This window comes from Kitasatospora sp. NPDC001683, from assembly GCF_053596495.1.
Genome location: NZ_JBSFGK010000023.1, coordinates 1 through 106,158 on the forward strand (window position 1 = coordinate 1; position 106,158 = coordinate 106,158).

Below are 106,158 nucleotides of genomic sequence, written 5' to 3' on the forward strand. Positions count from 1 at the left end.
CGGCGAGCCGATCACCCCCGAGTGGACCCGCCGCTTCACCGACCTGCTGCTCGGACCGCTCACCACGGGCTGAGGACTTCCGGGCACGGCGGAGCGGAGGGCTGCGGCAGCTGCGGCGGGGCCGCGTCGGCGCTCGGCGAGGGCTTGCCCGCGCCGGCGAGCCCTCCGGTGAGGTCGCCGACCAGCCCGTTGACCGCGTCCGGGGCGCTGCTGGGCAGGGTGCTCGGCAGACCGCCGCCCTTGCCCCCGCTGCCGGTGCCGGAGGCGGGCGGGGCCTGGTCGGTGCCGGGACGGCTGCCGGTGCCGCCCTGGGACCGTCCGGAGCCGGGCGTGGTGCCGGAGCCGTTCGCCCCGGAGTCGGCCGGGGCGCCCCCGGTCGAGGAGGACGAGTCGTCGCCCGCTCCGGTGCCGGCCGGGCCGCCGCTCTTGGCGGGCGGCTGGGCCAGGCGCAGGGGCGCGACGTCCTCGCTTATGTCGTCGAAGAGCTGGTTCACCAGGTGTGCCTGCTCGGTGAGTTGGACCGGCAGCCGGCCCTGCAGCTCGCTCCAGCGGCCGTCCTCGTCGTGGGCGAAACCGGCCAGCGCGCGCATCGGGTCCAGCGAGCCGTTGCTGCGGTAGACCGAGCGCAGCAGGTCACGGCCCTTGAGGGCGTCGGCGTGCATGTCGTCCAGCGCCCGGCGGACCCGGTCGACGGTGACCGGGCTGAGCCCGCTGGTCGAATCGTTCCGGCCGACCAGGGCGTTGGCCTCGCCGAGCCGGGTGGCGGCGTTGCCGAGCAGCAGCTCGCCGCGTTCCGAGTCGGAGTCCGCGAGGTCCAGTCGGAGCCCTTCGAGGCCGCGCTTCATGCCGTACAGCGTGTCCCCGGGGAGGGCGTTGGAGCTCGCGGTGGCGGCCCCGGCCAGGCTGCCGACGGCGAGCCCGGCGACCAGCCCGCCGATCGCGAAACGGCGGCTCCACCGGCCGCGCGGCGCCGTTCGGATGGCCCGGTGGCGGCGCTGGCGGGGCACCGCGGCGCCCGGCCCGCCCGCGAAGGCCTGCTCGAACGCGGCCATCAGCTGGGCGCGTTGGACCGTCCGGACCTCCTGGTCCAGGGCTGGTCCGGGCAGCGCTCCCAATGCGTCGGCCAGGCCCACCAGTTCGGCCATCGCGACCGAACCCGCCTCGGCGGAAGCGGTGTTGGCCGATTCGGCGGTGGCCGCGCGGCGTTGCTCCGCCTGGTGGGCCTCCAGCGCCTCGGCGAAGGCCTTCGCCCGGCGGTGCTCCAGCACGTTTGCCGTCACGGGCCACACCTCCCTTCGTCGTTGTCGACACCCCGGCCTGCCGGACGGTTGCCCCGGCGGGCCAAAGCCACTCCATCGGGTGACAGGTCGCAATTCGGCTTGACCGTACGCCTGGTGGGGGCTTGCACGCTGGCCAACGAGCGGTGCGGGCGGTCGGTTACGCGCGGCTGATCATCGGACCGACTGTTCACCCGGACGTGTCGGTCGGGTGGGAGTGGTGACGGGCCCTCGGGCCGTCGCCGGACCGGGGCTCGTCCTATCGCCCCCTCGGTCACCGCCGCCTCACCGCGCGTCGGGCGGGAGCAGCCGGGCCAGGGTGCGGACTGCGCGGTACTGGAGGGTCTTGATCGCGCCCTCGTTCTTGCCCATGATCCGCGCCGTCTCGGCCACCGAGAGGCCCTGCAGGAAACGCAGCGTCACGCACTCCTGCTGCTGGGGGTTGAGCCGGCGCACCGCGTCCAGCAGGGCGGCGTTGGAGAGCGACTCCAGCACCGACTCCTCCGGGCTGCGCTCGCACTCGTTGGAGTCGAGCATCTCGCCGGTGGTGACCTCCAGCCGGAACCGGCTGGACTTGAAGTGGTCGGCGACCAGGTTGCGGGCGATGGTGACCAGCCAGGCGCCGAAGTCCCGGCCCTGCCAGGTGAAGGTGCCGATCCGGCGCAGCGCGCGCAGGAAGGTCTCGCTGGTGAGGTCCTCGGCGGTGGCCCGGCTGCCGACCCGGTAGTAGATGTAGCGGTAGACGGTGTCCGCGTAGTGGTCGTAGAGCCGGCCGAAGGCCTCGCTCTCGCCGGCCTGGGCCCGCTCGACCAGCTCCATGATCGGGTTGTGCTCGGTCTCGTAGCCGGGGCTGGGCGCCGTGCGGGCGCGGCTGCGGCCGACGCCGGTGCTGCCGGTGCGGCTGCGCGAGCCGGTGCCGGTGGAGCCGGCAGCGGTGGTGCGCAGGGCCAGGCCGGGGCCGTGCTGGTGGCCGAACGGCGCGCCGGCGGGCACGAGTTGGGGCGGGGCGGCGAGCTGGCCGCGGAGCAGGGTGCGCAGCAGTTCCAGGCCGGTGGAGATCTGCCGCTCGGCGGCCGGGTGGCCGCGGAGGTCGGTGCGGGGGCGCAGGGGCGCGGACGACGGGCGGGAGGGTGCAGGCACGTCGTTCCGGACGGGTGGGTACACGGGACTCCCAGAGGCAGAACTGTGGACGGATCACCTCCGCCTGCGCGGAGAGCACTCCCCATGGCACCCGTTCGAGCGGGATGCATGGGCGACGTGCATCCAGGAGAGAATAACGCTTTGTGCAATGACAGCTACACCGTGTGGTCGAAGTGGTCGTTTGGGATCCAGTTGTTGTGCATATTCGGCTGACACTGACCGGAGATGTCGTCATTCATCCGGCTCAACGTGACCGTTTGGGCGCCCAGGGTGACCAATTCGGCGGTACTGCGGGCGGTTTCCCAGCCTTGAGGCCCAGCAATCCCCGACTTTCCGGGACTGGCGAACGATCAGAACCGGTCACCGGCCGGCAGGTTCGTTCAGTGACCCGGACGACCTTGCGGGAGTGGGGAGTTCGCTCGTACGAGGGGGCAGGTCAGGACCCCGATTGACGCCTGCTCACCCGCGCGGGGGAGGGGCGGAAACGGCTCCGCGTACCGGGGTCGGGCCCCTCCGCGCACCGGGGTCGGGCCGCTCCGCGGCCCCGGTCCGGACCCGGCTCAGCCGTGCCGGCGACGGCGCCGCAGCGCCACCGCGGCCGCCGTCGCACCGGCCGCCACCCCGAGCGCGGCCGCCGCCGGAAGCCCCACCCGGGCCGCCCTGCGCCCGGTCCGGAAGTCGCGCACCCGCCAGCCCTGCGCCCGGGCGTGCCGCCGCAGCGCGCCGTCCGGGTTCACCACGTACGGGTGGCCGACCAGCGAGAGCATCGGGATGTCGTTGGCCGAGTCGCTGTACGCGGCGCAGCGGTCGAGGTCCAGCCGTTCGCGCCGGGCCAGCGCGCTCACCGCGGCGGCCTTGGCCGGGCCGTGCAGCAGGTCGCCGACCAGTCGTCCGGTGTAGTGGCCGTCCCGGGCCTCGGCGACGGTGCCGAGCGCGCCGGTCATGCCGAGCCGCCGGGCGATGATCCGGGCCACCTCCAGCGGGGCGGCGGTCACCAGCCAGACCCGCTGGCCGGCGTCCAGGTGCATCTGGACCAGCGCGCGGGTGCCGGGCCAGATCTTGTCGGTGACGACCTGCTCGAAGACCTCCTCGCAGATCGCTTCCAGGTCGGCGGTGCGCTTCCCTGCGACGATGCCGAGGGCGGTGTTGCGGGCGTCCGAGATGTGGTCCGGGTCCTCCGTGCCGTGCAGCCGGAACATGGCCTGCTGCCAGGCGAAGCGGGCGATGTCGCGGCGGGTGAGGAAGCCGTGGCGGTAGAGGCCGACGCCGAGGTAGAAGATCGCCGCGCCGCGCAGGATGGTGTTGTCGCAGTCGAAGAAGGCGGCGGCGCGCGGGTCGTCCCGGTCGGGGGTGTGGTTGCCGGCCGGGGCCTTGGGGGCCTTCCCGGGCCTGCCCGTCGCGGGGACCGCGGTCGCCGTGCTCACCGTGGTCGTCGTCGCCTTCTCCTCGGCGGCGTCCGTCGTGAGCGGGGACAGCGGCTCGGCGCGCAGCGCGGCCTCGGCGGCCGCGGCGGCGGCCTCGCCCGCCAGGGCGCTCCGCTCGGTGGTGGAGCGTCTCGCCTGGGTGAGCCTTCGGAGCACGGCCATGTCATCGAGCATATCCAGCCGGGCGGGGAGCGGCCGTGACGGAGCCGTGCCCGTGCGGTGAACAGCTGCCCCGTCCGAACGCCCCGCCCCGAGCCGAAGGGGTGCGCCGGTGTCGAGGGGGAGAAGTGAGGGAGTGGCGCAGGAGCGAGGGAGTGCCGACCGTCGGCGCCGGGTCCGAAGCGGCCCGGAGGCGAGCGGGCGAGTACCCGCCCCGAGCCGAAGGGGTGCGCCGGCGCCGAGAGGGAGAAGTGAGGGAGTGACGCAGGAGCGAGGGAGTGCCGACCGTCGGCGCCGGGTCAGAAGCGCCCCGGAGGTGAGCGGGCGAGTGACGGCACAATGACGGGGTGAGCCCACTGCTGCGACGTAAGAGCCCCGAGCCGGCGGACCGTACCGTGACCCTGGTCGGCAAGCCCGGCTGCCACCTGTGCGACGAGGCCCGGGAGGTGATCGTCCGGGTGACGGCGGAGCTGGGCGCGGCCTTCGAGGAGCGGGACATCACCCAGGACGAGGAGCTGTACCGCCGCTACTGGGAGCAGATCCCGGTCACCCTGATCGACGGTCGCCAGCACGACTTCTGGCGGGTCGACGAGGGCCGTCTGCGCAGGGCGCTGGGCGGCTGAGGGCGGCTGAGGCGGCGTTCGTCCGGGTGCCGCGGCCCCCGCCGACCGGCGGGGGCGGTTCGCCGAATCGTTGCCAAAGACACTCCGTTCGGGCTTGGGGCGGGGCGCCCGGGTCGGCTTACGATCGAACGCGTTTGCGCCCGTGGGGGGCTGAGCACGCGAGGAGTGCCGCCATGCTTCCCCGTCCGACCCCCGCGACAGCCGAAGCCCTGCCCGGTGGCAGGGGCTTCGCCGTGGTGGACGTCGAGGCGACCGGCCGCAGCCCGTGGCGGCACCGGGTGGTCGAGGTCGCGGTGGTGGTGCTGGACGAGCGGCTCTGCCCCGAGGGGGAGTTCGCCACCCTGTTGGACCCGCTGGGCCCGGTCGGCCCGACCCACGTCCACCGGATACGCCAGGCCGACGTCGAGGGCGCCCCGCGCTTCCGGGAGATCGCCCCCCGGCTGCTGGAGCTGCTGGCGGGACGGGTGCTGGTCGGTCACCACGTCAGCTGCGACCACGCCTTCCTGGACCGCGAGTTCGCCCGGATCGGGGTGTCGCTGCCGCCGGTCCCGCTGCTGTGCACGATGGGGCTGGCCCGCGCCCACCTGCCGGAGGCCCGCGGTCACGGCCTGGCGGCCTGCGCGGAGGCGGCCGGTCTCGGCTGGTACCCGGCGCACACCGCGCTCGGCGACGCCCGGGTGACCGCCGAGCTGCTGCGGCACTGCGTGGGTGTCCCGTCCTGTCCGCCGGACGACTGGGCCGGCCCGCTGCGCGAGGCCGCCCGGGTGCCCTGGCCGCGGCTGGGCCGGGCCCGTTCCCGCCCGTCCGGCGACGCCGTCCCGCTGCTGCGCCGGGAGGCGCCGTACGGCCCGTGGCTGCCGGGTTCCGCGGCCCCGGAGGTCGTGCTGACGCAGGCCGGTGCTATGTGTTCGACGGCGTGATGCGCATCACTGTGCGGGGACAAATCGGACACCATCTTTGTGCACACGTTCACAAACGCTTAGCCTGGCTGCCAAAGCCCAGCTTCACCCACAGGAGCACCGTGGCAATCGGCCGATCACCACAGAGCAGTTCGCAGACGCCTGACCAGGGCGCCGCGCGCCGACCCTCGCGTGCCCGGGGCATCCCGGAGGCGACCGTCGCCCGGCTCCCCCTCTACCTGCGGGCCCTCACCGCACTCTCCGAGCGCTCGGTGCCGACCGTCTCCTCCGAGGAACTGGCCGCCGCGGCCGGCGTGAACTCGGCCAAGCTGCGCAAGGACTTCTCCTACCTCGGCTCCTACGGCACCCGCGGCGTCGGCTACGACGTCGAGTACCTCGTCTACCAGATCTCCCGAGAGCTCGGCCTCACCCAGGACTGGCCGGTCGTCATCGTCGGCATCGGGAACCTCGGCCACGCCCTCGCCAACTACGGCGGTTTCGCCTCCCGCGGTTTCCGGGTCGCCGCCCTGCTGGACGCCGATCCGAACGTGGTCGGTTCCACCGCGGCCGGACTGCCGGTGCGCCACATGGACGAGCTGGAGTCGATCGTCGAGAGCCAGCACGTCTCGATCGGCGTGATCACCACCCCGCCCGGCGCGGCCCAGCAGGTTTGCGACCGGCTGGTCGAGGCAGGCGTTACGAGCATCCTGAACTTCGCCCCGACCGTGCTGACCGTGCCGGACGGCGTGGACGTGCGCAAGGTGGACCTCTCCATCGAGCTGCAGATCCTCGCCTTCCACGAGCAGCGCAAGGCCGGGGAGGAGCCCGACCGCACCGAGTCGGTGCTGGACCGCGCCCCCGGCCCGGTCCGAGCGGCCGCGGCCAAGCTGCGCCGGGCGGCCGGCGGCAACGGCAAGAGCCGCGGCGGCGCCGAGCCGACGGTCAAGGACCAGGCCGAGCAGGCCACCAAGGGCAAGTCCGCCAAGGGCGGCGAGGGCGAGCTGTCCGCGGTGATGCCCGCATGAACACCGAGAGCTGTGGGGGGCGGGCATGAGTCTTCTCGTCGTCGGACTGAGCCATCGGACGGCGCCGGTTGGCGTGCTGGAGCGCGCCGCGCTGACCGGTGAGGTCCCGACCCGCCTGCTGCACGACGCGGCCGCGTCCTCGACCGTCGCCGAGGCCGCCCTGCTCAACACCTGCAACCGGATCGAGCTGTACGCGGACGTGGACAAGTTCCACGCCGGCGTCGCCGAGCTGTCGCTGCTGCTGGCCCACCACAGCGGGGTGGACCTGGAGGAGCTGACCTCCCACCTGTACGTCCACTACGAGGACCGCGCCGTCCACCACCTCTTCTCGGTGGCCTGCGGGCTGGACTCGATGGTGGTCGGCGAGGGCCAGATCCTCGGCCAGCTGCGCGACGCGCTGGCCAAGGCCCAGGACGAGCACACCGCCGGGCGCGGCCTGAACGAGCTGTTCCAGCAGGCCCTGCGGGTCGGCAAGCGGGCGCACAGCGAGACCGGCATCGACAAGGCCGGCCAGTCCCTGGTCACCTTCGGCCTGGAGCAGGTCGCCGCGGGCGCGGGCGAGATCGCCGGCAAGCGCGCGCTGGTGGTCGGGGCCGGCTCGATGAGCTCGCTGGCCGCCGCCACCCTGGTCCGCTCGGGCGTCACCGACCTGCTGATCGCCAACCGGACGCCGGCCCGCGCCGAGCGCCTGGTGGAGATCCTCGGCCCGGACGTGGCCCGCACCCTCGACCTCGCCAAGGTGCCGGAGGCGCTGGCCGACGTCGACCTGGTGATCTCCTGCACCGGCGCGGCCGGCGTGGTGGTCAGGGCCGAGGACGTGGCCGCCGCGGTGGCCGTCCGCGCCGCCGAGACCCCGCTCGCCCTGCTCGACCTCGCCATGCCGCGCGACGTCGACCACGCCGTGCACGAGCTCGACGGCGCCCTGCTGGTCGACCTGGAGAGCCTCTCCCACGCGCACGCCGCCAGCCCCGGCGCCGGCGACGTCGACGAGGTCACCCGGATCGTCTCCGACGAGGTGACCGCCTTCGGCGCCGCCCAGCGGGCCGCCCGGATCGCGCCGACCGTGGTCGCGCTGCGGGCGATGGCCTCCGACGTGGTCGCCGCCGAACTGGGCCGGCTGGACTCCCGGCTGCCCGAGCTGGACGAGCGCTCCCGCGCCGAGATCACCCAGACCGTCCGCCGCGTCGTCGACAAGCTGCTGCACGCCCCGACCGTCCGGGTGAAGCAGCTGGCCGCCGAGCCCGGCGGCGCCTCCTACGCGGACGCCCTGCGCGAGCTGTTCGACCTCGACCCGGCGGCCGTGCACGCCGTGTCGGGCACGCCCGTCGGCGGCCGGCCCCAGCCCTCGGGCGGGGGCACCAGATGAACCGTCAGCCATCCCACGAGTACCACCGGGACGATCACCTCATGAATGGTCAACCGCTCACCGAGCAGGCTCCGCCCGCCGCCCTGCGGCTCGGCACCCGGCGCAGCGCGCTCGCCATGGCCCAGTCGGGCATGGTCGCCCGCGAGGTGACCAGGCTCACCGGCCGCCCCGTCGAGCTGGTCGAGATCACCACCTACGGCGACACCTCCCGGGAGGCGCTCGCGCAGATCGGCGGCACCGGCGTGTTCGTCTCCGCGCTGCGGGACGCCCTGCTGGAGGGCCGGATCGACTTCGCCGTGCACTCGCTCAAGGACCTGCCCACCGCCGCGCCCGAGGGCCTGGTGCTGGCCGCCGTCCCCGAGCGCGAGGACGTCCGGGACGCCCTGGTCGCGGCCGAGGGCCTGACCCTGGACGAGCTGGTGGAGAAGCTGGCGGGCGCCGGCCGCCCGGCCCGGATCGGCACCGGCTCGCCGCGCCGGATGGCCCAGCTGAACGCCTGGGCCCGCGCCCGCGGGGCGCAGCTGGAGACCGTCGCGATCCGCGGCAACGTGGACACCCGGATCGGTTACGTGACCGGTGGCGAGCTGGACGCCGTGGTGCTGGCCACGGCCGGCCTCAACCGGCTCGGCCGCGCTGCCGAGATCTCCCAGCACCTCGACCCCGAGCTGATGATCCCGGCCCCCGGCCAGGGCGCGCTCGCGATCGAGTGCGGCGCCTCCGACTCTGAGCTGACCGCCGCGCTCGCCGCGCTGGACCACGCCCCCACCAGGGTCGCCGTGGCCGCCGAGCGCGCCCTGCTGGCCACCCTGGAGGCCGGCTGCTCGGCTCCGGTGGCCGCACTGGCCACCTGGGGCCGGGAGAACGAACTGCGGTTGGATGGCGTGGTCGGCGACCCCGACGGCACCGCCCTGCTGAAGATGTCCGCCAACGGTCCGATCGTCCTCGACGAGACCGCCGAGCAGCAGGCGCGGGCCCTCGGCCACGCCCTGGCCGCCCGGCTGCTCGACGCGGGCGCGGCCACCCTGATGGGGGAGCGAGCCCGATGAGCCCCACCGCCGCCACCGATGCCCTGTTCCCGGCCGGCCAGCCCACCGGACGGTGCACCTTCCTGGGGGCGGGCCCGGGGGACCCGGGCCTGTTGACCCTGCGCGCGGTCGAGGTGCTGTCCTCGGCCGACATCCTGGTCGCCGACCCGCTGACCGCGGCGGCCGTGCGCACCCACTGCCCGGCCGGCGTGCAGGTGCACGCCCCGGTCGCCGAGGGCGCCGACTTCGACCTGGCCAAGCTGGTCGCCGAGGCCGTCCGGGCCGGCAAGCACGTGGTCCGCACGGTCGACGGCGACCCGGGCCTGGACGGCTGCGCCGCCGAGGAGATGCTCAGCTGCGCGGGCGACGGGATCCCCTTCGAGGTCGTCCCGGGCGTCGCCCAGTCGGTCGGCGTGCCGGCGTACGCGGGCGTCCCGCTGCGCGGCGCGGCCGGCACCGACGTCCGCTTCGTGGACGGCGCCCAGCTGCTGTCCGGTGCCCAGGTCGACCTGGGCGCGCCGGAGACCACCCTGGTGGTGCGCACCACCCTGGGCCAGCTGCCGGCCACCGCGAGCGCGCTGGTCTCCAACGGGCGCAAGCCGGAGTCGGCGCTCAGCGCCACCCTGTCCGGCACCACCACCCGTCAGCGCACCTTCACCTCGACGCTGTCCACCATCGCGGCCGACCTCAAGGCCGCCCGGGTGCTGCCCTCGCCGGTGTCCGCCCCGGTGGACCCGGCGACCTCGGTGATAGCCGTGGTGGGCGAGCAGGTCGCCCACCGGGCCTCGCACTCGTGGTTCGAGACCAAGCCGCTGTTCGGCTGGAACGTCCTCGTGCCGCGCACCAAGGAGCAGGCCCACGGCCTGTCCGAGCAGCTGCGCTCGTACGGCGCGGTGCCGCAGGAGGTGCCGACCATCGCGGTCGAGCCGCCGCGCACCCCGCAGCAGATGGAGCGGGCCATCAAGGGCCTGGTCACCGGCCGGTACGAGTGGATCGCCTTCACCTCGGTGAACGCCGTCCGCGCCGTCCGGGAGAAGTTCGAGGAGTACGGCCTGGACGCCCGGGCGTTCGCCGGGATCAAGGTCGCGGCGGTCGGCGAGACCACCGCGCAGGCCCTGGTGGACTTCGGCGTGAAGCCGGACCTGGTGCCCTCCGGCGAGCAGTCCGCGGCCGGGCTGCTGGAGGACTGGCCGCCGTACGACCCGGTGTTCGACCCGATCGACCGGGTGCTGCTGCCGCGCGCCGACATCGCCACCGAGACCCTGGTGGCCGGTCTGGTCGAGCTCGGCTGGGAGGTCGACGACGTGACGGCGTACCGGACGGTGCGCGCCTCGCCGCCGCCGGCCGAGACCCGCGAGGCGATCAAGGGCGGCGGCTTCGACGCGGTGCTGTTCACCTCGTCCTCGACCGTCCGGAACCTGGTCGGCATCGCCGGCAAGCCGCACAACGTCACGGTCATCGCCTGCATCGGCCCGGCCACCGCCAAGACCGCCGAGGAGCACGGCCTGCGGGTCGACGTGATGGCTCCGGCGCCGTCGGCGGCCGCGCTGGCCCAGGCGCTGGCAGACTTCGGGGCCAGGCGTCGGGACACCGCGACGGCCGCGGGCGAGCCGGTCTACCGGCCCAGCGAGCGCCGTCCGGGATCCCGCCGCAAGGCTCGCTGAGCCCCCCTCAATCACCGTGGTGAGGCCAACTATGGTGCTGGGGGCGGTGGTTCGCCGCCCCCAGTGCTGAACAACCGTTCGGAGAGAGAAGCCGTGTCCGCTGAATTCCCGTACGTTCGCCCCCGCCGTCTGCGGCAGAGCCCGGCGATGCGCCGGCTGGTCGCCGAGACCCGGCTGCACCCGGCGGAGCTGATCCTGCCCGCCTTCGTCAGCGAGGGCATCGCCGAGCCGAGGCCGATCGCCTCGATGCCGGGCGTGCTCCAGCACACCCGGGACAGCCTGCGGAAGGCCGCGGTGGAGGCCGCCGAGGCGGGCGTGGGCGGCATCATGCTGTTCGGCCTGCCCGAGGTGAAGGACGCCGTCGGCTCCGAGGGCACCAACCCCGACGGGATCCTGCAGCAGGCCATCCGCGACGTGGTCGCGGAGGTCGGCGACCAGCTGGTGGTCATGTCGGACCTCTGCCTGGACGAGTTCACCGACCACGGGCACTGCGGCGTGCTGGCCGAGGACGGCAGCGTGGACAACGACGCGACCCTGGCGCGCTACGCCGAGATGGCCGTGGTCCAGGCCGAGGCCGGCGTGCACATGGTCGGTCCGTCCGGGATGATGGACGGCCAGATCGCCGTCATCCGGCGGGCGCTGGACGAGGCCGGGCACCAGGACGTCAGCGTCCTCGCCTACACCGCCAAGTACGCCTCCGCCCTGTACGGCCCGTTCCGCGAGGCCGTCAACTCCTCGCTCGAGGGCGACCGCAAGACCTACCAGCAGGACCCGGCGAACGCGCGTGAGGCGCTGCGCGAGCTGGAGCTGGACATCGCGGAGGGCGCGGACCTGGTGATGGTCAAGCCGGCCATGCTGTACCTGGACGTCCTGCGGCAGGTCGCGGACGCCTCGCCGGTGCCGGTGGCGGCGTACCAGATCTCCGGCGAGTACTCGATGGTGGAGGCCGCCGCCGCGAACGGCTGGATCGAGCGGGAGCGCACCATCCTGGAGACGCTCACCTCGATCCGCCGGGCCGGTGCCGAGCAGATCCTCACCTACTGGGCGGTCGAGGCCGCCCGGATGCTCAAGTACTGAGCATCGCAGGACAGCCGGAAGGCCGGGCCCCTCGCCACTACGCGGGGCCCGGCCTTCCGGCTTGCGCTACTTCCAGCCGTTGATGTGGGCGAAGCCCTTGCCGTCGCCGACCAGGTCGGTGGAGGTGGCGGCGCCGTCGAAGGCGCCGCCGGCGACGACGTCGGAGGTGTGGGCGACGCCCCAGCCGTCCCCGGCCAGGAACGGCTCGTCGGCGGTGGCGACGATGGCGCCGCCGCCCACCAGGCCGACGTGCGCGAACGCCGGGGTGGCGGCACCGGCGAGCGCCAGCGCGGCGGTGGCGGTCAGGGCGGCCTTGGCCAGCTTGCTCTTCATGGATCTGCCCTCTCTGTGGGAGCGCCCCCGCGGGCGCTCTGCCTCTGACTCGTGCTCTGACTCGTGCCTCGGTCAAGCCCGGAGGGCCCGGGGAGACCTTCCTCCCCGGGCCCTCCGTCCGTGCCATGCCCCTTGATCAGCCGATCAGGTGCGAGACACCCGCGTCGCCCGAGGACTGGGTGTTCTGGCCGACGTTGCAGATCTGCTTCGGGGTGCTGTTCAGGACGGGCACCTCGATCGGAACCGCGAGGCCGCCGACGGCGACGGCGATGTTGTGGATCTCCGGCAGGCAGATGTTCGCGTTGTCCAGGGTGTGGAAGTTCGGGCTGTTGTTGCCGTGGGTGCCGGTCTGGTTGGTGCCGCCGTTGCCCTGGACCGAGGTGGCGGCGCCGTCCGAGTCGGCGATGGCGGAAGCCGAGCCGGCGGACATCGCGATGGCGGCGGCGGCCAGGCCGGCGGCGGCGAGGGACTTCTTGATCATTTCCGGTTTTCCTCTCAAGGGTGAATCGGGGAGCGATTCGAGGGTGGTTCGGGGAGTGGTGCGGGGGAGGGCTGGGGGAGCGGTCAGCCGACCAGGTGGGACACGCCGGCGTCACCCTTGCTCTGGGTGCCCTGGCCCTGGGTGCAGTACTGCTTGCCACCGCTGTTGGCGATCGGGACCTCGACCGGGACGGCCACACCGAGAACACCGACGGCGATGTTGTGGATCTCGGGGAGGCAGACGTTCGCGTTGTCCAGGAAGTGGAAGTTCGGGCTGTTGTTCCCGACCGTCCCGGTGAAGTTGGTGCCGCCGTTGCCCTCGATGGAGGCGGCAGCGCCGTCCGCGTCACCGATGGCCGAGGCGGGCGCGGCGGCGGCGGCCAGCGCGGCGACGGCCAGGCCGGCGGCGGCGAAGGACTTCTGGATCATGGGGAGATCCCTCTCTGAAATGCTTTCGGTTTCCGTGCGTAGCAACGCGGTCGAACGCTCAGACCCGGTCTGCAGTCACTGACGTCCAGATCAAAGAATGACGGCACGGAAGGTTACGGGGATTTTTGAAAAGAGTCCGGGAGGCGCGTCCAGGAATGGTCTAAGGTCGGATTATTGGGCCGAACCGGTTAACGCCCGCAATCCGAAATCACGGTCACTCGTTGCGCAGATTGCTTTCCGGCTGCGGCCCCGCAGCCCTCCCCGATGGAACTCCGGAACGGGATCTCCAGGACGTCCCGGTACGGACAGGCAGAACGGTGAAACGCATGAAGTTCTCCAAGCGGGCCGGCGCGATGCTGCTGGCGGTCGGTGCGGGCGTGCTCGCCGCCCAGGGAGCGGCCTCCGCCGCCCCGGTGAGCCCCGACCAGGTCGGAGTCCTGGAGGACAAGCTGTCCACCCAGCAGGTGCCGGCGGACGTCCCGCTCACCCCGCTGGGCAGCCACGTCACGGCCGGCATCCCGGCCTCGCTGGTCATGCCCCCGGTGCCCGGCCGGAGCACTGACAACGGGCTGGTCCCGGACCACCTGGTGCCCCAGCTGGCCACCGGCAAGGTCGGCCCGAGCGCCAGGGCCCAGCTGCCGCTCCCGCTGGTCGACCAGGGCGCCGACCTCGGCGAGGTGCTGCTGGAGGCCCCGGCCGCGCCGCTGCAGGCCAAGACCCCCGGCCTGGACGTGGGCAAGCCGCCGGCGCTGGTGCAGGACGGCACCGGTCAGCTCGCCGACGGCCGGCTCCGGGTGGACGAGGTGGACCCGCGCCTGGTGCCCGGCGGCGTGCAGACCGTCCCCGGGGCCACCGCCAGCCTCGGTGGCGACCACGGTCGGCTCTCCGCCATCGACGAGGTGAACGACCTCGCCGACACCACCACCGCGACGGCCACCGGGACCGCCGCCGGCCTCGTGCAGCAGAGCGGCCTGGCCGGTCCGGCGGGCCTGACCCAGCTCTGAGCCCGCCCTGGACGCGCCGGAGCCCGGCACCCCAGGACAGCGGACGGGGTGCCGGGCTCCGGCGCGTCCGGGCGTGCGGACGCTCAGCCCGGCAGGACGCCGGCCAGCCCGCCGACCAGCGGAAGGTCCTTGACGCCGCCGCCGGCGCTCAGCGGTCCGGTCAGCGCGCCGGTGCCCACCGGGGCCAGGCCCTGGTCCGGCTGGACGGTCGCGCCGTTGTTGAGCACGTCGGCCGAGGAGTTGGCCCACGGGTCCAGGCGCAGGCTCTTGATCGGCGCGACGCCGTAGCCGAGCCCGGCCGTCGTCCCGTTCAGCGCCTGTCCGACGTCGGTCTTCGCGAGCGAGGCCGGGCCCGCCGCGGGCTGCCGGCCCGAGGCGGTGGCGGCCTGCGCGGTACCGGTGCCGAGCAGCACCACCGCGCCCACGGCGGCGGCCAGTCCGGCCCCGCCCTTCTTCGAAAGCATGCGGATCACCCTTCGGTGGAGTGGGGGGCCGGCCCGATCGGACCCGAGGGGCGGGCCCTGAGGTTGCGGGCGTCCCGTCCGGGGACGCCGAACTGCCCCCCGGCCGGGGTGGGCGGGGGGCAGTTCGGTCTGGGACACGGGGCCGATCAGGGGCAGTCGTCCGCGGGCTTCGCCTCCACGTTGGCGCAGCTGTTGCCGAAGGCCGGGTTCAGCAGGCCGACCGGGTTGACGGTGTTGCCGCACAGGTTGAGCGGGATGTGGATCGGCACCTGGAGCTGGTTGCCGGAGACGACACCGGGGGAGTTTGCGGCCACGCCCTCGGCGCCCGCGCTCGCGGCGGCGGAGCCCGCCGCACCCAGCACCAGGCCGGCAGCGGCGGCGGAGAGGACGGCGACCTTCTTCACGTTCTGCATGGGGGTTGATCTCCTCGATCACACACGGGTGGAGCGTGCCGTGCCGCAAGGCCGCGGCACGGGCTCGGTGAATCAGCTGTCGCCGTTGCGGCGACCGCGGGTTCAGCCGACGTTGGCGCAGTGGTTGCCGAAGGCCGGGTTCAGCAGGCCGACCAGGTTGACGGTGTTGCCGCACACGTTGATCGGAATGTGGATCGGCACCTGGAGCTGGTTGCCGGAGAGCACGCCGGGGGAACCGGCGGCCACGCCCTCGGCCTCCGCGCTGGCGAACGCGCCGCCGGCGGCACCGAGCACCAGGCCGGTGGTGGCCAGCGTCAGGGCGGCGGCCTTCTTGAAGTTGCGCATGATTTTCCTCCGATTTCTGCCCGACGGAAATGAGATGTCGGGAGTCGGGCGAGCAGGAATACTCACCCGAAGGCTTCAGGAATTGCCGTGAATGTCACTCCGACGGCGCACACCGGCGTGTTCCGCCCATGGCTCGGGCGTCGACGCAGCCGCCGCGTTCTTCCAGCGCCCCGCGAACGGTTCCCGCACGGCCGGGAATCGTTCGGAACGAGGGTGCGACCGGGAATTCCCGGTCTGGCGTTCAGGCGGTGTCGCCGGACGCCGGGTCCTGGGGGCCCCGCCACGTCGACCGACTTGCCGGTGGCCTCGGTGCCGACGAGGCCGTGGGCGAGCTGCGCATGGGCGGTACTCGATTCATGAGTAGGGCCGGGTTGGATCGTCTTCGTCAGGGAGAACGAGGCGGCGCGCAAGGGGAAACGGTCCGGGCCGCCGATCACCCGAATGCCGGGGTCTCCGGACCGCGTTGAGCCATGCGGGTGACCGTGCAGGTGTCGTCGCAACCGGTCCGGACGGGTCTCGTTCTAGATGTCGCACTCCCCGTGCATCTCTGTTGAACAGTCAGGAGGCTCACATGAGCGTCAAGAAGACCGCCGCCGTTGGCGCGGCCGTGGTGGGCATCGTGGCCGCCGGCGCCGGCACCGCGATGGCCAGCTCGGACGCCCAGGGCGTCGCCGCGGGTTCCCCCGGTGTCATCTCGGGCAACCAGATCCAGGTCCCGGTGCACGTCCCGATCAACCTGTGCGGCAACACCGTCAACCTGGTCGGTGCGCTGAACCCGGCGTTCGGCAACCACTGCGCCAACGTGGGCTGAGTCCACACCCGGTTCGGCCGGTGAGAGCCGCCGTTCCGCGCTTCCCTCCTGGGGCGCGGAGCGGCGGCTTTTCCGCGTCCGGTCCGCTGTCGTCGCGTCAGTACGCGGTGTTGTCACGAGCCTTGTTGGACTACTTGTCAGTACCTAGAATGTGAGACCTGCTCACCTTTCGGCACCTCTCTTGCTCCGCGCCGCCCGGCACCCCCGACCGGGCGTGTTCCCCCACCCCCGCAAGGAGTCGCGTGTGATCAGGTTCCGTACGTCCGCGGCGCGGCGAGCGCGAACGGGCTCGTCCCGGTCCGCCGCGCTGCTCGCCACCGGCGTCCTCGTCGCCACCCTCGGCCTGGCCGGCGCCCCCGCCGCCCTCGCCGACACCGCTCCGGCTCCGGCACCGGCCGCGGACGCCACCCGCCCGGCCGCGATCGTCGCCCTCGGCGACAGCGCCATCTCCGGGGAGGGCGCCGGCACCGACACCGGTGACGGCTACTTCCCCGAGACCGACACCCCCACCGACTACTGCCACCGGCATCCCAAGTCGGAGATCTTCGTCACCGACATCCCCGGGGTCACCCCGATCGACCTCGCCTGCTCCGGCGCCCAGACCGGTGACCTGGTCAGCGATCCCGAGCTGGCCAAGATCACCGGCTCGGGCAGCGGCGACTACGGCGAGCCCAAACAGGACGTCAAACTCGCCGAGACGGCGAGCAAGTACGACGTCAAGATGGTCGTCGTCACGATCGGCGCCAACGACGACTTCGACTTCAGCGGCATCATGATGCACTGCCTCGCGCAGTACTTCCCGATCCCCAAGGACCAGGGCTGCCGGGACACCATCGGCAGCGACGAGATCCGCCGGCGGGCCCAGCGGGTCCAGCCCAAGGTCGTCGCCGCACTGCAGAACATCCGGCAGACCATGCGCCGGGCCGGCTACGCGGACTCCTCGTACCAGCTGGTCTACCAGTCGTACTTCAACCCGATCACCCCGGACATCCGGCGCAACGACTACCTCGGCAAGATCGCCGACGGCTGCCCGGCCTTCCCCGAGGACCTCGCCTGGGGCCACGACTGGGTGGTCCCGACGTTCAGCGACGCGCTCCGCGGCGCGGCCGAACAGGTGCCCGGCGTGCGGTACCTGGACCAGCGGCGGGTCGCCTTCGGGCACGAGGTGTGCGCGGAGTGGACGACCTCGCCGTACGAGTACTCCAACGGGGACGTCATCAACCTCTCCGAGTGGGTGCGCAACGGCTGCGACTCGCAGATCGGCATCCCCGGGCTGTGCATGAACATGGTCCGCCAGTCGTACCACCTGCGGGTGGCCGGCTACCGCGGTGAGGGCGTCTGCCTCGGCCAGTTCTTCGCGAGGCCCGACCAGGCCGAGGCGTACTGCACGCTCAACCAGCAGAACACCACCTCGATCCAGCCGCTCACCCCCGGCAAGCCGTTCGGCGACGTCCCCGAGGACGGCGCCTGGTACCAGCTCACCAACGCCGCCACCGGCAACGCGCTCGACCTCACCGGCGGCGGGACCTACGGCGACTCCACCAACGGCCGGCCGGCCATCAGCTACCCGGCGAGCGGCGGACTGAACCAGTCCTTCGTCCTGGAGGCCAAGTCCGGCGGCAGCTACGAGCTGGACTTCAGCGGCAACCGCGACATGTGCCTGGACGCCAACGCGGCCGCCACCGCCCCCGGCACCCGGATCCAGCAGTGGGGCTGCAACGGCGGCGCCAACCAGCACTGGGTGTTCAAGCCGGCCGGCGACGGCAGCTACAGGATCGCCGACTCGGCGGACCCGACCAAGGTCCTGGCGACCAGCGCGACCCTCGACGCCAAGGGCAACCCCTACGTCGAACTCGCCACCGACACCGGCGCCCCCGCCCAGCTCTGGCAGCTCACCAAGCTCGGCATCCTCTACGTCCACGGCTGACGCGGACCTGGACCTGGTCCGCCGCCGCCCCGCCCAGGGCGGCGGCGGATCCGTTCCCCCGCCAAGGGCGCCACGGGTGCGCCGGGCCCGACGGGCCGTGCCGTAGGCTCTCGGGAACGTCGTTGGCGCCGGAGCCGCGCGCAGCACGAGCGGGGCGGGGAGTACCCAGATCAGATGAGCACGGCATCGAGCACCGAGTCGTCCAGCACCGAACCGGCGGCGGAGGAGGAGCGTCCCGAGGAGCGGACCGGGCGTGCGCCCGGGCGGTTCGGGGCGCTGGTGGAGCGCTTCGCGCCCGCGCTCGGCGCGTACGCGGTGGTCAAGGCGATCGGCCTGACCGTCTTCCTGGTGCTGCTGGAGCACACCGGTGACTACCTGAACAAGCAGGTCGGCCGCGGTGGCGGCGCCCACGCCTGGGACGTGCTGGGCACCTGGGACGGCGTCTGGTACGAGCGGATCGCCGAGAACGGGTACGACCCGCAGCTGATCCCGCTGCACGGCTTCCCGCTGGCCACATACTACGAGAACTCCGCCGCCTTCTTCCCGCTCTACCCCTGGCTGATGCGGCTGGTCGGCGCCGTCACCGGGCTCGGTCCGTACGGCTCCGGGATCGTGGTCTCGGTGCTGGCCTCGCTGGTCGCCGCGGCCGGGATCTTCGCGATCGCCGAGCGGCTCGGCGGCTTCCGGACGGGCGTGATCGCCGCGGTGGTCTGGGGTCTGTTCCCGGGTTCGGGCGTGGAGTGGGCGGTCTACTCGGACTCGCTGTTCGTCGCGCTGTCCGCCTGGGCCTGCTACTGCGTGATGACCCGCCGCTGGCTCGCCGCCGGCCTGCTGGCCCTGGTCGCCGGGCTGAACCGGCCGACCGCCGCCGCGCTGATCGCCGCGGTCTCGATCGCCGCGCTGGTGGCGCTGGTACGCCGCACCGACGGGGTGGCCCGCCCGCTGACCGCGATGCTGATCACCCCGTGGGGCCTGCTCGGCTACGTCGGCTGGGTCGGCTGGCGGATGGGCGACTGGGGCGGCTACTTCAAGCTCCAGCGCGGAGCCTGGAACCGCTACTTCGACTTCGGCGCCTCCACCCTGCGCACGATCATGGACGTGATCACCGGGCACTGGGACTTCTGGCAGTCCAACCCCGTCCCGGACCTGATCGCCATCGCGCTGCTGATCGCCCTGCCCGGTCTGGTGGTGCTGCTGTGGCGGGTCCGTCCGCCGCTGGTGCTGTGGGTCTACACCGCGCTGACCGTCTTCACCGCGCTGAGCAGCAACCAGATCTTCGGCAACATCTCGCGCTACCTGCTGCCGGCCTTCCCGCTGTTCATCGGCCTGGCGGTGGCGCTGCGCCGGATGCGGACCTCCTCGCTGGTCGGGCTGTTCGCGATGCCGGCGATCGCGGCGGGCTGGTACGCGGGCTATGCGCTGTTCGAGTTGGGCATCCCGTAACCCCGGCGTTGGTTGGCTACGGGATCATCCGGCAGCAGACGGGCCGTTGCTAACCTCGGACGCATGACGACGACCCCGCCCGTGCGCCAGATCAGCGACATCTCCGGCCTGCTGGACCACGCGAGCCACGTGCTGGCGACCCGGATGGCGGCCGCCTTCACCGAGCTCGGGATCACCCCCCGCGCGTACTGCGTGCTGTTCCACGCCCAGGAGGCCGAGCGCACCCAGATCCAGCTGGCCGAGCTGTCGGACCTGGACAAGACCACCATGGTGGTCACCGTCGACGAGCTGGAGAAGGCGGGCCTGGCCGAGCGCCGCCCGTCCGCCACCGACCGCCGCGCCCGGATCATCTCGGTCACCGAGGCGGGCGAGCGCGCCGTCGAGCAGGGCACCGCGATCGCCGACCGGGTCCACCGGGAGCTGCTGGACTCGCTGCCGCAGCCCGAGCGGGAAGTCTTCGTCTCCGCCCTGACCCGCCTGGTGGACGGGCACCTGGCGGAGCCGGTGGAGAGCGAACGGACCGTCCGCCGCGCCCGCCGGTCCCGAGGCTAGCGCCGCCTCATCCCGAGATAGATAGTCCCGAACAAAACAATCTGATAGCGTCCTTCCCGGTACTCGACGAACCGGGAGATCCGCCATGACCACGCACGCCCCGGCCGCGCCCGACACGGCGCCGGCAGCCCCCACCCGCTCCCGTGCACTGGCCCTCGCGGTGCTCTGCGCGAGCATGCTGATGATCGTCCTGGACGGTTCGATCGTCACCGTGGCGCTGCCCGCCATCCAGGACGACCTCCACTTCTCGCCCGCCGACCTCACCTGGACGGTCAACGCCTACCTGATCGCCTTCGGCGGGCTGCTCCTGCTGGCCGGCCGGCTCGGCGACCTGGTCGGCCGCAAGCGGGTCTTCGTCGCCGGACTCGCCCTCTTCACCGCCGCCTCGCTGCTCTGCGCCCTCGCCACCGGGCAGGGGATGCTGATCGCCGCCCGCTTCCTGCAGGGCGTCGGCGGCGCGATGGCCTCCGCGGTCGGCCTCGGCATGGTCGTCACGCTCTTCCCCGAGCCGGGCGAGCGCGGCCGCGCGATCGGCGCCTTCAGCTTCGTCGGCGCGGCCGGGGCCTCGATCGGCCAGGTCCTCGGCGGCGTCCTCACCCAGGCCCTCAGCTGGCACTGGATCTTCCTGATCAACCTGCCGCTCGGCCTCAGCGCGGCCCTGCTGGCCGCCCGGGTCCTGGAGACCGACCACGGCCCGGGCCTGCGGGCCGGCGCCGACGCCCTGGGCGCCGGGCTGATCACCGCCGCCCTGATGCTCGGCATCTACACCATCGTCGGCACCGGCGCCCACGGCTGGGCCTCCGCCCGCACCCTCGGGCTCGGCGCGCTCTCGGTCCTGCTGCTGGCCGCCTTCCTGCTCCGCCAGGCCCGGGCCGCCCGGCCCCTGCTGCCGCTGCGGATGTTCCGCTCCCGCACCGTCTCCGGCGCCAACGCCGTGCAGCTGCTGACCATCTCCGGGATGTTCGGCTTCCAGATCCTGGTCGCCCTCTACCTGCAGCAGGTCCTCGGCTACGGCGCCGCCGCCACCGGCCTCGCCATGCTGCCCGCGGCGGTCGCCATCGGCGCGGTGTCGCTGCTGCTCTCCGCCCGGTTGAGCGCCCGGTTCGGCGAGCGCGCGGTGCTGCTCGCGGGCCTCGCGATGCTGGTCGTCGCGCTCGGCCTGCTGACCAGGCTGCCGGTCGACGCCGACTACGCCGTCCACCTGCTGCCGACCATGCTGCTGATCGGCGGCGGCGGGCTGGTGCTGTCCGCGCTCGCCGTGCTCGGCATGTCCGGTGCCGGCCCGGAGGACGCGGGCACCGCCTCCGGGCTGTTCAACACCGCCCAGCAGGTCGGCGGGGCGCTCGGCGTCGCGGTGCTCACCACCCTGGCCGACGGCCGCACCGGGGCGCTGGCCGCCGCCGGACACCCCGCCGCCGAGGCGCTCGCGGGCGGCTTCCGGCTCGCCTTCACGGCGGCCACCGGGCTGCTCGCGGTGGCGCTGGTGCTGGCCGCCGTGGTGCTCCGGCCCGTCGGGGACTGACGTCACGCCAACTCCTCGAACCCCGAGCCGCGTTCATCGGTTCGGGGTTCGCCGCGTGGCGGCCGGATCAGGCGGCGCACCAGCCACCGCCGGCCCGTCCGCGACTCCACGTCCGGCCGGTCCTCCGCCGCGGTCCGCTGGAGTCGCTCAGGTTCCCTTCCGGCCCATGGCCTCGGAGGCGGCCGTTCCCGCCTCCGCGGTGCGGCTGAGGAAGTCCGCGATGACCTCCAACTGCGCGGGCTCGTAGCCTTCGCAGATATCGTCCAGGGACGCGTTCATCCCGGAGTAGAGGTGAAGCAGCTCCGGATTGCGGTCTCGAAGCGCGCGGACGACAACCGCGCGCCGGTCGATCGGATCCCGCTCGCGCGTTACCCAGCCGCCGCGCTGGAGCCGGTCGAGGATGCCGGTCACCGTGGCGGGGTGCAAGCCTGCGCGCCGGGCCAGGTTGCCGGGGCTGATCGGGCCCTGGCTGTTGATCAGGTCGAGGCAGTCCAGGTCGACGTTCTTGAGGTCGAGTTGGGCCACCACATGGTTGTTCAGCAGCGAGAGCTGATTGCTCATCTGGCGCAGGGCGCCCTTGATCGTCGCAGTCAGCCTGCGACGGTGCCGGAGCTCATCCGGGCCTTCCATTCCTACGGAACTCATATGGTACTCTCCCAATATCGTATGGGTTTCGGAAGATAAGGTACATCATGAGCTCTTCCCGACAGGGCATGATCGACTTCACTGTCATGTACGCGACCCACAATGCCTTCCGGCGGGACCTCGAACGACTCCGCTCCGCCGCGGCGGCCGGACGGGCCGGCGATCCTCAAGTCCGGGCCGGGTGGGAGAACTTCAAGACCCAGCTGCTCATCCATCACAGCGTCGAGGACGCCGAGCTCTGGCCGCGGCTGCGCCGCGCGGTCCAGGGCAAGCCGCGCGAGCTGGCGCTGACCGATGCGATGGAGGCCGAGCACGCGGATCTGGATCCGCTGCTCGCCTCGGTCGACGCGGCGCTGGGCGGCCAGGCCGCGGCGCTCGTGGACCGGGTGGAGAAGCTCGTCGCCACCCTCGACGACCACTTGACGCACGAGGAGGAAACGGCCCTTCCGCTCATCCAGTCGGAGCTGACCGTGGCCGACTGGCGTGGCTTCACCGACGGGATGCGCCGCCGTCAGGGTGTCAAGGGTGCCTCCGTCTACGTCCCGTGGGTCCTCGACGGGCGGTCGGACACCGAGCGGGCGACCTTTCTGTCGGCCATGCCCGCCCCGGTTCGGGTGCTGAACCGGCTGTTCTGGGAGGGGGGCTACCGGAAGCGGCGGCTCTGGGGGTGATGCGGCCCGGCCCGGCCCGGGGTGGGATGGTCCTCGTTTCATCCCGGTCGGTCGGTTGTTCCCTGCGGACGTCGTGCCGCCGGTGGAGGTATTGCGAGGTGCTGGGTATTTAGTCCGTTCTGTCTTTCGGCGCCGAGTGCCGGTTGACGCCGGCTAAACATGCTTTCGCTCATTTTCCGAATTTTTGATGTTGGACATCGTCTCAGTGGTCACGCTATCGTTCGACCCGGGCTTGCTTATTTACCGGCAGGCCTGCGCGTGAATTTGGAACGGGGGTTCCGAGTAGTGTCGGATAGCGCTGGCATGGTGCGGTTGTCCAGCTTTGCGTGCATCGATCCGCCGTGATCCGGCGTTGATTTCTTGTTGAATCCAATTTCCCGGCAAGGGACCCTCTGTCTGAGTTTGTAAATTCCGCGCCCAGTCATGCCCGTTTCTTCTGCGTCATGACCTTGGAGTGAGATGAGCATCTCAGTGTGCGCGAGACTGCATTGCGACAATCCGACCGCACCCGCCGGAGCCGGGGAGCGCGCGACCGACGGTCCGCGATTGTGTGTCGGCTGTTTCCACGAGCTCAAGGCGGACCTGCTTGAGCTGCCCGAGATGTACGACGATTGTGTGGACGCCCTGCTGCCGGCGCGTGTCACCGGCCGACCGAGGGTCAGCGGCTCCCGGGGCTCAGGTGGGCTGCGGGTGGACGACGAGGTGGTGGAGAGCAGGTCCGCCATCCTCGGGTGCCTGGCCGCGTGGGCACAGCTGGTGACCGACGAACTCGGGGCGGCCCGGCCCGTGCGACGGCAGCCGGTCGACCTGGCGACCTTCCTGGTGAACCACCTGGACTGGCTCGTCCGGCACCCGGCGTGTGCGGACCTCTCGGCCGAGGTGGCCGACGTGGCGGCTCGGGCGCGCCGTTCGGCGTACGTCCAGCCGGTGCTCCGCATCGACCTCGGGCGATGCGTGCACCCCGACTGCCAGGAGGAGATGACCACCACCCCCGCGGGCGAGGTGGGGCGGCGGGGCAGCGAGGTGCGGTGTGCGGCCGGACACGTGTGGCTGGCCCACCAGTGGCTCCAACTGGCGCGGCAGATCCAGCGGACGCGGCAGGCCCACGCGGCCGGCGATACGCGCCTGAACAGGGGAGTCGCATGAACGGCCGTCACACCGGACGCCGACTGGTTCCGACCGAGCTGGCGGCCCTGGCCGCCGGGGTTTCCGTCGCCACCATCAGGAAGTGGGCCAGCCGGGGGAGGCTCACCCGCTACGGCAGCCCGGCACGGGCACAGTACGACCTGGACGAGATCATCGACGGGGACTTCGATCAGCAGCAGCGGCGCTGTGGTTGATCGGCGGGGCGGAAATTCGGCACGGCCGGCCTGCGGGGGGCTCGCCGCGTGGAGACCTGCTCGGATACCTCATCGATAAGAGTCGCAGCGGGCCGCGAGTGTGACATCCGCACGAAAATTCGTGCCCCGCGTCACCCGGGGCGGGTCGATGTCACATCGGGGCGGGTTCTGCGGCTCTTGGATCCGGCGGCCCCGCCTGGCCGTTTCCCGGTCCGGGCGGGGCGTTCGCAAGGAGCATTTCGAATTGAGGAGGTCGAATGAGTCGATGGCGCGGTAACCCATGGGCGGTCCTGCTCGTGCTGGCGCTCGGGTTCTTCATGACCCTGCTGGACCTGACGATCGTGAACATCGCGATCCCGGACATGGTGACCAAATTGTCGGCGTCGCTGGACCAGGTCCTCTGGATCAGCAACGCCTACGTGCTGGTGCTGGCGGTGGCGCTGATCACCGCCGGTCGGCTGGGCGATCTACGGGGCAAGAAGGAGCTCTTCATCGCCGGCGTGGCGCTGTTCACGCTGTCGAGCCTGCTGTGCGGGGTGTCGCAGGGGGCGGCGGAGCTGATCGCGGCCCGAGCGGTCCAGGGGCTCGGAGCGGCGCTCCTCCTGCCCCAGACGATGTCCATCATCGTCGACACCTTCCCGGCCGAGCGGCGCGGTGTGGCCATGGGAATCTGGGGCTCGGTGGCCGGCATCTCGACGGTGGCCGGGCCCACCCTCGGGGGGCTGCTGGTCACCAAGTTCGACTGGCGGTGGATCTTCTTCGTGAACCTGCCGATCGGCATCCTCGTGCTGCTGCTGGCCGTGCCGATCCTGCCCGCGCGGCAGCGGGCTGCACGGCCAGGTCAACGGCTGGACACCATCGGGGTGTTGATCGCGTCGGCGGCTCTGCTCTGCCTGGCCTTCGCATTGACCGAGGGGCAGCGGTACGACTGGAACCTCTGGATCTGGGCACTGCTCGGACTGGCGGTGCTGCTTCTGGCGGGGTTCCTCATCCATCAGCGCGGCCGTCAGGACGGTGAACCGCTGGTGCCGTTCACCCTCTTCCGGGACCGCAACTTCACCGCGATGAACGTGGTGGCGGTCACGGTCTCGTTCGGGGTGATCGCCCTGTTCCTGCCGATGACGATCTACCTGCAGTCGGTCCTCGGCTTCAGCGCGCTCAAGGCGGGCCTGGTGATGGCGCCCACCTCGGTGATGGCCATGCTCGTGGCCGGCCCGGCGGGGAAGCTGTCCGACAAGTTCGGTGGAAAGTTCATCCTGCTGGGTGGGCTGGTCCTGTTCTCCGCCGGAGCCCTGTGGTTGCTGCTGGTGGCGCAGGCCGACAGCAGTTGGACGGCCTTCCTGCCCGGTTTCACAGTCGCCGGGATCGGCTTCGGTGCGACCTTCACCCCGATGGCGACCGAGGCGATGCGGAACGTGCCGCCGCGACTGTCGGGGGCCGCGTCCGGGGTGAACAACACGCTCCGGCAAGTCGGTTCGGTGCTGGCGACGGCAGCGGTCGGAGCGGTGCTCCAGGGCCGACTGGTCTCGGCATTGGACGGCCAGGCGAAGCAGCGGGTGACCGAACTCCCGGAGCAGGCCCGGGCCGGGTTCGTGGAGAGCTTCGCAGGGGCGGGCAAGAGCGGCCTGGAGGTGGGCGTCGGGCAGTCCGGTGGCGCTCCGGGAAGCGGGGGCTTCACGCAGGAAGTGGCTCATCGGGTGCAGGACGTGGCCTCGGAGGTGTTCCGTTTCGGCTTCGTGGAGGCGATGAAGCCGACCATGGCGCTGCCTCTGGTCATCGTGCTGGCGGGAGCCGCGGTCTGCCTCGTCGTCAAGGGATTGCCGGACTCGCCGCCGGCGCCGTCGGACGGCGCCCGTGAAGCAGCGGAATCGGCGGTGGGCGGCCACTGACAGGCGTTGTTCGTCCGTGCGCGGCCCGAGGGCGCTCCGACCAAGGTCGGTGCGCCCTCGGGCCGTTCGGCTTCCGCAGGGGCGATGTCGGCCCTCCGGAGGTGGCCGTTGACATGCGGCTGACCGAGTGTCACGCTAGTCCTGCCGGTTCAAGTGTGCCTTGAGACAGGCGTCTTGAGGGCCAGGGCCGGTGAGGGCCGGCAGCGAGGTCGCCCGAGACTTCCGCGTGGACCACGGCAGTGTGCGCAGGACGCACGCTGCCGTTCTCGTTTTTCGGCTCGCGGTTCCGCTGGGCGGAAGATCGACGTTGACAGTCCTCGCTGAGAAGTGTCACGCTTTTCCCGGCAGTCGAACTGTGTCCGAATCCAGAGCCTGACTGCAGAAGCCCTGTGAGTTTCCCGAACATTCCCTTCGCGGCGACTCCCGGGCTCTTTTTGTGCCACCTTTCTGCCGCCTCGAGGGGGCAAGCGTGGATTCCTCAGTCATTGTCGTGGGTGCGGGCCCTTCGGGCCTTACCCTGGCCGCCGAGCTGAGGCTCGGCGGAGTCGACGTCGTCGTCCTGGAGCGATTGGAGGAGCCTTCCGGAGAGTCCCGAGGGCTGGGTTTCACCGCCCGTACGATGGAATTGTTCGACCAGCGCGGCCTGCTGCCGATGTTCGGCGACATCACGATCAGCCCGGCGGGGCACTTCGGCGGCATACCGCTGGATTACAGCGTCCTGCCCGGGGCTCATTTCGGCGCCCGCGGAATACCGCAGACCCGGACCGAGCAGGTCCTGGGCGCGTGGGCGGCGTCGGTGGGAGTCGAGGTTCGCCGGGGCTGGACGGTGGTCGGTCTCGCCGACGACGGCGCCAGGGTGGAGGTCACCGCCCAGACGCCCGACGGCATCCGGACGTTGAGCTGTCGCTACCTCGTCGGCTGCGACGGCGGGCACAGCACCGTGCGTCGCCTCGCGGGTTTCGACTTCCCGGGGACGGACGCGACCATCGAGATGTTCCTCGCCGACGTTGCCGGCTGCGACCTCCGGGCTCGGCAGATCGGCGAGCGGGTGCCCGGCGGCATGGTCATGTCGGCCCCGCTGCGCGAAGGCGTGGACCGCATCATCGTCTGCGAGCGCGGGACGCCGCCGCGCCGGCGGGCCGAACCGCCCACCTTCGACGAGGTGGCGGACGCCTGGCAGCGGTTGACGGGCGACTCGATCCACGGCGGCGACGCCCTGTGGGTCAGCTCGTTCGGCGACGCGACCCGGCAGGTCACCCACTACCGCAAGGGTTCGGTGCTGCTGGTCGGCGACGCCGCGCACACCCACCTGCCCGCCGGCGGCCAAGGACTCAGCGTCAGCGTGCAGGACGCCATGAACCTCGGCTGGAAGCTCGCCGCCCAGGTGCGGGGCTGGGCCCCGGAGGGGCTGCTGGACAGCTACCACGCCGAGCGCCATCCGGCCGGTGCCCGGTTGCTGACGAACACCCAGGCGCAGGGACTGCTCTACCTGAGCGGCGCCGAGATCGAACCGCTGCGCCGGGTCTTCGCCGAGCTGATGGAGTTCCCCGAGGTCGGCCGTCATCTGGCCGGCATGGTCAGCGGGCTGGACCTCGGCTACCAGGTCGGCGACGGCGGTCATCCACTCCTCGGCCGACGGGTCCCGCCCCGGGAACTGGTGGGGCCGCGCGGCCGCACCGGCACGGTGGAACTCCTGCACGCGGGGCGCGGGGTCCTCATCGACCTCGGCGGCGACGCCGACCTGCAGCTGTCCGCGAAGCCCTGGGCCGACCGCATCGACATCATCAGCTGCGTACCGGCCGAACCCTCCGACGAGGGCCCGCTCGCCGGGACGACGGCACTGCTGGTCCGTCCCGACGGCTACGTCGCCTGGGCGGCGCCGGACGGTGGCGCACTGACCGACGGACTGAACCGCTGGTTCGGCGCCGCCGCCTGAGTACGCGGAAACCTGAACCGCATTCACGAGGGAGACTGCTCATGCACAGCACGCTGATCGTGGCCCGGATGGATCCGTCCGCAAGCGGCGATGTCGCGGAGATCTTCCGGGAGTTCGACCGGACCGAGATGCCGGATCTCATGGGGACCCGGCGACGCCAGCTCTTCTTCTACCGTGGCCTCTACTTCCACCTACAGGACTTCGATTCGGATAACGGCGGGTCGGCGATCGAGGCGGCCAAGAACAATCCGCTCTTCGTGAACGTGAGCGAGGACCTCAAGCCGTACATCGGGGCTTACGACCCGGAGACCTGGCGATCGCCGGCCGACGCCATGGCGACGCGCTTCTACACCTGGTCCAAGAATTCCTGACCAGCGCTATTCAGAGGGGATGCGCCGATGAGGCGGCGAGTAGTGATAACCGGGGTCGGCGTTCTGGCACCGGGTGGAGTCGGAGTCAAGAACTTCTGGAGCCTGCTGAGCGAAGGCCGTACCGCCACCCGGGGGATCACGTTCTTCGATCCGTCACCGTTCCGTTCCCGGGTGGCGGGCGAGATCGACTTCGACGCCGAGGCGCACGGTCTCGGCGCGCAGGAGATCCGCCGGATGGACCGGGCCGCACAGTTCGCCGTGGTGGCCGCCGCCGAGGCGCTGGCCGACAGCGGGCTCGAATCCTCGGAGCTGGACCCCTACCGGACCGGGGTCAGCGTGGGCAGCGCCGTCGGCGCCACCACGGGGCTGGACCGGGAGTACCGGGTGGTCAGCGACAGCGGCCGACTCGACCTGGTCGATCACACCTACGCGGTTCCGCACCTCTACGACTACCTCGTGCCGAGTTCCTTCGCACGTGAGGTGGCCTGGGCGGTGGGCGCCGAGGGCCCGGCGACGGTGGTGTCCACCGGCTGCACCTCGGGGCTGGATACGGTCGGTTACGCGACCGAGCTGATTCGCGAGGGCACCGCCGACATCATGTTCGCCGGCGCCTCGGACGCCCCGATCTCCCCGATCACGGTGGCCTGCTTCGACGCGATCAAGGCCACGACGCCGCGCAACGACGATCCGGAACATGCCTCGCGGCCCTTCGACCGCAGCCGCAACGGCTTCGTGCTCGGCGAGGGCGCCGCCATGTTCGTCCTGGAGGAGTACGAGCGGGCCAAGCGGCGCGGAGCGCACATCTACGCCGAGGTGTCCGGCTTCGCCACTCGCTGCAACGCCTTCCACATGACCGGATTGCGCGCGGACGGTCGGGAGATGGCCGAAGCGATCCGGGTGGCACTGGACCAGGCGCAGCTGAACCCGGAGGAGATCGACTACGTCAACGCGCACGGCTCCGGGACCAAGCAGAACGACCGGCACGAGACGGCCGCCTTCAAGCACAGCCTGGGTGATCACGCCTACCGGGTCCCGGTGAGTTCGATCAAGTCGATGATCGGGCACTCGCTGGGCGCCATCGGGGCCATCGAGATCGCGGCCTGCGCGCTCGCGATCGAGAACAACGTCGTGCCTCCGACGGCGAACCTGCACACCGCAGACCCCGAGTGCGACCTGGACTACGTCCCGCTGCACGCCCGGGAGCACCGGACGGACTCCGTGCTGACGGTCGGCAGCGGCTTCGGAGGGTTCCAGAGTGCGATGGCATTGAGGAGGGCGGGATGAACGCGACGCCAGTGGTGACGGGACTGGGCATCACCGCGCCGAACGGCCTCGGCACGGAGGAGTACTGGGCCGCGACGCGGGAGGGGATCAGCGGCCTCGCGGCCATCACGAGGTTCGACGCGGAGGGCTACCCGGCCCGGCTGGCCGGGGAGGTGTCCGGGTTCGTGCCGGAGGACCACCTGCCGAGTCGGCTGCTTCCGCAGACCGATCGGATGACCCAACTGGCCTTGGTCGCCTCGGACTGGGCTCTGGCGGACGCCGAGGTGCGGCCCGAAGAGTGGGCCCGGTTCGACCTGGGAGTGGTGACCGCCAGCTCGGCCGGTGGGTTCGAGTTCGGCCAGGGCGAGCTGAAGAACCTGTGGAGCAAGGGCGGCCAGTACGTGAGCGCGTACCAGTCGTTCGCCTGGTTCTACGCGGTGAACACCGGCCAGATCTCGATCCGGCACGGGATGCGCGGGCCGGGCAGCGTGCTGGTGTCCGACCAGGCGGGCGGCCTGGACGTGGTGGCTCAAGCCGGCCGCCAGATCCGCAACGGCACCCGCCTGGTGCTGACCGGCGGCGTGGACGGTTCGATCTGCCCGTGGGGTTGGGTCGCCCAACTGGCCGGCGGGCGACTGAGCACCAGCGACGAACCGGACCGGGCCTACCGGCCCTTCGACGCCGAAGCCGCCGGTCATGTCTCCGGTGAGGGCGGGGCGATGCTCGTCCTGGAGGACGCGGCGACCGCCCGGGCGCGAGGTGTCCGGATCTACGGCGAGATCGCCGGCCACGGTTCGACCTTCGACCCCAAGCCCGGCAGTGGCCGTGCCCCCGGGCTGCAGCGCGCCATCGAACGGGCGCTGTCCCAAGCAGAGATGACGCCAGATCAGATCGACGTGGTGTTCGCGGATGCGGCGGGGGTGCCTGAACTCGACCGGATCGAGGCCGATGCCCTGAGTGCGGTCTTCGGTCCGCGAGGGGTGCCGGTCACGGCGCCGAAGACGATGACCGGTCGACTGCATGCCGGTGCGGCCTCGTTGGACCTCGCCGCCGCACTGTTGTCCATCCGGGACGGGCTGATCCCGCCCACCACCAACGTCGACCCGTCCGGGGACTACGCGCTGGACCTGGTCATCGACGAGCCCCGGGTCTTGCCGGTGGGCGCCGCCCTTGTGGTGGCCCGCGGCCACGGGGGTTTCAACTCCGCGATGGTGGTCCGTCGCGCAGCCGACTGACGGATCCACCGCCTCACACCGAGAACGAAAGGAGACGGCAGTGCAGGAACTCACCATCGACGACCTTCGCCGCATTCTGCGGGAGGCAGCCGGGCAGCAGGAGGGCGTCGACCTCGACGGCGACATCCTCGACCTCGCCTTCGACGAGCTCGGCTACGACTCGCTCGCCCTGCTGGAGACCGGAAGCCGCATCGAGCAGATCTTCGGGATCCGCCTCGACGACAACACGCTGAGCGACTCCCCGGGCCCCCGGGCGCTGATCGCGGCCGTCAACGAGCAACTGGCCGCGGCTCGTACGGCGTGACCGAGCCGGGCCGCCCACCCTGGCGGAACCGGACTGATCCACCCGCAGGAACCGGGCTTTCGAGGAGAGGACATGGCGTTGGAGGAACGACGGGTAGCCCTGGTCACCGGAGCGACCAGCGGCATCGGACGCGCCTCGGCCAGGCAACTGGCCGAACAGGGGCACCGTGTGTACATCTGTGCGCGCTCGGCCGACGCCGTGCGGGCCACGGTCAAGGAGCTGTCCGAGGAGGGCTTCGAGGTCGACGGGACGGTGTGTGACGTCCGGGACACCGCGCAGGTCAAGGCCTTCGTCGCCGGCGCCGTCGACCGCTTCGGCCGGGTCGACGTGCTCGTCAACAACGCCGGGCGCAGCGGCGGCGGCCCCACGGCGAAGCTCGAGGACGAGCTCTGGCTCGACGTCCTGCAGACCAATCTGACCAGCGTCTTCCTGATGACGCGCGAGGTGCTCGAGGCCGGCGGCATGCTGGCGCGCGGGCACGGGCGGATCATCAACATCGCCTCCACCGCCGGGAAGCAGGGAGTCGTGCTGGGTGCCCCCTACTCGGCCTCCAAGCACGGTGTGGTCGGTTTCACCAAGGCCGTCGGCAACGAGCTGGCGCCGACCGGGATCACCGTGAACGCGGTCTGCCCCGGCTACGTCGAGACCCCGATGGCGCAGCGCGTCCGTGAGGGCTACGCGGCGGCGTACGACACCACGCCGGACACCATCCTGCAGCGGTTCCAGGCGAAGATCCCGCTCGGCCGGTACTCCACCCCCGAGGAGGTCGCCGGACTCGTCGGTTACCTCGCCACCGACACGGCCGCCTCGATCACGGCCCAGGCGATCAACGTCTGCGGTGGGCTCGGCAACTTCTGAGCAGCGGAAACCACCGGAACAAGGAGGACATCATGGCGCAGCCCGGCCTTCGCGAAGTGACGCACGAGACCACCGTGCGAGCCCCCGCCGGCGACGTCTACCAGCTCATCGCGGGCGTGGCGAACTGGCCGCAGCTCTTTCCGCCGACCGTCCACGTCGAAGTCCTGGAACAGGGCGCTGCCGAGGAGCGCATCCGGATCTGGGCCACCGTCAACGGTGACGCCAAGAGCTGGGTCTCCCGCCGCTCCCTCGACCGTGAGGCGCTGCGGATCGACTTCCGCCAGGAGGTCTCGGCCGCCCCGGTCGCCGCGATGGGCGGCGCCTGGGTCATCGAGCCGATCTCGGCCGACGAGTGCCGGGTCCGGTTGCTGCACGATTACCGCGCAGTGGACGACGATCCGGCCGGTCTGACCTGGATCGACCAGGCGGTGGACCGCAACTCCCGCTCGGAGCTCATCGCCCTCAAGGCGAACGCCGAGCTCATGACGGGAGCGCAGGACCGGCTCCTGTCCTTCGAGGACACCGTGCGGATCGACGGCTCGGCCAAGGACGTCTACGACTTCCTCAACGAGGCCCAGCACTGGCAGCAGCGGCTGCCGCACGTGGCGCGGGTCGACTTCCAGGAGCCCTCGCCCGGTCTGCAGCTCCTGGAGATGGACACCCGGACGAAGGACGGGTCGACCCACACCACCAAGTCCGTGCGGGTCTGCTTCCCCAACGAGCGGATCGTCTACAAGCAGATCACCCTGCCGGCCCTGATGACCCTGCACACCGGCCGGTGGGTGCTGGAGGAGGACGGCGACGGCGTGCGGGCCACCTCCCAGCACACCGTGGTGATCAACAGCGAGAGGATCGCCGAGGTCCTCGGTGCGGAGGCCGACTTGGCCCGGGCCCGGGAGTTCGTCCGCAACGCGCTCGGTGCCAACAGCAGGGCGACCCTCGGTCTGGCCAAGGACCACGCCGAAGGACTTCGCTGACGTGGACACCCAGGTCATCGTGGTCGGTGCCGGGCCGGTCGGCCTGCTGCTGGCCGGGGAGCTTCGGCTCGGCGGCGCCGAGGTGGTCGTGCTGGAGCGGCTGATCGCACCGACCACGGAGTCCCGGGCCTCCACCCTCCACGCCCGCACCATGGAACTGCTCGACCACCGCGGGCTGGTGGAGCCGCTCGGCAACCCGGCGTGCGACGTGCTGGGGCACTTCGGCGGGCTGCCCATGGAACTGAGCGGCCCGCCGACCCGCTACCGGGGGCAGTGGAAGGTCCCGCAGACCCGTCTGGAGGAACTGCTGGCCTCCTGGGCGCTCGGACTGGGCGCGGAACTCAGGCGTGGCCACGAGGTCCGGGCCGTCCGAGAGGTGGACGAGCGGGTCGAGGTCGAGTACGTCACCGAGGCGGGCCCGGGCACGCTCACCGGCGAGTTCCTGGTCGGCTGCGACGGGGAGCACAGCACCGTGCGCGGACTGGCCGGATTCGCCTTCCCCGGCACCGACGCCACTCGGGAACTGCTCCGGGCGGACGTGGCCGGCATCGAGGTGCCGAACCGGCGCTTCGAGAGGACGCCGGCGGGGCTCGCCATCGCAGCCCGTCGCCCGGACGGCATCACCCGGATCATGGTCCACGAGTTCGGGCGCCCCGCGGCCGAGCGCACGGCGGAGCCCTCGTACGCGGAACTGGTCGGGAGCTGGGCCGCGGTGACGGGAGAGGACATCAGCGGCGGCGTGCCGCTGTGGCTGAACGCCTTCGGCAACACCGCCCGCCAGGCGGCGGAGTACCGCCGTGGACGGGTTCTGCTGGCCGGGGACGCGGCCCACCGGCAGATGCCGGTGGGTGGACAGGCCCTCAACGTGGGTCTGCAGGACGCCGTGAACCTCGGGTGGAAGCTCGCCGCCGAGGTCGGCGGCAGGGCGCCGGCCGGGCTGCTCGACACGTACCACGGCGAACGGCACCCGGTCGGGAGCCGGGTGCTGTCCGCCATCGAGGCCCAGACGCAGCTGCTGCTCGGCGGCCCGGAGGTCGACGCGGTCCGCGCGGTCACCGCCGAGCTCCTCGCGTACGACCGGGTCCGGGCCCACCTCGGCAGCGTCATCAGCGGCCTGGACATCCGGTACGGAGACGAAGGGGAGCCGTTCGAAGGCCGGCGCGTGCCGCACCTCGACCTCGTCACGCCGGACGGCTCCACCAGTACCACCGAGTTGCTGCGCCCCGCCCGGGGCGTGCTGCTGGACCTGTCCGGCGATCCGCGGCGTCGGACGGAGCTGGAGCGGACGACCGCCGGCTGGCCGGGCCGCGTCCGTCTGGTCGCGGCCGTGGCCGCACCGGACTCGCCCGCTCCGGAAGCCACGTTGCTGCTGCGTCCGGACGGTCATCTGGCGTGGGCCGGTGACGCGGTCGCCGACCCGGGGCCGGCACTGCGGCGCTGGTTCGGCACGCCGGACGCCTGAGGCGTGTCACGCCCCAGTGCACGCATCGAGACACCACACAGCCATTCGAAGGAGAGGTCCGATCATGCCCAGCAAGGTTCCGGCAGCACCTCGGGACTCCGGCAAGGTCCAGCACTGTGACGTTTTCGTCCTGGGCTCGGGTCTGGCGGGCTCCGTGAGCGCGGCGATCCTGGCCCGCAACGGTGCCAAGGTCGTGCTGGCCGACGCGGCCGCGCATCCGCGGTTCGCGGTCGGTGAGTCGATGACCCCGCAGCTCGTCGAATGGCTGCACATCCTGGCGGACCGCTACGACGTTCCCGAGATCAAGAGCCTGCTCAGCGTGCAGGCCACCACCCGGGACATCGGCCCGCACTTCGGTACCAAGCAGCACTTCGGCTTCATGCTGCACCGTCCCGACCAGGAGCCCGATCCCCGCGAGGCCACCCAGCTGGTCCTCCCGAAGCTGCTCTCCCAAGCCGCGCACCTGTTCCGTCAGGACAGCGACTCCTACATGTTCCACGTCGCGGCCCGGTACGGCTGCACGACCCGGCAGAACTGGCGGGCCGCCGACCTGGCCTTCGACGACGACGGCGTGACCGTCACCGGGCAGAACGGCGAGGCGTTCCGGGCGAAGTTCCTGATCGACGCGAGCGGGTTCCGCTCGCTGCTCGCCGAGAAGTTCCAACTGCGCGAGACCCCTGCCAGGTTCAACCACCACTCGCGTTCGCTGTTCACCCACTACGTCGGCATCAAGCCCTTCGACGACGTGAGCCGGCACCCGGCCGAGCTGCGCCCGCCGGTGCCGTGGCACAACGGGACGATGCACCACCTGATCGACCGGGGCTGGTTCTGGATCATCCCGTTCGACAACTACAAGGACTCCCGCAACCCGCTCTGCAGCGTCGGTCTCACCTTCGACGAGCGCGTTTACCCGAAGCCGGCCGATCTCACGCCGGAGGAGGAGTTCAACCGCTACCTGGACATGTTCCCGGCGGTGAAGCGCCAGTTCGCGGGGGCGCACCGGGTGCGCGAGTGGGTCTCGACCGATCGTCTGCAGTACTCCTCGACGCATTCGATCGGCCATCGCTGGTGCCTGATGTCGCACGCGGCCGGCTTCATCGACCCGCTCTACTCGCGCGGCCTGTCCAACACCTTCGAGGTCGTCAACGCGCTCAGCTACCGCATCCTCGACGCGCTCAAGGACGACGACTTCGCGGTCGAGCGGTTCGAGTACGTCGACGAGCTGGAACGCGGACTCCTGCACTTCAACGACATGCTGGTCAACAGCTCGTTCATCTCGTTCTCGCACTTCAAGCTGTGGAACGCGGTGTTCCGGGTCTGGGGCGCCCTGATCACCCCGGGCGTGATGCGGCTGACCCGGGCGCGGCTCCGGTTCCAACTCGACAACAAGAACCCGCAGCACTTCATCGACCTGGAGAACGCTCCGCACACCGGGCTCTGGTGGCCCGAGAGCGACAAGCTCAAGGCGCTGCTGGAGGCCACCGCGGAAACCTGCGAGAAGTACGAGGTCGGGGAGCTGGACGGAGACGAGGCGGCGAACATCGTCTTCCGCCTCCTCCAGGACTCGGACATCGTGAATCCGACCTTCGGTTGGAAGGATCCGCGAAAGCGCTTCATCGCCCCGACCACCATGACCATGATCAAGTTCATGCACTGGGCGACGCGACAGGGCCCGCCCGAGATGCGCGAGCTGGGCGACGAGAACCTGCGCGGCCTGATCAGGGCCACCGCCAAGGGCAAGAAGCTGCTCTGACCCGCAGGCACCGCCGAACGCCGACCGAACCACCAAGCACGGGGGAACCACCATGATCAGACGAAGAAGCGTCCTGGAAGCCACGGCCGCCGCCATCGCCCTGACGGCACTGGATCCGAAGGGGGTGTTCGCCGACACCGCCTGCCCCCAGTGGAGCAGGCTCGCGTCGTCCCTCCAGGGGCAGCTCGTGCTGCCGTCCAGCGCGAACTACGGGACGGCCAAGCAGCTGGACCTGATGCAGTACGACATCATCAACCCGCGGGCCATCGCCTACTGCGCGAGTCCGGCCGACGCGGCGGCCTGCCTGCGGTTCGCCCAGAGCAACGCGATGCCGTTCTCGGTCCGCAGCGGTGGCCACAGCCTGGGCGGGTACTCGACCACCCCGGGACTGGTCATCGACGTCTCCGGGCTCAACTCGGTCACGGTGTCCGGGACGAGCGCGACGATCGGCCCCGGCGCCGAACTGGTCGACATCACCAACGGCCTGGCCCCGGCCGGGCTGGCGTTGGCGGGCGGGATGTGCCCCACGGTCGCGGCGGGCGGCTACCTCCAGGGCGGCGGCATCGGCATGCTGACCCGTCCACTGGGCCTCGGTTGCGACAGCATCACCTCGGCGCAGGTCGTGCTGGCCGACGGTAGCCAGGTCACCGCCTCCGCGAGCCAGAACAGCGACCTCCTGTGGGCCCTGAAGGGCGGTGGCGGCGGCAACTTCGGCATCGTCACCTCGTACACCGTGCAGCCCACCGCGCTGACCCAGCTGGCCGTCGCCAGCCTGACCTGGAGCTACGACCACGCGGTCGACACCCTGGACGGCTTCACGCGCTGGCTGGTGTCCGCGCCGCGCACCATCAGCGGGGCGGTCAGCATCAACCTGGACGACGCCGCTGCGACCAACACGCCGACCGTCGCGGTCCTGTTGGTGTCGGCCGGAACCACCACCGAACTCAACTCCGAGGTCACCCGGCTGATTTCGATGATCGCGACGCCGACCGGGCAGCAGACCTCCGTGGTCCCGTACCAGGCGCTGATGATGGGGTTCTACGGCTGCGCCACGGACACCGTGGCCCAGTGCCACCGGATCGGGGCGACCAGCCAGGGCGTCCTGCCGCGGCACCCGTTCGGCGTCGAGCGGAACCGGATGTTCTCCGGGCCGGTGGACCGCAGCGTCTGGGAGGCGGCCGTCGCGGTCTTCGACACCGGACGCCAGGCCGGACCGAGCTACCGGCTCCAGGTGATCGCGCTGGGCGGTGCGGTCAACGACCTGAGCCGCACCCAGACCGCGTACGTGCACCGGGACAGCCTGTACCTGGTCAACTACGTCGGATCGGTCGCCACCGCCCCGGTCGCCGACACGACGGCGGCCGCCGCGCGGCAGTGGGCGACTACTGGGTTCAACGCGATCAGCCCGTACTCGAACGGCGAGTCGTACCAGAACTTCATCGACCCGGCGCTCACCGACTGGCGGACCGCCTACTACGCCGAGAACTACCCGAAGCTCGCCGCGATCAAGGCCAAGTACGACCCGTACGGCGCCTTCTCCTTCGCACAGAGCATCAGCTGACGGTGCCGGCCACGGATCCGGCCAACCATGGAGAGGAGCACACGATGACCACGTCCCCCGGCCGGGTCGTCCACTCGGACGAGGTCGAGCCGATCACCTGGTCCGGCGAGGAGGCCGGTCGCTTCCTGCTGCGCAGCGAGGACACGGGCGGCCAGTACTCGTTCTACGAGGTGACCGTTCCCGCGGGCCAGGGCTCGCACTTCCACGTCCACGAGGACACGGACGAGGCGTTCTACATCGTCGAGGGCGAGTTCGAGATCCACCTGGGCGACGTGGTCCACCGGGCGCCCGCCGGCACCGTGGTCTACGGCCCCCGCGGGGTGGTCCACGCCTTCCGCAACACCCTCGACGAGCCCGGCAGGATGCTCTGCGTCACCACCCCGGGCGGGATCGAGCGGTTCTTCGAGGAACTCAGCACGCTGATGAAGCAGGATCCGCCGGCGGACTGGTCGCAGATGCAGGAACTCGCGACCCGCCACCGCATCGTGGCCTTCCCCGATCAGGAGAGGAACTGAGGTCGTGCAGGACACGGAGAAGAAGCTGATCGGGCCCAACGACCGGAAGAAACCGCCGTCCAAGGCGCAGCGGCTGGTCAACCGGGCCATCGTGCGCGCCAACGTGGCCGTCTACCGGGCCAGCGGCGGAAAGGTCGCCGGCCGCTTCGGCGAGCTGCCGGTCCTCCTGATCACGACCCGCGGCCGGAAGACCGGCATCGCTCGTACCAGCGCCCTGGGCTACGTGCCCGACGGAGACCGCTACATCATCTGCGGTGCTTACGGCGGGGAGCCGGTGCACCCGGCCTGGGCGCTGAACCTGCGGGCCATCCCCGACGCGGTGGTCGAGGTGGGCCGGCACAAGTTCAAGGTGACGGCGAGGGAACTGCCGGCCGGCGCCGAGCGCGACCGGCTCTGGAAGCGGATGGTCGACATCTTCCCGCTCTACGGCAAGTTCGAGACCAAGACCGGCCGTCTGTTCCCGATCGTCGTGCTGACGCCCACCGACTGATCGCACCGGCTACGGGGAGGGGGACGTTGATGAAGAGCCCAGCGACAGCAGCCGACCTGCACCTCGCCACCATGCTGGCCGGGGCCGCGGCGGTCCTGCTGACCGGTCTGGTGTTCGGAAGACTGGCCACCCGGTTCCGGCAGCCGGTGGTGATCGGCGAGATCGTCGCCGGAATCGCGCTCGGGCCCAGCCTGCTCGGGCACCTGCCGGGGGACCTGCCGCACCGGCTCTTTCCCGCCGAGGTCCGTCCGCTCCTCAACGCGGTGGCGCAGGTGGGTCTGATGCTCTTCATGTTCATGGTGGGCTGGGAGTTCGACAAGAACCTGCTGAGACCGCACAAGGGGACGGCGACGATGGTCTCGCTGACCTCCGTCGGATTCGCCTTCGCCTGCGGGACCGCGATCGCGTCCGTGCTGTACCGCAACCACCACGAGACGGACGGACGCCCCATCTCGTTCACCGCGTTCGCCATGTTCATGGGCACGGCGATGTCGGTGACGGCGTTCCCGGTGCTGGCCAGGATCCTCAAGGACAACCGGCTGAGCCACACCAGAGTGGGCGTGCTGGCCCTGGCCAGTGCGGCTGTCGACGATCTGCTCGCCTGGTGCCTGCTGGCCTACGTGTCGGCGCTGGCGACCGCCGACGGGAACGGCCGCCTGCTGCAGGTCGGGCTGCTCAGCGCGGTGTACGTGGCGTTGATGTTCCTGGTCGTCCGGCCACTCCTGGCCGGCTTGGTGGGACGGCTGGTGGCCCGGCAGCAGTGGCGGCCGCTCCTGCTCCTCCTGTGCGCCGGGGTGTTCCTCTCGTCCTGGCTCACCACCTGGATCGGCATCCACGCGATCTTCGGGGCGTTCCTCTTCGGCTTCGTGATGCCCAGGGAGCCGGCGCACCTGCTGAAGGAACGGCTCCACCCGCCGCTGGAGCACGTCAGCACGCTGCTGCTGCCGGTCTACTTCGTCGTCATCGGCCTCGGGGTCGACATCGGAGGACTGGGCGCCTACCAGTACCTGGAGTTGACGCTGATCGTCGCGGTGGCCTGCGCGGGAAAGCTGCTGGGTGCGCTGGTGCCGGCCAAGTTCTTCGGCCTGTCCTGGGCGGAGTCCAGAACGCTCGGACTGCTCATGAACACCAGGGGCCTGACCGAGCTGATCATCCTCAACGCCGCAGCGAGCCTGGGAGTGTTGGACGGCCAGATGTTCACCATGATGGTGATCATGGCGCTCCTCACCACCGCCCTGGCCGGTCCGCTCCTGCCGGTCGGCCCGCCCGTCCTGGAGCCCGAACCGCTCCCGAGCCGGCGACGAGATCTGACCGAAACCCGTATCTAGCAGCGACTCTCCGGTCGACCGGCTCGACTGGCGGTCGTGCGGAGGGAGAAAGGGGCCTCCTCGTGGTTCCATCGCAACAGTCGCCGGCGCCGGCCCGGCCGATCGCGCCCAGGGCGTTGCGCGACGCCTGCGGACTCTTCGTCACTGGCGTGACCGTGATCACCAGTGGTGACCGGGAGGGGATGGTCGGCACCACCGTCAACTCGTTCACCTCGGTCTCGCTCGACCCGCCGCTGGTGCTGTTCTGCTTGCACCGGGATTCACGCATCCGGGAAGTGGTGCAGCGCTCGGGCGGGTTCGTGGTGAACTTCCTCACCGGTCGCCAGGAGGAACTGGCCTGGGCGTTCGCGGGGCGTCGGACCGCGAACTTCGACGATGTGGCGCACCATCGTTCGGAGCACGGTCTTCCGGTTCTCAGTGAGGCGCTCGCCTATCTCTCCTGTCGGCTCGTGAACGAATTCGACGGCGGCGACCACACCATCTTCATGGGTGAGGTGGTGGAGCTGGGGGAGCCCCGACGGAACCACGATCCGTTGATTTTCTTCCGGGGCTCGATGGGAGCTCTCGAGGATGAGCCGAGCCCTTTTCATCCAATCATGGACGGGTGAGCCTCTTCGGGCTGTAGCATCGGTATGACTGAACTTCCGTGCAGCAATGATGGATTGACGTACAGCCAAGGAGGATTCATGTTTCTGATCACCGGTGCAACCGGAAATGTCGGTCGTGCGCTGGTCGAGCACCTGGTCGAGGAGGGCGTTCCGGTGCGCGCGGTCACGCGCAATCCGGAGTCGGCGGAGTTCCCGGAAGGCGTCGAGGTCGTCAGTGGTGACCCGAGTTCCCCGGAATCCCTCGCCGAGGCCCTTTCCGGGGTCTCCGGCCTCTTCCTCAACCCGGCGGCGGTGGGCGGTTCGACCGCCGGTCTGCTGGAGCTCGCGCGTGAGCGTGGCGTCAAGCGCGTCGTGATGCTCTCCTCCGACGTCGTCGTCGACGGCGTCGCCGAGCAGACCGACTCGATCGCCGCCTGGCACAAGCAGATCGAGGAGACGGTCGTCGCCTCCGGGCTGGAGTGGACGATCCTGCGCGCGGGTGAGTTCGCCACCAACCTGATCGGGCTCTGGGGTCCGCAGATCCGCGCGACCGGCGTGGTCCGGGCTCCGTACGGCCACGGCACCACGGCGCCCATCCACGAGCGGGACATCGCGGCCACCGCCGTGCGCGCCCTGCTGACCGACGAGCACCTCAGTGCGACCTATTCGCTGACCGGCCCGAAGTCGCTGACCCGGGTCGAGATGGTGGAGATCATCGCCCAGGTGCTGGACCGCCCGGTGCGCTTCGAGGAGCTCTCCCCGGAGCAGGCGCTCCAGGCCATCCTCGCGCAGGGCACCCCCAAGCCCATCGCCGACTCGATCCTGGCCCTCCAGGCGGAGTCGGTGGGCCGTGAGGCGCACGTGGGCACCGGTGTCGAGGCGGTCACCGGGAAGCCGGCCCGGCCGTTCGCCGAGTGGGTCGCCGACCACTCAGGCGTGTTCGCCTGATGGTTCCGCCTCGCCCGCTGCCTACCCCCGGGGCAGCGGGCGAGGCGTTTTTCCGGCACGTTTCCGCACACTGCTGTTCTCCTGCTGTACTCCGAATCGGAAGGCGAATCACCGGTGATCAGGATCGACCAGCTGGACAAGTCGACGGACTTCATGTCGCAGCTCCAGGAGAAGACCGGCCCCATCGTGCTCATCAACACCTTCATCGTTCCCGAGGGGAAGATGGAGGAGGTGCTGGCCATCTGGGAGGGCGATGCCAAGTTCATGAAGAGCTGTCCGGGATTCATCTCGACGCAGCTGCACCGCGGTACGGGCAATAGCCACACACTGGTGAACATCGCGGTGTGGCAGTCCACCGAGGCGCTCCTCGAGGCATTCAACAACCCGAATTTCAAGAAGGCATCCTCCGCCTATCCGGACGGTATGGTCGCCTACCCGCACGTACTGGAGAAGGTCTCCATCGACGGGGTTTGTGTCGCATAACGATCGATGGGCAACGAAGCCGCCGGGCGGAACAGGGGCACCCCTGTTCCGCCCGGCTTTTTCGTGTTTTCCACGGTTGCTCAGTCCACGTGGTTGAGCTTGTCCGGATTGGTCACGGCGTAGACGCCGATGACCTGGTCCCCCACCGGGGTCAGTTCGATGACGAGTACGGCGTACGGTGCGCCGTCCGAGAAGAGCAGGGCGGACGGATCGCCGTTGACGTGCCGGTAGCGGATGTCCAGCCCCTTCGGGGGGCGGGAGGCGACTGACGCGAGCAACCGGGCGACCTTGTCGCGCCCCAGGATCGGGCGGAGCCCCGCCGCCCGCGCCTTGCCGCCGCCGTCGGTCCACATCGTGACGTCGGGCGCCAGCAACTGCAGCAGCGTCGCCAGATCGCCGCCGAGCGCGGCCGCGAGGAACTGCTCGGTCACCTGCCGGCGTATCCGCGGGTCCGTCTGGAAGCGCGGCCGTCGGGCGTGGACGTGCTCGCGGGCACGGTGGGACAACTGGCGGATCGCCGAGGGGGTGCGTCCGAGGATGCCGGCGATCTCGGTGTGGGCGTAGTCGAACACCTCGTGCAGGACGAACACCGCCCGCTCCAGCGGGGTCAGGGTCTCCAGTACGACCAGCATCGCCATCGAGACGGCTTCGGCCTGCAGGGCCGGAGCCGCGGCGTCCGTGGCCGACGGGGTGTCGACGCACCTGCTGACCACGGGCTCGGGCAGCCAGGGGCCGACGTAGACCTCGCGGCGCCGGGTCATGGTCGTCTGCCGGGCGAGCGCCCGGTTGACGGCGATCCGGACGAGGTAGGCGCGTGGGTTCTCGATCTGCACCGTCTCCGCCTGTTCGTGCCGCTTCGTCCAGGACATCCAGGTCTCCTGGAGGACGTCCTCGGTGTCCGCGATGCTTCCGAGCAGGTTGTAGACGACCGAGAAGAGCAGTTCACGGTGCTCGGTGAACGCGGCGGTCGGCGAGTCACTCGTCGGCTGGATGGGCATGCGTCAGTCCTCCTGCGGGGTCGTCGCTCCTAAGAGTCCCGGGCGGCGCCGAGTGTGACATCCGGTCGCGGGCGCTCGCCGTCGCCCGACGGATCGTGGTTGACGGCCGGTCAGGAGTCGCCGCCCCGACCTCCGCCCGTCACGGCCAGACGAGGCAGTACAGCTGGTGCCCGGCCTCGTGCAGCCGGTTCGCGAAGTCCTGCCACTCGTGCAGCATCGTGTAGATCACGAAGGCGTCGCGCGGACCGCGGCGGTCGGGGACGGTGGACCAGATGAAGGCGGCGGCGCCGAGTTCCGTCTCGTCCGCCTTGCGGAGCGGTTCGACCACGTTGTGGGGGAGTTGGACGACGGCGTAGTCGGGGTGCAGCACGACGAGCTCCAGCGGCGGCACCTGGTGCAGCGGGACGCCCTGGATGCCGGTGAGGACCATGGCGCTCATGGTCTCCGGCTTGATCTTGGTGGAGAGGTGGCCGGTGGGGGAGCCGCTGGTCTCCATCAGGTCGCCGAGCCGCCCCAGCGAGCCGAGTTCGCCGGCGTCCAGGCCGAGGCCCCCCGGACCGAGGGCGGTGGGGACTCTGGCGGCGGTCGCGCGGTCCGGTGCGCCGAAGTACTTGTAGGTCACCCCCACGCGTCCCTCACCCCGCCTCTCGCCACCGCGACGACCACGACCCGTACCCGCTCCCGTACCCCCGCGTGCGGTTTCGGCGGGCCTGCGGGAGCCACCCGCCGCCTCGTCGAAGCCGTCCTGCGCCTCGGACACTCGGACCATCCTCACCGGAATTCGCCGGAATCGACAGACCCCCGCACGCCCGGCGCCCACCGGACGTGCTCCTTACCCGTCATGCGCCGCCGTACCCACTCGCGGTAGGCGGCAGTCCTCTCCACACCCCTGCACCCGACCGGAGCGCTCGCGCGCCCTGGGCACACAGTCTGACTGGTCCGTGCTCCGGAACAGCCATCGGCCCCGCCCGTACGCGACCGCCACGGACAACCGTCACGGACAACCGTACAGACATCGGTGCCCGGATCATCGTTCCAGATGATCGGGCCGGACATGCAGAGCTCAAGGACACGATTTGAGACCATGTCTTCCGTGAGCTACCCCTACGAAGCCCCCCAGTCCCAGTCGCTGTTCGATCGCGCCTCCGTGGTCACGCCCGGCGGCGTCAACTCCCCGGTGCGCGCCTTCCGCGCGGTCGGCGGTACGCCGCGCTTCATGGTGTCCGGCACCGGCCCCTACCTCACCGACGCCGACGGCCGTGAGTACGTCGACCTGGTGTGCTCGTGGGGTCCGATGATCCTCGGCCACGCGAACCCCGCCGTGATCGACGCCGTCCAGCGGGCCGTCGCCCTCGGCACCTCCTTCGGTACGCCCGGTCAGGGCGAGGTCGAGCTCGCCGAGGAGATCGTCGCCCGGGTCGCCCCGGTCGAGCAGGTCCGCCTGGTCTCCTCCGGCACCGAGGCCACCATGTCCGCGATCCGGCTCGCCCGCGGCTTCACCGGCCGGGCGAAGGTGGTCAAGTTCGCCGGCTGCTACCACGGTCACGTGGACGCGCTGCTGGCCGCCGCCGGTTCCGGCGTGGCGACCTTCGGCCTGCCGGACACCCCGGGTGTCACCGGCGCCCAGGCCGGCGACACCATCGTGCTGCCGTACAACGACCTGGCCGCCGTCGAGCAGGCCTTCGCCGCTCACCCGGGCGAGATCGCCTGCGTGATCACCGAGGCCTCGCCCGGCAACATGGGCGTCGTCCCGCCGCTGCCCGGCTTCAACGCCGGCCTGGCCCGGCTCTGCCGGAACAACGGCGCGCTGTTCATCTCCGACGAGGTGATGACCGGCTTCCGCGTCTCCAAGGCCGGCTGGTACGGCCTGGAGGCGGCGAACGAGGGCTGGGCGCCGGACCTGCTGACCTTCGGCAAGGTCATGGGCGGCGGCTTCCCGGCCGCGGCCTTCGGCGGGCGCGCCGACGTGATGGCGCACCTGGCCCCGGCCGGCCCGGTCTACCAGGCCGGCACCCTGTCCGGGAACCCGGTCGCCACCGCGGCCGGCCTGGCCCAGCTGCGCGGCTGCACCGACGAGGTGTACGCGACGGTGGACAAGGTCTCCGCCGAGATCTCCGGCCTGGTCTCCGAGGCGCTCACCAAGGAGGGCGTGGCGCACCGGCTGCAGACCGCCGGGAACATGTTCTCGGTGTTCTTCACCGAGGCCGCGGTCACCAACTACGACGAGGCCAGGACCCAGGAGGCGTACCGTTTCACCGCCTTCTTCCACGCGATGCTGGCCGAGGGCGTCTACCTGCCGCCGTCCGCCTTCGAGTCCTGGTTCGTCTCGGCGACCCACGACGAGCGGGCGATCGAGCGGATCGCCGCCGCCCTGCCGGCCGCCGCGCGCGCCGCTGCCGCCGCCACGGCCTAGCCGAAACCCACCCCAGGAGTAGTTGAGAAGTGAGCGCCAAAGAGATCACCGTCGTCCACCTGATGCGTCACGGTGAGGTGCACAACCCGGAGGGCGTCCTGTACGGGCGCCTGCCGGACTACCACCTGTCCGAGCTGGGCCGGCAGATGGCCGACCGGGTCGCCGAGGACCTGGCCGACCGGGACATCACCCACGTGGTGGCCTCCCCGCTGGACCGGGCCCAGGAGACCGCCGCGCCGATCGCCAAGGCGCACGGCCTGGACGTCGCGGCGGACGAGCGGCTGATCGAGGCGGAGAACGTCTTCGAGGGCAAGACCTTCGGCGTCGGCGACGGCTCGCTGCGCAACCCCGGCTACTGGAAGTACCTCACCAACCCGTTCAAGCCTTCCTGGGGCGAGCCGTACCTCGACCAGGTGGTGCGGATGATGGGCGCGCTCGGGGCAGCCCGGGACGCCGCCCGCGGGCACGAGGCGGTCTGCGTCAGCCACCAGCTGCCGATCTGGATCGTCCGCTCCTTCGTCGAGCGCCGCCGGCTCTGGCACGACCCGCGCAAGCGGCAGTGCTCGCTGGCCTCGCTGACCAGCTTCACCTTCGAGGGCGACAAGATCGTCTCGGTCGGCTACCGCGAGCCGGCCCGCGACCTGCTGCCCGCGCACCTGGTCGGCAAGGGTCGCAAGGGGGACAAGCCGGTGGGCAAGAGCTTCGGCGCGTGACGCCCGTAAGCGGTGCGTAAGTATGACTTCGGGTCACCTGGCGAGCGCCGGGTGACCCGAAGTCTTCGCAGGTCAGAGCAGGTGCGGCGCGCAAGGGAGGACCCCCCCGAACCCGCCTGGAACTCCATGCGAAACTTTTCACATGTCTGCCATGACGCGCCCCCGTCCCCGTGTCGCCGCAGCCGCCGCCACAGTCGCCGCCGCTGCGCTCGTCCTCACCGGCTGTTCCTCCTCGGGCTCGTCGAGCAGCGGCGAAGGCCAGGTCGGCTTCGTCACCGTCAAGGGGACCAACCTGTCGAAGGCGGACACCGGCAAGCGCGGGGACGCGCCGGACGTCTCCGGGGAGACCCTCGAGGGCAACCAGGTCAAGCTCTCGGACTACCGCGGCAAGGTCGTGGTGCTGAACGTCTGGGGTTCCTGGTGCGGGCCGTGCCGGGCCGAGGCGAGGAACCTGCAGGCCGTCGCGGACGAGTACAAGGACAAGGGCGTCCAGTTCCTGGGCGTCAACACCCGGGACACCGACAAGACCAACGCCGTCCGCTTCGAGCAGGAGCAGGGCGTCAGCTTCCCGAGCATCTTCGACCCGGCGGGCACCCAGCTGCTGAAGTTCCCCAAGGGCAGCCTCAACCCGCAGTCCATCCCGACCACCCTGGTCGTCGACCGCGACGGCAAGCTGGCCGCCCGCGCCGTCGGCGGGACGACCCAGGAGGCGCTGGAGTCGATCGTCCAGCCGGTGGTCGCGGAGCAGCAGCAGTGAGTGCGCCACTCCAGCTCGCGGACACCTTCACCACCGTGCAGAGCGGTGCGCTGCTGGCCGCGGCGCCGATCGCGCTGGCGGCCGGGCTGGTGTCGTTCTTCTCGCCCTGCGTGCTGCCGCTGGTGCCCGGCTACCTGTCGTACGTGACCGGCTTCTCCGCCGCCGACCTCGCCGACGCCCGGGGCGCCCGGCGCGGCCGGATGCTGCTCGGGGCGACGCTGTTCATCCTCGGCTTCACCGTGGTCTTCGTCTCCGGCGGGGCGCTGTTCGGCCAGTTCGGCAACACCCTGCTGGAGCACAAGCGGGCCATCTCGATCGTGCTCGGCTCGCTCACCGTGGTGATGGGCCTGGCCTTCATGGGCCTCGTCCCCGGACTGAGCATGCGCGAGGTGCGCTCCCACCGCCGCCCGGCCGTCGGCCTGCTCGGCGCGCCGCTGCTGGGCGTGGTGTTCGGCGTCGGCTGGACGCCCTGCATCGGCCCGACCCTCGCCGCCGTCCAGACCCTGTCGCTGAACCAGGCGGACGCGGCGCGCGGGGCCCTGCTGATGACCTTCTACTGCCTGGGCCTCGGCGTACCGTTCATCGTGGCCGCGCTGGCGTTCCGCCGGGCGCTGGGTGCCTTCGGGTGGGTCAAGCGGCACTACCCGCTCGTCATGCGGATCGGTGGCGGCATGCTCGTCGCGGTCGGTCTGCTGCTCGTCACCGGGATCTGGGATTCCTGGATGAGTGAACTGCAGTCCTGGACCGGCGACTCCCAGATCGGAATCTGACCGTGAGCAAGACCACGACCGATACCGAGCTGCCCCCGGCACCGGACGAGGACGCCGCCGCCGAGCGGTTGAGCACCGCGCCGGTCGAGTCCGAGGGCCCGACCGGCATAGGAGTGCTCGGCTGGGCGCGCTGGATGTGGCGTCAGCTGACCTCGATGCGGGTCGCCCTGATCCTGCTGTTCCTGCTGTCGCTGGCCGCCATCCCGGGCTCGCTGATCCCGCAGAACGGCCAGAACCAGTTCAAGGTGCAGACCTGGAAGGCGCAGCACACCGCGGTCGCGCCGATCTACGAGAAGCTCCAGCTGTTCGACGTCTACAGCTCGGTCTGGTTCTCGGCGATCTACATCCTGCTGTTCGTCTCGCTGGCCGGCTGCATCATCCCGCGCACCTGGCAGTTCGTCGGCGTGCTGCGCTCCCAGCCGCCGGCCGCGCCGCGCAACCTGACCCGGATGCCGGTGCACGCGGCCTGGCGCACCGGCGCGGACCCGGAGCGGGTGAACGCCGCCGCCCACCGGCTGCTGCGCAAGCGCGGCTTCCGGGCCAACCTGTCCGGCGGCTCGGTGGCCGCCGAGAAGGGTTACCTGCGCGAGGTCGGCAACCTGCTGTTCCACCTGTCGCTGTTCGCGCTGCTCGGCGGCTTCGCCTGGGCCAGCCTGGCCTCCGGCACCGGCGGCAAGCTGATGGTCGAGGGCCAGGGCTACTCCAACACCATCACCCAGCTCGACGACTTCACCGGCACCCGGTTCTACGGCAACCAGGACCTCGACCCCTTCTACCTGAAGCTCGACGACTTCACCTCGAAGTTCCAGAGCACCGGCGACCAGATGGGCGCCGCCCGGCAGTTCACCGCGAACGTCGAGTACTACCAGGGCAGCGACGAGTCGAAGCTGCGGAAGGGCACGATCGAGGTCAACCACCCGCTGGAGATCGGCGGCAGCAAGGTCTACCTGATCGGCCACGGCTACGCCCCGGTCATCACCGTCCGCAACGGCAAGGGCGACGTGGTCTACCACGACGTCGTGCCGTTCCTGCCGCAGGACGCCAACCTGACCTCGACCGGCGTGGTGAAGGTCTCCGACTACGGCGTGGGCCCGGACGGCAACAAGACCCAGCTGGGCTTCTCCGGCTTCTTCCTGCCGACCGCCCCGCTGAGTTTCGCCGGCACCGGCCCGATCTCGCTGTTCCCCGGCGACGCCGCCCCCGAGCTGGTGCTGAACGCCTTCGCCGGCGACCTCGGGACCGACTCCGGCCTGCCGCAGAACGTCTACCAGCTGAACACCGCCAAGCTCACCCAGCTGAAGCAGGACGACCAGCCGGCCAAGGCGTTGCTCAAGCCCGGCCAGGGCTGGACCCTGCCGAACGGCTACGGCAGCGTCACCTTCGAGGGTTACAAGCAGTGGGCGAGCTTCAACGTCTCGCACCGCCCGGGCAACGCGATCGCGCTGACCGGCGCCGTGCTGGCGATCCTCGGCCTGATCGGCTCGCTGTTCATCCAGCGCCGCCGGATCTGGGTGCGGGCGGTGGCCCTGCCGGGCGGCGGCACCCAGGTGGAGCTGGCCGGGCTGGCCCGCAGCGAGTCGGCGAAGATCGCCGAGGAGCTGGCCGAACTCGCGGTGGACCTCCAGGACGACGCCCCGGCGTCGGAGGAGGACGAGGAGGCCGAAGCCGCGGTCGAAGCCACGGCCGCGGCCGAGGAAGCAGCATCCGACCCCGAGGCCGAGGCCTCAGACCCCGCAGTCCCTGCCGACCAGAACTCCAAGGAGTAGACGGTGCATCTCGCCTCGGGAGTCGACCCACAGCTGGCCGACCTCTCCAACAAGCTGATCTATTCGGCGATGGCGGTCTACACGATCGCCATGTTCGCCCACATGTTCGAGTGGACGTTCGGCAGCAAGGGCGCGGTCGCCGTCCGTTCCAAGGAGCAGTCGGGCAACCTGGCCGAGACCGTCGCCGCCGCCGCGGAGACCAAGGCAGCCAAGAAGGTCACCGTCACCGTGGCCGGGACGAAGGGCGGCACCACCACGCTGACCCGCACCGTCCTGGCGGGCGAGGGCGCGACGGTGGTCACCGGTGGTCGCGCCGACGAGGACGTGGACGGCCCGGGCGCGGCCGGCACCAGCGAGAAGGCCGACCTGGCCGGCCGCATCGCGATCTCGCTCACCGTCCTGGCGTTGCTGCTGCACGGCGGCGGCATCGTGGCCCGGGGCCTCTCGGTGTCCCGCTGGCCGTGGGGCAACATGTACGAGTTCTCCTGCGCCTTCGCCTTCGCGATGACGGCCGCGTACGTGGTGCTGCTGGCCGCGCGGAAGAACGTCCGCTGGCTCGGCCTGCCGGTCACCGTCGCGGTGCTGCTGACGCTCGGCATCGCGACCCAGGTGCTGTACACCGACTCCGAGCAGCTCGTCCCGGCACTGCACTCGTACTGGCTGGCGATCCACGTCTCCACCGCGATCTTCTGCGGCGGCGCCTTCTACGCGGCGTTCATCGCCACGCTGCTGTACATCGGCAAGGACTCCTTCGACAGGCGGATGGCGGCCGGCCTGACCACCGGTCCGCTGGGCACCTCGCCCTCGATCTGGCGCAGGCTGCCCGCCGCGTCCACCTTCGACAAGCTGTCCTACCGGATCAACGCGCTGGTCTTCCCGCTGTGGACGTTCACCATCATCGCGGGCGCGATCTGGGCCGAGGCCGCCTGGGGCAAGTACTGGGAGTGGGACCCGAAGGAGACCTGGTCGTTCATCACCTGGGTCGCCTACGCGTGCTACCTGCACGCCCGCGCGACGGCCGGCTGGAAGGGCCGCAAGGCCGCGTACCTGGCGCTGGCGGCCTTCGGCTGCTGGCTCTTCAACTACTACGGCGTGAACATCTTCGTCACCGGCAAGCACTCGTACGCGGGGATCTGACCGGGGGCGGCGCACCGATCGGCCCGGCTTTCCGCAGGAGGTGGCCGGGCCGAGGTGCGACAGGGGTAGGTCGTGCCGGCCGTCCGTGCCGGTACGGGGAGGAACGAGGAGGAAATCGCGCAATGGAGTGCGACGAGGTCATGCTGACCGTCCGAATCACCGCCGCCGAGCAACTGCTGCTCCGACGGCTCGCCCAGGGACACCGGAGCGACGTGTCCGAAGTGGTGGCCGACGCTCTGCTGGACATCATCCCCACGCTCAGCGCGCCGGGGGACGCCTACCGGCTGCTGAGCGCCCTCGCGACGCCGGCGCCGTGCGCGCTGACCGTCTGGCTGCCGACCGCGCTGGCTGACCTGCTGGTGCCCGGCGCGGCCCGGATCGCCCAGATCACCGACGTCCGGATCGAGTCGGCCAGCGCGGCGCTGGGCGCGGCGCTGCGGCTCTGGCTGGCCCAGGACCCGGCCCGGCTGGCGACCAACCTCAGCGTGATGCACGCCGGGCGGCCGGCCGCCCTGGTGGCCGCCTGACGGGGGAGCGGCCCCGCCGAACGGGGCTCAGCTGGCCAGCGGCAGCAGGCCGGGAACGGCGGGGCGGCCGTCGAAGGCGTCCCGCCGGACCGGCACCCGCGGACCGTCGACCGGCTCGGTGAGCAGCCGGCACTCGGCCGCCGTCCGCCCGTCCTGGAGCAACCGGACCAGGACGGGGGTGCGGCGACCGTCCGGTGACCGCTCGCGGACGGCCCGCACGAAGCAGGGCCGGTCCAGCTCGATGTAGCGGTCGAAGGAGGTCACCAGCTCGACCGGGACCACCGGTTCGGGGTGGTGCAGCCGCTGGGCGGCCTGCCGGGCGGCCTCCAGCACCAGCATCCCGGGCACGTGGTCCAGCTCGTGGTCGAACAGCACCGGGTGCCCGGCGTCGGCGCGCAGCAGCCAGGTGTCCGGCCGCAGGGTCGGGCTGAGCACCACGTCCGCGGGCTGCGCCCGGCCGACGAGCTCGGGCGCCGCGGGCTCCGGCGGCCGCGGCGGGGCGACGACCTGCCGGCCGGGTCCGCGCAGCCGCTCGTAGGAGGCGGGGGTGACCACCCGCAGCTGGCCGGAGCCGTGGCCGATCCGCAGGCCGTCCCGGGTGATCTCGGCGTGCACCCGCAGCGAGACGAGCCGGCCGTGCCGCATCCGGACGTCCTGGCAGCCGACGGTGAGCATCAGCGAGGCCGGGCCGGCGGTGACGGCGAGCCCCGGCAGGCCCGGCTCGCCGAGCGCGTAGCCGAGGTCCTCCATGACGAAGTGGTGGTCGCGCGGCACCCCGAAGCCGGCGTGGCCGATCAGCAGCCCGGCCTGCCGGACGGTCTCGGCCATCAGCACCGGGTCGTGGTACCGGTCCCCGGGCAGCCGGTAAAAGCCGTGCAGCCGGGGCCACTGGGCGCCGAGCAGGAAGTCGTACGGGCCGGTGGCCTGCCAGCCGGTGAGGAAGACCTCGGAGACCGAGGCGCGGTGCACCAGGTGCCGGGAGACGGTCCGGTCGTGGAAGTCGTAGCCGGAGCCGGGGCCCTGGCCCGCGCTCGGTCGTCCGCCGGAGCCGGGGTGGGCGTACGGGCCGTGAGCGTCCGGCTCTACGATCAATGGCATGACTGGCCCCAGCTCCAGGGTGTCGGTCGAGCGGCCGCTACGGTCGCCCCACAGCAAAACATACATACCACCCGGTTTGTGTTCTGCGGCCGGGGGTGGCCCGTCGCGGTGCCCGGGCCGACCACGCTACCTGGCCCCTGGTCTGCGGTGATGCTCGAAACGGGCAGGGCAGACCTTGGGCGGGGGTCGGTCCCCGCTGGACGGCGGGGTCGCCACAGGCGCTAGATTAGATACCAACCATGCGGTTTCGGCCGGAGCCGTCCGCATGCGAGGCGCCGCCACCGACCGAGGGCGCGCCGACAGCAGCCGGGTGGGGCGGGGAGCGCGACCGGCGGAGTCCGGAGGGGTCAGTGGTCAAGCAGGAACGCGCGGGGCGGACCAGGCGGGCCGTGCTGCTCGCGGCCGCGGACACCTTCGCGCAGGTCGGATTCGACGCCGCCAGCCTGGTCGACATCAGTCGCCGGGCCGGGGTGAGCAAGGGCGCCCTCTACTTCCACTTCGTCTCCAAGCAGGCCCTGGCCGACGGGGTGCGGGCCGCCGCCGGGCGGGAGATCGGCTCGGCCGCGCTGCGCGCCCTGCGCGCCGAGGGCCGGGCCGTCCAGGGGCTGATCGACTTCTCGCACGAACTGGCCCGGCTGCTGCGCGAGGACGTGGTGGTGCGGGCCGGCGTCCGGCTCGGCCGCCAGGGTCCGCGACCGGACGACGGCACGTCCGGACCGGACACCGCCTGGCGCAGCCTCACCGCCGTCGTCCACCGGCTGCTGGACCGCGCCGCCCGGGCCGGCGAGCTGCGCCCGGGGGCGGACCGGCGCGCCTGCGCCGAGCTGCTCACCGCGGTGGTGGCGGGTCAGGTGCTACTGGCCGCCGACGGGGTCGGGCGTCCGGGGCCGGAGGCCGTCGGGCGGCTCTGGGCGGCCGCGCTGCCCGCCCTCGTGGCGCAGGAGAACTGCGCGGACTACCGGTTCTGAGCGGTCCCGGCGAGGGCGCAGCCGCGTTCGGCGACGGCCACCCGCGCTCGGCGACGCTCAGCCGCGCTCGGCGACGCTCAGCCGGGCGAGCGCGTGCGGCTGGACCAGCCCCGGCAGCAGCAGCGTCCACAGGTCGGCCATCCGCTGGATCAGGTCCTGCCGGTCGGCCAGCACCTGGGAGCTCAGCTGGATCCCGGTCACCGCGCCGGTGATCACCCCGGACGCCGCCACCACGTCGACCCCGGGGTGGAGGTCCCCGGCCGCCTGGGCGCGCTCCAGCAGTTCGCGCACCAGGTCCATCCAGCCCTGGTAGGCGGCGATCTGCGGCTGGGTGAAGCTGCCGTGCTCGATCGTCAGCCGGATGCTGCCGCGCACCAGCGGGTCCTCCTGGAGCGCGCGGGCGAACGCGTACCCGAGGTCGATCAGGGTCTGCACCGGGCTGTCCGAGGAGGGTGCCCAGGAGGCGATCCAGGCGCCCTGGCCCTCCATCACGGCGAGCGCCAGCTCCTCCTTGGAGTGGAAGTGGAAGTACAGCGCGCCCTTGGTGACGCCGGCCCGGTCCAGGATCTCGGACATCGTGGCGGCGGCGTAGCCCCGCTCGTCGAACACCTCGGCCGCCGCGAGGAGTACCGCCTGGCGGGTCGCCAGCGCGCGGGCCTGCCTGGCCATCGCAGCCTCCCTGGAAAGTTCTGTACCTCGGCAGCGGCCGATCCTACGGGGGGCCGACGGGGCGACCGGCGCGTACCGTCCGGTAGGTATCCTACCGAGCCGCTCCGTGCCCGATCGGACGGGTGCGAACGGTGGCGCGCACGCTCCGGGGCGGGCCGCAGGGCCGGTCCGGACGGCCCGACGGCCGGTCACCCGGAAGGGGTGACCGGCCGTCGGGGGAAGCCCGGAAGCGTCAGGCGGCCTGCTGCCAGCTGACCGGCGAGTAGTACGCCGGGCGGCGCTCCAGCCGCTGCCAGCGGGCGATCGGCTCGACCTGTGCGGTGGCCGCGGCCTGCTGGGCGACGGCCGCGCGGGCCGCCAGCACGGCGGTGAGGGCGGCGAGTTCCTCGTCGGAGAGGCTGCCGCGGACGATGCGGACGAGGGGTTCGGCGGAAGCGGTCATGTCCTGGTTTCTCTCCCCCGGTTGCTGTGGTGTGTGGTGTCGCTCGGTACGGCCTGCTGCTGCGAACCGCGCTGCTACATCGGCGGGTTGCCGTGCTTGCGGCTGGGCAGGTCGGCGTGCTTGGTGCGGAGCATGGCCAGGGCGGAGGCGATCACCTGTCGCGTCTCGGCCGGGTCGATGACGTCGTCCACGAGGCCGCGCTCGGCCGCGTAGTACGGGTGCATCAGTTCGCTCTTGTATTCCTTGATCTTCTGGGCGCGCATGGCGTCCGGGTCCTCGGCGCCGTTGATCTCGCGGCGGAAGATGACGTTGGCGGCGCCCTCGGCGCCCATCACCGCGATCTCGTTGGTCGGCCAGGCGTAGGACAGGTCCGCGCCGATGGAGCGGGAGTCCATCACGATGTAGGCGCCGCCGTAGGCCTTGCGCAGGATCAGCGAGATGCGCGGCACGGTGGCGTTGCAGTACGCGTACAGCAGCTTGGCGCCGTGCCGGATGATGCCGCCGTGCTCCTGGTCGACGCCGGGCAGGAAGCCGGGCACGTCCAGCAGGGTGACCAGCGGGATGTTGAAGGCGTCGCACATCTGGACGAAGCGCGCGGCCTTCTCACTCGCATTGATGTCCAGCACGCCGGCCAGCGACTGCGGCTGGTTGGCGATGATGCCGGTGACGTGGCCGTCGACCCGGGCCAGCACGCACAGCACGTTGGTCGCCCAGCGCTCGTGGACCTCCAGGTACTCCCCGTGGTCGACGATCTCCTCGATCACCTTGCGCATGTCGTACGGGCGGTTGCCGTCGGCGGGCACCAGGTCCAGCAGGCTGTCGCTGCGCCGGTCGACCGGGTCGTCGCTGACCACGGACGGCGGCATCTCGCGGTTGTTCTGCGGCAGCAGCGACAGGAGGTAGCGGACCTCCTCGATGCAGGACTGCTCGTCGTCGTAGACGAAGTGCGAGACGCCCGAGACGCCGGCGTGCACGTCGGCGCCACCGAGGCCGTTCTGGCTGATCTTCTCGCCGGTCACCGCCTGGACCACGTCCGGGCCGGTGATGAACATCTGCGAGGTCTCGCGGACCATGAAGACGAAGTCGGTCAGCGCGGGGGAGTACGCGGCGCCGCCGGCGCACGGGCCGAGCATCACCGAGATCTGCGGGATGACGCCGGAGGCCTTGGTGTTGCGCTGGAAGATGCCGCCGTAACCGGCGAGGGCGGTGACGCCCTCCTGGATGCGGGCGCCGGCGCCGTCGTTCAGCGAGACCAGCGGGGCCCCGGCCGCGATGGCCATGTCCATGATCTTGTGGATCTTCTGCGCGTGGGCCTCGCCCAGGGCGCCGCCGAAGATCCGGAAGTCGTGCGCGTAGGTGAACACGGTGCGCCCGTGCACGGTGCCCCAGCCGACGATCACGCCGTCGGTGTGCGGCTTCTTGGCCTCCAGGCCGAAGCCCTGGGCGCGGTGCCGGCGCAGCGGCTCGACCTCGCGGAAGGAGCCCTCGTCCAGCAGCAGCTCGATGCGCTCGCGGGCGGTCAGCTTGCCCTTCGCGTGCTGGGCCTCGGTGGCCTTCTCGCTGGGGCCGCGGCGCACCTTCTCGCGGAGCTCGTGGAGCTCGGCGACCCGCCCCTTGGCGTCGACCGGGACCTCGGGGACCTCGCCGCCGACCGGCGCCTCATGCACAACCGTCATCTCGAACCACTCCAAGGGTGAGGGAACTGTCCGACAGCCAACGTCTGCTGTGCCCCCGGCTGCGAATCAACTTCTTCACTTATGACTGTACGAGGGGCCGTGCGCTGGTTTCGGCGTCGATTCCGTACAAGGTCGAGTTCGTTTAGCTGTGAGGCTTGCACAGAAGCGGTCGGGTCGAAGCGGGTGCGCTCGGTGTCCGTTCGAATACTGGGGGTTGTCGGGCAGATGATGGTCCGATGATCTGAGCATGAAGAAAAGCGCAGGTCAGGGCCGTCTCGCAGCACTGTGGGGAGGCCGTCCAGGGTACGGCTCAAGGGTTGCTCAACCCCGGTGCCGGGAACGGGCCGATTCGTGCCGGAGGGTCCGCAGTCGTAGGGAAGCGCCAAAAACGCCGCGGTTCACCCGCCGCTGGCCGGGTGGGCCGTCCGGGGGAGCGGCCGAACCGCTCCGATCAGCTCTGGCGCCCGTCCTCGGGCTCGTCCCCGCCGCGCAGCTCCCGCTCGCGACGGCGCAGATCGGCCTCCCACCGCCTGAGCATGGACTCGTGATCGTTGTCGTTCCCCTTCAACGACCCGTCGTTCCCCTTCGCCGAGCCGTTACCGAGGGAGGCAAGGAACTCCGGATCGTCGTCCGGCGCCAGCGGACGCCCGCCCCGCGGGGAGCCGTACCGCGCCCGGCCGTCGGTGGCCGGCCGCCCCGGCCGCCCGTCCGGCGCGCCGACCCGCAGGAAGCCGCGCCGCCTGCCGACCGCCAGCCAGGCGATCGGGCCGAGCGGCGGGAAGAGCAGCACGATGATCACCCAGATCGGCTTCGGCAGGTGCTTCACCTCGCCCTCGGGCGTCACCAGGCAGTCGATGAACGCCCACACCCACAGCGCGAGCGGAAGCACGATGGTCAGAAGAATCCTCAGCACGGCTGCGATCTCCCCCCGGCGCGGGCGGTAGCGGCGGGCGCCTTCCCGGGGCCCTTGACCGAGCCAGGCTATCGGGTGGCGGATACTGACAGGCATGGCATACGACGATCTCCGCTCGTTTCTCCGGGCCCTCGACCGCGAGGGCGACCTCAAGCGCATCAAGGCGGAGGTGGACCCGCACCTGGAGATCGGCGAGATCGTCGATCGCGTGCAGAAGGCCAAGGGCCCCGCGCTGTTGTTCGAGAACGTCAAGGGCTCGTCGATGCCGCTCGCGATGAACGTCTTCGGCACCGAACGCCGCCTCGCCAAGTCGCTCGGCCTCAAGGGCCCGGAGGACATCTCCGAGAAGATCGCCGGTCTGCTCAAGCCCGAACTGCCGCAGGGCTTCACCGGTTTCCGGGACGCCTTCGGCAAGCTCGCCTCGATGGCGCACGTCCCGCCCCGGCACGTGAAGTCCGGTGACGCCCCGGTCCAGGAGGTGGTGCTCACCGGCGACGACGTCAACCTCGACGAGCTGCCGGCGCTGTTCACCTGGCCGCTGGACGGCGGCTCCTTCTTCAACCTGGGCCTGACCCACACCAAGGACCCGGACACCGGCATCCGCAACCTCGGCCTCTACCGGCTCCAGCGGCACGACCGCCGCACCATCGGGATGCACTGGCAGATCCACAAGGACAGCCGCAACCACTACGCGGTCGCGGCCCGCAGGGGCGAGCGGCTCCCGGTCGCGATCGCCTTCGGCTGCCCGCCGGCCGTCACCTACGCGGCCACCGCGCCGCTGCCCGGCGACATCGACGAGTACCTGTTCGCCGGCTTCATCGCGGGCGAGCGGGTGCGGATGGTCGACTGCAAGACCGTCCCGCTGCAGGTCCCGGCCGACGCCGAGGTGGTCCTGGAGGGCTGGCTGGAGCCCGGCGAGATGCTCCCCGAGGGCCCGTTCGGCGACCACACCGGCTTCTACACCCCGCAGGAGCCCTTCCCGGCGCTGAAGATCGACTGCGTGACGATGCGCCGCCGTCCGATCCTGCAGTCCATCGTGGTCGGCCGCCCGCCGACGGAGGACGGCCCGCTGGGCAAGTTCACCGAGCGGTTCTTCCTGCCGCTGCTGAAGATCATCATCCCGGACATCGTCGACTACGACCTGCCGGAGGCCGGTGGTTTCCACAACTGCGTGATCGTCTCGATCGACAAGAAGTACCCCAAGCACGCCCAGAAGACGATGCACGCGATCTGGGGCGCCCACATGATGTCGCTCACCAAGCTGATCATCGTGGTGGACTCCGACTGCGACGTCCACGACTACCGGGAAGTCGCCTGGCGGGCGTTCGGGAACGTCGACTACAGCCGCGACCTCACCGTGGTCGAAGGCCCGGTCGACCACCTCGACCACGCCTCCTACCAGCAGTTCTGGGGTGGCAAGGCGGGCATCGACGCGACCCGCAAGCTCCCCGAGGAGGGCTACACCCGGGACGGCGGCTGGCCGGAGATGGTGTCCTCGGACCCGGCGACCGCCGCGCTGGTCTCGCGCCGCTGGAAGGAATACGGACTGTGAGGAGCAACGTTGTGAAGACGAGCCAGACGTGGGGGGCCCGTCGGCCCCGCACCGGCGGGGATGTTCCGGAGTACGGCCTGTGAGCACGGCTGCCGTCGAAACCCCCGGGCGCACCCGGGCCTTCCTGCGCCTGGTGATGATCGAGCACTCGGTCTTCGCCCTGCCCTTCGCCTACATCGCCGCGCTGACCGCCATGTTCCTGGCCGACAAGCGGGTGCACTGGGGCGAGCTGTTCATCGTCACCGTCTGCATGGTCGGCCTGCGCACCTTCGCCATGGCCGCCAACCGGATCATCGACCGCGAGCTCGACGCCCGGAACCCGCGCACCGCCGGGCGCGAACTCGTCACCGGCGCCGTGTCGTTGAAGACCGCGTACGTCGGCTCGGCGGTCGCCCTGGTGGTGTTCCTCGGCGCGGCGGCGATGCTCAACCCGCTGTGCCTGGCTCTCGCCCCGGTGGCCGTGGTGCCGATGGTCGTCTACCCGTACGGCAAGCGGTTCACCAACTTCCCGCAGGCGATCCTGGGCCTGGCCCAGGCCATGGGCCCGGTGGGCGCCTGGCTCGCGGTGACCGGCAGCTGGTCCTGGCAGGCCGTGCTCCTCGGCGTCGCGGTCGGCATCTGGATCGGCGGCTTCGACCTGATCTACGCCTGCCAGGACGTCGAGTCCGACCGGGAGACCGGCGTCGGCTCCCCGCCGGCCCGCTTCGGCGTCCCGGCGGCGATCTGGGGCGCGCGGGTCTGCCACGTCCTCACGACCCTGCTGCTCGGCTGGTTCGCGCTGCTCACCCACGCCGGCCCGGCGTTCTGGATCGGCCTGCTGGTGGTCGCCGGCGCCTTCGTCTACGAGCACACCATCGTCCGGCCGAACGATCTCTCCAAGCTCAACCGGGCGTTCTTCCAGACGAACAGCTTCGTCGGCATCTCGCTGTTCTTCTTCGCCCTGGTCGACCTGGTCATCCGCGGCCTGGGGCTCTGAGGGGGCGACGGCGCCCGGCGGCCCAGCTCCAGCTCACTCGTTCACCGCCGCGAAGGCGGACCGGTAGATCGCGGCGACGTCGGTGGCGTGTCGGCGGCACTCCTCGACGGTTGCCGCGTGGTTGGCGAGGTGGTTCGCCCGGTGATAGGCCCGCGCCGTGGCCGGAACCCGTTCGATCTCCACCACGGCGGCCCAGTGGGCCACGAACGAGCGGAGCGGATCGATGCTGCCCGCCTCGATGGCCGCCGCCATGGCCCGGGTCTGCCCCGCCACCGTCTCCGGAAGCCGGTCGGAAGCCACCACGGCGAGAGCGGCCTTGAGCGCGGTGGGAGACTTCTCGGGCCTGGGGATGAGTTCGGCTCCGTCCGACACCGGCTGACTCACCGGGCTCTCCTCTCGTCCCGTCCGAGCCGACTCGCCGTCGGTGGGCCGCCTCGCCGGAACGGGGCTGCGCCGCCGCGGCCGCGGCGGCGCCTTCGGGCCGGACCTGCGGCTACCCCTCCTTGATGTACTCCTCGTACTGGGCCGGGGTGAGCAGTTCCTTCAGCTCCCCGGCGTTGGTGAGCGTCAGCTCGATCATCCAACCGTCGCCGTACGGATCGCTGTTGACGTCCTCGGGCGCGTCGTTCAGGTCCTGGTTCACCTTGGTGACCGTTCCGGACAGCGGGGCGTAGAGCTCGCTCACCGACTTGACCGACTCCACCGAGCCGAACGCCCGGCCGAGGTCGAACTCGTCGTTCTCCTTGGGGAGTTCGACGAAGACGATGTCGCCGAGCTGCTTCTGCGCGTAGTCGGTGATGCCCACGCGGGCGGTCTTGCCCTGCACCAGGACCCACTCGTGGTCCCTGGTGTACTTGAGGTCGGTGGGGACGGCGGACATGGCTTCCTCTTTCGTTCGGGTGGTGGGCCGGTTACGGGGAGGAGCCTGCTACACATCCCGGCTCCCGGCCGTGAACTCACCCGAACGAGTGAAGGGTGCGCGTCAGTTGTGCAGGAAGGACTCCAGCGAGGACGCCAGCGCCACCGGGGCCTCGTACATCGGGTAGTGCCCGGAGCCGCCGAGCTCCTCCAGCTCGGCGTTGGGGTAGTGCTCGAGCCAGGTGCCCCGCATGACGTCGGCGGTCAGGGCGAGGTCGTGCTCGCCGACGATCACCTTGACCGGCACCGGGTTGCCGCTGATCCGGCGCTCCAGATCGGCCGTCGTCCAGTCCCGGACGTAGCCGCCGAAGGCCTCGGGGTTCGACAGCCGCAGCGACTGGTCGACCATCCGGTCCAGCCAGACCCGGCCGGCCCGCTGGCCGGTGACCAGGTCGAGGATCGCGTACCGCTTCTCCCGGTCCTCGGCCGCGCCGTAGAACAGCGTCTCGCCGACCGCGTCCAGCGGGTACGCCCCGGCCGGTACGGGCGCCAGCCCGACCAGCTTGCGCACCCGCAGCGGCGCCTCGGCGAGGACCTGCTGGGCCGCCTTGCCGCCCATCGAGTGGCCGACCAACGAGAAGCGGTCCCAGCCGAGTTGGTCGACGAGGGCGAGGGCGTCGGCGGCGATCTCGGCGAGGGTGTACGCGCCGGTGACGTCCTTGCGCTCACCGTAGCCGCGGTAGTCGAGGAAGGCGTAGCTGAAGGCCGTGCCGTCGAGGTAGTCGAGGAAGGGCCCCCAGCCCGCGCTGGTGCCGAACCAGTCGTGCAGGACGAGGACGTGGTGGTCGCCGGTGCCGGTCAGGCGGTGAGGGATCGTCATGCCGGTGGTCGTTCCCCGGAAACCGCCCGTCCGAAAGGCCAGTTGGCGAGCCGGATCACCCGGCGGGCCGCCGGGCGAAGGCCGGGGCGTGCTCGGGGCGCGGTCCGAAGGCGACGAGGCGGGAGATGGCCAGCCGCACCGCGGGCACCCGGCGGGTGACCGCGGCGAAGCCGGCGGGCGGGCCGGCCCGGCGGCCGGAGAGCACCGGGACGAACATCGCGCCGTGCAGGATCCGCTGCATCCGCTGCATGACCACGGTCGGCCACCAGCGGCGCTGCTGCACCCGGGCCAGGGCGGCGACGGTCGGGCGGCCGTGCCGGAGCGGTTCGGCGAGCAGGGTGGCGGCGGCGACGGCGTCCTGGATGGCGAGGTTGATGCCGACCCCGCCGGCCGGGGACATCGCGTGGGCGGCATCGCCGATCAGCAGCAGCCCGTCGACGTACCAGCGGTCCAGCCGGTTGAGTTTGACGTCGAGCAGGTGGACGTCGTCCATGCCGGCCAACTGGTCGACCCGGTCGGCGTACTGCGGCATGATCCGGGCGATCCGGGCGCGGAAGCGCTCGATGCCCTCGGCGCGCAGTCGGGCGTCGGAGCCCTTCGCCTTGAAGTAGGCGATCTGGAAGAAGTCGGCGCGGGTGAGGCTGAGCGCCATCTCGCGGTCCCCGAAGCCGGGGGCGAGGTTGGGCGGTGCGGCCTGCTCGTGGGCGTGCCGGGGGAGCCGGAACCACCAGACGTCGAAGGGCACCGGGTACTCCTCGGGGGTGAGTCCGGCCTCCCGGCGCAGGGTGGAGTGCCGGCCGTCGGCGGCGACGGTGAGGTCGGCACGGATCTCGCCCTCCTCGCCGTCCCGGGTGCGGTAGCGGACGCCGACCACCCGGCCGCCCTCCCGCAGCAGCCCGGTCGCCTCGGTGTTCATCCGCACGGTGAAGGTGGGCTCCTGCTCCGCCTCCTCGACCAGGAAGTTGAGCAGGTCCCACTGCGGCATCATGGCGATGTAGTTGTACGGCGCGGGCAGCTTGTCGAAGGCGCTCAGCGCGACCGTGCCGACGCCGGGCACCGGCACCACCATGTTGCCGAGCCGGCTCTGCGGCAGTGCGGCGAACTTCCGGCCGAGGCCGAGTTCGTCCATCAGCCGCACGGTGGAGGCGTGGACGGTGTCGCCGCGGAAGTCGCGCAGGAAGTCGCCGTGCTTCTCCAGGACGGTCACCTCGACGCCCGCGCGGGCCAGCATCAGGCCCAGCATCATTCCAGCCGGTCCGCCCCCGGAGACGACGACGCTCATGGCTTTCTCCCCTCGATCCCCTTGCCGTTCCCGCGTGGAACTCACATATAGAGAATCTCTGGAACCGTCTCAGGTGTCAAGTAGTACGATGCTTCACATGGAGGACCTGGTGGCAGCCGCCCTCACCGCGGCGAAGGAACGGGGACGGGACGTCGCGGACGTGCCGCTGACGGCGATCGCGACGGCGGCCGGCATCTCGCGCAGCACCCTGTTGCGCCGGCTCGGCGGCTCCCGGGCCGCGCTGGACGAGGCGGTCCGGCAGGCGGGCGTCGACCCGGGCGGACGCCCCCCGGTGCGGGAGCGCGCGATCGAGGCGGCGTCCCGACTGGTCGCCGAACGCGGACTCGGCGCGATCACCCTGGACGCGGTCGCGGACCGCGCCGAGTGCTCGCTGCCCAGCCTGCACGCCGTCTTCGAGGGCCGGGACGGCCTGCTCGCCGCCGTCTTCCTGCAGTACGGCCCGCTGCCGGACCTGGAGGCACTGGCCGCCGACCCGCCCGAGCGCCTGGAGGACACCGTCCGGGCGCTCCACCGCACCTTCCTCGCCAGCCTCGCCGGCGAACCGCGGATCATTCCGGCGGTCTTCGCCGACCTGCTCAGCCGCCCCGACGGGCCCGCCGCCCGGGTGATGGCGGTCCACATGCCGCGGATCGTCGACGGCCTCGGCCGTCTGCTGCTGCCCCACGTCGAGTCCGGCCGGATCCGACCGCTGCCGCTCCCGGTGCTGGTGCAGCTGCTGCTCGGCCCGCTGCTCAGCCGGGTCCTGATGCGCCCGGTGCTCGAAACCACCCTCGGCGCCGCCCTGCCCTCGCTGGACGAGTCCATCGACCTCTTCACCGAGGCCTACCTGCGCGCGGTCGCCCTGCCCGGGGCGGACCGGGAGACACCCTGAGGAGAACCGTGATCGGCGCACTGCAGTGCCTCGTGCTCGACTGCCCGCAGCCGGCGGTGCTCGCCCTCGGTGCCGTACGGCTGCACGACGCCGGCGGGTGGCGCGTCTACGCGGATCCGGCCGGGCACCCGTTCTGCCTGGTCAGGAGCTGAGGACGCCGAACCCCGGCCCCCGGACGGTGCCGGGGGCCGGGGCTCGGGTGCTTCTCGGGGCAGGAATCAGGCGCTGCGACGGCGGCGCGCGAAGAACACCGCGCCGATGCCGACGGCGAGCAGCGCGGCGGCGCCCAGCGCGGCCTGCCGCATGCCGGTCGACCCGGTGCGGGCCAGCTCGCCGCCGGCGAGCCGGGTGTCGGCGGTGGCGCTGGAATCGCTGCCGAGGGCGGTCCGGACGGTGCTGCCGGTGTCCGTGCCGGTGGTGGCGGCCTCGTCGGCCGGGGCGGTGGCCGCGGTGAGCTCGACCGGGAATCCCTGCGGGCCCACGTACGCCGGGTGCTGCCCGCCCTCGCCGAGGACGGCCCACGGGTTGACCCGGGTCTCGCCCGTCGCGGCGCCGGCGGTGAAGGCCAGCCGGACGTGCTTGGTGACGGACGCGTCGGCCGCGAGGGTCCGGTCCTCGGTGAGGTGGTACAGCACGGTGTTGCCGGGCCCCGGGGTCGGGGTGGCGGTGACGTCCTGCCAGCTGCCGTCGGCCTGCTGCACCTGGAGGGTGCTGTGCCGGTCGGCCTGCACCACGAACGAGGCGTTGTCGTAGCGCGAGGCGCTCGGGTTGGTGGCGGTGACGTCGAACTCGGCCGGGGCACCGCCGATCACGGCGCTCGTCGGCGCGCCCTTGACCTGCACCTTGAGGGCCTTCAGCGCGACGTTCCGGGTGCTCTCGGCGAGCACGGTCTTCGCGTCCGGGTCCACGATCGCGGAGGACAGCTTGACGGTGCCGTCCAGGCCGGCCCAGTCGTTGTCGAGCGGGGCGGCCAGGCGCAGCCGGAGCGTCCTGGTGGCGCCGGCGGCGACGGTCACGCCGTGGATCTCGCCGGTGAAGTGGAAGCCGTCCGAGGCCTGGCTGAAGGCCGGCTCGACGGGCTTCCAACTGCCGTCGGCGTCAAGGGATTCGATGGTGATGCGGCCCGGCGAGCGGGCGTAGCCGTTGCTCGCGTCGAGCCTCAGCGTGTACGAGGCCTCGGCGGTACCGGGGTTGGTGATGGCCTCGGTGAACTCGACCGGTCGGCCTCCGTTGCCGATCGAGGCCGGCTCCTGGACGGTCAGCGACGGCTTGCCGACCTCGGTGGCGGGGGCCGGAGCGGCCGCGGTGGCCGGATCGGTGGCGCCGGTGGAGGTGCGGGTCGCGCTCGAAGCGGTGTGGGTGGCGGTCGGGGTGGCGGTGGCCCGGGGCGAGGTGGCGGTGGTGCTCAGGTCGGCGGCGTAGGCGGCCGGGGAGGCCATCACCACGCCGGTGGCCAGCAGCACGCCCAGGGTGGCGGCGGTGACGATGGTCGAGCGGGAACGGTTTTCCCGCACTGCAGACATTCTGAATACCCCTCAGGGTTTGCACCGGCGTCGTCTGGCGCCGGTCGATCAGTACGGTGTGGGTCGGACCGGTGGTCAGGGGCGTCGCCCCCGGCGTCAGTCGCGGTCCGCCGCGGCGGGCTTCCCCGCCGCTCAGCTAGATAGACGTTCGGGGGCCGTCAAGGTTGCAGTCGGAGTCGAACTTTTTCGGAAGCGATCGAACTCAGTCCAGCACCAGTCGGTCGCCCAGCCGTAGCCGCCCCGGGGAGACCACCTCGGCCAGGGCGTCGAGGCGTCCGTCGTGGGCGTGCACGATCGCCTTGAGGATCTCGGGGGCGTGCGGCAGCCCGGGCTGCGGGGCGCCGGTCATCGCGCAGCGCTCGCTGGAGGTGACGAGGGAGAGCCGGGCGCTGTCGGGGGCCTCGCCGTGGGCCTGGCGGCCGAACCAGGCGTCCTCGACGAAGGGCGGGGTGCCCGGCGGGGTGCGCAGCACGATGTTGGGGCGGAAGCGGCGTTCGTCCACGACGGCGAACGGGACGGCCTCGCGCACCCAGTCCAGGGTGGCGGTGGTGAGCAGGCTGACCGGCAGCCGGTCGAAGTGCGATACGGCGTCCTCGCGGGCGAGTTCGACGTCCTCGCGCTGGAGGTAGGCGCGCAGGAAGGCGGTCGGGTGGTCGACCGGGCGGCCGAGCGGGTCGAACAGTTCGGGGCCGTCGATCCGGCGGCCGAGCCGGGCGGAGAGCCGGAGCAGGCCGTCCATCCGACGGAAGCGGCGGGTGTTCTTGGCCGAGCCGAGCTTGCCGGAGGCGTCGCGGACGGCGTAGAGGCGGTCGCCGGCCAGGCCGCGCACGTCCACGTCGACGGAGTCGAGCCGCTCGCCGCCGGCGGACTTCACGGGGTAGCGCCAGAGTCGCTCGACCACTCCGATGATCTCAGCCATGGCCGGACAGCCTAGTGGCGCCGCCGGGGGATGGTCTAGACCAAGTTGCGGGTGAGCGGGCGGGCTCAGCCCAGCCGCGCCACCGCCCGCACCGGCGCCCCGTCCGCCGCCACCAGCCGCAGCGGGAACAGCGAGACCTCGACCGGCCGGCCGGCCTGCTGCGCCTCCAGCAGCGCCCGCAGGTCGGTCAGGTTCTCGGCGATCACCCCGCCGCCCTCCGCCCCCAGCAGCACCCGGTGGGCGGCCAGCGTCGGCTCCTCCGCCGAGGCGTCGGGCCCGTCGTGCTCGTCGGTGAGGTCGGCGAGCAGCGCGGCCACCGCCCGGTCGTCCGGCCCCGGGTCGGGGGTGGGGTCCACGCTCAGCGCGTCCACCCCGACCGTCCGCACCCCGGCGGCCACGATCGCCTCGGCGGCGGCCGGGGTGAGGCTGGGGTGGGCCAGGTAGGCGTCGGTGCCCCAGTGCCGGGCCCAGCCGGTGGCCAGCAGCAGCACGGAGCCCTCGCCGCAGCGCTCCAGCGCGGGCGCCAACAGCTCGGGGGTGACGGCCGTACGGGGTTCCAGCCCGCGCAGGTCGGCCACCACGGCCGGGCCGGTGAACCGCTCCAGCGGCAGCCCGTCCAGGGTCGGCCAGGTGACGTCCACGTGGTACGGCGCGTCCACGTGCGTCCCGGACTGCGAGCCGAGGTGCAGGGCCAGCACGTTCACCCCGGCGGTGGCGGTGGTGAGTGCGGGCTCCAGCAGGACGGCCGGATCGCCGGGGTAGACCGGCATCGCGGTGGTCACCTGATGGGTGAGGTCGACGAGGGTCGCTGCCATGCGCCCATCCTCCCAGGGGCCGCGCCCCCGTGGGCCCGCTCCGCCGTGCCCGGGCCGAAGCCGCAGGTGGGGCCGGGACAGAATTGCCCCATGGGAACTGCGAAGCGTCAGCCGTGGGTGGTCGGGGTCTCGGGAGCGTCGGGGACGCCGTACGCGGCCTCGGTGATCCGGGCGCTGCTCGCCGCCGGTGAGGCGGTGGACCTGATCGTCAGCCGGGCGGCCCGGCTCACCATCCTGGACGAGACCGGCATCTCCTTCCGGGACGCCCACTGGCGCGCCGACCTCGCGCGCTGGCTGGGCACGGAGGACGGCCTGGACGACGTCCGCTACTGGTCCGCCGGGGACTTCGCGGCCGGCCCGTCCAGCGGCTCGTACCCCGCCAAGGGCATGCTGGTGGTCCCCGCCACGACCGGCGCGGTGGCCGGGATCGCGCTCGGCCTGAGCAAGGACCTGCTGCAGCGGGTGGCCAGCGTCACCCTCAAGGAGCGCCGTCCGCTCGTCGTCTGCGTGCGCGAGACACCACTCAACGGGGTGACGTTGAAGCACCTGGTGGAACTCGACGCGCAGGGCGCGGTCGTGCTGCCCGCCTCGCCCGGTTTCTACGCCGGCGGCTCCACCGTGCGCGAACTCGTGGATTTCGTGGCCGGCCGGGTGCTGGACGCCGTCGACGTGCCGCATTCCCTGTACCTGCGCTGGGAGGGCGAGTTGGGCGCGGCGGCCGGCAAGTCCGGCGGCGGGGACGGCGATCGGGCTGAGGGGGAGTAAGGAGACCGAGGGCGGGAGAGTATGTTCTCTGCGATATCCGGGTCGGTCAGCGCACGGCGCCTTTGAATCCGGATAATGATCTGTGGGTCTGGTGAGGTTCGGAAGGACGCGGACGGTATATGGACACGGTGGACAGACAGCTCATCCAGGCGCTCCGGGAGAACGGCCGTGCGTCCTACGCCGAGCTGGGCCGACTGGTCGGCCTCTCCGGCCCGAGCGTCACGGACCGGATCAACCGCCTGGAGCAGGCCGGTGTGATCACCGGCTACCGCGCGACGGTCAACCCGGCCTCGCTCGGCTTCGGCGTCACGGCCCTGATCGGCCTTCAGCTCACCGACGCGGCCGACCACGAGGACGTCGCGTTCCGGCTGAAGGACCTCAACGAGGTCGAGGACTGCTGGTTCATCGCGGGTGACGACTCCTACATGCTCAAGGTCCGGGTGGCCGACGTGGCCGGCCTGGAGTCGGTGGTGAAGCGGATCTCGGGCACCAAAGGCGTGGCCAGGACCCGCACCACCGTCGTACTCTCCACCAAGTGGGAGAACCGGGTGAGTGAACTTCCTCCTGTAGGAGAGTGACGCATGGCACTGGTCGGTCTGGAGGAACTGCGCGCCGCTCGGCAGCGGATCGCCGGGGTGGCGGTACGCACCCCGCTGGTCCCCGCCCCCTGGGCGTCCGAGGGCGAGCGGCGGCTCTGGCTGAAGCCCGAGAACCTCCAGCCGACCGGCGCCTTCAAGACCCGTGGCGCCTACAACCGGCTGGCCACGCTGACCGCGGACGAGCGCTCCCGCGGCGTGGTGGCCCAGTCCAGCGGCAACCACGCACAGGCGGTCGCGTACGCGGCGCAGCTGCTCGGCGTCAAGGCCGTGATCGTGATGCCGGACACCTCGCCCGCGGTGAAGGTGGAGGCCACCCGCTCGTACGGCGCCGAGGTGATCCTGGTTCCGCCCGGGGAGCGGGACACCCTGCCCGGCGAGCTGGCCGAGAAGCACGGCTACGTCTGGGTCCCGCCGTACGACGACCCGTTCATCCTCGCCGGCCAGGGCACGGTCGGCCTGGAGATCGCCGAGGACGCCCCGGCCGAACTGGACACCGTCCTGGTGCCGGTCAGCGGCGGCGGCCTGATCGGCGGGACGGCGGCCGCGCTCAAGCTCACCCGCCCGGGCATCCGGGTGATCGGCGTGGAGCCGGAGTTGGCCGCCGACGCGCAGGCCAGCCTGCGGTCCGGGCGCCGGGTGGAGTGGCCGGTCGCCGACACCTACCGAACCATCGCGGACGGGCTGCGCACCCCCTCGGTCGGCGTGCTGCCGTACGAGCACATCACCACCTACGTGGACGACATCGTCACCGTCACGGAGGACGAGATCCGCGCCACCGTCGCCCTGCTGGCCCGCCGCGGCCGGCTGGTCGCCGAGCCCTCCGGCGCGGTCGCCCCGGCCGCCTACTTCCACCGCGCCGCCGAGACGGGGGGTCAGACCGTGGCCGCCGTGGTCAGCGGTGGCAACATCGACCCGGGTCTGCTCGCGGAGCTGCTGTCGGCATAGGCGTACGCTCAGTCCGGCAAGGAATCGAATGTCGGAGGAGGCGGGTCACCGCATGGACGCAGGGCTCAAGCGCGAGCTGGAGGCGAAGGTCTACGCGGGTGAGCGACTGACCCGTGAGGACGGGATCGCGCTCTACGAGAGCGACGACCTGGCCTGGCTGGGCGGGCTGGCCCACCACGTGCGGACGCGGAAGAACGGCGACGTCGTCCACTTCAACGTCAACCGGCACCTCAACATGACGAACGTGTGCAGCGCGTCCTGCGCGTACTGCTCGTTCCAGCGCAAGCCGGGCGAGAAGGACGCCTACACGATGCGCATCGAGGAGGCCGTCCGCCTCGCCAAGGCGATGGAGAGCGAGTCCCTCACCGAACTGCACATCGTCAACGGCCTGCACCCGACCCTGCCGTGGCGCTACTACCCGCGCTCGCTGCGGGAGCTGAAGGCGGCGCTGCCGAACGTCTCGCTGAAGGCCTTCACCGCCACCGAGATCCACTGGTTCGAGAAGATCAGCGGCCTGTCCGCCGACGAGATCCTGGACGAGCTGATCGACGCCGGCCTGGAGTCGCTGACCGGCGGCGGCGCGGAGATCTTCGACTGGGAGGTCCGCCAGCACATCGTCGACCACGACACCCACTGGGAGGACTGGTCGCGGATCCACCGCCTCGCCCACGCCAAGGGCCTCAAGACGCCCTGCACCATGCTGTACGGCCACATCGAGGAGCCCCGCCACCGGGTGGACCACGTGCTGCGGCTGCGCGAGCTGCAGGACGAGACCGGCGGCTTCCAGGTCTTCATCCCGCTGCGCTACCAGCACGACTTCCACGACTCCAAGGACGGCGTCGTGCGCAACAAGCTGATGGCCCGTACCGAGATGGCCACCGGCGCCGAGGCGCTGAAGACCTTCGCGGTCTCCCGGCTGCTCTTCGACAACGTCCCGCACGTCAAGGTCTTCTGGGTGATGCACGGCGTCACGACCGCTCAGCTGGCGCTCAGCCACGGCGCGGACGACATGGACGGCTCGGTGGTCGAGTACAAGATCACCCACGACGCGGACAACTTCGGCACCCCGAACAAGCTCGGCCGCGAGGACCTGCTCGGCCTGATCCGGGACGCCGGCTTCCGCCCGGTGGAGCGCAACACCCGCTACGAGGTCATCCGCGAGTACGACGGTCCGGACCTGACGCGCCGCGAGACCCCGCAGGCGATGCGCCTCTGACCTGCGCACGCCTCTGACCTGCGCAGTCCCCGCCGCCCGGACCGCACCCGCGGCCCGGGCGGCGGCGCCTTCACGGCTCCCGCACGCGCCCCGGGTTTACCAACCGGTACGGCGTTTGGCAGGATCGACGGCATGTCCGGTTCTCATCGCGCCACCGAGTACCCGCCGTACGAGCCGATGCAGGAGCCGGTGTACGGGGTGCCGCAGCAGTCGCACGGGGCGCCGTACAGCGCGTACGAGCCGTACCCGCAGGGCGGCTACGGCGAGTACCAGCAGACCGCCGACGGGTACTACGAGGCGTACGACCAGCCGTTCCAGGCGTACCCCGCCGAGCCCGAACCGGCGTACCAGGAGTACCAGCAGTACCAGGAGCCGGTCCACGAGCCGGTCCACGAGCCGTACCTTCAGGAGCCGCTGCACGAGGAGCTCGCGCCCGTGGCGCCCCTCGCCTCCGTGACCCCGGCCGCGGCCCCCGCGCCCGGTGGCCGGGCCGCCGCCCGGGGGCGGCGGCGCAAGGCCAAACAGAAACGTCACGGCAAGGCCGTGATGGCCGGCACCGCACTGCTGGTCGCGGCCGCCGCCGGCTGGTACACCGTCGGCCAGGACGCTTCCAGGTCCGTCGCCACCGCCGCCGACGGCCCCGCCCCGGAGGGCGTCAGCAAGCCGGACCAGCCCGCACCGCCCGCCCCCGCCGCCGTCCAGGCCGCCACCGACCGGCAGTCCGCGCCCCCGGCCGCCGGCCGGAGCGAGACCCGCCCGGACGGCTCGCTGGCCGCGATACCCGGCCTCGGTGCCGCCTTCACCGCGAAGATCCCCGCCGCGACCACCCAGGTGGTGGTCGCCGCAGGCCAGGGCAAGGACACCGACAAGAACACCGTCACCCTGTGGACCCGCACCCCCGAGGGCCGCTGGCTGGCCGGGGAGACCTGGCAGGGCCACAACGGCAAGAACGGCTGGACCACCGACCACAACGAGGGCGATCTGCGCAGCCCGATCGGCGTCTTCGACCTCACCGACGCCGGCGGCCGCAACGACAACCCCGGCAGCAAGCTCCCGTACGACAAGGACCCGAGCTTCGTGGTCTCCGGGACGGGCTTCTTCGGCGACCAGCTGGCCGGCTCCTTCGACTACGTGGTCGCGATCAACTACAACCGGGTCGCCGGCAGCTCCCCGCTCGACATGCGCCGCCCGATGGGCACCAAGAAGGGCGGCGGCATCTGGCTGCACGTCGACCACGACGGCCCGACCCACGGCTGCGTGTCGATACCCGAGGACAAGATGGCCCAGCTGATCCGCACCCTGGACCCGGCCGCCCATCCGGTGATCGTGATGGGTGACGCCGCCTCACTGGCCGCCTGACCTCGGTGAACGCCCCGGGCCCAGGCGCCGCAAGGCCCTTGTGGAGCCCCTACAGATCGCCGGTGCGGATCCTGTAGCCGGTCATGCCCCGCTGACCAGCGGGTAACCCGGTTCCATGGCAGCATGAGCGGTTCGCGCATTGTGGCACTCGGCCACTACCAGCCCCCCAAGGTCCTCACCAACGACGACCTGGCGGCACTCGTCGACACCGATGACGAATGGATCCGCACCCGGGTGGGCATCCGCACCCGGCACATCGCAGAGGGCGAGACCCTGGTCGACCTCGCCACCGAGGCCGCCCAGAAGGCCCTGGCCAACAGCGGCCGGACGGCGGCCGAGATCGACCTGGTCGTGGTCGCCACCTGCACCGCGATCGAGCGCAGCCCCAACACCGCCGCCGCGGTGGCCGCCCGGCTGGGCGTCCGCTCGCCCGCCGCGTACGACGTCAACACGGTCTGCTCCGGCTTCTCCTACGCGCTGGCCACCGCCGACCACGCCATCCGGGCGGGGGCGGCGCGCCGGGCGCTGGTGATCGGCGCCGAGCGGATGTCCGACACGCTCGACTGGACCGACCGCTCCACCTGTGTGATCTTCGGGGACGGCGCGGGCGCCGCGGTGGTCGAGGCCCAGGAGGAGGGCGCCGAGCCGGGCATCGGGCCGGTGGTCTGGGGCTCCGAGCCCGAGCGGGGCGACGCCGTGGTGATCACCGGCTGGGACCCGGTGATCAGCCAGCAGGGCCAGTCGGTGTTCCGCTGGGCCACCACCCAGCTCGCCCCGCTGGCCCGCGAGGCCTGCGAGCGGGCCGGGCTCGACCCGTCGGAGCTGAAGGGCTTCGTCCCGCACCAGGCCAACCTGCGGATCATCAACGCGATCGCCGCCAAGCTGGGCCTCGCCGACGCGGTGGTGGCCCGGGACGTGGTCGACTCCGGCAACACCTCGGCCGCCTCGATCCCGCTCGCCTTCTCCAAGCTGGTCGAGCGCGGCGAGCTCTCCCCGGGCGACCCGGTCCTGCTCTTCGGCTTCGGCGGCGGCCTGGCCTACGCCGGCCAGGTCGTGCGCTGTCCGTGACTCGACCGTCGGCACCGGGCCCTAAGCGGCCTGGAGGCGAGCGGGCGAGTAACAGCACAAATGCCGGTGGGCGGGCACCCTGTGTGAGGGGTGCTCGCCCACCGGCATGTCTGGCGCGCGTGCGGAACGTCGGCGGACCTCCCCCGAGGACACGGCCGCCGTCCGTCGTACCCCGGACAGGAGGCCGGGGCTGCGCGCGGAGCGGATGGTGGATAAAACGGGCGGTGCTACTTGGGCGCCTTCTTGCCGGTGACGCCCAGGTACACCAGGGGAGCGAGGTTGGGTTTGAGGTCCTTGACCTTGACGCCCCAGGAGGTGAAGGCCTTCTGGTGCTCGGCCGCCGCGGCGAGCAGCGAGACCAGGGCCCCCGAGACGGCGTTCGGGTCGAGCGACTTGTCGGCCTGACCCTTCGCCTGGAGTTCCTTGACGGCCTCGGCGAGTGGCTTGGCGACCGCGTTGAGGACGGTCATGCGGATCTTGAAGAACCGCTTGTCCCCTTCCGCGGCACCGAGCGTGACCACTCGGAGAATGGCGTCGTTCTTGCGCCAGAAGGCGAGGAATCCGTCGACCAGTTCTTCCGAAGTGGTCGGTCCGGACTTCCCTGCCCAGGACTTTCCGGCCACCAGCTCTTTGAGGGTGTCGGCGTCCTTGGCCATTTCCTCGGCGATTTCGAGGACGGCGCCCTCGACATCCGGGAAGTACTGGTAGAAGGTCGCGGGGGAGGTACCCGCCATACGGGCGACGTCGATGACCTTGACGTCCCGATAGGGCGACGTGCTGAGCATCTCACGGAGGCAGTCGAGCAGCTTCTGCCGCGTCTCCTGTCCGCGTCGCCCGGCGACGCGACCGTCGACGGTGCGAACTTGTCCTGTCATGCCGTCAGCTTACCGTGGCACGATCTTGGCGCGATTCGGTGATGCGATTATTGCTCCGCATGGGGGGTTGCTATAGCGCCCCGAACCACTTCGGACGGATATTCACCGGTCTCGAAGCCGTCCTTGAAGCCCCCCCGTGTGCTTTTGACCCCATAGCGTGACGGCGAGTCCGCTGAGGGATGATCGAGTGACAGAGCGTGACCGGCTGCATGGGGTGACGAGTCGACGGTCCGGGCCCCGCGGCGCAAGTCGCGGCCGGAACGGGCGTCAGAATCCGGCCGTTCCGTCATCGCTGACCAGCGGACTGTCCCGGCGGCCGTCTCCGGTGGGGGAGGTTGGAGATGCGCCGGGCGGCATTGGAGAATCGGGTCCGGCACCACGCGGCGGGTGCGGACAACGGGGAGGTGGCTGCGGAGTGGACCAGCTGACGGCGCACGATCCGAGGCGGATCGGGCCCTTCGAGGTGCTGGGGCGGCTCGGCGCGGGTGGGATGGGGCTGGTCTACCTGGCGCGCTCCGCCTCGGGGCGCCGGGTGGCCATCAAGACCGTCCGGGGGGAGCTGGCCGAGGACGAGCTGTTCCGGGTCCGCTTCGCCCGCGAGATCGCGGCGGCCAAGACGGTCGGCGGCTTCTACACCGCGGCCGTGGTGGACGCCGACGCGGACGCCCGGGTGCCCTGGCTGGCCACCGCGTACATCCCGGCACCCTCGCTGGAGGACCTGGTCGAGGAGTGCGGCCCGCTGCCGGTGGAGGCCACCCGCTGGCTGGTCGCCGGCATCGCCGAGGCGCTGCAGTCCATCCACGCGGCCGGGCTGATCCACCGCGACCTCAAGCCCTCGAACGTCCTGGTGGTCGAGGACGGCCCCAAGGTGATCGACTTCGGCATCGCCTCCGGGGTCTCCAGCACCCGGCTGACCATGACCAACGTCGCGGTCGGCACACCCGCGTACATGTCCCCGGAACAGGCCCGGGACAGCCGGACCGTCCGGGGCGCCAGCGACGTCTTCTCGCTCGGCTCGCTGATGGTCTTCTGCGCCACCGGGCACCCGCCCTACCGCGGCTCCAACCCGGTCGAGACGGTGTTCCAGCTGCTGCGCGAGGAGCCGGACCTCACCGGCATGGCACCCGAGCTGATGGACCTGGTCCGCGCCTGCATGCAACAGGCGCCCGAGCGCCGGCCGACCCCGGCGCAGATCCAGGCCGAGCTGGCCCCGCACCTGTTCTCCCGGGACGACGCCTCCGGCGAGGCCGGCGACTGGCTGCCCGCGAACGCGCTGGAACTGATCGAGCGCAAGCGCGGCCGCCGTCCGAGCGCGCCGGCGCCCCGCCCGTACGCCGGCCCGGCCGAGCCGCCGCGGCCCTCGCACCCCCAGGCCCCGCCGCAGCAGCCGCCCGCGCCGCCGCAGCCCGTCGGCGCGGACGACCCGCGCACCTACCCGGGCGCCGGGCACGCGCCGCAGTCCGGGCCGGTGCACGCCGGCCCGCGGCCGGGGGGCCCGGACGAGGGGATCCCGACCGCGAAGATCCCCTCCAAGAACAAGCACCGCGCGCCCACCGGCGGCGTGGCCGTCGAGGTGCAACTGTCCGGCGCCTCGGTGCGGATAGGCCCGGGGCCTCGGGCCGAGCACGAGCAGCCCGGTCCGGGCACCGCCCCGGCCGCGACCGACTGGGTCCGCCGGGCGGCGGCGCCGACCCCGGCGCCGGTCCCTCCGTCGACCCCGGCCCCGGCGCCGTCCCCGGCTCCGGCCGCCCGCTGGCGCCCCTGGCGGTTCCGGATGTCCAACGACGTCTGGGGCACCCCGGTGGTCGCCGACGGCACGCTCTTCGTCTCCAGCTTCGAGGTGCACGCGCTGGACATCGGTTCCGGCGAGCGCCGCTACAAGACCCGGGACGTCGCCTGGGCGCTCGCGGTGGACGCCGGCCGGGTGCACGCCGCCGACGGCCCGCACCTGTACACCGTGGACGTCGCGGACGGCACCGAGCGCTGGCGCACCTCGCTGGACGGCTGGGTCTACTCGCTCTCCGCCGCCGACGGCGTGCTCTGCTGCGGCGTGCGGGGCGGCGGCGTCCAGCTGCGCGCGGCCGCCACCGGCGCCGAGCTGTGGCGCGCCGACGACGCCCAGCAGGACTACGAGAACCCGCAGTCCGGCCCGGTCCTGGTGGGCGGCCAGGCCTACTACTACGGCGCCGGTCGGCTGCGCTGCGTGGACCCGCGCGGGGCGGGCCTGCGCTGGTCCTTCCAGGTCGGCGAGGACGTGCCCTCGCACCCGGTCGAACGCGGCGGCGTGCTGTACGTGACGGCCGGCACCCGGGTGTACGCGCTGGACGCGGCCAGCGGGGCCGAGCGCTGGCGCTTCGACGCCCCGGTGGTGCTGTTCACCCCGCCGGCGCTGGACGGCGACGCGGTCTACGTGGCCGACTACCTGGGCACCGTCTACGCGCTGGACGCGGCCACCGGCCTGGACCGCTGGCGCGGGGTCACCGGCAGCCGCCAGGGCGCCGAGCCGGTGGTGGTCGGGGACGGCATGGTGCTGGTGGGCAGCGGCGAGGTGCTGTACGCCTTCGAGGCGGCGACCGGCCGGGAGCGCTGGCGCTACACCGCGCGCGGCGAGATCGTCGGCTCCCCGGCGGTGGCCGACGGCCTGGTGCACCTGGGCAGCCGGGACCACTCCTTGCACACCCTGGACCTGGCGACCGGTCAGCTGCGCTGGGAGCTCGGCACCAAGGGCGAGCTCACCGGCTCCCCGGTGGCGGTCGGCGGGCGGGTCTTCGTCGGCTCCAAGGACCGCTGCGTGTACGCGCTGGACGCCTACTACGGCACGGCGGTGCCCGCCCGCTGAGCGGGGCGGACACCGCCGTGCCGGTGGCGCTGCCCGGTGGTCAGGCCCTGCGGGCCTCGGGGTGGCGGCTGCACCAGCCATCCCAGGCCGAGGAGACCATGTCGGCCACGTCGTGGCGCGCGCTCCAGCCCAGCTCGCGGTGGATCAGGTCGGCGGAGGCCACCACCCGGGCCGGGTCGCCGGGGCGGCGCGGGGTCACCTCGGCGGTGGTGTCGTACCCGGTGACCTTGCCGATCACCTCGATCATCTCCTTGACGCTGACGCCCTCGCCGCGGCCGATGTTGAGCACCAGCGCGGTCTCCCCGGCCGGGTCGGCGGCCAGCCGCTTGGCGGCGGCCACGTGGGCCGAGGCGATGTCGGAGACGTGGATGAAGTCGCGGACGCAGGTGCCGTCCGGGGTCGCGTAGTCGTCACCGAAGACCCGCGGCGCCTCGCCGGCGGTCAGCCGCTCGAAGACCATCGGGATCAGGTTGAACACCCCGGTGTCGGAGAGCTCGGGCGAGGCGGCGCCGGCCACGTTGAAGTAGCGCAGGGCCACGGTGGACATCCCGTGGGCCTTGCCGGCCGCGGCGACCAGCCACTCGCCGGCCAGCTTGGTCTCGCCGTACGGGCTCATCGGCGCGCAGGGGGTGGACTCGGTGACCAGGTCGACGTCCGGCATGCCGTAGACGGCGGCGGAGGAGGAGAACAGGAAGCGCTTGACGCCGCCCTCGGCCGCGGCCTCCAGCACCGTCTGCAGGCCGATCACGTTCTCGCGGTAGTACAGGAACGGCTGCTCGACCGACTCGCCGACCTGCTTCTTGGCGGCGAAGTGCAGCACGCCCTCGATGCCGTGCTCGCGGATCGCGGCGTCCAGGACGGCGCGGTCCAGGGTGGAGCCCTCGATCAGCGGGACGCCGGCCGGCACTCGGGAGGCGTCGCCGGTGCTCAGGTCGTCCAGGACGGCGACGCGCTCACCGGCGTCGAGCAGCTGGCGGACGACGTGCCCACCGATGTAACCGGCACCGCCGGTGATCAACCAAGTCATGCGGCAATCCTAGGCGTTCGAATTCGGGCACCGGGCTCGGGCGAGTCGAGCCGACAATTCAGACAATTCGGTGAAATGCTGACAAAGATTCCCGTGCTCTCATGCCCGCGCCCTCGGCGTGGTGACGAATCGGAGGCAGCCAGGTGAGCCGAACGAAGGAACACAACCGCCCGCTGCCGGCCGGCCCCCGGCCGACCGGGCCCAAGGCGGCGCAGCGGCGGCTGCTCGGGCCGGGCGCGGTCGCGGTCATGACGGCGCTGGCGCTGGCGCTGGCCGGGTGCAGCAGCTCGGCCTCCTCGTCCTCCTCCACGGCCGCCTCCTCGTCCGGCACCACCAAGCAGGCCTCCTCCGCCCCCGGCGCCCAGCCCGGCGCTGCCAACCAGCTGCAGGACGCGTACCAGAAGGTGATCGGCGACGTGCTGCCCTCGGTGGTCCAGATCACCACCGGCGAGAGCCTCGGCTCCGGGATCGTCTACGACGACAAGGGCGACATCGTCACCAACGCCCACGTGGTCGGCAGCGCGACCGCCTTCACCGTCACCCTGGCCAACACCACCAAGGCGCTGGACGCCACCCTGGTCGGCAGCTATCCCGACGACGACCTCGCGGTGATCAAGCTCAGCAGCCCGCCCGGCGGCCTAAAGCCGGCCACCTTCGGCGATTCCAGCAAGGTCCAGCTCGGCCAGATCACCCTCGCCATGGGCAGCCCGCTCGGGCTCTCCAGCAGCGTCACCCAGGGCATCGTCTCGGCCACCGGGCGGACCGTCTCCGAGCCCCGCGGCGGCGGCTCGCCGGGCGCCACCATCGGCAACATGGTGCAGACCTCGGCCGCGATCAACCCGGGCAACAGCGGCGGCGCACTGGTCAACCTGGACAGCCAGGTGATCGGCATCAACACCCTCGCCGCGACCGAGCCGCAGACCAACGGCGCGGCCGCCCCCGGCATCGGTTTCGCCATCCCGGCGTCCACCATCACCAACATCACCGACCAGCTGATCAAGCAGGGCAAGGTCACCAACTCCGGCCGGGCCGCGCTCGGCATCACCGCCCGGACCAGCTTCAACCAGCAGTTCCAGCCGGCCGGCGCGGTCATCGTGGCGGTCAGCCAGGGCGGGCCGGCCGCCTCGGCGGGGCTCCAGCCCGGCGACGTCATCACCAAGATCGGCGACACCCCGGTCGACTCGCTGAACGCGCTCACCACCGCGCTCGCCTCGCTCACCCCGGGCAGCAAGGTGACCGTCACCTACGTCCGGGACGGCAACAGCAGGACCGCTGACGTCACGCTCGGCACGCTGGAGAGCAGCTCCTAGACCCGGCTCCCGCCGACCCCGGTGCGCCGCTCGACCCGCTCACCGCGCAAGGGTTCCGCGGGGCGGCCGGCGCACCGGACCGGCGCCGGGACCTCGTCCACCGCCTCGACGAGGTCCTGGCGCCTCTTCGTGCCCCCGGGGGCTCAGCGGCGGGCGGTGCGGGTGCGCCAGGGCAGCTCGACGGTGACGGTGGTCGGGCCGCCCTCCGGGCTCTCCACCAGGAACACCCCGTCCACCGCCCGGATCCGCTCGGCCAGCCCGCCCAGGCCGCTGCCCGGGTAGGGAGCGGCCCCGCCCCTGCCGTCGTCCTGGACCAGCACCATCAGCTGGTCGTCCGAACGCCAGACGTCGACCGAGGCGCTCCCGGCGCCCGCGTGCTTGGAGACGTTGGTCAGCAGCTCGCTGACAGTGAAGTAGGCGATGCCCTCGACGGCCGAGTCCGGGCGCTCGGGCTCGCCGTCCGGTCCGGCCAGGTCGACGTTCACCTTCACCCCGCCCGGGACGGTGCAGCGGGCCGCGACCGCGGACAGCGCCGCGTCCAGACCGCGGTCGGTGAGCACCGCCGGGTGGATGCCGCGGGCCAGGTCGCGCAGCTCCTGCAGGGCCAGCTTCACCTCGCCGTGCGCGTTGTCGACCATTCGGGTGGCGACCGCCATGTCCTCCTCCGTCTCCACCTCGCGCAGCCGCTCCTTGGCCATGCCGAGATCCATCGCCAGCGCGACCAGGCGGGCCTGGGCGCCGTCGTGCAGATCGCGTTCGATCCGGCGCAGGTCGGCGGCGGCGGTGTCGACCACGGTGCCGCGGTCGTCCTCCAGCTCGCGCACCCGTTCGGCCAGCGCGCCGGGGAAGAGCAGCGATTCGATCAGGATCCGGTCGATCGCCGCCATCGCGCGCACCACCACGGGCAGTACCGGCCACAGCACGATCACCGAGACCAGGGACAGGGTGAAGCTCAGGATGCCCCAGGGCAGCATCAGCACGTTGTAGAGCGCCGAACGCCAGTTCAGCAGGTCGGTGAGCTGGGCGATGGTGTAGGCGACCGCGCCCGGGCGGCGCGGCTTCACCGGCTGCGGCTCGTCGATCCGCGAGCCGTACGCCGAGCGGGCCCGGCGGCGGCCCAGCGCGCCCAGGGCGCGGGAGCCGGCCAGCCCGGCGGCCAGCACCGGCAGGCCGATCACCGTGACCGACAGGCCCAGGCCGACCGAGAGTGCGGTGACCGAGAGCACGAAGCCGGCGATGCCCAGCGGCAGGTTGAGCATCAGCTGCCCGACCTGGTGCCACATCCGCGCGCCGTACAGCGGCGGACGCTCCATCCGAGCGTCCTGCTCCTTGACGGCGTCCACGGCGCGGCGGTGCAGCGACTTCATCGGAATCATCAGTCCCCTCGTTCGAGCTGGCGGACCAAGCTTCCCGAATCGGGGAGCGGACGTGCCATGGGGGTGATACATCTTCCCGGCCGGGGGTTATCCCCACCCCGGCCGGGGGGCCCTGGGCGTTCACCCGGTGTCCACCGGACGTCTTGCGGAGCGGGCAGGTTTCGGGGGGAGCGGAGCCGTCCCCTTAGACTCACGCATTGGCCATGGTTGAAACCGTGGTCGAGACCGTGCGGGCAAACCGTCGTAGAACTGTCTTAGAGGGCGGATTCACGGCCGAGGTGGAGGCGAAGGCATGGAGGGGCAGCAGGCGGCTGCCGTCGTGGCCGACCCGGCGGTCGGCAGCGGCTACTTCGACGCGTACGCCGCGATGGGCCTGCTGGCCGTCATCGGGGTGCTCTTCGTCACCGTGGCGTTCACCGCCAACCGCCTGCTGCGGCCGGTGGTGTACTCACCCGAGAAGCTCCTCGCCTACGAGTGCGGAGTGGACCCGGTGGGCGAGGACTGGGCGCACACCCAGATCCGCTACTACGTGTACGCCTTCCTGTACGTGATCTTCGCGGTCGACGCGATCTACCTGTTCCCGTGGGCGACCGTCTTCGCCGCCGCCGGGTACGGCGCCGCAACGCTGATCGAGATGTTCCTCTTCATCGGCTTCCTCGCGGTCGGACTGCTCTACGCCTGGAAGAAGGGCGTTCTGGAATGGACGTGACGCACACCCACTCGCACGGTGCCCAGGGCGGTCCCGTCCCGCTCGGCCTGCCCGACCCCGCCCGCCCCGGCGCCGTCGAGCACCGCGGCCTCGGCCCGCTGGCCCGGCTCGCGCCCGACCCGGTCAAGGTCGTGCTCAACTGGGGCCGTCGCTACAGCCTCTGGTGCTTCAACTTCGGCCTGGCCTGCTGCGCGATCGAGTTCATCGCCGCGTCCATGGCCAAGCACGACTTCATCCGGATGGGCGTCATCCCGTTCGCGCCGGGCCCCCGCCAGGCGGACCTGATGATCGTCTCCGGGACGGTCACCGACAAGATGGCGCCCGCCGTCAAGCGCCTCTACGAGCAGATGCCCGAGCCGAAGTACGTCATCTCCTTCGGCGCCTGCTCCAACTCCGGCGGCCCGTACTGGGACTCGTACTCCGTCACCAAGGGCGTGGACCAGATCATCCCGGTCGACGTCTACGTGCCCGGCTGCCCGCCCCGGCCGGAGGCGCTGCTCCAGGGCATCCTCAAGCTGCAGGAGAAGATCGCCGCCGAGTCGCTGCCCGGCCGCTACGCCGCGCCCGCGGCGGCGCTGCGCCGTCCGCTGGTGCCGGGGCCTTCGAGCGGTCCGGCGGCCGGTCCGTCGGCCGGTTCGTCCGAGGGAGGGGTCTCGTGACCACGCCTGAGCAGTACGCGGCGTCGGTCGGGGAGTGGGCGACCGGCGCCGAGGCGTACGGGCTGATCACCGTCGACGTGCCGGCCGAGCGCTGGATCGAGGCGCTCACCAGCGCCCGGGACGTGCTGGGCCTGGGCTTCTTCGACTGGCTGAGCGCCGTCGACGAGCTCGCCGAGGGCTTCTCCGTGGTCGCCCACCTGGCCGCCGCCGAGGCGCCGGGCGTGCGCCACCTCGCGCTGCGCACCCGGGTGCCGCGCGACGGGGCCGCGCTGCCCAGCGCCGTCGCGGTGTACGCGGGCGCCGCCTGGCACGAGCGCGAGACCCACGAGATGTTCGGCATCGACTTCCCCGGGCACCCGTACCTGGCCACCCTGCTGCTGCCGGACGGCTTCGAGGGGCACCCGCTGCGCAAGGAGTTCGTGCTCGCGGCGCGGGTCGCCAAGGACTGGCCGGGCGCCAAGGAGCCGGGAGAGTCGGACCACGGCGGCGGGCCGGCCCGGCGCAAGATGCAGCCGGCCGGTGTGCCGGACCCGAACGAGTGGGGGCCGCTCAAGGGCACCCTGCCGCCGGTCGCCGAGCGGCCCGCGCGCGGTGCGCGGGCGGCGGGCGCGGCGGCGCGGACGCCCCGGGCGGGCGCGGCTGCGGCTGCGGCCGCTGGTGCCGGTGTCGAGGGTGCGGGTGCGCCGCCGGTGCGGGCGGACCGGCCGCGGCGGACGCGGTCGGTGTCGGAGGGGTCGGCGAGCCAGGCGGCCGCCGAGGCTTCCGCGGCTCCGGAGGCCGCCGCCGTCGAGGGTGCGCCGCCGGTGCGGGCGGACCGGCCGCGGCGGACGCGGTCGGTGTCCGAGGGGTCGGTCAGCCAGGCGGCCGAGGAGACTCCTGCCGCCACCGAGTCCGCGGCTCCGGTCCGGCCCCGGTCCTCCGACGCGCCCTGGCACCACCCGGTGCCCGCCCACGACGAGAAGCCGTCGGCCGAGGAGCCGTCGACCGAGGAGCCGTCGACCGAGGAGCCGTCGACCGAGGAACCGGGCGGGGCCAAGCACGAGAACTCGGCCGGCGCGGCCGACCAGGACGGAGACGGCGCGTGAACCTGCTCGACACGGTGCTCCGCTGCGTCGCCACCCTCGTCGTCTTCCTGCTCTTCCCGCTGGTCATCGGCCAGACCGAGCACAAGGTCATGGCGCACATGCAGGGCCGGCTCGGCCCGATGTACGCGGGCGGCTTCCACGGCTGGGCGCAGCTCGTCGCGGACGGCGTGAAGTTCGCGCAGAAGGAGGACGTCGTCCCGGCCGGGGCGGACCGCCGGATCTTCCAGCTGGCGCCCGCCGTCTCGCTGCTGCCCTACCTGTTCGTGCTGCTGGCGATCCCGGTCGGACCGGACGGCTTCGTCGGTCAGGCGATCGACGCCGGGCTGTTCTTCGTGCTGGCCGTGATGGGCGTCGGCGTGATCGGCAAGCTGATGGCCGGCTGGGCCTCGGCGAACAAGTTCTCGCTGCTCGGCGGTCTGCGCACGGCCGCGCAGCTGATGTCCTACGAGCTGCCGATGGTGCTGGCGGCGGCCTCCGTGGCGATGGCCGCCGGCACCCTGTCGCTGCCCGGGATCCTGGACGCCTGGCAGTGGTACTGGCTGCCCTGGCAGATCATCGGCGCCTTCGTGTTCTTCACGGCCGGTCTGGCCGAGCTCCAGCGGCCGCCGTTCGACATGCCGGTCGCCGACTCGGAGATCATCTTCGGCGCGTACACCGAGTACACCGGCCTGCGCTTCGCGCTGTTCCTGCTGTCCGAGTACGCGGGCATCCTGGTGGTGTCGGCGCTGACGGCGGTGCTCTTCCTCGGCGGCTGGCACGGGCCGATGGCGGACCAGCTCGGCTGGCTCTGGATGCTCCTCAAGACCTTCGCGCTGGCCTTCGTGGTCATCTGGCTGCGGGTCACCTATCCGCGCCTGCGCGAGGACCAGCTGATGCGCTTCGCCTGGGTGGGGCTGATCCCGCTCGCGCTCGTGCAGCTGGCCCTCACCGGCATCATCAAGGTGGCGATCTCATGAGCGAGCGATGGGGGTACCCCCGGCCGGAGGCTGGGGGAGAGCGAATCATCATCAGGTGCGTACGGGCGAATGCCCCTGCCGACCGTAGCGAGGTGGGCGCATGAGTTTCCCGGGTGTCGGCCTGGCCAAGGGGCTGGCCGTGACGTTGCGGACGATGACGCGGAAGAGCGTCACCGCCCAGTACCCCGACGTGCAGCCGGTGCTGCCGCCGCGTTCGCGCGGCGTCATCGCGCTGCTCGAGGAGAACTGCACGGTGTGCATGCTCTGCGCGCGCGAGTGCCCGGACTGGTGCATCTACATCGACTCCCACAAGGAGACGCTGCCGGCCGCCGAACCGAACGCGCGGGCCCGCACCCGCAACGTGCTGGACCGGTTCGCCATCGACTTCTCGCTCTGCATGTACTGCGGGATCTGCATCGAGGTGTGCCCCTTCGACGCGCTGTTCTGGTCGCCGGAGTTCGAGTACGCGGAGACCGACATCCACGAGCTGACCCACGAGCGGGAGAAGCTCCGGGAGTGGATGTGGACCGTCCCGGCGCCGCCGGCGCTGGACCCGGCGGCCGAGGAGCCCAAGGAGATCGCCACCGCGCGCAAGGCGGCGGACAAGCTGGCGGCGGCTGCGGCTGCTCTCGAGGAGAAGGGTGACGACGCATGACCGCGGCTGCCACGCTCCTCGCGGCGACCGGTTCGTTGGAGCCGGCCGCCCGTTCGTTCCTGTCCCCGACCGGCCAGGAGATCGTCTTCCTGCTGGTCGGCATCGCCGTGCTCGGTGCGGCGGTCGTCTCCGTCACCACCAAGCAGCTGGTGCACGCCGCGCTCTGGTTGGTGGTCGCGCTCGGCGGGCTGGCGGTGGAGTTCCTGCTGCTCACGGCCGAGTTCATCGCCTGGACGCAGGTGCTGATCTACCTCGGCTCGGTGATCGTCCTGGTGCTGTTCGGACTGATGCTCACCAAGGCGCCGATCGGGCGCTCGCCGGACGCCGACTCCAAGAACCGCTGGGTCGCCCTGGTCGTCGCGCTGGCCTCGGCCGGGACGCTGGTGACGCTGGTGGTCGACGCCTTCCGGAGCTCCTGGATCGACCTCGGCGCGGGCGGCGGCTCGACCGCCGTCACCGGGGCCAGCCTGTTCCGGAACTGGGTACTGCCCTTCGAGGCGCTGTCCGTGCTGCTGCTGGCGGCGCTGGTCGGCGCGATCGTGCTGTCCCGCGGGTCCAGGCGCCGGGTGCCGGCGCCGCGGGCGGGCAAGGTGCGGGCCGGTCGGCCGGTCGGCTCGAACGGGACCGTCGCCGCGACCGCTCCGCGCACCGCACCGGAGGCCGCCACGCCGTCCGCCCCGCCCGCGCCGTCCGCGTCGGAGGAGAGCTGATGCACCTCGCCTACCCCGTCGTCCTCGCCGCGCTGCTGTTCAGCGTCGGCGTGTACGGCGTGCTCGCCCGGCGCAACGCCGTCCTGGTGCTGATGTCCGTCGAGCTGATGCTCAACGCCGTCAACCTCGACCTGGTCGCCTTCGACGCCTGGCTGCGCGACTCGCTGCACGCCGGGCAGGCGCTCACCCTGTTCACCATCACCGTCGCCGCCGCCGAGATCGGGCTGGGGCTCGCCATCGTCCTGCTGCTGTTCCGGGCCCGGGGCACCGCGGACATCGACCGGGCCACCGCGCTCGGCGACCCGGCCGAGACGCTGGCCGAGGAAGCGCCGGACGACACCGAGGCACTGAAGGGCCGGGCCACCGCATGAACCTCGCCCTGCCCGCGCTCGTCCCCGCGCTGCCCGCGCTCGGCGCCGCCGCGACCCTGGCCACCGGCAAGAAGGCGCCCGGGCTGACCAGGCCGCTGGCGATCGTCCCGGTCGGCGTCTCGGCCGTGCTCGCCCTGGTGGTCGCCCTCCAGCTCGGCACCGGCCGGACCCTGGACGCGGCCACCAGGCTCACCCCGACCGGCGGCCCGGACATCTCGCTGGCCGTCCACCTGGACGGCTTCAGCTCGCTGATCTCCGTGCTGGTCGGCGTGGTGGCCACCTGCGTCCAGGTCTACTCGACCGCGTACCTGAAGGAGGACCGGCGCTACCCCTCGTACGCGGCGCTGGTCTCGCTGTTCACCGCGGCGATGTTCCTGGTGGTCTTCTCGGGCGACCTCATCGTGCTGCTGGTCGGCTGGGAGGTCATGGGCGTCTGCTCGTACTTCCTGATCGGCCACCACTGGGAGACCGCGGACGCCCGCTCGGCCTCGCTCAAGGCCTTCCTGGTCACCAAGCTCGGTGACGTGCCGTTCCTGTTCGGGATCTTCCTGCTCGGCACGGACGCCCACAGCTTCCGGATCCCGGACGTGCTGGCGGCCGCGGGCGAGGGCAGGCTCGGCCACCCGACCCTGATCGCACTGCTGCTGCTGGCCGGCGTGGCCGGCAAGAGCGCGCAGTTCCCGCTGCACACCTGGCTCCCGGACGCGATGGCCGGTCCCACGCCGGTCTCCGCGCTGATCCACGCGGCCACCATGGTCGCGGCCGGCATCTACCTGGTGGCCCGGCTGATGCCGGTGTTCCTGCAGTCGGGCGCGGCGCTGGTCGTGCTCGCGGTGATGGCCGCCGTGACGATGATCGGCTCGGCGCTGTGCGCGCTCGCCCAGGACGACCTCAAGCGGGTGCTCGCCTACTCCACCGTCGGCCAGCTCGGCTACATGGCCGGCGCGCTGGCCAGCGGGGACCGCGAGGCCTCGGTGTTCCACCTGGTCAGCCACGGCGCCTTCAAGGCGCTGCTGTTCCTGGCGGCCGGTGTGGTGATCCACGCCGCGCACACCAACTCGATCTCCGCGATGTCCCGGATCCCGGGGCTGCGCAAGCGGGTGCCGGACGCCTACTGGACGACGGGCATCGCGCTGGTCGCGCTGGCCGGGCTGCCGCCGTTCTCCGGCTTCTTCAGCAAGGAGGCGGTGCTGACCGCCGCCGAGCACGCCGCCAACGGCGAGGCGCTGACCAACGGGCTCGGCCCGGCCTCGGCGGTGCCGCAGACGGCCGGCTGGATCGTGCTGATCTCGGCCGGGCTCACCGCGCTGCTCACCGGCGCCTACGCGACCAGGCTGTTCCTGGTCACCTTCCACAGCCCGGCCGGGGCCGCCGCGGCGGCACCCGAGGTGCTGCCCTCCGCCGACCGGGCCACGGTGGTGGCCGACCACGAGGCCGACGCGCCGTACTCGCCCGAGCTGGACGAGGCCGACCCGGCCATCGCCGAGCCGCCCGCGATGCGCTGGCCGCTCTGGGTGCTGGCCGTCCCGACCATGGCCTTCGGCATCGCCGGGCTGCGTTCGGACTGGCTGCCCGCACTGCTGGACGGCGGCTCGCTGCGACCCACCGGCGTCACCGCCGTGACCGGCATCGGGCTCGCCGTGGTCGGGGTGCTCGCCGCGTACGGCGCCTGGCGCTCGGCCACCGCGCGGCTGGCCACCGGCCGTCCCGCTCCGGCTGCCGTCGGCCGGGTGCCCGGACAGGCCGGAGCCCCGGTCGCCGAGGTGGTCGTCGCCGACCCCGGGCGCACCCTGCTCGGCCCGCTGTTCGGCCCGGCCCGGCACGGCTTCGGCGTCGACCGGCTGTACCACGCGCTGTTCGTCCGCCCGGTGGCCGCCGCCGCCCAGCTGGTCCGCTTCCTCGACCGGGAGGTCGTCGAGGGCTACGTCCAGGGCAGCGGGATCGGCGCCAACCTGCTCGGTCGGGCCGTCCGGCTCGCGCAGACCGGCAACGCGCAGACCTACCTCAGCGCGCTGCTCGCCGGGGTCGTCCTGCTGGCCGTCCTGGTGGCGGTGTAGCCGGTGCTGCTCCCCTCCGCCCCCGTCCCGTTCACCGCCACAAGGAGCCCCCGATGAACGCGGTCCTCATCGCCCTCCTGGTGCTGCCACTGCTCGGCGCCGCGCTCACCCTGGCGCCGGTGTTCGGACCGGACCGGGCCGTCGCCGACCGGCGCGCGCTGCGGCTGAACTCCGTGGTCACCGGCGCGGTGTTCCTGGTCTCCGTCGCCCTCGCGGCCGGCTTCGACCACGACGCGCCGGCCCGGATGCAGGCCACCACCGACGTGTCCTGGATCCCGGCCCTGCACGTGCGCTTCCACCTCGGCGTGGACGGCGTCTCGCTGCCGCTGATCGTGCTGACCGCACTGCTCACCTTCCTCTGCGCGCTGTACTCGGAGAAGCGGCTGCCGGACGGGGAGAACGCGCCCTCGGCGCAGGCCTTCGTCGGGCTGTTCCTGCTCCTCGAGGTCGGCATGCTCGCCACCTTCGCGGTGCTGGACCTCCTGCTCTTCTTCCTGGCCTTCGAGATCGTGCTGGTCCCGATGTACTTCCTGATCGCCCGCTGGGGGAGCGGCGCGAAGACCCCGGCCGCCAACCGGTTCATCCTCTACACGCTGCTCGGCTCGGCCGTGATGCTGCTCGGCTTCCTGCTGATCGGCAGCAAGGCCGGCACCTTCGACATGCAGGCGCTGGCCGCCGGGCACGGCAACGGCCTGAGCCACACCACCCAGGTGATCGCCGCGCTGGCGATCATGGTCGGGCTGGCGGTCAAGGCGCCCGCCTGGCCGCTGCACAGCTGGCTCCCCGACGCGCACACCGCCGCTCCGACGGTGGGCTCGGTGCTGCTCGCCGGCGTGCTGCTGAAGATGGGCACCTACGGTCTGGTCCGCGTGCTGCTGCCGATCGTGCCGGGCGGCACCGCGACGCTCGCCCCCTACCTGGGCGCGTTCGCCGCCGTCGGCATCGTCTACGGCTCGCTCGCCTGCCTGGCGCTGGCCCGCCCCGGATCCAAGGGCGACCTCAAGCGCCTGATCGCGTACTCCTCCGTCGGCCACATGGGCTTCGTGCTGCTCGGCATCGCCTCCCTCACCCCGGTGGGCGTCAACGGCGCGCTGTTCGCCAACATCGCCCACGGTCTGATCACCGGTCTGCTGTTCTTCCTGGTCGGGGCCGTCAAGGACCGCTACGGCACGGCGAACCTCGACACCCTCTCCGGCGCCACCGGCGCCGCCCTGTACGGCCGGGCACCCCGGATCGGCGCGCTGCTCGCCTTCGCCGCCGTCGCCAGCCTCGGCCTGCCCGGGCTGGCCGGCTTTTGGGGCGAGCTGCTCGCCATGTTCGGCGCCTTCGACCCGGCCGCCGGCCTGTCGCGCCCCGCCTTCGTCACCTACATGGCCCTGGCCGGCCTCGGCACCCTCCTCACCGCCGCGTACCTGCTGATCGTGGTCAAGCGCGTCTGCATGGGCGACCCCGAGCAGCCCGCGCCGGTGAGGCAACCGGCCGACCTGCGCCCGTACGAAGCCGTCAGCTGGACGCCGCTGGCCGCGCTCACGCTGGTGGCCGGGCTCTGGCCCGCACTCCTGCTCGGCCTCTCCGACCCTGCCGTCAAGCACCTCCTCGGGGGTGGCTGACCGTGCTCGCAGCCCACACCGCCGCACTCGGACCTCACTCCACGGGGCAGCACACTGTGACCTCCCTCGCCGTAGCCAACCCGGGCAGCCTGATCCAGTCCGTGGACTGGGTGGCGATCGCGCCCCCGCTGATCGCCGCCGTGGCCGCCCTCGCGGTGCTGGTCACCGACCTGTTCCTGCCCGAGCGGCACAAGAAGTGGCTCGGCCGCCTCACCGCGGCCGGGCTCGCCCTCGCCCTCATCGCACTCCTTCCGCTGACCGGTGGGTCACCCCGGGCGACCTTCTGTGTCCGGAACGTAGCAGGGGCCACTGACACCCCATCGATCAGCGGCTCCGCCGCGGGTGGTTGCTCGTACGTCGCCGACCACTTCGCGCTGGTCTTCCAGCTGCTCGCCCTCGGCGGCGCGCTGATCGCGGCGCTGCTGTCGATGCACACCGTCGACCGGGAGAAACTGCCCGGCGGCGAGTACTGGTTCCTGCTGCTCTCCAGCGCGACCGGCGCCGCCCTGCTGCCCGCCTCCCGCGACCTCGCCACCATGGTGATCGCCCTGGAGGTCGCCTCGCTGCCCGCCTTCGCGCTGGTCGCGCTGCGCCGGGACGGGCGGGGCGCGGAGGCCGCGCTCAAGTTCTTCGTCTCCTCGGTGACCGCGACCGCGGTGATGCTGCTCGGCATCGGCTTCGTCTACGCGGCGAGCGGCAGCCTGCACCTCGGGGCCGTCGCCCAGGGCCTGGAGCACGCCCCCGGCCAGCTCAAGCCGCTGGCCGAGGCGGGGGCCGTGCTGACCCTGGTCGGCTTCGCCTTCAAGGTCGCCGCCGTCCCGTTCCACTTCTGGGTGCCCGACACCTACACCGGCGCCCCGCTGCCGGTGGCCGGCTACCTCTCGGTGGTCGGAAAGGCGGCCGGCCTGTCCGGGCTCGCGCTCGCCACCACCATCGCCTTCCGCCCGTACGCCCACACCTGGGGCCTGGCGCTCGCCGTGCTGGCGGCCGCCACCATGACCGTCGGCAACGTCGGCGCGCTGCGGCAGCGCTTCGACACCCGGTACAGCGCGGTGCGGCTGCTCGCCTGGTCCTCGGTCGGCCAGGCCGGTTACCTGCTGGTGCCGCTCGCCGCGGCCGGGTACGCGCCCACCGGGGCCGACCCGCTCGGCGCGACCGCCGCGTACGCGCTGATCTACGGTGTGGTGAACCTCGGCGCCTTCGGGGTCGTCGCCGCCGTCGGCCGCCGGGCCGGGACCAGCGTGGACGACTTCCGCGGCCTGTTCGCCCGCAACCGCTGGACGGCGCTCGCGCTGGCCTTCTTCCTGCTCTGCCTGGCCGGTCTGCCGCCCGGCGTGATCGGCCTGTTCGGCAAGGTCGTGGTGTTCCGGGCGGCGGTGGACGCCGGGCTGGGGTGGCTGGCCGTGGTGATGGCCGTCAACGTTGTCGTCGCCCTGTACTACTACCTGCTGTGGACGGCCCGGCTGTTCGCCCCGGCGGAGGCCGCGGCGGCGGTCGCGGACGGCGCCGCGCCGCGGCTGCCGGTCAGCCTGACCGCCACGCTGGGGCTCACCGCCTCGGCGGCGGTGGTGCTCTCGGTCGCCCCGCAGCTGGTCCTCCAGGTGGCCGGCGGCAGCCTGTTCTGAGCCGGGTCCTGCGGTCGTCGGCCGGGGCCCGTACGGGTGTCGCGTCGGTCACAAGGGAACAAGGCCTCGGCCCCCACCCGTTGACCGGGCAAGAGGGACGAGGCAGAAAGGGCTTCCCCGCCGCACCACTGGAGGGTCGCCGTGCACAGCCGGCACAACGGACTGAGGACCGCCGTCCTGCTCGGTGGCCTCTCGGCGCTGATCCTGGTGATCGGCAGTTTCTTCGGTCGGACCGGCTTCGTGATCGCCCTGCTGGTCGCCCTCGGGACCAATGCCTACGCCTACTGGAACAGCGACCGGATCGCGCTGCGGGCCATGCGGGCCCGCCCGGTCAGCGAGTTCGAGGCGCCCGGGCTGTACCGGATCGTGCGCGAGCTCTCCACCTCGGCCCGCCAGCCGATGCCCCGCCTCTACATCTCCCCGACCCCGGCCCCGAACGCCTTCGCCACCGGCCGCAACCCGCGCAACGCGGCGGTCTGCTGCACCGAGGGCATCCTGCAGATCCTGGACGAGCGCGAGCTGCGGGGCGTGCTCGGGCACGAGCTGAGCCACGTCTACAACCGGGACATCCTGATCTCCTCGGTCGCCGGGGCGCTGGCCTCGGTGGTGATGTTCCTGGTGAACTTCGCCTGGCTGATCCCGGTCGGCCGGGACGAGGACGACGACGGCCCCGGGCTGTTCGGGATGCTCGCCATCATGATCCTCGGGCCGATCGCCGCCGGACTGATCCAGCTGGCCGTCAGCCGCTCCCGGGAGTACCAGGCCGACGCGGACGGCGCCCGGATCACCGGCGACCCGCTCGCCCTCGCCAGCGCACTGCGCAAGCTCGACGCCGGCACCCGCCAGCTGCCGCTCCCGCCGGAGCCCCAGCTGCAGACGGCCAGCCACATGATGATCGCCAGCCCCTTCCGCCCGGGCGAGGCGGGCGCCCGGCTGTTCTCGACCCACCCGCCGATGGCGGAGCGGATCGCCCGGCTGGAGCGGATGGCGGGGTACCGGCGGTAGGGGTCGGCCGCTGGGGCCGGGTGGGGTGGGGCCCGGGACTCGTCGGGGGCTGTGGCTGTTCTCGACCCACCCGCCGATGGCGGAGCGGATCGCCCGGCTGGAGCGGATGGCGGGGTACCGGCGCGACCCAGTCCTATCCCACCCCGCCGCGCCGGGGCCGGGGTGTTGGAGCCCGGGAGTCGGCGCCGGGGTCTGCCGGGTGGGGCGGGGGTCAGCCCGCCAGTTCCTCGTAGGCGGTCCGCAGCCGGTGGATGCCCTCCGCCACCTGGGCGGGGCTGTCGGCGGCGGCGTAGCTGAGGCGCAGGTGCGGGGCCGGGGGTTCGGCGGCGTGGTAGGGGCGGCCGGGGGTGACCTGGACGCCGGCGCGCAGGGCGGTGGCGGCGAGGGCGGCGTCGTCGGTGCCGTCCGGGAAGCGCAGCCACAGGTGGTAGCCGCCGGGCCGGTAGGCGTCGAGCACGCCGGGCAGTTCGCGGTGCAGGGCGGCCACGGCGGCGGTGCGGCGGTCGCGCAGTTCGGCGCCGAGGGTGCGCAGGTGGCGGGCCCAGGCGGGGTCGGAGACCAGTTCCAGCGTCGCCTCCTGGAGCGGCCGGGGCACGAAGAAGCTGTCCACCACCTGGGTGGCCCGCAGCCGGGCGAGCGCCGGGCCGCGCGCGGTGAGCGCGCCGACCCGCAGGTTGGGGGAGGCCGCCTTGGTGAGCGAGCGCAGGTGCACGACGACGCCGTCCTGGTCGTCGGCGGCGAGCGGGCGCGGCAGCGCCGGGGCGTCCGCGTGGACGAGCAGCCGGGCGAAGTCGTCCTCGATCACGAAGGCCCCGGCCGCGCGGGCGATCCGCAGCACCTCCGCCCGCCGCGCGGGCGAGAGCACCGCGCCGGTGGGGTTCTGGAACAGCGGCTGGCAGACGAACACCCGCGCCCGGGTGGCCTCGAAGGCGTCGGCGAGCAGCTCGGTGCGGACGCCTTCGGCGTCGATCGGCACGGGCACCGGGCGCAGTCCGGCGGCCCGGATGACCGCGAGGATGCCCGAGTACGTCGGCGACTCGACCAGCACCGGTGAACCGGGTGCGGCGAGCGAGCGCATCGCGACGGTGAGGCCGCCCTGTCCGCCGGAGGTGATCAGGACGTCCCCGGCGCTGATCGGTCCGGCGTGGCCGCCGATGTCGCGGGCGAACCAGCCGCGCAGCTCGGTGAGGCCGTCGGTGGGCGGGCGGTCCCAGGCGCCCGGGCGGCGGCCGGCCCGGGCGAGGGCGGCGGCGAGCAGCCGTTCGGGCAGCAGGGAGGCGTGCGGGTAGCCGCTGTTGAGGTCGACGACGTCGGGCGGGGGCACCCGGAGGGTGGCGAACACCGGGGCGGCCAGCAGGTCGCGCGGGCCGGAGTCGGCGCTGAGCGCGACCTCCTGCCAGGAGAGGTCGCCGGGGCGCGCGGCCGGTGCCGACGGACTGTCGGGGGCCGCCGCGAAGGCCGCCGCCCGGAACACCCCCGCGCCCGGCCGGGAGACCACCAGCCCCTCGGCGACCAGGACCGCGATGGCGCGGGAGACCGTCACCGGGCTGACCTGGTGGCGTTCCATCAGGGCCCGGCTGGAGGGGAGCTTTCGTCCCTCCGGGTAGCGCTCGACCTCCCGCCGCAGGCTGTCGGCGAGTTCGGCCACGCTGCTACGCTCGTTCATGACGGCACAAGATAGCGCTATCCACCCTGCGGCGGTAGCACCGCAGGGCAGCGGTCCCGCCTCCGGCACCGCCCTCGCCGCCCTCGGGGTGGCCTCCTTCTCGCTCAGCTTCCCGGCGACCGCGTGGTCCCTGACCGGCTTCGGCCCGTGGACCTCGACCGGGCTGCGCGGTGCCCTGGCCGGGGTGCTGGCGGGGCTGTACCTGCTGGCCTCCGCCGCCCCGCTGCCGAAGCGGCGGCAGTGGCCCGGCCTGCTGGTGGTCTCGGCCGGCTGCGTGGTGGGCTTCCCACTGCTCACCACGCTCGCCCTGCGGACCTCCTCGACCGCCCACTCGGCGGTGGTCATCGGCGTCCTGCCGCTGGCCACGGCGGTGGTCGCGGCGCTGCGCACCGGCCGCCGGCCGTCCCGGGCGTTCTGGGCGGCGGCGCTGGCCGGGGCGGCGGCCGTGCTCGCGTTCACCCTGCTGCAGAGCCGTGGCCGGCCGACCGCCGCCGACCTCTACCTGTTCGTCGGCCTGCTGATCTGCGCGGCCGGGTACGCGGAGGGCGGGCGCCTCGCCCGGGAGCTCCCGGGCGCCCAGGTGATCGCCTGGGCGGTGGTGGCCGCGCTGCCCGTGATGGTGCTGACCTCCGGGTACGGGCTGGCCGCGGAGCCGGTGCACCTCGGCGCGAGGGCGCTGGCCGGGCTGGTGTACATCGCGGCGGTCTCGCAGCTCGGCGGGTTCGTGCTCTGGTACCGGGGGATGGCGGCGATCGGTGTGCCGAGGGCCAGCCAGTTGCAGCTCGCCCAGCCGCTGCTGACGCTGGTCTGGTCGGTGCTGCTGCTGGGGGAGGACCTGCCGGTGGCCGCGCCGGTGACGGCGGTGGTGGTGCTGGTCTGCATCGCGGTCACCCAGCGGGCCCGGGCGTAGGGCCCGCCTGTGGGGCCCGGGTGCGGCCGTGTCCGAGGACGCCTCCCGGCGACGTCGTGCGGGCCCGAACCCTCGCGTTGAGCCGTCCGGAGGATCCCCGCGCTCGTTAGGATGACCACGCGCCCCGCGTCGGTCCGGGGCGCGGCATCCGGAGGGAGTGGGCCGTCATGGCAGACCAGAGGCACGCCCCGGCGTCCGGGGACGCGCCGGCCCGGAGGCGTGGCCAGGGCGAGCTGGAGGCGCAGGTGCTGGCGGTGCTCCAGCAGGCGCCCGGTCCGGCCAGCGCGGGGTGGGTCCAGGAGCGCCTGGAGGGCGATCTGGCGTACACCACGGTGATGACCATCCTGTCCCGGCTGCACGCCAAGAACGCCGTCTCCCGGAGCCGCTCCGGCCGCTCGTACCTGTGGCAGGCCTCCGCCGACGCCGCCGGGCTGGCCGCGCTGCGGATGCGCCGGATGCTCGACGGCGAGGCGGACCGGGACGCCGTCCTGGCCAGTTTCGTCAGTGCGCTGCTGCCGCACGACGAGGAACTGCTGCGGGCGCTGCTGGACGCCGCGTCCGCGGATCCGGCAGCGGCCGACCGTGAGAGCTGACCCGTGGGCTTCTTCGTCTTCCTCCCGCTCATCCTGCCGCTGACCGCGGTGCCGATCGCCCGGCTGACCGAGCAGCACCTGCACCCGCGCGGCGCGACCCGGCTGATGACCGTGATCAGCGCCGTGATGGCGGTGTGCAGCGTGCTCTGCCTGGGGCTGATCGGCGTGGTCGGTACCGCGCAGATCCCGGGCAACCCGCTGCCGGACAGCTGGTCCGACCCGGTGGTGCGGCACGCGCTGCCGTACCACGAGACGGTCGGCACGGCCGCGATGTGGCTGCTGGTGCTGGTCGGCTTCACCTGCGGCCGGACGCTCGTGCGGCACCTGCGGGTCCGCTCCCGGGCCCGCCGGGCCCTGGCCGGGCTGCCCGAGGGGCCGGCCGGGGCCGAGGGCCTCGCGGTGCTGCCGGACCGCAGTCCGTACGCCTACGCGCTGCCGGGCTCGCCCGGGCGGGTGGTGGTGTCCACCGGGATGCTGGACGGGCTGGCCGAGGACGAACGCGAGGCGCTGCTCGCGCACGAGCGGGCGCACCTGCGCCACCGTCACCACCGCTACCTGCTGACCACCCAGCTCGCCGCCTGCGTCAACCCGTTCCTGCGGCCGCTGCAGGAGGCGGTGGCGTTCAGTGCGGAGCGGTGGGCGGACGAGGAGTCGGCCCAGGCGGTGGGGGACCGGCGGATCACCGCCAGGGCGGTGGCCCGGGCGGCCCTGGTCTCGCACGCCGCCCCGGCGCCGGGCTTCGCGGCCTTCGCCGCCCCGGCCGCCGCCCAGCCCGGCCCGGTGCCGCGCCGGGTGGCGGCGCTGCTCGGCCCGGTGCCGACCGCCCGCAACTGGCCGCCGGCCAAGACCCCGGCGGGCCTGGCGGCGATGGTCGCCGCGGTCGGTACGGCCGCCTCGGCGCTGTGCGCGCTCAACGCGGCGGTGGCCCTGCTGGTGGTGCTGAAGGCCGTCACCCCGCTCTGAGCGGGCGGGTCAGTCGCCGATCCGGACGATCATCTTGCCGGTGTTGGCGCCGCGCAGCATGCCGAGGAAGGCGTCCACCACGCGGTCGAAGCCGTCCACGACCGTCTCGTCCGGGACGAGGGCGCCGGAGCGCAGGTGCGGGACGAGGAAGTCGTACAGCTCGGGGCGGGCGTCCAGGTGGTTGCGGACCAGGAAGCCCTCCAGGTGAAGGCTCTTGCCGACCACGTCGTAGAGGTTGCGCGGCGCGGTCGGCGGGTTCTTCGCGTCGTCGTACTGGGCGACGGCGCCGCACCAGGCGATCCGGCCGTGGTCGCGCATCGCGCCGATCGCGCCCTCCAGGTGGGCGCCGCCGACGTGGTCGAGGTAGACGTGCAGTCCGTCCCGGGCGGCCTCGCGCAGCCGGTCGGCGATCGGGCCGTCGTGGTCGAAGGCGGCGTCGAAGCCGAGGTGCTCGGTGAGGTGGGCGGCCTTGGCGGCGGAGCCGGTGCTGCCGACGATCCGTCCGGCGCCGAGCAGCCGGGCGATCCGGCCGCGGCGGTGCCGACGCCGCCGGCCACGGCCGAGACGAACAGGGCTGGCCGTGATGGGCCCCGAGGTACGGGGTGCCGGTGCCGACCCGGCGGGGACGGTGACCGGAACGCTGCGGATCGCCGCCTTCCGCAGCGCCGCCGCCCACCTGCTGCCGCCCGTCCTGGCTCGGCTGGCCGCCGAGCACCCCGGGCTCACCCCGCACGTGCGGATCGTCCGGGAGCTCGGCCGGGGCACCGCCGGCGAGGTCGCCGACGGGCGCGCCGACCTGGGGCTGGCCACCCTGGACGCGGGCGGCCCGCCGCCCGTCCCCGGCCTGGTCGCGGTGCGGCTGTACCGGGAGTCGTACGCCCTCGCGCACCCGCAGGACCACCCGGAGCCCCGCCGACTGCCGCTGGTCGACTGGGCCGAGAACTGCGACTCCTACACCAGGGACTGGTGGCGGCGGCAGGACTGGCTCCCGCCGGCGACCGTCGACGCGGAGGACGACACGGTGGCGCTCTCGCTGGTCGCCCAGGGCCTGGGCATGGCGATCATGCCCCGGACGGCGCTGCTCGGCGCCCCGCCCGGGCTGGCCGTCACCGACCTCGGCCCCCGGCCGCCCAGCCGCTTCGTCGGGTACGTCACCACGCCCGAGCTGGCCGGGACGCCCGCCGTCCGGGCGCTGATCCGCGAACTGCGCGCGCTGCCGCTGCCGGCCGGGCTGAGCGCCGCCTAGTCTTCGACGCTCTCCCGGAGCCTGCGGAACTCGGCGGCCAGCGCGTCCGGGGTCTAGTGGGCGTTGAGACCGCTCGGGCTGGGACGATCGGCCCGCCGGTCGCGCAGCCACCGCAGGCCGAGGACCACCACGGCCGCGTACGTCCAGCCCGCGAGGATGTCCACGATGAAGTGCTCGGCGCCGTAGACCAGGGTGAACGCCATCGCGAGCGGATAGGCGACCAGCAGCGCCCGCAGCCGGGGCCCGGCGGTCGGCCAGAAGAGGAAGAGCAGCATCGCCGGGTAGGCGGAGTGCAGCGAGGGCATCGCGGCGACGTCGTTGGCGAACTGGCTGCCGTTCTCCAGCAGCGAGTCGGCCTGCGGCAGGCCCATGGTGGAGATGGTCTCCCAGACCACCCGGTGCAGCGGCGGCAGGTCGCCCTGCTGGGCGACCAGCCACGGCGGGTCGGCCGGGTAGAGCAGGTAGGTGGCGAAGCCGGCGAAGGTCAGCGTGAAGTAGCAGGCGAGCAGCTGCCGGAAGCGCTGGTGGGAGCGCCGCCAGAGCACGGCGAGCAGGACGAAGACCACGAGGAAGTGGGAGAGGTAGACGGCCGTCGCCGCGTAGTCGTACCAGTGCGGTGAACCCGGGGTGTAGAGCGCGTGCTGGATCCGTACGGTCCAGGTCTCGCCGAGGCCGAGCACCTCGTCGGCGCGCAGCTGGGGCAGCCAGTGCGGGGCCCACGGGGTGTGCGCGCCGTAGCCGCGCAGCAGGGAGTAGACCCAGACCACGGCCATCACCGGGATCCAGTCGCGCAGCACCGGCAGGAAGCCGCGCGGGCCGTGGCCGCTGTGGAGGGCGGCGGTCAGCAGGGCGCCGATCAGCCAGAGGAACACCACGTCGTTGGCGAAGGCCATGCCCTGGGTGGCCAGGAACCAGACGAAGCCGGTCAGGTAGGCCGGCCAGGCCAGCAGCCGCAGTCTCGACAGGCCGGTTCGGTGGTCGGGGGCGGTCGCGGGGCGCAGTCGTCCGGCCCGCACCGGGGGCGGTGGGGCCGGGCTGAGCAGCTTCGTCATGCTCACTGAAACTAGCAACGCAAGCTTGGAGGACTCTGGGTGAACTATGACCGCCTCGTAAGAAAATCGCAGGCTTGGGTCAAATCTCGCCGGGCAGGCGGGCAGGCGGGCAGGCGGGCAGGCGGGTCAGGCGGGTCAGCGGGTCAGGCGGGTCAGGCCACGATGCCGAGGTCGTGCGGGGTGTTGTTGAAGCGCCGCCCGCCGTTCGCGGTCACGGTGACGATGTCCTCGATCCGCACCCCGAACCGCCCCGGCAGGTAGACGCCCGGCTCGATCGAGAAGCACATGCCGGGCACCAGCGGCCGCTCCTCGCCCTCGACCAGGTACGGCGGCTCGTGGGTGGTGATGCCGATGCCGTGGCCGGTGCGGTGGATGAAGTACTCGCCGTAGCCGCCCTCGGTGATCACCCGGCGGGCGATCCGGTCGATCTCCTGGCAGCTCACCCCGGGCCGGACCGCCTCGAAGGCGGTCTGCTGGGCGAGCCGGACCAGGTCGTGCACCTTCCGCACCTCGGCCGGGGCGTCCGGGCCGACGTGCACGGTGCGGGTGGTGTCGGAGCCGTAGCCGTCCTTGAGGCCGCCGAAGTCCAGCACCACGGTGTCGCCGGGCCGGATGATCCGGTCCCCGGCCTCGTGGTGCGGGTTGGCGCCGTTGGGGCCGGAGCCGACCACGGTGAAGTCGACCTGGCTGTGCCCGTACTGGATCAGCAGCGCGCCGAGGTCGGCGGCCACGTCGGTCTCCCGGCGGCCGGCGAAGGCGACCTCCAGGATGCTCCGGTAGGCGGCGTCCGCGGCGCCGCCGGCCGCGGCCAGGCGGGCCAGCTCCTCGGCGTCCTTGACCGCGCGCAGCATCGGCAGGGTCTCGGTGAGCGAGGTGAAGACGGTGCCGGGAAGGGCGGACTGGAGGCCGAGCAGGTGCATCGCCCAGGCGTTGTCGGAGATGCCGTAGCGCCCGGCCGGGTCGAACAGCGGGCCGACGGTGGCGTACGGGTCCTCGCCGTCGGACCAGTCGAGCAGGTCGACGGCCGGGGCGCCGACCGCCTTCTCGGCGTCCGGGCGCTCCAGCTTGGGGACGATCAGCGCGGGGCGGCGCCCCGCGGTGAGGACGAGCGCGGTGAGCCGCTCGGTGATCGCGGTGGGCTGGTAGCCGCACAGGTAGGTCAGGTCGGGGCCGGGGGCGACCACCAGGCCGGCCAGACCGGCGGCGGTCGCCTCGGCGGTGGCCCGGGCCATCCGGGCGGTGTGGTCCTCGGTGGTGAACGGACGGGTCACGGTTCTGCCTCCTCGGGGGCCGGACGAACTGCTTCCTGCACTTCCTTGGATGTTCAACTGCACCACAGTCAGCGGTTGTTGGCGTAGACCCCCGGCGGTGCCGGGAGACCATCGGACGGATTCCGGGTCAGGACGACGTGCTTCCTACGGCGCCGCGCAGCTCCTGGGCCGCCTGGGCCTCCTGGACGGCTGGCTTGGCGGTGGCCCCAGGCGAGCGCCGACCCGGCTCGCGCAGCCGCCGGAACAGGTACGGGATCAGCAGCCGAGGATCAGCGGACCGGCGCCGACGATCCCGGTGCACGACCCCACTGGCACCAGACGGCCGCGAAGCCGAGCGGCTTCGACAGGCCCTCCGGGGCCCGGCGGTGGATCCCGCCCTCCCGGCCGGAGGCCGGCTCGGCGGAGATCGGCGCGGTCGGCGGCAGGGACACCCCGGCGGGCTCTCCCGGACCGGGTGGGGGCGAGCCCGGGGAACTCACGCGGCCATGGAACTCACGCGTCCGTGGAACTCATCGGTCCTCCTCCGGTACGGCCCCGGTCGGCTGCGCGGGGTGTGCCGCCGGGAGGGACCCCGGGGGCAGGCCGTACCCGGTCAGTTCACCCGGTTGCCCCGTCCTCCGCATGCGGCATGCGCCCGTGCGGGTGATCGGCGGTCAGCTGGGTGTCGATGTCGCGGCGCTGAAGCCGCTCGCCGACCCGCTGCGCCTCGCCATCCTCGGCGCCCTGAAGTCCGCCGAGGACCGCCCGCTGACCGCCAAGGAGCTCGCCGCCGAGCTCGGTGAGCCGCAGACCAAGCTCTACCGGCACATCGAGCAGCTGGAGAGGGCCGGGCTGATCCTGGTGGCCGGCACCCGGCTGGTCTCCGGCACCGTGGAGAGCCGCTACCGGGTCGCCCAGGACTCGATCCGGCTCGCCCCGGAGATGTTCACCACCGACTCCCCGGCCCGCTCCGGGGCGTACGACGCGATGCTGGCCACGCTCGACCGGGTCCGCGGCGACTTCCGCAGCCAAGTGGCCGACGGACGGCTGGACTTCGGCCAGTCGTAGGACGGTTCGGGCACTCCGTCCGGCCTGTTCGCGAACTTCGCGCTGCGGATCCGCCCGGAGCGGCCGGCCCGGCTGCACGCCCAACTGCAGGAGATCCTCGACGAGCTGGCGGCGGAAGCTCCGAGTACTGTCGATGACGCCGTGGACGTCACCTCTTCACCTGCTCTACGGTCTTCGGCCGGGCACGGAATCATAAATTCCGCGCCTACTGTCGGTGTGGTGGGACACCATGTCCGGCATGTCGTATGAACTCCAAGCGCTGATAGGCACGTTGGAGCTGCTGACGGTGGCGGCGGCGGAAGTGCCGGTGGCCCGGGTGGTGCCGCTGGCGCAAGGGCTGGCGCTGATCCCGGTCACCTCCGCCGTGCTGGCCGCGCTCCAGGGCGACGGCGTCGTGCCCAAGTCCGGCAGCGGGGCGGGATTCGGCTGGCACCCGGACGGCTTCGAACTCCGGCTCGCCGCCTGGTCCAAGGCCGGTCCGATCGCCTGCGTCGAGGCCGAGTTCTGGGGCGGCAGCGGCACCCAGCGGGCCGCCGTCTGGTCGGACGGCCGGGTCGTCCTGGGGCCGCTCACCATGGGCGAGTTCGAGCCGGCACCGGCCGAGGGCACGCCGATCTCCCGGGTCCTGCGGCGGCTCGGCGGGTACGTCGAGCCGGGGCGGGTGGACGAGTTCGCCTCGGTCGGGCTGGGGGCGCACCGCAGCACCGCCGCCTGGGCGGCCGGCTGAGCCCCGGACGATCCGACGGGGTGTCAAAGCACGACGTGCCGCCGTTCGGCGTACCCGCGGTGGCTGCGTCCGGACGGCGACCGCACACCGCCGGTGACCACGCCGGCCCCGCCCAGGCGCCCCGGCTCCGCACCCGCGGGCCTCCAGGAGCAACTCGACACCCTGCGCGGCCAGGCGAGGGTCCTGACCGCCGCCACCCACCCCCACCCCGCCGCCCGCTGACCCGCTGCGCCGAGCTGACCCGCCGCACCGAAGCGAAAGGTCCCACCGACGCGAACGGCCCCGCCCCCGGATCCGGGAGCGGGGCCGTGCCGTCCGGTCCCGCGGGCGGGGAGCGGCGGTCGACTAGCGGTAGTTCACGAACTGGATCGCGAAGTCCAGGTCCTTGCCCTTGAGCAGGGCCTGGACGGCCTGGAGGTCGTCGCGGCTCTTGGAGCTGACGCGCAGCTCGTCGCCCTGGACCTGGGCCTTGACGCCCTTCGGGCCCTCGTCCCGGATGATCTTCGCGACCTTCTTGGCATCCTCCGTGGTGATGCCCTCCTTGATGTTCGCGAAGATCTTGTACTCCTTGCCGGACAGCTGCGGCTCCCCGGCGGCCAGAGCCTTCAGCGACAGGCCGCGCTTGACGAACTTCGTCTGCAGCACGTCCAGGATGGCCCGCACGCGCTCCTCTCCGTTGGCCTTCATCTCGATCTTCTCGCCCGAGCGGCTGATCTCGCCGCCCACGCCCTTGAAGTCGAAGCGGGTGGCGATCTCACGGGAGGTCTGGTTGATCGCGTTGTCGACCTCCTGCCACTCGACCTTCGAGACGATGTCGAAACTGGAGTCGGCCATGGGTGTTGGTCTCCTTGATGCTCTGGCTTCACTGGCACGGCCCGCCCCACCGGGCGCCCGCCGCCCAAGCCTATCCAGCGCCACCCCGGCCCCGCCCGCGACAGTCGCGCGGCGGTTCTCGATCGTCGCGTGATCTACCGAGTGGCGGACCACCCCCGGGGATCAGGTATGGTTTACCAAGTCGAACAGGGCGAGAGCCCCGGGAGGCGAAAATCCTGGCTGGTTGCCCGAGCGGCCAAAGGGAGCAGACTGTAAATCTGTCGCGCAAGCTACGCAGGTTCGAACCCTGCACCAGCCACAGGATGGAAAACAGCCCCTGATCTGCGGAAACGCAGATCAGGGGCTGTTTCGTTGTGTTCGAACACCGGTCACGGATGGTCGTGTTGCGCGGTTCGTCTCACCTCGTTTCGCCTGGATCCCAGCCCTGACCAGCGGTTCCGGACCAGGCGCGGACCAGGACCGGTGTGACCGCGCGCTTCAGCCGGCGAGTGAGCGCGAGGCTTGGCGAGCCATCGTTCAGCGTCGGGACTGGCATGATCGCCGGGTGGCGGATGTTCGCTTTCCGGCATGCCGGGGATCGGCGTGGCTGTGGCACGGGGGTGGTCACTGATGGCTTGGTGGTTCCGTCGGCGGTCGGAGCCCGACGAGGAGTTGGTATCGGTACGGCTGCCGGCTGGCAGGGCCGCCGAGATGCCGCCGGACGAGGAGCTGGCCGAGCTGACGGCTGAGGCGGAGCTGGGCGACGATGTGGCGATGGGGCACCTGGCGACGGCCCTGCATCTGAAGGGTGACCGGGCCGGCGCGCTGCGCTGGTGGGGCCGGGCGTGGGCGGCCGGGAACGTGGTTGCCGGCTTCAACCTGGGGATGCTGCACGCGGTGGCCGGTGACGCGAACCGCGCACAGGTGGTCTGGGAGAAGGTCGCGGCGCTCGGCGATCCGGACGCCATGCTGGGGCTCGTCAAGCAGGCGCTCGACCGTGGCGATGCGGCTGGTGTCGAGCGCTGGGCGTCGGTGATCCTCGCGCAGGACGAGGCGTTCCCGATCACCGCGCTGGGCGTGGCCTTCCGGGACCGCGGCGACCTGGAGCGCGCCGTACAGGCGTTCCTGCGCGCGGAGGAACTGGGCGACGGGTACGCGATGGAGTACCGGGCCCGGATCCTGGCTGCCCGGGGGCAGCACGAGGAGGCTGACGCGCTGCGAGCACGGGCGGTGACGGCCGAGCGGATGCTCTGAGGTCGCCATCAGGAGTCCTCGGGTGCCGGCGGGGGTGCGGCCCGCCGTTGGAGCCGTTCGGTGATGAGCCGGAGCACACTCGGCTACCGGACCGGGGGGTCGTCCGGCCGCCGGTGGCAGGGGTTATTGCGCATTACTTGCAATTACCCTGTGAAGGCAGCACAGTGGATGGCCGGGGGTGGGAGTCCTTCGAGCTGATCGTCTTCCCAACCGGCGTCCGCCGGGACAACGGCTCACCCACCCCCGCCAACGGCCCTCCTCCCGTCGTACGGGGGTCGCGTCAAGACCGCGTCAAGGCCACTGGTGGCGGCGTCAGGAACCCGTAGGGGCGAGTGGGTGCCCGGGCGTGCGAACCGCAGGATTCGGAGCAACTACCGACTGCGGAGGGCCGTCCGATGTCCAGCGCCACTTCCACCCCGGCCGTGACGGCCGAGCCCGAGCCGCCTGATACCGGGGCGGGTGACGAGCGGCACCGGCTCAGCGTGCTCGGCGGGCTGGCGGCGCTGTCGCTGGACGCGATGGCGTCGGTGGCGTACGGCCCGGAGTCGATCGTGCTGGTGCTGGCCGCCGCCGGTTCGTACGGGCTCGGCTTCACGCTGCCGGTCACGGTGGCGATCGCCGTGCTGCTCGCGGTGCTGGTCGCCTCCTACCGGCAGGTGATCGCGGCCTTCCCGGACGGCGGCGGCTCCTACGCGGTGGCCAAGGCCCACCTGGGCCGCCGGACGGCGTTGACCGCGGCCGCCTCGCTGGTGATCGACTACGTCCTGAACGTCGCGGTCTCGGTGACCGCCGGCGTGGCCGCGCTGACCTCCGCCCTTCCGGGCCTGTACGACGACCGGGTCTGGCTCTGCCTGGGAGTGCTCGCCCTGGTGACCGCCGTCAACCTGCGCGGCATCGCCGAGTCGGCGCGCTGGTTCATGGCGCCGACGGCCGTTTTCGTCCTCGCCGTCCTGGCGATCGTCGTGGTCGGCCTGTTCCGCGACGCGCCGGCGAGCACCGAGGCCGCCGCCGGCCACGCCTCGGTGCTCGCCGAGAACGCCAGCGCGGTCGGCGCGCTGTTGCTGCTGAAGGCCTTCGCGGCCGGCTGCTCGGCGCTGACCGGCGTCGAGGCGGTGGCCAACGCCGTCCCCTCCTTCCGGACCCCGCGGGTGAAGCGGGCCCAGTACACCGAGGTCGCGCTCGGCGCCCTGCTCGGCGTGATGCTGATCGGCCTGGCCGTGCTGATCGGCCGCTTCCACCTCCAGCCGGTCGACGGCGTCACCGTGCTCGCCCAGCTCGCGGACGCCTCGCTCGGCCACGGCACCGGCTTCTACGTCGTCCAGTTCGCCACCGTGGTCCTGCTCGGCCTGGCCGCCAACACCTCCTTCGGCGGTCTGCCGGTGCTGATGGACCTGCTCGCCCGGGACAACCACCTCCCGCACGTCTTCGCGCTGCGCGCCGACCGCCAGGTGTACCGGTACGGCGTGCTGTTCCTGGCCGCGGTGTCGGCCGTGCTGCTGGTCGGCTCCGGCGGCGACGTCAACAGCCTGGTGCCGCTCTTCTCCATCGGTGTGTTCGTCGGCTTCACCGTCTGCCAGGTCGGCATGGTCCGGCACTGGTACCGGAACCGCCCGGCCGGCTGGCGATGGAAGGCCGCGCTGAACGGCTTCGGCGCGCTGCTGACCGGCCTCGCGGCGATCGTGGTGACCGGCACCAAGTTCACCGAGGGCGCCTGGGGCATCGTGGTCGCCCTGCCGCTGCTGGTGCTGCTGTTCGAGGCCATCCACCGCAGCTACGGGCGGATCGGCGAACGCCTGGAGCTCGGCCGGGTGCCGGGCCCGGTGACCCGCCGGCGCAGCCTGGTGGTGGTCCCGGTGACGGCGATCACCCGGCTCACCCGGGACGGCCTGTCGGCGGCGCTGTCGCTGGGCGACGAGGTGTTCGCGGTGACCGTGGTGCACGATCCGGCCGACGCCGAGGCGCTGCGCCGGGACTGGGAGCTGTGGCAGCCCGGTGTGCCCCTGCTGGAGATCCCGGACGGCCACCGGCAGCTCGGCCGGCCGATCGCCGCGTTCGTCAACAAGCTCGGCGAGGAGCGTGCCTACGACCGGCTCACCGTGCTGATCCCCGAGGTCGAGCCCGCCCACTGGTGGCAGCGCGCGCTGCAGAACCGGCGCGGCGCCGTGATCGACCGCGCCCTGCGCCGGCACACCGACGCGGTGGTCTGCCGGCTGCGGATGCGGATGTGACCGGATGCGGATGTGACCGGCGGCGGAGGCCCGTGCACGGCCCCGGACGGCGAGCGGCGGTTTCCAGCTGCCGTCCGGGGCCGTTCGTCGTCCCACCACCCGTGCGCGTCAAGGTCCCGTCAACGACCGGTCGTCACCCGTATGGACGGCGTCAGGGCCTCCTGAACGCGCCCTTGACGGCTGGTTTGCTGCATCTGCCGGTCGTCCGCCGGTGCCGCACGGAAGCCCTTCGGTCCGTCCGCGGCATCTCCCGAACCACGCTGGTGGAGCCCATGTCCGACCTCATCTACGTCGGTGTCACGGTCGCCGTGTTCGCCGTCATCGCCCTGATCGCGCGGGGGGTGGAGAAGCTGTGAGTGAGCGCAGCGAGCGAACCATCGAGAGGTGCGGGTTGCGCGAAGCGCCTGCCGAGCGCAGCGAGGTGGGCGCATGAGTGCCGAGAACCTCGCAGGTCTCATCGTGGCCGTCGCTCTTGTCGGCTACCTCGTCGTGGCGCTGATCTACCCGGAGAAGTTCTGACATGGGCTCCACTCTCGCGGGCTGGCTGCAGGCCCTGGCCCTGGTGGCCGCGCTGGTCCTGTGCTACCGGCCCCTGGGCGACTACATCGCCCGCATCCTGACCACCTCCAGGCACCTCGGAGTCGAGCGCGGCATCTACAAGGTGATCGGCGTGGACGGGGACGCCGACCAGCGCTGGCCGGTGTACCTGCGCTCGGTGCTGGCCTTCTCGGCCGTCTCGGTGCTCTTCCTCTACGGCCTGATCCGCCTCCAGGGCTACCTGCTGCTGAACCTGGGCGTCCAGCAGATGGACGGCCACCAGGCCTGGAACACCGCGATCTCGTTCGTCACCAACACCAACTGGCAGTCCTACAGCGGTGAGTCCGCGATGGGCCACCTGGTGCAGATGGCTGGCCTGGCGGTGCAGAACTTCGTCTCCGCGGCCGTCGGCATCGCCGTCGTGGCGGCGCTGATCCGGGGCTTCACCCGGAACCGGACGGACCGGCT

General features: G+C 72.1%; 104 protein-coding genes, 1 tRNA gene and 3 pseudogenes. 76 read left to right on the forward strand and 32 right to left on the reverse strand.

The features are described 5' to 3' along the window. Positions 1–59: 59 nt before the first annotated feature. The 3 genes from ACWCYO_RS14865 to ACWCYO_RS14875 all read right to left on the reverse strand — a co-directional run bounded on the left by ACWCYO_RS14865 (position 60) and on the right by ACWCYO_RS14875 (position 4,003). On the reverse strand, positions 60–1,280 hold the full coding sequence (locus tag ACWCYO_RS14865) for a DUF5667 domain-containing protein (protein ID WP_449784470.1): 1,221 nt from the start codon (positions 1,278–1,280) through the stop codon (positions 60–62). Between the two features lie 282 nt (positions 1,281–1,562). Continuing rightward, on the reverse strand, positions 1,563–2,336 hold the full coding sequence (locus tag ACWCYO_RS14870; protein ID WP_449784503.1) for an ECF subfamily RNA polymerase sigma factor, BldN family: 774 nt from the start codon (positions 2,334–2,336) through the stop codon (positions 1,563–1,565). Positions 2,337–2,977: 641 nt separating this feature from the next. Then, positions 2,978–4,003: an HAD family hydrolase gene (locus ACWCYO_RS14875; protein ID WP_270146284.1), complete on the reverse strand. Its 1,026-nt coding sequence runs from the start codon at positions 4,001–4,003 to the stop codon at positions 2,978–2,980. Between the two features lie 344 nt (positions 4,004–4,347). Between ACWCYO_RS14875 and ACWCYO_RS14880 the strand changes: the two genes are divergently transcribed. The 7 genes from ACWCYO_RS14880 (at position 4,348) to hemB (ending at position 11,679) form a co-directional block, all read left to right on the forward strand. After that, positions 4,348–4,623, forward strand: coding sequence for a glutaredoxin family protein (locus ACWCYO_RS14880; protein ID WP_270146286.1), 276 nt, complete (start codon positions 4,348–4,350; stop codon positions 4,621–4,623). Between the two features lie 173 nt (positions 4,624–4,796). Then, a complete protein-coding gene (locus tag ACWCYO_RS14885) occupies positions 4,797–5,543 on the forward strand; it encodes a 3'-5' exonuclease (RefSeq protein ID WP_270146288.1) in 747 nt (248 codons plus the stop codon). 107 nt (positions 5,544–5,650) lie between these two features. Continuing rightward, complete coding sequence (locus ACWCYO_RS14890; protein WP_270151170.1) at positions 5,651–6,547, forward strand: redox-sensing transcriptional repressor Rex; 897 nt, start codon at positions 5,651–5,653, stop codon at positions 6,545–6,547. A 25-nt stretch (positions 6,548–6,572) separates the two neighbouring features. Continuing rightward, a complete protein-coding gene (locus tag ACWCYO_RS14895) occupies positions 6,573–7,913 on the forward strand; it encodes a glutamyl-tRNA reductase (protein WP_270146290.1) in 1,341 nt (446 codons plus the stop codon). 41 nt (positions 7,914–7,954) lie between these two features. Next, positions 7,955–8,959, forward strand: a complete 1,005-nt coding sequence (gene hemC / locus ACWCYO_RS14900; protein WP_449784471.1) for a hydroxymethylbilane synthase — start codon at positions 7,955–7,957, stop codon at positions 8,957–8,959. Next, the gene (locus ACWCYO_RS14905) at positions 8,956–10,602 is read left to right on the forward strand and encodes a bifunctional uroporphyrinogen-III C-methyltransferase/uroporphyrinogen-III synthase (RefSeq protein ID WP_270146294.1); all 1,647 of its coding nucleotides are present in this window, start codon (positions 8,956–8,958) and stop codon (positions 10,600–10,602) included. Before hemC ends, ACWCYO_RS14905 begins: the two co-directional genes overlap by 4 nt. A 93-nt stretch (positions 10,603–10,695) precedes the next feature. Continuing rightward, a complete protein-coding gene (gene hemB, locus ACWCYO_RS14910) occupies positions 10,696–11,679 on the forward strand; it encodes a porphobilinogen synthase (RefSeq protein ID WP_270146296.1) in 984 nt (327 codons plus the stop codon). 66 nt (positions 11,680–11,745) lie between these two features. Here the strand turns inward: hemB and ACWCYO_RS14915 are convergent, their stop codons facing one another. The 3 genes from ACWCYO_RS14915 to ACWCYO_RS14925 all read right to left on the reverse strand — a co-directional run bounded on the left by ACWCYO_RS14915 (position 11,746) and on the right by ACWCYO_RS14925 (position 12,921). After that, positions 11,746–12,012 (reverse strand): hypothetical protein, encoded by a 267-nt coding sequence (locus ACWCYO_RS14915; RefSeq protein ID WP_270146298.1) that lies wholly within the window; start codon positions 12,010–12,012, stop codon positions 11,746–11,748. Positions 12,013–12,148: 136 nt separating this feature from the next. Continuing rightward, complete coding sequence (locus ACWCYO_RS14920; RefSeq protein ID WP_270146299.1) at positions 12,149–12,493, reverse strand: rodlet layer protein; 345 nt, start codon at positions 12,491–12,493, stop codon at positions 12,149–12,151. An 83-nt stretch (positions 12,494–12,576) separates the two neighbouring features. After that, the gene (locus tag ACWCYO_RS14925) at positions 12,577–12,921 is read right to left on the reverse strand and encodes a rodlet layer protein (protein ID WP_270146301.1); all 345 of its coding nucleotides are present in this window, start codon (positions 12,919–12,921) and stop codon (positions 12,577–12,579) included. Between the two features lie 326 nt (positions 12,922–13,247). On the opposite strand from ACWCYO_RS14925, the gene ACWCYO_RS14930 reads away from it, so the two are divergent. Then, positions 13,248–13,925 (forward strand): hypothetical protein, encoded by a 678-nt coding sequence (locus tag ACWCYO_RS14930; RefSeq protein ID WP_449784472.1) that lies wholly within the window; start codon positions 13,248–13,250, stop codon positions 13,923–13,925. A gap of 83 nt (positions 13,926–14,008) precedes the next feature. Here ACWCYO_RS14930 and ACWCYO_RS14935 read toward each other — a convergent pair whose 3' ends face one another. The 3 genes from ACWCYO_RS14935 to ACWCYO_RS14945 all read right to left on the reverse strand — a co-directional run bounded on the left by ACWCYO_RS14935 (position 14,009) and on the right by ACWCYO_RS14945 (position 15,147). After that, complete coding sequence (locus tag ACWCYO_RS14935) at positions 14,009–14,389, reverse strand: hypothetical protein (RefSeq protein ID WP_270146305.1); 381 nt, start codon at positions 14,387–14,389, stop codon at positions 14,009–14,011. A gap of 146 nt (positions 14,390–14,535) precedes the next feature. Further along, entirely contained in the window at positions 14,536–14,802 is a 267-nt protein-coding gene (locus tag ACWCYO_RS14940) for a chaplin (protein WP_270146307.1), read from the reverse strand. A gap of 102 nt (positions 14,803–14,904) precedes the next feature. Beyond that, positions 14,905–15,147 carry a chaplin gene (locus tag ACWCYO_RS14945; RefSeq protein WP_270146309.1) on the reverse strand — a complete coding sequence of 81 codons (243 nt, stop codon included), beginning with the start codon at positions 15,145–15,147 and terminating at the stop codon, positions 14,905–14,907. A 571-nt stretch (positions 15,148–15,718) separates the two neighbouring features. Here ACWCYO_RS14945 and ACWCYO_RS14950 point away from each other — a divergent pair. The 5 genes from ACWCYO_RS14950 (at position 15,719) to ACWCYO_RS14970 (ending at position 21,402) form a co-directional block, all read left to right on the forward strand. Beyond that, positions 15,719–15,958, forward strand: a complete 240-nt coding sequence (locus ACWCYO_RS14950) for a chaplin (protein ID WP_270146311.1) — start codon at positions 15,719–15,721, stop codon at positions 15,956–15,958. 244 nt (positions 15,959–16,202) lie between these two features. Further along, entirely contained in the window at positions 16,203–17,885 is a 1,683-nt protein-coding gene (locus ACWCYO_RS14955; RefSeq protein WP_270146313.1) for an RICIN domain-containing protein, read from the forward strand. A gap of 174 nt (positions 17,886–18,059) precedes the next feature. Then, entirely contained in the window at positions 18,060–19,328 is a 1,269-nt protein-coding gene (locus ACWCYO_RS14960; protein WP_270146315.1) for a glycosyltransferase family protein, read from the forward strand. Positions 19,329–19,391: 63 nt separating this feature from the next. Then, positions 19,392–19,880 carry a MarR family winged helix-turn-helix transcriptional regulator gene (locus ACWCYO_RS14965; RefSeq protein ID WP_270146317.1) on the forward strand — a complete coding sequence of 163 codons (489 nt, stop codon included), beginning with the start codon at positions 19,392–19,394 and terminating at the stop codon, positions 19,878–19,880. Positions 19,881–19,965: 85 nt separating this feature from the next. Beyond that, complete coding sequence (locus tag ACWCYO_RS14970; RefSeq protein ID WP_270146318.1) at positions 19,966–21,402, forward strand: DHA2 family efflux MFS transporter permease subunit; 1,437 nt, start codon at positions 19,966–19,968, stop codon at positions 21,400–21,402. Positions 21,403–21,549: 147 nt separating this feature from the next. On the opposite strand, the gene ACWCYO_RS14975 is transcribed toward ACWCYO_RS14970, so the two are convergent. Then, positions 21,550–21,963 (reverse strand): MarR family winged helix-turn-helix transcriptional regulator, encoded by a 414-nt coding sequence (locus ACWCYO_RS14975; RefSeq protein WP_270146320.1) that lies wholly within the window; start codon positions 21,961–21,963, stop codon positions 21,550–21,552. A 131-nt stretch (positions 21,964–22,094) separates the two neighbouring features. Between ACWCYO_RS14975 and ACWCYO_RS14980 the strand changes: the two genes are divergently transcribed. The 20 genes from ACWCYO_RS14980 to ACWCYO_RS15075 all read left to right on the forward strand — a co-directional run bounded on the left by ACWCYO_RS14980 (position 22,095) and on the right by ACWCYO_RS15075 (position 42,018). Further along, positions 22,095–22,718, forward strand: coding sequence for a hemerythrin domain-containing protein (locus ACWCYO_RS14980; RefSeq protein WP_449784473.1), 624 nt, complete (start codon positions 22,095–22,097; stop codon positions 22,716–22,718). A 600-nt stretch (positions 22,719–23,318) separates the two neighbouring features. After that, the gene (locus ACWCYO_RS14985; protein WP_449784474.1) at positions 23,319–23,864 is read left to right on the forward strand and encodes a hypothetical protein; all 546 of its coding nucleotides are present in this window, start codon (positions 23,319–23,321) and stop codon (positions 23,862–23,864) included. Further along, positions 23,861–24,058 (forward strand): hypothetical protein, encoded by a 198-nt coding sequence (locus ACWCYO_RS14990; RefSeq protein ID WP_270146326.1) that lies wholly within the window; start codon positions 23,861–23,863, stop codon positions 24,056–24,058. The genes ACWCYO_RS14985 and ACWCYO_RS14990 overlap by 4 nt, the downstream gene beginning before the upstream one ends. Before the next feature lie 257 nt (positions 24,059–24,315). Then, entirely contained in the window at positions 24,316–25,947 is a 1,632-nt protein-coding gene (locus ACWCYO_RS14995; RefSeq protein WP_449784475.1) for an MFS transporter, read from the forward strand. 469 nt (positions 25,948–26,416) lie between these two features. Continuing rightward, complete coding sequence (locus tag ACWCYO_RS15000; RefSeq protein WP_270146330.1) at positions 26,417–27,883, forward strand: FAD-dependent monooxygenase; 1,467 nt, start codon at positions 26,417–26,419, stop codon at positions 27,881–27,883. A 41-nt stretch (positions 27,884–27,924) separates the two neighbouring features. Next, positions 27,925–28,254, forward strand: a complete 330-nt coding sequence (locus ACWCYO_RS15005) for a TcmI family type II polyketide cyclase (protein WP_449784476.1) — start codon at positions 27,925–27,927, stop codon at positions 28,252–28,254. A 27-nt stretch (positions 28,255–28,281) separates the two neighbouring features. Next, a complete protein-coding gene (locus ACWCYO_RS15010; protein ID WP_270146334.1) occupies positions 28,282–29,538 on the forward strand; it encodes a beta-ketoacyl-[acyl-carrier-protein] synthase family protein in 1,257 nt (418 codons plus the stop codon). After that, the gene (locus tag ACWCYO_RS15015; protein ID WP_449784477.1) at positions 29,535–30,752 is read left to right on the forward strand and encodes a ketosynthase chain-length factor; all 1,218 of its coding nucleotides are present in this window, start codon (positions 29,535–29,537) and stop codon (positions 30,750–30,752) included. The genes ACWCYO_RS15010 and ACWCYO_RS15015 overlap by 4 nt, the downstream gene beginning before the upstream one ends. A gap of 40 nt (positions 30,753–30,792) precedes the next feature. After that, a complete protein-coding gene (locus ACWCYO_RS15020) occupies positions 30,793–31,056 on the forward strand; it encodes an acyl carrier protein (RefSeq protein ID WP_270146337.1) in 264 nt (87 codons plus the stop codon). A gap of 72 nt (positions 31,057–31,128) precedes the next feature. Further along, positions 31,129–31,914, forward strand: coding sequence for an SDR family NAD(P)-dependent oxidoreductase (locus tag ACWCYO_RS15025; protein WP_270146339.1), 786 nt, complete (start codon positions 31,129–31,131; stop codon positions 31,912–31,914). Positions 31,915–31,946: 32 nt separating this feature from the next. Beyond that, positions 31,947–32,891, forward strand: a complete 945-nt coding sequence (locus tag ACWCYO_RS15030; protein ID WP_449784478.1) for an aromatase/cyclase — start codon at positions 31,947–31,949, stop codon at positions 32,889–32,891. A 1-nt stretch (position 32,892) separates the two neighbouring features. Further along, positions 32,893–34,353 (forward strand): FAD-dependent monooxygenase, encoded by a 1,461-nt coding sequence (locus ACWCYO_RS15035; protein ID WP_449784479.1) that lies wholly within the window; start codon positions 32,893–32,895, stop codon positions 34,351–34,353. Positions 34,354–34,417: 64 nt separating this feature from the next. Continuing rightward, the gene (locus tag ACWCYO_RS15040) at positions 34,418–36,106 is read left to right on the forward strand and encodes an NAD(P)/FAD-dependent oxidoreductase (RefSeq protein ID WP_270146345.1); all 1,689 of its coding nucleotides are present in this window, start codon (positions 34,418–34,420) and stop codon (positions 36,104–36,106) included. Between the two features lie 52 nt (positions 36,107–36,158). Further along, entirely contained in the window at positions 36,159–37,667 is a 1,509-nt protein-coding gene (locus ACWCYO_RS15045; protein WP_270146347.1) for an FAD-binding oxidoreductase, read from the forward strand. 44 nt (positions 37,668–37,711) lie between these two features. Next, positions 37,712–38,182 carry a cupin domain-containing protein gene (locus tag ACWCYO_RS15050; RefSeq protein ID WP_270146349.1) on the forward strand — a complete coding sequence of 157 codons (471 nt, stop codon included), beginning with the start codon at positions 37,712–37,714 and terminating at the stop codon, positions 38,180–38,182. A gap of 4 nt (positions 38,183–38,186) precedes the next feature. After that, positions 38,187–38,672, forward strand: coding sequence for a nitroreductase family deazaflavin-dependent oxidoreductase (locus ACWCYO_RS15055; RefSeq protein ID WP_270146351.1), 486 nt, complete (start codon positions 38,187–38,189; stop codon positions 38,670–38,672). Between the two features lie 29 nt (positions 38,673–38,701). Continuing rightward, complete coding sequence (locus ACWCYO_RS15060; RefSeq protein ID WP_270146353.1) at positions 38,702–40,000, forward strand: cation:proton antiporter domain-containing protein; 1,299 nt, start codon at positions 38,702–38,704, stop codon at positions 39,998–40,000. Positions 40,001–40,062: 62 nt separating this feature from the next. Then, the gene (locus tag ACWCYO_RS15065) at positions 40,063–40,608 is read left to right on the forward strand and encodes a flavin reductase family protein (protein ID WP_333493487.1); all 546 of its coding nucleotides are present in this window, start codon (positions 40,063–40,065) and stop codon (positions 40,606–40,608) included. 78 nt (positions 40,609–40,686) lie between these two features. Further along, positions 40,687–41,535, forward strand: coding sequence for an NAD(P)H-binding protein (locus ACWCYO_RS15070; protein ID WP_270146356.1), 849 nt, complete (start codon positions 40,687–40,689; stop codon positions 41,533–41,535). A gap of 114 nt (positions 41,536–41,649) precedes the next feature. Next, positions 41,650–42,018, forward strand: a complete 369-nt coding sequence (locus ACWCYO_RS15075) for an antibiotic biosynthesis monooxygenase family protein (protein ID WP_270146358.1) — start codon at positions 41,650–41,652, stop codon at positions 42,016–42,018. An 80-nt stretch (positions 42,019–42,098) separates the two neighbouring features. On the opposite strand, the gene sigJ is transcribed toward ACWCYO_RS15075, so the two are convergent. After that, entirely contained in the window at positions 42,099–43,016 is a 918-nt protein-coding gene (gene sigJ, locus ACWCYO_RS15080; RefSeq protein WP_449784480.1) for an RNA polymerase sigma factor SigJ, read from the reverse strand. 139 nt (positions 43,017–43,155) lie between these two features. After that, positions 43,156–43,638 (reverse strand): hypothetical protein, encoded by a 483-nt coding sequence (locus ACWCYO_RS15085; protein WP_405000695.1) that lies wholly within the window; start codon positions 43,636–43,638, stop codon positions 43,156–43,158. 462 nt (positions 43,639–44,100) lie between these two features. Between ACWCYO_RS15085 and hemL the strand changes: the two genes are divergently transcribed. From hemL to ACWCYO_RS15120, 7 genes are all read left to right on the forward strand, one after another. Further along, positions 44,101–45,429 carry a glutamate-1-semialdehyde 2,1-aminomutase gene (hemL, locus tag ACWCYO_RS15090; protein WP_449784481.1) on the forward strand — a complete coding sequence of 443 codons (1,329 nt, stop codon included), beginning with the start codon at positions 44,101–44,103 and terminating at the stop codon, positions 45,427–45,429. A gap of 62 nt (positions 45,430–45,491) precedes the next feature. Next, a complete protein-coding gene (locus ACWCYO_RS15095) occupies positions 45,492–46,142 on the forward strand; it encodes a histidine phosphatase family protein (RefSeq protein WP_270151172.1) in 651 nt (216 codons plus the stop codon). Positions 46,143–46,284: 142 nt separating this feature from the next. After that, positions 46,285–46,899, forward strand: a complete 615-nt coding sequence (locus tag ACWCYO_RS15100) for a TlpA family protein disulfide reductase (protein WP_270146365.1) — start codon at positions 46,285–46,287, stop codon at positions 46,897–46,899. Then, positions 46,896–47,669, forward strand: coding sequence for a cytochrome c biogenesis CcdA family protein (locus tag ACWCYO_RS15105; protein WP_270146367.1), 774 nt, complete (start codon positions 46,896–46,898; stop codon positions 47,667–47,669). Before ACWCYO_RS15100 ends, ACWCYO_RS15105 begins: the two co-directional genes overlap by 4 nt. A 2-nt stretch (positions 47,670–47,671) precedes the next feature. After that, a complete protein-coding gene (gene resB / locus ACWCYO_RS15110; RefSeq protein WP_270146368.1) occupies positions 47,672–49,435 on the forward strand; it encodes a cytochrome c biogenesis protein ResB in 1,764 nt (587 codons plus the stop codon). A 3-nt stretch (positions 49,436–49,438) separates the two neighbouring features. Then, positions 49,439–50,572, forward strand: coding sequence for a c-type cytochrome biogenesis protein CcsB (gene ccsB, locus ACWCYO_RS15115; protein WP_270146370.1), 1,134 nt, complete (start codon positions 49,439–49,441; stop codon positions 50,570–50,572). 140 nt (positions 50,573–50,712) lie between these two features. Next, entirely contained in the window at positions 50,713–51,099 is a 387-nt protein-coding gene (locus ACWCYO_RS15120) for a hypothetical protein (protein ID WP_270146372.1), read from the forward strand. Positions 51,100–51,126: 27 nt separating this feature from the next. On the opposite strand, the gene ACWCYO_RS15125 is transcribed toward ACWCYO_RS15120, so the two are convergent. Continuing rightward, entirely contained in the window at positions 51,127–52,197 is a 1,071-nt protein-coding gene (locus tag ACWCYO_RS15125; protein WP_270146374.1) for a ScbA/BarX family gamma-butyrolactone biosynthesis protein, read from the reverse strand. A 350-nt stretch (positions 52,198–52,547) separates the two neighbouring features. On the opposite strand from ACWCYO_RS15125, the gene ACWCYO_RS15130 reads away from it, so the two are divergent. Then, entirely contained in the window at positions 52,548–53,165 is a 618-nt protein-coding gene (locus ACWCYO_RS15130; RefSeq protein ID WP_270146376.1) for a ScbR family autoregulator-binding transcription factor, read from the forward strand. Between the two features lie 57 nt (positions 53,166–53,222). Here the strand turns inward: ACWCYO_RS15130 and ACWCYO_RS15135 are convergent, their stop codons facing one another. The 4 genes from ACWCYO_RS15135 to ACWCYO_RS15150 form a co-directional block, all read right to left on the reverse strand. Next, entirely contained in the window at positions 53,223–53,834 is a 612-nt protein-coding gene (locus ACWCYO_RS15135) for a ScbR family autoregulator-binding transcription factor (protein WP_270146378.1), read from the reverse strand. Positions 53,835–54,066: 232 nt separating this feature from the next. Then, positions 54,067–54,276, reverse strand: coding sequence for an acyl-CoA carboxylase epsilon subunit (locus ACWCYO_RS15140; protein WP_270146380.1), 210 nt, complete (start codon positions 54,274–54,276; stop codon positions 54,067–54,069). A 74-nt stretch (positions 54,277–54,350) separates the two neighbouring features. Continuing rightward, positions 54,351–55,952, reverse strand: coding sequence for an acyl-CoA carboxylase subunit beta (locus ACWCYO_RS15145; RefSeq protein ID WP_270146382.1), 1,602 nt, complete (start codon positions 55,950–55,952; stop codon positions 54,351–54,353). Between the two features lie 451 nt (positions 55,953–56,403). After that, on the reverse strand, positions 56,404–56,865 hold the full coding sequence (locus ACWCYO_RS15150; RefSeq protein WP_449784482.1) for a PLD nuclease N-terminal domain-containing protein: 462 nt from the start codon (positions 56,863–56,865) through the stop codon (positions 56,404–56,406). Between the two features lie 94 nt (positions 56,866–56,959). On the opposite strand from ACWCYO_RS15150, the gene ACWCYO_RS15155 reads away from it, so the two are divergent. After that, entirely contained in the window at positions 56,960–58,417 is a 1,458-nt protein-coding gene (locus ACWCYO_RS15155) for a menaquinone biosynthesis decarboxylase (protein WP_270146385.1), read from the forward strand. A gap of 79 nt (positions 58,418–58,496) precedes the next feature. Continuing rightward, positions 58,497–59,393 carry a menaquinone biosynthesis prenyltransferase MqnP gene (gene mqnP / locus ACWCYO_RS15160; RefSeq protein ID WP_449784483.1) on the forward strand — a complete coding sequence of 299 codons (897 nt, stop codon included), beginning with the start codon at positions 58,497–58,499 and terminating at the stop codon, positions 59,391–59,393. A gap of 33 nt (positions 59,394–59,426) precedes the next feature. Here mqnP and ACWCYO_RS15165 read toward each other — a convergent pair whose 3' ends face one another. The 4 genes from ACWCYO_RS15165 to ACWCYO_RS15180 all read right to left on the reverse strand — a co-directional run bounded on the left by ACWCYO_RS15165 (position 59,427) and on the right by ACWCYO_RS15180 (position 62,413). Next, positions 59,427–59,777, reverse strand: coding sequence for a hypothetical protein (locus ACWCYO_RS15165; protein WP_270146387.1), 351 nt, complete (start codon positions 59,775–59,777; stop codon positions 59,427–59,429). Positions 59,778–59,886: 109 nt separating this feature from the next. Then, entirely contained in the window at positions 59,887–60,273 is a 387-nt protein-coding gene (gcvH, locus tag ACWCYO_RS15170) for a glycine cleavage system protein GcvH (protein ID WP_270146388.1), read from the reverse strand. A gap of 102 nt (positions 60,274–60,375) precedes the next feature. Next, positions 60,376–61,131, reverse strand: a complete 756-nt coding sequence (locus ACWCYO_RS15175; protein ID WP_270146389.1) for an alpha/beta fold hydrolase — start codon at positions 61,129–61,131, stop codon at positions 60,376–60,378. A gap of 55 nt (positions 61,132–61,186) precedes the next feature. After that, positions 61,187–62,413, reverse strand: coding sequence for an FAD-dependent oxidoreductase (locus tag ACWCYO_RS15180; RefSeq protein WP_449784484.1), 1,227 nt, complete (start codon positions 62,411–62,413; stop codon positions 61,187–61,189). Positions 62,414–62,510: 97 nt separating this feature from the next. Here ACWCYO_RS15180 and ACWCYO_RS15185 point away from each other — a divergent pair, with 97 nt between their 5' ends. Next, positions 62,511–63,305, forward strand: coding sequence for a TetR/AcrR family transcriptional regulator (locus tag ACWCYO_RS15185; protein ID WP_270146391.1), 795 nt, complete (start codon positions 62,511–62,513; stop codon positions 63,303–63,305). A gap of 8 nt (positions 63,306–63,313) precedes the next feature. Next, a complete protein-coding gene (locus tag ACWCYO_RS15190) occupies positions 63,314–63,457 on the forward strand; it encodes a VOC family protein (protein WP_270146392.1) in 144 nt (47 codons plus the stop codon). 66 nt (positions 63,458–63,523) lie between these two features. Here ACWCYO_RS15190 and ACWCYO_RS15195 read toward each other — a convergent pair whose 3' ends face one another. From ACWCYO_RS15195 to ACWCYO_RS15205, 3 genes are all read right to left on the reverse strand, one after another. Continuing rightward, positions 63,524–64,819, reverse strand: coding sequence for an LPXTG cell wall anchor domain-containing protein (locus ACWCYO_RS15195; RefSeq protein WP_449784485.1), 1,296 nt, complete (start codon positions 64,817–64,819; stop codon positions 63,524–63,526). A gap of 211 nt (positions 64,820–65,030) precedes the next feature. Then, positions 65,031–65,747 carry an MOSC domain-containing protein gene (locus tag ACWCYO_RS15200; RefSeq protein ID WP_270146394.1) on the reverse strand — a complete coding sequence of 239 codons (717 nt, stop codon included), beginning with the start codon at positions 65,745–65,747 and terminating at the stop codon, positions 65,031–65,033. A gap of 65 nt (positions 65,748–65,812) precedes the next feature. Continuing rightward, positions 65,813–66,562 carry a cyclase family protein gene (locus ACWCYO_RS15205; protein WP_270146395.1) on the reverse strand — a complete coding sequence of 250 codons (750 nt, stop codon included), beginning with the start codon at positions 66,560–66,562 and terminating at the stop codon, positions 65,813–65,815. Positions 66,563–66,652: 90 nt separating this feature from the next. On the opposite strand from ACWCYO_RS15205, the gene ACWCYO_RS15210 reads away from it, so the two are divergent. The 6 genes from ACWCYO_RS15210 to ACWCYO_RS15235 all read left to right on the forward strand — a co-directional run bounded on the left by ACWCYO_RS15210 (position 66,653) and on the right by ACWCYO_RS15235 (position 72,514). Continuing rightward, positions 66,653–67,327, forward strand: coding sequence for a UbiX family flavin prenyltransferase (locus ACWCYO_RS15210; protein ID WP_270146396.1), 675 nt, complete (start codon positions 66,653–66,655; stop codon positions 67,325–67,327). A gap of 119 nt (positions 67,328–67,446) precedes the next feature. Further along, positions 67,447–67,905 carry an Lrp/AsnC family transcriptional regulator gene (locus ACWCYO_RS15215; RefSeq protein WP_030055719.1) on the forward strand — a complete coding sequence of 153 codons (459 nt, stop codon included), beginning with the start codon at positions 67,447–67,449 and terminating at the stop codon, positions 67,903–67,905. Between the two features lie 3 nt (positions 67,906–67,908). Further along, complete coding sequence (locus tag ACWCYO_RS15220) at positions 67,909–68,871, forward strand: threonine ammonia-lyase (RefSeq protein WP_449784486.1); 963 nt, start codon at positions 67,909–67,911, stop codon at positions 68,869–68,871. 52 nt (positions 68,872–68,923) lie between these two features. Then, positions 68,924–70,087 carry an aminofutalosine synthase MqnE gene (gene mqnE, locus ACWCYO_RS15225; RefSeq protein WP_449784487.1) on the forward strand — a complete coding sequence of 388 codons (1,164 nt, stop codon included), beginning with the start codon at positions 68,924–68,926 and terminating at the stop codon, positions 70,085–70,087. Positions 70,088–70,219: 132 nt separating this feature from the next. Further along, positions 70,220–71,446: a L,D-transpeptidase family protein gene (locus ACWCYO_RS15230; protein WP_449784488.1), complete on the forward strand. Its 1,227-nt coding sequence runs from the start codon at positions 70,220–70,222 to the stop codon at positions 71,444–71,446. Positions 71,447–71,569: 123 nt separating this feature from the next. Next, positions 71,570–72,514 carry a beta-ketoacyl-ACP synthase III gene (locus ACWCYO_RS15235; RefSeq protein ID WP_270146399.1) on the forward strand — a complete coding sequence of 315 codons (945 nt, stop codon included), beginning with the start codon at positions 71,570–71,572 and terminating at the stop codon, positions 72,512–72,514. A gap of 227 nt (positions 72,515–72,741) precedes the next feature. On the opposite strand, the gene ACWCYO_RS15240 is transcribed toward ACWCYO_RS15235, so the two are convergent. Beyond that, positions 72,742–73,389, reverse strand: coding sequence for a TetR family transcriptional regulator (locus tag ACWCYO_RS15240; protein ID WP_270146400.1), 648 nt, complete (start codon positions 73,387–73,389; stop codon positions 72,742–72,744). A gap of 415 nt (positions 73,390–73,804) precedes the next feature. On the opposite strand from ACWCYO_RS15240, the gene ACWCYO_RS15245 reads away from it, so the two are divergent. Next, positions 73,805–76,228: a serine/threonine-protein kinase gene (locus ACWCYO_RS15245; protein WP_270146401.1), complete on the forward strand. Its 2,424-nt coding sequence runs from the start codon at positions 73,805–73,807 to the stop codon at positions 76,226–76,228. A 40-nt stretch (positions 76,229–76,268) separates the two neighbouring features. On the opposite strand, the gene galE is transcribed toward ACWCYO_RS15245, so the two are convergent. Then, entirely contained in the window at positions 76,269–77,255 is a 987-nt protein-coding gene (gene galE, locus ACWCYO_RS15250; RefSeq protein ID WP_270146402.1) for a UDP-glucose 4-epimerase GalE, read from the reverse strand. Positions 77,256–77,503: 248 nt separating this feature from the next. On the opposite strand from galE, the gene ACWCYO_RS15255 reads away from it, so the two are divergent. Then, a complete protein-coding gene (locus ACWCYO_RS15255) occupies positions 77,504–78,565 on the forward strand; it encodes a S1C family serine protease (RefSeq protein ID WP_449784504.1) in 1,062 nt (353 codons plus the stop codon). A 143-nt stretch (positions 78,566–78,708) separates the two neighbouring features. On the opposite strand, the gene ACWCYO_RS15260 is transcribed toward ACWCYO_RS15255, so the two are convergent. Continuing rightward, positions 78,709–79,932, reverse strand: a complete 1,224-nt coding sequence (locus tag ACWCYO_RS15260; protein ID WP_405000823.1) for a sensor histidine kinase — start codon at positions 79,930–79,932, stop codon at positions 78,709–78,711. A 301-nt stretch (positions 79,933–80,233) separates the two neighbouring features. Here ACWCYO_RS15260 and ACWCYO_RS15265 point away from each other — a divergent pair, with 301 nt between their 5' ends. The 11 genes from ACWCYO_RS15265 to htpX all read left to right on the forward strand — a co-directional run bounded on the left by ACWCYO_RS15265 (position 80,234) and on the right by htpX (position 91,383). After that, entirely contained in the window at positions 80,234–80,650 is a 417-nt protein-coding gene (locus tag ACWCYO_RS15265; RefSeq protein WP_449784489.1) for an NADH-quinone oxidoreductase subunit A, read from the forward strand. Next, complete coding sequence (locus tag ACWCYO_RS15270; RefSeq protein WP_270146404.1) at positions 80,641–81,309, forward strand: NADH-quinone oxidoreductase subunit B; 669 nt, start codon at positions 80,641–80,643, stop codon at positions 81,307–81,309. Before ACWCYO_RS15265 ends, ACWCYO_RS15270 begins: the two co-directional genes overlap by 10 nt. Continuing rightward, the gene (locus tag ACWCYO_RS15275; protein WP_449784490.1) at positions 81,306–82,394 is read left to right on the forward strand and encodes an NADH-quinone oxidoreductase subunit C; all 1,089 of its coding nucleotides are present in this window, start codon (positions 81,306–81,308) and stop codon (positions 82,392–82,394) included. The genes ACWCYO_RS15270 and ACWCYO_RS15275 overlap by 4 nt, the downstream gene beginning before the upstream one ends. Continuing rightward, positions 82,391–83,350, forward strand: a complete 960-nt coding sequence (gene nuoH, locus ACWCYO_RS15280) for an NADH-quinone oxidoreductase subunit NuoH (RefSeq protein WP_405000696.1) — start codon at positions 82,391–82,393, stop codon at positions 83,348–83,350. The genes ACWCYO_RS15275 and nuoH overlap by 4 nt, the downstream gene beginning before the upstream one ends. A 100-nt stretch (positions 83,351–83,450) precedes the next feature. Further along, positions 83,451–84,005, forward strand: coding sequence for a NuoI/complex I 23 kDa subunit family protein (locus ACWCYO_RS15285; RefSeq protein ID WP_270146406.1), 555 nt, complete (start codon positions 83,451–83,453; stop codon positions 84,003–84,005). Continuing rightward, positions 84,002–84,715: an NADH-quinone oxidoreductase subunit J family protein gene (locus tag ACWCYO_RS15290; RefSeq protein WP_449784491.1), complete on the forward strand. Its 714-nt coding sequence runs from the start codon at positions 84,002–84,004 to the stop codon at positions 84,713–84,715. Before ACWCYO_RS15285 ends, ACWCYO_RS15290 begins: the two co-directional genes overlap by 4 nt. Continuing rightward, positions 84,715–85,086, forward strand: coding sequence for an NADH-quinone oxidoreductase subunit NuoK (nuoK, locus tag ACWCYO_RS15295; protein ID WP_270146408.1), 372 nt, complete (start codon positions 84,715–84,717; stop codon positions 85,084–85,086). Before ACWCYO_RS15290 ends, nuoK begins: the two co-directional genes overlap by 1 nt. Next, positions 85,083–87,143 (forward strand): NADH-quinone oxidoreductase subunit 5 family protein, encoded by a 2,061-nt coding sequence (locus ACWCYO_RS15300; protein ID WP_270146409.1) that lies wholly within the window; start codon positions 85,083–85,085, stop codon positions 87,141–87,143. The genes nuoK and ACWCYO_RS15300 overlap by 4 nt, the downstream gene beginning before the upstream one ends. Positions 87,144–87,196: 53 nt before the next feature. Continuing rightward, on the forward strand, positions 87,197–88,753 hold the full coding sequence (locus tag ACWCYO_RS15305) for a complex I subunit 4 family protein (RefSeq protein WP_449784492.1): 1,557 nt from the start codon (positions 87,197–87,199) through the stop codon (positions 88,751–88,753). A 56-nt stretch (positions 88,754–88,809) separates the two neighbouring features. Beyond that, the gene (locus ACWCYO_RS15310) at positions 88,810–90,378 is read left to right on the forward strand and encodes an NADH-quinone oxidoreductase subunit N (RefSeq protein ID WP_449784493.1); all 1,569 of its coding nucleotides are present in this window, start codon (positions 88,810–88,812) and stop codon (positions 90,376–90,378) included. 141 nt (positions 90,379–90,519) lie between these two features. After that, positions 90,520–91,383 (forward strand): zinc metalloprotease HtpX, encoded by an 864-nt coding sequence (gene htpX / locus ACWCYO_RS15315; RefSeq protein ID WP_270146412.1) that lies wholly within the window; start codon positions 90,520–90,522, stop codon positions 91,381–91,383. Between the two features lie 301 nt (positions 91,384–91,684). Here htpX and ACWCYO_RS15320 read toward each other — a convergent pair. Beyond that, positions 91,685–93,049: pseudogene (locus tag ACWCYO_RS15320) on the reverse strand (aminotransferase-like domain-containing protein); the annotation flags it as partial. Here ACWCYO_RS15320 and ACWCYO_RS15325 point away from each other — a divergent pair. From ACWCYO_RS15325 to ACWCYO_RS15335, 3 genes are all read left to right on the forward strand, one after another. Next, on the forward strand, positions 93,048–93,959 hold the full coding sequence (locus tag ACWCYO_RS15325; RefSeq protein WP_449784494.1) for a DMT family transporter: 912 nt from the start codon (positions 93,048–93,050) through the stop codon (positions 93,957–93,959). The pseudogene ACWCYO_RS15320 and the gene ACWCYO_RS15325 sit on opposite strands and share 2 nt — an antisense overlap. A gap of 167 nt (positions 93,960–94,126) precedes the next feature. Beyond that, positions 94,127–94,552 (forward strand): BlaI/MecI/CopY family transcriptional regulator, encoded by a 426-nt coding sequence (locus ACWCYO_RS15330; protein ID WP_270146415.1) that lies wholly within the window; start codon positions 94,127–94,129, stop codon positions 94,550–94,552. Positions 94,553–94,555: 3 nt separating this feature from the next. Then, positions 94,556–95,515, forward strand: coding sequence for a M48 family metalloprotease (locus ACWCYO_RS15335; RefSeq protein WP_270146416.1), 960 nt, complete (start codon positions 94,556–94,558; stop codon positions 95,513–95,515). 9 nt (positions 95,516–95,524) lie between these two features. Here the strand turns inward: ACWCYO_RS15335 and ACWCYO_RS15340 are convergent. Next, positions 95,525–96,087 (reverse strand): annotated as a pseudogene (locus ACWCYO_RS15340) (zinc-binding dehydrogenase); the annotation flags it as partial. 2 nt (positions 96,088–96,089) lie between these two features. Between ACWCYO_RS15340 and ACWCYO_RS15345 the strand changes: the two are divergent. Next, a pseudogene (locus tag ACWCYO_RS15345) lies at positions 96,090–96,761 on the forward strand (LysR family transcriptional regulator substrate-binding protein); the annotation flags it as partial. Between the two features lie 53 nt (positions 96,762–96,814). Here ACWCYO_RS15345 and ACWCYO_RS15350 read toward each other — a convergent pair. Then, the gene (locus ACWCYO_RS15350; RefSeq protein WP_449784495.1) at positions 96,815–97,813 is read right to left on the reverse strand and encodes a phosphatase PAP2 family protein; all 999 of its coding nucleotides are present in this window, start codon (positions 97,811–97,813) and stop codon (positions 96,815–96,817) included. Between the two features lie 152 nt (positions 97,814–97,965). Continuing rightward, positions 97,966–99,045 (reverse strand): aminopeptidase P family protein, encoded by a 1,080-nt coding sequence (locus ACWCYO_RS15355; protein WP_449784505.1) that lies wholly within the window; start codon positions 99,043–99,045, stop codon positions 97,966–97,968. Between the two features lie 660 nt (positions 99,046–99,705). Between ACWCYO_RS15355 and ACWCYO_RS15360 the strand changes: the two genes are divergently transcribed. The 3 genes from ACWCYO_RS15360 (at position 99,706) to ACWCYO_RS15370 (ending at position 101,080) form a co-directional block, all read left to right on the forward strand. Beyond that, positions 99,706–100,131 carry an ArsR/SmtB family transcription factor gene (locus ACWCYO_RS15360; protein ID WP_449784496.1) on the forward strand — a complete coding sequence of 142 codons (426 nt, stop codon included), beginning with the start codon at positions 99,706–99,708 and terminating at the stop codon, positions 100,129–100,131. A gap of 238 nt (positions 100,132–100,369) precedes the next feature. Then, on the forward strand, positions 100,370–100,858 hold the full coding sequence (locus tag ACWCYO_RS15365) for a hypothetical protein (RefSeq protein ID WP_449784497.1): 489 nt from the start codon (positions 100,370–100,372) through the stop codon (positions 100,856–100,858). Between the two features lie 93 nt (positions 100,859–100,951). Beyond that, entirely contained in the window at positions 100,952–101,080 is a 129-nt protein-coding gene (locus ACWCYO_RS15370; protein ID WP_449784498.1) for a hypothetical protein, read from the forward strand. A gap of 123 nt (positions 101,081–101,203) precedes the next feature. On the opposite strand, the gene ACWCYO_RS15375 is transcribed toward ACWCYO_RS15370, so the two are convergent. Then, entirely contained in the window at positions 101,204–101,692 is a 489-nt protein-coding gene (locus ACWCYO_RS15375; RefSeq protein WP_449784499.1) for a YajQ family cyclic di-GMP-binding protein, read from the reverse strand. A gap of 217 nt (positions 101,693–101,909) precedes the next feature. On the opposite strand from ACWCYO_RS15375, the gene ACWCYO_RS15380 reads away from it, so the two are divergent. From ACWCYO_RS15380 to ACWCYO_RS15400, 5 genes are all read left to right on the forward strand, one after another. Then, a tRNA-Tyr gene (locus ACWCYO_RS15380) sits at positions 101,910–101,990 on the forward strand. Positions 101,991–102,259: 269 nt separating this feature from the next. Beyond that, on the forward strand, positions 102,260–102,925 hold the full coding sequence (locus ACWCYO_RS15385; RefSeq protein ID WP_449784500.1) for a hypothetical protein: 666 nt from the start codon (positions 102,260–102,262) through the stop codon (positions 102,923–102,925). A 395-nt stretch (positions 102,926–103,320) separates the two neighbouring features. Beyond that, positions 103,321–105,153 (forward strand): APC family permease, encoded by a 1,833-nt coding sequence (locus ACWCYO_RS15390; RefSeq protein WP_449784501.1) that lies wholly within the window; start codon positions 103,321–103,323, stop codon positions 105,151–105,153. A 429-nt stretch (positions 105,154–105,582) separates the two neighbouring features. Continuing rightward, positions 105,583–105,672, forward strand: coding sequence for a K(+)-transporting ATPase subunit F (kdpF, locus tag ACWCYO_RS15395; RefSeq protein ID WP_141633550.1), 90 nt, complete (start codon positions 105,583–105,585; stop codon positions 105,670–105,672). Between the two features lies 1 nt (position 105,673). Further along, on the forward strand, positions 105,674–106,158 hold a 485-nt coding region (locus tag ACWCYO_RS15400; RefSeq protein ID WP_449784502.1), incomplete at its 3' end, for a potassium-transporting ATPase subunit KdpA.

Bases quoted from the DNA above. Each gene is read 5' to 3' on its own strand.
- ACWCYO_RS15095 (WP_270151172.1), top strand. From the start codon at position 45,492: ATGCGTCACGGTGAGGTGCACAACCCGGAGGGCGTCCTGTACGGGCGC.
- ACWCYO_RS15140 (WP_270146380.1), bottom strand. From the start codon at position 54,276: ATGACCGCTTCCGCCGAACCCCTCGTCCGCATCGTCCGCGGCAGCCTC.
- ACWCYO_RS14905 (WP_270146294.1), top strand. From the start codon at position 8,956: ATGAGCCCCACCGCCGCCACCGATGCCCTGTTCCCGGCCGGCCAGCCC.
- ACWCYO_RS14875 (WP_270146284.1), bottom strand. From the start codon at position 4,003: ATGGCCGTGCTCCGAAGGCTCACCCAGGCGAGACGCTCCACCACCGAG.
- ACWCYO_RS15210 (WP_270146396.1), top strand. From the start codon at position 66,653: ATGGGAACTGCGAAGCGTCAGCCGTGGGTGGTCGGGGTCTCGGGAGCG.
- ACWCYO_RS14895 (WP_270146290.1), top strand. From the start codon at position 6,573: ATGAGTCTTCTCGTCGTCGGACTGAGCCATCGGACGGCGCCGGTTGGC.
- ACWCYO_RS15025 (WP_270146339.1), top strand. From the start codon at position 31,129: ATGGCGTTGGAGGAACGACGGGTAGCCCTGGTCACCGGAGCGACCAGC.
- nuoK (WP_270146408.1), top strand. From the start codon at position 84,715: ATGCACCTCGCCTACCCCGTCGTCCTCGCCGCGCTGCTGTTCAGCGTC.
- ACWCYO_RS15215 (WP_030055719.1), top strand. From the start codon at position 67,447: ATGGACACGGTGGACAGACAGCTCATCCAGGCGCTCCGGGAGAACGGC.
- kdpF (WP_141633550.1), top strand. From the start codon at position 105,583: ATGAGTGCCGAGAACCTCGCAGGTCTCATCGTGGCCGTCGCTCTTGTC.
- ACWCYO_RS14950 (WP_270146311.1), top strand. From the start codon at position 15,719: ATGAGCGTCAAGAAGACCGCCGCCGTTGGCGCGGCCGTGGTGGGCATC.
- ACWCYO_RS15290 (WP_449784491.1), top strand. From the start codon at position 84,002: ATGACCGCGGCTGCCACGCTCCTCGCGGCGACCGGTTCGTTGGAGCCG.
- ACWCYO_RS15050 (WP_270146349.1), top strand. From the start codon at position 37,712: ATGACCACGTCCCCCGGCCGGGTCGTCCACTCGGACGAGGTCGAGCCG.
- ACWCYO_RS14980 (WP_449784473.1), top strand. From the start codon at position 22,095: ATGAGCTCTTCCCGACAGGGCATGATCGACTTCACTGTCATGTACGCG.
- ACWCYO_RS14935 (WP_270146305.1), bottom strand. From the start codon at position 14,389: ATGCTTTCGAAGAAGGGCGGGGCCGGACTGGCCGCCGCCGTGGGCGCG.
- ACWCYO_RS15145 (WP_270146382.1), bottom strand. From the start codon at position 55,952: ATGACGGTTGTGCATGAGGCGCCGGTCGGCGGCGAGGTCCCCGAGGTC.
- ACWCYO_RS14930 (WP_449784472.1), top strand. From the start codon at position 13,248: ATGAAGTTCTCCAAGCGGGCCGGCGCGATGCTGCTGGCGGTCGGTGCG.
- ACWCYO_RS15205 (WP_270146395.1), bottom strand. From the start codon at position 66,562: ATGGCAGCGACCCTCGTCGACCTCACCCATCAGGTGACCACCGCGATG.
- hemL (WP_449784481.1), top strand. From the start codon at position 44,101: ATGTCTTCCGTGAGCTACCCCTACGAAGCCCCCCAGTCCCAGTCGCTG.
- ACWCYO_RS15220 (WP_449784486.1), top strand. From the start codon at position 67,909: ATGGCACTGGTCGGTCTGGAGGAACTGCGCGCCGCTCGGCAGCGGATC.
- ACWCYO_RS15375 (WP_449784499.1), bottom strand. From the start codon at position 101,692: ATGGCCGACTCCAGTTTCGACATCGTCTCGAAGGTCGAGTGGCAGGAG.
- ACWCYO_RS15255 (WP_449784504.1), top strand. From the start codon at position 77,504: ATGACGGCGCTGGCGCTGGCGCTGGCCGGGTGCAGCAGCTCGGCCTCC.
- ACWCYO_RS15350 (WP_449784495.1), bottom strand. From the start codon at position 97,813: ATGACGAAGCTGCTCAGCCCGGCCCCACCGCCCCCGGTGCGGGCCGGA.
- ACWCYO_RS15175 (WP_270146389.1), bottom strand. From the start codon at position 61,131: ATGACGATCCCTCACCGCCTGACCGGCACCGGCGACCACCACGTCCTC.
- ACWCYO_RS15070 (WP_270146356.1), top strand. From the start codon at position 40,687: ATGTTTCTGATCACCGGTGCAACCGGAAATGTCGGTCGTGCGCTGGTC.
- ACWCYO_RS15265 (WP_449784489.1), top strand. From the start codon at position 80,234: ATGGAGGGGCAGCAGGCGGCTGCCGTCGTGGCCGACCCGGCGGTCGGC.
- gcvH (WP_270146388.1), bottom strand. From the start codon at position 60,273: ATGTCCGCCGTCCCCACCGACCTCAAGTACACCAGGGACCACGAGTGG.
- ACWCYO_RS14920 (WP_270146299.1), bottom strand. From the start codon at position 12,493: ATGATCAAGAAGTCCCTCGCCGCCGCCGGCCTGGCCGCCGCCGCCATC.
- ACWCYO_RS15270 (WP_270146404.1), top strand. From the start codon at position 80,641: ATGGACGTGACGCACACCCACTCGCACGGTGCCCAGGGCGGTCCCGTC.
- ACWCYO_RS15385 (WP_449784500.1), top strand. From the start codon at position 102,260: ATGCCGGGGATCGGCGTGGCTGTGGCACGGGGGTGGTCACTGATGGCT.
- ACWCYO_RS14995 (WP_449784475.1), top strand. From the start codon at position 24,316: ATGAGTCGATGGCGCGGTAACCCATGGGCGGTCCTGCTCGTGCTGGCG.
- ACWCYO_RS15030 (WP_449784478.1), top strand. From the start codon at position 31,947: ATGGCGCAGCCCGGCCTTCGCGAAGTGACGCACGAGACCACCGTGCGA.
- ACWCYO_RS15330 (WP_270146415.1), top strand. From the start codon at position 94,127: ATGGCAGACCAGAGGCACGCCCCGGCGTCCGGGGACGCGCCGGCCCGG.
- ACWCYO_RS15120 (WP_270146372.1), top strand. From the start codon at position 50,713: ATGCTGACCGTCCGAATCACCGCCGCCGAGCAACTGCTGCTCCGACGG.
- ACWCYO_RS14885 (WP_270146288.1), top strand. From the start codon at position 4,797: ATGCTTCCCCGTCCGACCCCCGCGACAGCCGAAGCCCTGCCCGGTGGC.
- ACWCYO_RS15135 (WP_270146378.1), bottom strand. From the start codon at position 53,834: ATGGCCAGGCAGGCCCGCGCGCTGGCGACCCGCCAGGCGGTACTCCTC.
- ACWCYO_RS14975 (WP_270146320.1), bottom strand. From the start codon at position 21,963: ATGAGCAATCAGCTCTCGCTGCTGAACAACCATGTGGTGGCCCAACTC.
- ACWCYO_RS15360 (WP_449784496.1), top strand. From the start codon at position 99,706: ATGCGGCATGCGCCCGTGCGGGTGATCGGCGGTCAGCTGGGTGTCGAT.
- ACWCYO_RS15155 (WP_270146385.1), top strand. From the start codon at position 56,960: ATGGCATACGACGATCTCCGCTCGTTTCTCCGGGCCCTCGACCGCGAG.
- ACWCYO_RS15125 (WP_270146374.1), bottom strand. From the start codon at position 52,197: ATGCCATTGATCGTAGAGCCGGACGCTCACGGCCCGTACGCCCACCCC.
- ACWCYO_RS15060 (WP_270146353.1), top strand. From the start codon at position 38,702: ATGAAGAGCCCAGCGACAGCAGCCGACCTGCACCTCGCCACCATGCTG.
- ACWCYO_RS14960 (WP_270146315.1), top strand. From the start codon at position 18,060: ATGAGCACGGCATCGAGCACCGAGTCGTCCAGCACCGAACCGGCGGCG.
- ACWCYO_RS15355 (WP_449784505.1), bottom strand. From the start codon at position 99,045: ATGGCCCGGGCCACCGCCGAGGCGACCGCCGCCGGTCTGGCCGGCCTG.
- mqnE (WP_449784487.1), top strand. From the start codon at position 68,924: ATGGACGCAGGGCTCAAGCGCGAGCTGGAGGCGAAGGTCTACGCGGGT.
- galE (WP_270146402.1), bottom strand. From the start codon at position 77,255: ATGACTTGGTTGATCACCGGCGGTGCCGGTTACATCGGTGGGCACGTC.
- ACWCYO_RS14990 (WP_270146326.1), top strand. From the start codon at position 23,861: ATGAACGGCCGTCACACCGGACGCCGACTGGTTCCGACCGAGCTGGCG.
- sigJ (WP_449784480.1), bottom strand. From the start codon at position 43,016: ATGCCCATCCAGCCGACGAGTGACTCGCCGACCGCCGCGTTCACCGAG.
- ACWCYO_RS15230 (WP_449784488.1), top strand. From the start codon at position 70,220: ATGTCCGGTTCTCATCGCGCCACCGAGTACCCGCCGTACGAGCCGATG.
- ACWCYO_RS14985 (WP_449784474.1), top strand. From the start codon at position 23,319: ATGTACGACGATTGTGTGGACGCCCTGCTGCCGGCGCGTGTCACCGGC.
- ACWCYO_RS15180 (WP_449784484.1), bottom strand. From the start codon at position 62,413: ATGAGCGTCGTCGTCTCCGGGGGCGGACCGGCTGGAATGATGCTGGGC.
- ACWCYO_RS15235 (WP_270146399.1), top strand. From the start codon at position 71,570: ATGAGCGGTTCGCGCATTGTGGCACTCGGCCACTACCAGCCCCCCAAG.
- ACWCYO_RS15240 (WP_270146400.1), bottom strand. From the start codon at position 73,389: ATGACAGGACAAGTTCGCACCGTCGACGGTCGCGTCGCCGGGCGACGC.
- ACWCYO_RS15185 (WP_270146391.1), top strand. From the start codon at position 62,511: ATGGAGGACCTGGTGGCAGCCGCCCTCACCGCGGCGAAGGAACGGGGA.
- hemC (WP_449784471.1), top strand. From the start codon at position 7,955: ATGAATGGTCAACCGCTCACCGAGCAGGCTCCGCCCGCCGCCCTGCGG.
- ACWCYO_RS15045 (WP_270146347.1), top strand. From the start codon at position 36,159: ATGATCAGACGAAGAAGCGTCCTGGAAGCCACGGCCGCCGCCATCGCC.
- ACWCYO_RS14945 (WP_270146309.1), bottom strand. From the start codon at position 15,147: ATGCGCAACTTCAAGAAGGCCGCCGCCCTGACGCTGGCCACCACCGGC.
- ACWCYO_RS15300 (WP_270146409.1), top strand. From the start codon at position 85,083: ATGAACCTCGCCCTGCCCGCGCTCGTCCCCGCGCTGCCCGCGCTCGGC.
- ACWCYO_RS15260 (WP_405000823.1), bottom strand. From the start codon at position 79,932: ATGAAGTCGCTGCACCGCCGCGCCGTGGACGCCGTCAAGGAGCAGGAC.
- ACWCYO_RS15040 (WP_270146345.1), top strand. From the start codon at position 34,418: ATGCCCAGCAAGGTTCCGGCAGCACCTCGGGACTCCGGCAAGGTCCAG.
- ACWCYO_RS14970 (WP_270146318.1), top strand. From the start codon at position 19,966: ATGACCACGCACGCCCCGGCCGCGCCCGACACGGCGCCGGCAGCCCCC.
- ACWCYO_RS14940 (WP_270146307.1), bottom strand. From the start codon at position 14,802: ATGCAGAACGTGAAGAAGGTCGCCGTCCTCTCCGCCGCCGCTGCCGGC.
- ACWCYO_RS14925 (WP_270146301.1), bottom strand. From the start codon at position 12,921: ATGATCCAGAAGTCCTTCGCCGCCGCCGGCCTGGCCGTCGCCGCGCTG.
- ACWCYO_RS15010 (WP_270146334.1), top strand. From the start codon at position 28,282: ATGAGGCGGCGAGTAGTGATAACCGGGGTCGGCGTTCTGGCACCGGGT.
- ACWCYO_RS15390 (WP_449784501.1), top strand. From the start codon at position 103,321: ATGTCCAGCGCCACTTCCACCCCGGCCGTGACGGCCGAGCCCGAGCCG.
- ACWCYO_RS15365 (WP_449784497.1), top strand. From the start codon at position 100,370: ATGTCGTATGAACTCCAAGCGCTGATAGGCACGTTGGAGCTGCTGACG.
- ACWCYO_RS15015 (WP_449784477.1), top strand. From the start codon at position 29,535: ATGAACGCGACGCCAGTGGTGACGGGACTGGGCATCACCGCGCCGAAC.
- ACWCYO_RS15100 (WP_270146365.1), top strand. From the start codon at position 46,285: ATGTCTGCCATGACGCGCCCCCGTCCCCGTGTCGCCGCAGCCGCCGCC.
- ACWCYO_RS15325 (WP_449784494.1), top strand. From the start codon at position 93,048: ATGACGGCACAAGATAGCGCTATCCACCCTGCGGCGGTAGCACCGCAG.
- ACWCYO_RS14965 (WP_270146317.1), top strand. From the start codon at position 19,392: ATGACGACGACCCCGCCCGTGCGCCAGATCAGCGACATCTCCGGCCTG.
- ACWCYO_RS15200 (WP_270146394.1), bottom strand. From the start codon at position 65,747: ATGGCTGAGATCATCGGAGTGGTCGAGCGACTCTGGCGCTACCCCGTG.
- ACWCYO_RS15285 (WP_270146406.1), top strand. From the start codon at position 83,451: ATGAGTTTCCCGGGTGTCGGCCTGGCCAAGGGGCTGGCCGTGACGTTG.
- ACWCYO_RS15305 (WP_449784492.1), top strand. From the start codon at position 87,197: ATGAACGCGGTCCTCATCGCCCTCCTGGTGCTGCCACTGCTCGGCGCC.
- ACWCYO_RS15005 (WP_449784476.1), top strand. From the start codon at position 27,925: ATGCACAGCACGCTGATCGTGGCCCGGATGGATCCGTCCGCAAGCGGC.
- ACWCYO_RS14915 (WP_270146298.1), bottom strand. From the start codon at position 12,012: ATGAAGAGCAAGCTGGCCAAGGCCGCCCTGACCGCCACCGCCGCGCTG.